This is a genomic window from Nonomuraea purpurea, assembly GCF_042650645.1.
GTDB classification, from domain to species: Bacteria; Actinomycetota; Actinomycetes; order Streptosporangiales; family Streptosporangiaceae; genus Nonomuraea; species Nonomuraea purpurea.
The window spans coordinates 170125-282099 of the sequence record NZ_JBHSBI010000012.1 but is presented as its reverse complement, the minus strand read 5'-3'; the positions used below and the strand labels follow the sequence as shown (position 1 = coordinate 282099).

Annotated in this window: 113 protein-coding genes (2 of these 113 cut by a window edge); 38 read left to right on the top strand and 75 right to left on the bottom strand. The window is 70.6% G+C overall.

Annotated features, from left to right (window positions below):
• From ACFOY2_RS24935 to ACFOY2_RS24915, 5 genes are all read right to left on the bottom strand, one after another.
• Window positions 1-916 carry the 5' portion of a sugar ABC transporter substrate-binding protein gene (locus ACFOY2_RS24935; protein ID WP_379530496.1) on the bottom strand. The gene continues 59 nt to the left of window position 1, outside the view, so only the first 916 of its 975 coding nucleotides appear in the window; it begins with the start codon at window positions 914-916; the stop codon falls past the left edge of the window.
• A gap of 103 nt (window positions 917-1019) precedes the next feature.
• Window positions 1020-1247 carry a hypothetical protein gene (locus tag ACFOY2_RS24930; protein ID WP_379530495.1) on the bottom strand — a complete coding sequence of 76 codons (228 nt, stop codon included), beginning with the start codon at window positions 1245-1247 and terminating at the stop codon, window positions 1020-1022.
• Window positions 1248-1258: 11 nt separating this feature from the next.
• Complete coding sequence (locus ACFOY2_RS24925) at window positions 1259-2596, bottom strand: TRAP transporter large permease subunit (RefSeq protein WP_379530494.1); 1338 nt, start codon at window positions 2594-2596, stop codon at window positions 1259-1261.
• Window positions 2597-2651: 55 nt separating this feature from the next.
• Entirely contained in the window at window positions 2652-3461 is an 810-nt protein-coding gene (locus tag ACFOY2_RS24920; RefSeq protein ID WP_379530493.1) for an HpcH/HpaI aldolase/citrate lyase family protein, read from the bottom strand.
• On the bottom strand, window positions 3458-4645 hold the full coding sequence (locus ACFOY2_RS24915) for a CaiB/BaiF CoA transferase family protein (protein WP_379530492.1): 1188 nt from the start codon (window positions 4643-4645) through the stop codon (window positions 3458-3460). The genes ACFOY2_RS24920 and ACFOY2_RS24915 overlap by 4 nt, the downstream gene beginning before the upstream one ends.
• 79 nt (window positions 4646-4724) lie before the next feature.
• On the opposite strand from ACFOY2_RS24915, the gene ACFOY2_RS24910 reads away from it, so the two are divergent.
• Complete coding sequence (locus ACFOY2_RS24910; RefSeq protein WP_379530491.1) at window positions 4725-5378, top strand: GntR family transcriptional regulator; 654 nt, start codon at window positions 4725-4727, stop codon at window positions 5376-5378.
• A 35-nt stretch (window positions 5379-5413) separates the two neighbouring features.
• Here the strand turns inward: ACFOY2_RS24910 and ACFOY2_RS24905 are convergent, their stop codons facing one another.
• Both ACFOY2_RS24905 and ACFOY2_RS24900 read right to left on the bottom strand, forming a co-directional pair.
• Complete coding sequence (locus ACFOY2_RS24905; RefSeq protein ID WP_379530490.1) at window positions 5414-6238, bottom strand: SAM-dependent methyltransferase; 825 nt, start codon at window positions 6236-6238, stop codon at window positions 5414-5416.
• A gap of 19 nt (window positions 6239-6257) precedes the next feature.
• Entirely contained in the window at window positions 6258-7094 is an 837-nt protein-coding gene (locus ACFOY2_RS24900; protein ID WP_379530489.1) for a helix-turn-helix domain-containing protein, read from the bottom strand.
• A 136-nt stretch (window positions 7095-7230) separates the two neighbouring features.
• On the opposite strand from ACFOY2_RS24900, the gene ACFOY2_RS24895 reads away from it, so the two are divergent.
• Both ACFOY2_RS24895 and ACFOY2_RS24890 read left to right on the top strand, forming a co-directional pair.
• On the top strand, window positions 7231-7959 hold the full coding sequence (locus ACFOY2_RS24895; RefSeq protein ID WP_379530488.1) for a hypothetical protein: 729 nt from the start codon (window positions 7231-7233) through the stop codon (window positions 7957-7959).
• On the top strand, window positions 7956-8693 hold the full coding sequence (locus tag ACFOY2_RS24890) for an HAD family hydrolase (protein ID WP_379530487.1): 738 nt from the start codon (window positions 7956-7958) through the stop codon (window positions 8691-8693). Before ACFOY2_RS24895 ends, ACFOY2_RS24890 begins: the two co-directional genes overlap by 4 nt.
• 117 nt (window positions 8694-8810) lie before the next feature.
• On the opposite strand, the gene ACFOY2_RS24885 is transcribed toward ACFOY2_RS24890, so the two are convergent.
• The gene (locus ACFOY2_RS24885) at window positions 8811-9584 is read right to left on the bottom strand and encodes an inositol monophosphatase family protein (protein ID WP_379530486.1); all 774 of its coding nucleotides are present in this window, start codon (window positions 9582-9584) and stop codon (window positions 8811-8813) included.
• A gap of 96 nt (window positions 9585-9680) precedes the next feature.
• On the opposite strand from ACFOY2_RS24885, the gene ACFOY2_RS24880 reads away from it, so the two are divergent.
• Window positions 9681-10421 (top strand): GntR family transcriptional regulator, encoded by a 741-nt coding sequence (locus ACFOY2_RS24880; RefSeq protein ID WP_379530485.1) that lies wholly within the window; start codon window positions 9681-9683, stop codon window positions 10419-10421.
• Here the strand turns inward: ACFOY2_RS24880 and ACFOY2_RS24875 are convergent.
• The 4 genes from ACFOY2_RS24875 to ACFOY2_RS24860 all read right to left on the bottom strand — a co-directional run bounded on the left by ACFOY2_RS24875 (window position 10365) and on the right by ACFOY2_RS24860 (window position 13644).
• Window positions 10365-11012: a DedA family protein gene (locus ACFOY2_RS24875; RefSeq protein ID WP_379530484.1), complete on the bottom strand. Its 648-nt coding sequence runs from the start codon at window positions 11010-11012 to the stop codon at window positions 10365-10367. The genes ACFOY2_RS24880 and ACFOY2_RS24875 overlap by 57 nt on opposite strands.
• Window positions 11013-11042: 30 nt before the next feature.
• Complete coding sequence (locus ACFOY2_RS24870) at window positions 11043-12032, bottom strand: aldo/keto reductase (protein WP_379530483.1); 990 nt, start codon at window positions 12030-12032, stop codon at window positions 11043-11045.
• A 66-nt stretch (window positions 12033-12098) separates the two neighbouring features.
• The gene (locus ACFOY2_RS24865) at window positions 12099-12623 is read right to left on the bottom strand and encodes a hypothetical protein (protein ID WP_379530482.1); all 525 of its coding nucleotides are present in this window, start codon (window positions 12621-12623) and stop codon (window positions 12099-12101) included.
• A gap of 160 nt (window positions 12624-12783) precedes the next feature.
• Window positions 12784-13644 carry a hypothetical protein gene (locus tag ACFOY2_RS24860; protein ID WP_379530481.1) on the bottom strand — a complete coding sequence of 287 codons (861 nt, stop codon included), beginning with the start codon at window positions 13642-13644 and terminating at the stop codon, window positions 12784-12786.
• A gap of 217 nt (window positions 13645-13861) precedes the next feature.
• Here ACFOY2_RS24860 and ACFOY2_RS24855 point away from each other — a divergent pair, with 217 nt between their 5' ends.
• Together ACFOY2_RS24855 and ACFOY2_RS24850 are read left to right on the top strand one after the other, a co-directional pair.
• Entirely contained in the window at window positions 13862-15136 is a 1275-nt protein-coding gene (locus tag ACFOY2_RS24855; RefSeq protein ID WP_379530480.1) for an alpha/beta fold hydrolase, read from the top strand.
• Entirely contained in the window at window positions 15129-16502 is a 1374-nt protein-coding gene (locus tag ACFOY2_RS24850) for an aminopeptidase P N-terminal domain-containing protein (protein WP_379530479.1), read from the top strand. Before ACFOY2_RS24855 ends, ACFOY2_RS24850 begins: the two co-directional genes overlap by 8 nt.
• Here ACFOY2_RS24850 and ACFOY2_RS24845 read toward each other — a convergent pair.
• Window positions 16484-17323, bottom strand: coding sequence for an ACT domain-containing protein (locus tag ACFOY2_RS24845; RefSeq protein ID WP_379530478.1), 840 nt, complete (start codon window positions 17321-17323; stop codon window positions 16484-16486). The two genes, ACFOY2_RS24850 and ACFOY2_RS24845, sit on opposite strands and share 19 nt — an antisense overlap.
• Before the next feature lie 282 nt (window positions 17324-17605).
• Here ACFOY2_RS24845 and ACFOY2_RS24840 point away from each other — a divergent pair, with 282 nt between their 5' ends.
• From ACFOY2_RS24840 to ACFOY2_RS24825, 4 genes are read left to right on the top strand one after another with little or no spacing between them, the layout of a single operon-like run.
• The gene (locus tag ACFOY2_RS24840) at window positions 17606-18688 is read left to right on the top strand and encodes a hypothetical protein (RefSeq protein WP_379530477.1); all 1083 of its coding nucleotides are present in this window, start codon (window positions 17606-17608) and stop codon (window positions 18686-18688) included.
• Window positions 18689-18706: 18 nt separating this feature from the next.
• Window positions 18707-19849: a toxic anion resistance protein gene (locus tag ACFOY2_RS24835; protein WP_379530476.1), complete on the top strand. Its 1143-nt coding sequence runs from the start codon at window positions 18707-18709 to the stop codon at window positions 19847-19849.
• Entirely contained in the window at window positions 19846-21390 is a 1545-nt protein-coding gene (locus ACFOY2_RS24830; protein ID WP_379530475.1) for a vWA domain-containing protein, read from the top strand. Before ACFOY2_RS24835 ends, ACFOY2_RS24830 begins: the two co-directional genes overlap by 4 nt.
• Entirely contained in the window at window positions 21377-21994 is a 618-nt protein-coding gene (locus ACFOY2_RS24825; RefSeq protein WP_379530474.1) for a hypothetical protein, read from the top strand. The genes ACFOY2_RS24830 and ACFOY2_RS24825 overlap by 14 nt, the downstream gene beginning before the upstream one ends.
• Before the next feature lie 4 nt (window positions 21995-21998).
• Here the strand turns inward: ACFOY2_RS24825 and ACFOY2_RS24820 are convergent, their stop codons facing one another.
• The 3 genes from ACFOY2_RS24820 to ACFOY2_RS24810 form a co-directional block, all read right to left on the bottom strand.
• Window positions 21999-24080, bottom strand: a complete 2082-nt coding sequence (locus ACFOY2_RS24820) for an alpha-galactosidase (RefSeq protein ID WP_449290141.1) — start codon at window positions 24078-24080, stop codon at window positions 21999-22001.
• Between the two features lie 155 nt (window positions 24081-24235).
• Window positions 24236-25234, bottom strand: coding sequence for a pectate lyase family protein (locus ACFOY2_RS24815; protein ID WP_379530472.1), 999 nt, complete (start codon window positions 25232-25234; stop codon window positions 24236-24238).
• A gap of 430 nt (window positions 25235-25664) precedes the next feature.
• Window positions 25665-26537, bottom strand: a complete 873-nt coding sequence (locus ACFOY2_RS24810; RefSeq protein ID WP_379530471.1) for a hypothetical protein — start codon at window positions 26535-26537, stop codon at window positions 25665-25667.
• Window positions 26538-26666: 129 nt separating this feature from the next.
• On the opposite strand from ACFOY2_RS24810, the gene ACFOY2_RS24805 reads away from it, so the two are divergent.
• The 3 genes from ACFOY2_RS24805 (at window position 26667) to ACFOY2_RS24795 (ending at window position 29269) form a co-directional block, all read left to right on the top strand.
• The gene (locus tag ACFOY2_RS24805) at window positions 26667-27257 is read left to right on the top strand and encodes a TetR family transcriptional regulator (RefSeq protein ID WP_379530470.1); all 591 of its coding nucleotides are present in this window, start codon (window positions 26667-26669) and stop codon (window positions 27255-27257) included.
• Between the two features lie 207 nt (window positions 27258-27464).
• Window positions 27465-27788 (top strand): STAS domain-containing protein, encoded by a 324-nt coding sequence (locus tag ACFOY2_RS24800; protein ID WP_379530469.1) that lies wholly within the window; start codon window positions 27465-27467, stop codon window positions 27786-27788.
• Between the two features lie 26 nt (window positions 27789-27814).
• Window positions 27815-29269 carry an RNB domain-containing ribonuclease gene (locus ACFOY2_RS24795; protein WP_379530468.1) on the top strand — a complete coding sequence of 485 codons (1455 nt, stop codon included), beginning with the start codon at window positions 27815-27817 and terminating at the stop codon, window positions 29267-29269.
• Between the two features lie 63 nt (window positions 29270-29332).
• Here ACFOY2_RS24795 and ACFOY2_RS24790 read toward each other — a convergent pair whose 3' ends face one another.
• Both ACFOY2_RS24790 and ACFOY2_RS24785 read right to left on the bottom strand, forming a co-directional pair.
• The gene (locus ACFOY2_RS24790) at window positions 29333-29914 is read right to left on the bottom strand and encodes a TetR/AcrR family transcriptional regulator (protein ID WP_379530467.1); all 582 of its coding nucleotides are present in this window, start codon (window positions 29912-29914) and stop codon (window positions 29333-29335) included.
• 261 nt (window positions 29915-30175) lie between these two features.
• Window positions 30176-31978 carry an ABC transporter ATP-binding protein gene (locus tag ACFOY2_RS24785; protein ID WP_379530466.1) on the bottom strand — a complete coding sequence of 601 codons (1803 nt, stop codon included), beginning with the start codon at window positions 31976-31978 and terminating at the stop codon, window positions 30176-30178.
• 369 nt (window positions 31979-32347) lie between these two features.
• On the opposite strand from ACFOY2_RS24785, the gene ACFOY2_RS24780 reads away from it, so the two are divergent.
• On the top strand, window positions 32348-32533 hold the full coding sequence (locus tag ACFOY2_RS24780) for a hypothetical protein (RefSeq protein WP_379530465.1): 186 nt from the start codon (window positions 32348-32350) through the stop codon (window positions 32531-32533).
• Here ACFOY2_RS24780 and ACFOY2_RS24775 read toward each other — a convergent pair whose 3' ends face one another.
• From ACFOY2_RS24775 to ACFOY2_RS24745, 7 genes are all read right to left on the bottom strand, one after another.
• Window positions 32534-35254, bottom strand: a complete 2721-nt coding sequence (locus ACFOY2_RS24775) for a DEAD/DEAH box helicase (protein WP_379530464.1) — start codon at window positions 35252-35254, stop codon at window positions 32534-32536. It lies immediately after the preceding gene.
• A gap of 143 nt (window positions 35255-35397) precedes the next feature.
• Complete coding sequence (locus tag ACFOY2_RS24770; RefSeq protein ID WP_379530463.1) at window positions 35398-36285, bottom strand: diacylglycerol/lipid kinase family protein; 888 nt, start codon at window positions 36283-36285, stop codon at window positions 35398-35400.
• Between the two features lie 16 nt (window positions 36286-36301).
• Complete coding sequence (gene tatC / locus ACFOY2_RS24765) at window positions 36302-37231, bottom strand: twin-arginine translocase subunit TatC (RefSeq protein ID WP_379530462.1); 930 nt, start codon at window positions 37229-37231, stop codon at window positions 36302-36304.
• Between the two features lie 33 nt (window positions 37232-37264).
• Window positions 37265-37597 (bottom strand): Sec-independent protein translocase subunit TatA, encoded by a 333-nt coding sequence (gene tatA / locus ACFOY2_RS24760; protein WP_379530461.1) that lies wholly within the window; start codon window positions 37595-37597, stop codon window positions 37265-37267.
• A 29-nt stretch (window positions 37598-37626) separates the two neighbouring features.
• A complete protein-coding gene (locus ACFOY2_RS24755) occupies window positions 37627-37827 on the bottom strand; it encodes a hypothetical protein (protein WP_379530460.1) in 201 nt (66 codons plus the stop codon).
• Window positions 37824-38789, bottom strand: coding sequence for a helix-turn-helix transcriptional regulator (locus tag ACFOY2_RS24750; protein ID WP_379530459.1), 966 nt, complete (start codon window positions 38787-38789; stop codon window positions 37824-37826). Before ACFOY2_RS24750 ends, ACFOY2_RS24755 begins: the two co-directional genes overlap by 4 nt.
• Window positions 38773-39747 (bottom strand): helix-turn-helix transcriptional regulator, encoded by a 975-nt coding sequence (locus tag ACFOY2_RS24745; protein WP_379530458.1) that lies wholly within the window; start codon window positions 39745-39747, stop codon window positions 38773-38775. The genes ACFOY2_RS24750 and ACFOY2_RS24745 overlap by 17 nt, the downstream gene beginning before the upstream one ends.
• Window positions 39748-39785: 38 nt before the next feature.
• Between ACFOY2_RS24745 and ACFOY2_RS24740 the strand changes: the two genes are divergently transcribed.
• The gene (locus tag ACFOY2_RS24740) at window positions 39786-40853 is read left to right on the top strand and encodes a DUF3866 family protein (protein WP_379530457.1); all 1068 of its coding nucleotides are present in this window, start codon (window positions 39786-39788) and stop codon (window positions 40851-40853) included.
• Here ACFOY2_RS24740 and ACFOY2_RS24735 read toward each other — a convergent pair.
• From ACFOY2_RS24735 to ACFOY2_RS24690, 10 genes are all read right to left on the bottom strand, one after another.
• On the bottom strand, window positions 40799-41287 hold the full coding sequence (locus ACFOY2_RS24735; protein WP_379530456.1) for a DUF3291 domain-containing protein: 489 nt from the start codon (window positions 41285-41287) through the stop codon (window positions 40799-40801). The two genes, ACFOY2_RS24740 and ACFOY2_RS24735, sit on opposite strands and share 55 nt — an antisense overlap.
• A 7-nt stretch (window positions 41288-41294) precedes the next feature.
• Window positions 41295-41951, bottom strand: a complete 657-nt coding sequence (locus ACFOY2_RS24730; protein WP_379530455.1) for a helix-turn-helix transcriptional regulator — start codon at window positions 41949-41951, stop codon at window positions 41295-41297.
• A 9-nt stretch (window positions 41952-41960) separates the two neighbouring features.
• Window positions 41961-42314: a hypothetical protein gene (locus tag ACFOY2_RS24725; protein ID WP_379530454.1), complete on the bottom strand. Its 354-nt coding sequence runs from the start codon at window positions 42312-42314 to the stop codon at window positions 41961-41963.
• 41 nt (window positions 42315-42355) lie between these two features.
• Window positions 42356-43255, bottom strand: a complete 900-nt coding sequence (locus tag ACFOY2_RS24720) for an FKBP-type peptidyl-prolyl cis-trans isomerase (RefSeq protein ID WP_379530453.1) — start codon at window positions 43253-43255, stop codon at window positions 42356-42358.
• 96 nt (window positions 43256-43351) lie between these two features.
• The gene (locus tag ACFOY2_RS24715) at window positions 43352-44308 is read right to left on the bottom strand and encodes an FKBP-type peptidyl-prolyl cis-trans isomerase (protein ID WP_379530452.1); all 957 of its coding nucleotides are present in this window, start codon (window positions 44306-44308) and stop codon (window positions 43352-43354) included.
• Between the two features lie 75 nt (window positions 44309-44383).
• Window positions 44384-45742 carry a Pup--protein ligase gene (gene pafA, locus ACFOY2_RS24710; RefSeq protein WP_347696829.1) on the bottom strand — a complete coding sequence of 453 codons (1359 nt, stop codon included), beginning with the start codon at window positions 45740-45742 and terminating at the stop codon, window positions 44384-44386.
• A 185-nt stretch (window positions 45743-45927) separates the two neighbouring features.
• Window positions 45928-46446 (bottom strand): hypothetical protein, encoded by a 519-nt coding sequence (locus ACFOY2_RS24705; protein WP_379530451.1) that lies wholly within the window; start codon window positions 46444-46446, stop codon window positions 45928-45930.
• Between the two features lie 208 nt (window positions 46447-46654).
• Complete coding sequence (gene prcA, locus ACFOY2_RS24700) at window positions 46655-47467, bottom strand: proteasome subunit alpha (RefSeq protein WP_379530536.1); 813 nt, start codon at window positions 47465-47467, stop codon at window positions 46655-46657.
• Between the two features lie 21 nt (window positions 47468-47488).
• Window positions 47489-48337, bottom strand: coding sequence for a proteasome subunit beta (gene prcB, locus ACFOY2_RS24695; RefSeq protein ID WP_379530450.1), 849 nt, complete (start codon window positions 48335-48337; stop codon window positions 47489-47491).
• 214 nt (window positions 48338-48551) lie between these two features.
• The gene (locus ACFOY2_RS24690) at window positions 48552-48764 is read right to left on the bottom strand and encodes a hypothetical protein (protein WP_379530449.1); all 213 of its coding nucleotides are present in this window, start codon (window positions 48762-48764) and stop codon (window positions 48552-48554) included.
• Between ACFOY2_RS24690 and ACFOY2_RS24685 the strand changes: the two genes are divergently transcribed.
• Entirely contained in the window at window positions 48763-49803 is a 1041-nt protein-coding gene (locus ACFOY2_RS24685) for a DNA polymerase IV (protein WP_379530448.1), read from the top strand. The genes ACFOY2_RS24690 and ACFOY2_RS24685 overlap by 2 nt on opposite strands.
• Window positions 49804-49805: 2 nt before the next feature.
• Here ACFOY2_RS24685 and ACFOY2_RS24680 read toward each other — a convergent pair whose 3' ends face one another.
• Window positions 49806-50807, bottom strand: a complete 1002-nt coding sequence (locus ACFOY2_RS24680; protein ID WP_379530447.1) for an endonuclease VII domain-containing protein — start codon at window positions 50805-50807, stop codon at window positions 49806-49808.
• A gap of 33 nt (window positions 50808-50840) precedes the next feature.
• Entirely contained in the window at window positions 50841-51050 is a 210-nt protein-coding gene (locus ACFOY2_RS24675; RefSeq protein WP_148031422.1) for a ubiquitin-like protein Pup, read from the bottom strand.
• A gap of 148 nt (window positions 51051-51198) precedes the next feature.
• Here ACFOY2_RS24675 and ACFOY2_RS24670 point away from each other — a divergent pair, with 148 nt between their 5' ends.
• Window positions 51199-51603 (top strand): hypothetical protein, encoded by a 405-nt coding sequence (locus tag ACFOY2_RS24670; protein WP_379530446.1) that lies wholly within the window; start codon window positions 51199-51201, stop codon window positions 51601-51603.
• 1 nt (window position 51604) lies between these two features.
• On the opposite strand, the gene dop is transcribed toward ACFOY2_RS24670, so the two are convergent.
• The 6 genes from dop to ACFOY2_RS24640 all read right to left on the bottom strand — a co-directional run bounded on the left by dop (window position 51605) and on the right by ACFOY2_RS24640 (window position 60048).
• A complete protein-coding gene (dop, locus tag ACFOY2_RS24665) occupies window positions 51605-53119 on the bottom strand; it encodes a depupylase/deamidase Dop (RefSeq protein ID WP_379530445.1) in 1515 nt (504 codons plus the stop codon).
• Between the two features lie 86 nt (window positions 53120-53205).
• On the bottom strand, window positions 53206-54285 hold the full coding sequence (locus tag ACFOY2_RS24660) for an acyltransferase family protein (RefSeq protein WP_379530444.1): 1080 nt from the start codon (window positions 54283-54285) through the stop codon (window positions 53206-53208).
• A gap of 190 nt (window positions 54286-54475) precedes the next feature.
• Window positions 54476-54856 carry a pyridoxal-phosphate dependent enzyme gene (locus ACFOY2_RS24655; protein WP_379530443.1) on the bottom strand — a complete coding sequence of 127 codons (381 nt, stop codon included), beginning with the start codon at window positions 54854-54856 and terminating at the stop codon, window positions 54476-54478.
• Window positions 54857-54858: 2 nt separating this feature from the next.
• Window positions 54859-57114, bottom strand: a complete 2256-nt coding sequence (hypF, locus tag ACFOY2_RS24650) for a carbamoyltransferase HypF (RefSeq protein WP_379530442.1) — start codon at window positions 57112-57114, stop codon at window positions 54859-54861.
• Between the two features lie 114 nt (window positions 57115-57228).
• The gene (gene arc / locus ACFOY2_RS24645) at window positions 57229-58992 is read right to left on the bottom strand and encodes a proteasome ATPase (RefSeq protein ID WP_379530441.1); all 1764 of its coding nucleotides are present in this window, start codon (window positions 58990-58992) and stop codon (window positions 57229-57231) included.
• A 204-nt stretch (window positions 58993-59196) separates the two neighbouring features.
• Window positions 59197-60048 (bottom strand): tRNA (adenine-N1)-methyltransferase, encoded by an 852-nt coding sequence (locus ACFOY2_RS24640; RefSeq protein WP_379530440.1) that lies wholly within the window; start codon window positions 60046-60048, stop codon window positions 59197-59199.
• Between the two features lie 55 nt (window positions 60049-60103).
• On the opposite strand from ACFOY2_RS24640, the gene ACFOY2_RS24635 reads away from it, so the two are divergent.
• Window positions 60104-61195, top strand: coding sequence for a GNAT family N-acetyltransferase (locus ACFOY2_RS24635; RefSeq protein WP_379530439.1), 1092 nt, complete (start codon window positions 60104-60106; stop codon window positions 61193-61195).
• Window positions 61196-61642: 447 nt separating this feature from the next.
• Here ACFOY2_RS24635 and ACFOY2_RS24630 read toward each other — a convergent pair whose 3' ends face one another.
• On the bottom strand, window positions 61643-63043 hold the full coding sequence (locus tag ACFOY2_RS24630; RefSeq protein ID WP_379530438.1) for an FHA domain-containing protein: 1401 nt from the start codon (window positions 63041-63043) through the stop codon (window positions 61643-61645).
• A 479-nt stretch (window positions 63044-63522) separates the two neighbouring features.
• Window positions 63523-64659, bottom strand: coding sequence for a site-2 protease family protein (locus tag ACFOY2_RS24625; protein ID WP_379530437.1), 1137 nt, complete (start codon window positions 64657-64659; stop codon window positions 63523-63525).
• A 184-nt stretch (window positions 64660-64843) separates the two neighbouring features.
• Between ACFOY2_RS24625 and ACFOY2_RS24620 the strand changes: the two genes are divergently transcribed.
• The 3 genes from ACFOY2_RS24620 to ACFOY2_RS24610 all read left to right on the top strand — a co-directional run bounded on the left by ACFOY2_RS24620 (window position 64844) and on the right by ACFOY2_RS24610 (window position 67640).
• Window positions 64844-65704: a RecB family exonuclease gene (locus ACFOY2_RS24620; RefSeq protein WP_379530436.1), complete on the top strand. Its 861-nt coding sequence runs from the start codon at window positions 64844-64846 to the stop codon at window positions 65702-65704.
• A gap of 80 nt (window positions 65705-65784) precedes the next feature.
• Window positions 65785-66960, top strand: coding sequence for a sensor histidine kinase (locus tag ACFOY2_RS24615; protein WP_379530435.1), 1176 nt, complete (start codon window positions 65785-65787; stop codon window positions 66958-66960).
• Window positions 66957-67640 (top strand): response regulator, encoded by a 684-nt coding sequence (locus tag ACFOY2_RS24610; RefSeq protein ID WP_379530434.1) that lies wholly within the window; start codon window positions 66957-66959, stop codon window positions 67638-67640. The genes ACFOY2_RS24615 and ACFOY2_RS24610 overlap by 4 nt, the downstream gene beginning before the upstream one ends.
• Window positions 67641-67657: 17 nt before the next feature.
• Here the strand turns inward: ACFOY2_RS24610 and ACFOY2_RS24605 are convergent, their stop codons facing one another.
• From ACFOY2_RS24605 to metH, 8 genes are all read right to left on the bottom strand, one after another.
• Window positions 67658-68623: an ABC transporter ATP-binding protein gene (locus ACFOY2_RS24605; RefSeq protein ID WP_379530535.1), complete on the bottom strand. Its 966-nt coding sequence runs from the start codon at window positions 68621-68623 to the stop codon at window positions 67658-67660.
• A gap of 32 nt (window positions 68624-68655) precedes the next feature.
• Window positions 68656-69684 (bottom strand): ABC transporter ATP-binding protein, encoded by a 1029-nt coding sequence (locus ACFOY2_RS24600; RefSeq protein WP_379530433.1) that lies wholly within the window; start codon window positions 69682-69684, stop codon window positions 68656-68658.
• A complete protein-coding gene (locus ACFOY2_RS24595; RefSeq protein WP_379530432.1) occupies window positions 69681-70694 on the bottom strand; it encodes an ABC transporter permease in 1014 nt (337 codons plus the stop codon). The genes ACFOY2_RS24600 and ACFOY2_RS24595 overlap by 4 nt, the downstream gene beginning before the upstream one ends.
• Before the next feature lie 96 nt (window positions 70695-70790).
• A complete protein-coding gene (locus ACFOY2_RS24590; RefSeq protein WP_379530431.1) occupies window positions 70791-72557 on the bottom strand; it encodes an ABC transporter substrate-binding protein in 1767 nt (588 codons plus the stop codon).
• Between the two features lie 56 nt (window positions 72558-72613).
• Complete coding sequence (locus tag ACFOY2_RS24585; RefSeq protein ID WP_379530430.1) at window positions 72614-73612, bottom strand: ABC transporter permease; 999 nt, start codon at window positions 73610-73612, stop codon at window positions 72614-72616.
• A 254-nt stretch (window positions 73613-73866) separates the two neighbouring features.
• Entirely contained in the window at window positions 73867-74346 is a 480-nt protein-coding gene (locus tag ACFOY2_RS24580) for a cellulose synthase (protein ID WP_379530429.1), read from the bottom strand.
• A 92-nt stretch (window positions 74347-74438) separates the two neighbouring features.
• Window positions 74439-75080: an HAD family hydrolase gene (locus ACFOY2_RS24575; RefSeq protein ID WP_379530428.1), complete on the bottom strand. Its 642-nt coding sequence runs from the start codon at window positions 75078-75080 to the stop codon at window positions 74439-74441.
• 97 nt (window positions 75081-75177) lie between these two features.
• Window positions 75178-78642, bottom strand: coding sequence for a methionine synthase (gene metH, locus ACFOY2_RS24570; protein ID WP_379530427.1), 3465 nt, complete (start codon window positions 78640-78642; stop codon window positions 75178-75180).
• A 372-nt stretch (window positions 78643-79014) separates the two neighbouring features.
• Here metH and ACFOY2_RS24565 point away from each other — a divergent pair, with 372 nt between their 5' ends.
• Both ACFOY2_RS24565 and ACFOY2_RS24560 read left to right on the top strand, forming a co-directional pair.
• Window positions 79015-79869 (top strand): PAC2 family protein, encoded by an 855-nt coding sequence (locus ACFOY2_RS24565; protein WP_379530426.1) that lies wholly within the window; start codon window positions 79015-79017, stop codon window positions 79867-79869.
• 221 nt (window positions 79870-80090) lie between these two features.
• Window positions 80091-80576: a hypothetical protein gene (locus tag ACFOY2_RS24560; protein WP_379530425.1), complete on the top strand. Its 486-nt coding sequence runs from the start codon at window positions 80091-80093 to the stop codon at window positions 80574-80576.
• A gap of 13 nt (window positions 80577-80589) precedes the next feature.
• Here ACFOY2_RS24560 and ACFOY2_RS24555 read toward each other — a convergent pair whose 3' ends face one another.
• Entirely contained in the window at window positions 80590-81303 is a 714-nt protein-coding gene (locus ACFOY2_RS24555) for a sirohydrochlorin chelatase (protein WP_379530424.1), read from the bottom strand.
• Window positions 81300-82466 (bottom strand): uroporphyrinogen-III synthase, encoded by a 1167-nt coding sequence (locus ACFOY2_RS24550; RefSeq protein ID WP_379530423.1) that lies wholly within the window; start codon window positions 82464-82466, stop codon window positions 81300-81302. The genes ACFOY2_RS24555 and ACFOY2_RS24550 overlap by 4 nt, the downstream gene beginning before the upstream one ends.
• Before the next feature lie 267 nt (window positions 82467-82733).
• On the opposite strand from ACFOY2_RS24550, the gene ACFOY2_RS24545 reads away from it, so the two are divergent.
• On the top strand, window positions 82734-83219 hold the full coding sequence (locus ACFOY2_RS24545) for a peptide deformylase (RefSeq protein ID WP_357812618.1): 486 nt from the start codon (window positions 82734-82736) through the stop codon (window positions 83217-83219).
• On the opposite strand, the gene ACFOY2_RS24540 is transcribed toward ACFOY2_RS24545, so the two are convergent.
• Window positions 83155-83439, bottom strand: a complete 285-nt coding sequence (locus ACFOY2_RS24540) for a WhiB family transcriptional regulator (RefSeq protein ID WP_379530422.1) — start codon at window positions 83437-83439, stop codon at window positions 83155-83157. The two genes, ACFOY2_RS24545 and ACFOY2_RS24540, sit on opposite strands and share 65 nt — an antisense overlap.
• 144 nt (window positions 83440-83583) lie before the next feature.
• On the bottom strand, window positions 83584-84174 hold the full coding sequence (locus tag ACFOY2_RS24535) for a D-glycero-alpha-D-manno-heptose-1,7-bisphosphate 7-phosphatase (RefSeq protein ID WP_379530421.1): 591 nt from the start codon (window positions 84172-84174) through the stop codon (window positions 83584-83586).
• 167 nt (window positions 84175-84341) lie between these two features.
• Here ACFOY2_RS24535 and ACFOY2_RS24530 point away from each other — a divergent pair, with 167 nt between their 5' ends.
• Window positions 84342-84977, top strand: coding sequence for a glycosyltransferase family 9 protein (locus ACFOY2_RS24530; protein WP_379530534.1), 636 nt, complete (start codon window positions 84342-84344; stop codon window positions 84975-84977).
• Between the two features lie 131 nt (window positions 84978-85108).
• Window positions 85109-86296, top strand: coding sequence for a glycosyltransferase (locus tag ACFOY2_RS24525; RefSeq protein ID WP_379530420.1), 1188 nt, complete (start codon window positions 85109-85111; stop codon window positions 86294-86296).
• A gap of 160 nt (window positions 86297-86456) precedes the next feature.
• On the opposite strand, the gene ACFOY2_RS24520 is transcribed toward ACFOY2_RS24525, so the two are convergent.
• The 6 genes from ACFOY2_RS24520 to ACFOY2_RS24495 are packed head-to-tail and all read right to left on the bottom strand — an operon-like array spanning window position 86457 to window position 90607.
• Entirely contained in the window at window positions 86457-86630 is a 174-nt protein-coding gene (locus tag ACFOY2_RS24520) for a hypothetical protein (RefSeq protein ID WP_379530419.1), read from the bottom strand.
• Window positions 86631-86686: 56 nt separating this feature from the next.
• Window positions 86687-87910: a cysteine--1-D-myo-inosityl 2-amino-2-deoxy-alpha-D-glucopyranoside ligase gene (gene mshC / locus ACFOY2_RS24515; protein WP_379530418.1), complete on the bottom strand. Its 1224-nt coding sequence runs from the start codon at window positions 87908-87910 to the stop codon at window positions 86687-86689.
• A 10-nt stretch (window positions 87911-87920) separates the two neighbouring features.
• Window positions 87921-88568: an NRDE family protein gene (locus ACFOY2_RS24510; protein WP_379530417.1), complete on the bottom strand. Its 648-nt coding sequence runs from the start codon at window positions 88566-88568 to the stop codon at window positions 87921-87923.
• A 33-nt stretch (window positions 88569-88601) separates the two neighbouring features.
• A complete protein-coding gene (locus ACFOY2_RS24505; protein ID WP_379530416.1) occupies window positions 88602-89366 on the bottom strand; it encodes an SCO1664 family protein in 765 nt (254 codons plus the stop codon).
• Window positions 89363-89911: a DUF3090 domain-containing protein gene (locus ACFOY2_RS24500; protein WP_379530415.1), complete on the bottom strand. Its 549-nt coding sequence runs from the start codon at window positions 89909-89911 to the stop codon at window positions 89363-89365. The genes ACFOY2_RS24505 and ACFOY2_RS24500 overlap by 4 nt, the downstream gene beginning before the upstream one ends.
• Window positions 89912-89920: 9 nt before the next feature.
• Window positions 89921-90607, bottom strand: coding sequence for an MSMEG_4193 family putative phosphomutase (locus ACFOY2_RS24495; RefSeq protein ID WP_379530414.1), 687 nt, complete (start codon window positions 90605-90607; stop codon window positions 89921-89923).
• 158 nt (window positions 90608-90765) lie between these two features.
• Between ACFOY2_RS24495 and ACFOY2_RS24490 the strand changes: the two genes are divergently transcribed.
• Both ACFOY2_RS24490 and ACFOY2_RS24485 read left to right on the top strand, forming a co-directional pair.
• Window positions 90766-91713: an aldo/keto reductase gene (locus ACFOY2_RS24490; RefSeq protein ID WP_379530413.1), complete on the top strand. Its 948-nt coding sequence runs from the start codon at window positions 90766-90768 to the stop codon at window positions 91711-91713.
• A gap of 157 nt (window positions 91714-91870) precedes the next feature.
• A complete protein-coding gene (locus ACFOY2_RS24485; protein ID WP_379530412.1) occupies window positions 91871-92689 on the top strand; it encodes a hypothetical protein in 819 nt (272 codons plus the stop codon).
• Between the two features lie 72 nt (window positions 92690-92761).
• On the opposite strand, the gene fabI is transcribed toward ACFOY2_RS24485, so the two are convergent.
• Together fabI and ACFOY2_RS24475 are read right to left on the bottom strand one after the other, a co-directional pair.
• Window positions 92762-93526 carry an enoyl-ACP reductase FabI gene (gene fabI / locus ACFOY2_RS24480; RefSeq protein WP_379530411.1) on the bottom strand — a complete coding sequence of 255 codons (765 nt, stop codon included), beginning with the start codon at window positions 93524-93526 and terminating at the stop codon, window positions 92762-92764.
• Window position 93527: 1 nt separating this feature from the next.
• Window positions 93528-94223 (bottom strand): beta-ketoacyl-ACP reductase, encoded by a 696-nt coding sequence (locus ACFOY2_RS24475; RefSeq protein WP_379530410.1) that lies wholly within the window; start codon window positions 94221-94223, stop codon window positions 93528-93530.
• A 77-nt stretch (window positions 94224-94300) separates the two neighbouring features.
• On the opposite strand from ACFOY2_RS24475, the gene ACFOY2_RS24470 reads away from it, so the two are divergent.
• Both ACFOY2_RS24470 and ACFOY2_RS24465 read left to right on the top strand, forming a co-directional pair.
• Window positions 94301-95794 (top strand): TldD/PmbA family protein, encoded by a 1494-nt coding sequence (locus ACFOY2_RS24470; RefSeq protein WP_379530409.1) that lies wholly within the window; start codon window positions 94301-94303, stop codon window positions 95792-95794.
• Window positions 95791-97161 carry a metallopeptidase TldD-related protein gene (locus ACFOY2_RS24465; protein ID WP_379530408.1) on the top strand — a complete coding sequence of 457 codons (1371 nt, stop codon included), beginning with the start codon at window positions 95791-95793 and terminating at the stop codon, window positions 97159-97161. The genes ACFOY2_RS24470 and ACFOY2_RS24465 overlap by 4 nt, the downstream gene beginning before the upstream one ends.
• A gap of 82 nt (window positions 97162-97243) precedes the next feature.
• Here ACFOY2_RS24465 and ACFOY2_RS24460 read toward each other — a convergent pair whose 3' ends face one another.
• Window positions 97244-97561 carry an arsenate reductase/protein-tyrosine-phosphatase family protein gene (locus ACFOY2_RS24460; protein WP_379530407.1) on the bottom strand — a complete coding sequence of 106 codons (318 nt, stop codon included), beginning with the start codon at window positions 97559-97561 and terminating at the stop codon, window positions 97244-97246.
• A 355-nt stretch (window positions 97562-97916) separates the two neighbouring features.
• Here ACFOY2_RS24460 and ACFOY2_RS24455 point away from each other — a divergent pair, with 355 nt between their 5' ends.
• Window positions 97917-98231 (top strand): DUF3099 domain-containing protein, encoded by a 315-nt coding sequence (locus ACFOY2_RS24455; RefSeq protein ID WP_379530406.1) that lies wholly within the window; start codon window positions 97917-97919, stop codon window positions 98229-98231.
• A 313-nt stretch (window positions 98232-98544) separates the two neighbouring features.
• On the opposite strand, the gene ACFOY2_RS24450 is transcribed toward ACFOY2_RS24455, so the two are convergent.
• From ACFOY2_RS24450 to ACFOY2_RS24430, 5 genes are all read right to left on the bottom strand, one after another.
• Window positions 98545-99354: an NTP transferase domain-containing protein gene (locus ACFOY2_RS24450; protein WP_379530405.1), complete on the bottom strand. Its 810-nt coding sequence runs from the start codon at window positions 99352-99354 to the stop codon at window positions 98545-98547.
• Between the two features lie 8 nt (window positions 99355-99362).
• Window positions 99363-100352 carry a GTP 3',8-cyclase MoaA gene (moaA, locus tag ACFOY2_RS24445; protein WP_379530404.1) on the bottom strand — a complete coding sequence of 330 codons (990 nt, stop codon included), beginning with the start codon at window positions 100350-100352 and terminating at the stop codon, window positions 99363-99365.
• Window positions 100353-100451: 99 nt separating this feature from the next.
• A complete protein-coding gene (locus tag ACFOY2_RS24440; RefSeq protein WP_379530403.1) occupies window positions 100452-100991 on the bottom strand; it encodes an SRPBCC family protein in 540 nt (179 codons plus the stop codon).
• A complete protein-coding gene (locus ACFOY2_RS24435) occupies window positions 100992-101306 on the bottom strand; it encodes an ArsR/SmtB family transcription factor (protein WP_379530402.1) in 315 nt (104 codons plus the stop codon).
• 162 nt (window positions 101307-101468) lie between these two features.
• On the bottom strand, window positions 101469-101834 hold the full coding sequence (locus ACFOY2_RS24430; protein WP_379530401.1) for a winged helix-turn-helix transcriptional regulator: 366 nt from the start codon (window positions 101832-101834) through the stop codon (window positions 101469-101471).
• A gap of 112 nt (window positions 101835-101946) precedes the next feature.
• Here ACFOY2_RS24430 and ACFOY2_RS24425 point away from each other — a divergent pair, with 112 nt between their 5' ends.
• Entirely contained in the window at window positions 101947-102594 is a 648-nt protein-coding gene (locus ACFOY2_RS24425) for an NAD(P)-dependent oxidoreductase (RefSeq protein WP_379530400.1), read from the top strand.
• A 101-nt stretch (window positions 102595-102695) separates the two neighbouring features.
• Here the strand turns inward: ACFOY2_RS24425 and ACFOY2_RS24420 are convergent, their stop codons facing one another.
• The 3 genes from ACFOY2_RS24420 to ACFOY2_RS24410 all read right to left on the bottom strand — a co-directional run bounded on the left by ACFOY2_RS24420 (window position 102696) and on the right by ACFOY2_RS24410 (window position 106240).
• A complete protein-coding gene (locus ACFOY2_RS24420; RefSeq protein WP_379530399.1) occupies window positions 102696-103193 on the bottom strand; it encodes a hypothetical protein in 498 nt (165 codons plus the stop codon).
• Window positions 103194-103331: 138 nt separating this feature from the next.
• A complete protein-coding gene (locus tag ACFOY2_RS24415) occupies window positions 103332-104333 on the bottom strand; it encodes a hypothetical protein (RefSeq protein ID WP_379530398.1) in 1002 nt (333 codons plus the stop codon).
• A 68-nt stretch (window positions 104334-104401) separates the two neighbouring features.
• The gene (locus ACFOY2_RS24410) at window positions 104402-106240 is read right to left on the bottom strand and encodes an AMP-dependent synthetase/ligase (protein WP_379530397.1); all 1839 of its coding nucleotides are present in this window, start codon (window positions 106238-106240) and stop codon (window positions 104402-104404) included.
• A gap of 143 nt (window positions 106241-106383) precedes the next feature.
• Here ACFOY2_RS24410 and ACFOY2_RS24405 point away from each other — a divergent pair, with 143 nt between their 5' ends.
• From ACFOY2_RS24405 to ACFOY2_RS24390, 4 genes are all read left to right on the top strand, one after another.
• Window positions 106384-107865: a peptide MFS transporter gene (locus ACFOY2_RS24405; RefSeq protein ID WP_379530396.1), complete on the top strand. Its 1482-nt coding sequence runs from the start codon at window positions 106384-106386 to the stop codon at window positions 107863-107865.
• A gap of 11 nt (window positions 107866-107876) precedes the next feature.
• The gene (locus ACFOY2_RS24400; protein ID WP_379530395.1) at window positions 107877-108485 is read left to right on the top strand and encodes a trimeric intracellular cation channel family protein; all 609 of its coding nucleotides are present in this window, start codon (window positions 107877-107879) and stop codon (window positions 108483-108485) included.
• 73 nt (window positions 108486-108558) lie between these two features.
• A complete protein-coding gene (locus ACFOY2_RS24395; RefSeq protein ID WP_379530394.1) occupies window positions 108559-108789 on the top strand; it encodes a hypothetical protein in 231 nt (76 codons plus the stop codon).
• Entirely contained in the window at window positions 108786-109193 is a 408-nt protein-coding gene (locus ACFOY2_RS24390) for a type II toxin-antitoxin system VapC family toxin (protein WP_379530393.1), read from the top strand. Before ACFOY2_RS24395 ends, ACFOY2_RS24390 begins: the two co-directional genes overlap by 4 nt.
• Here ACFOY2_RS24390 and yczR read toward each other — a convergent pair.
• Window positions 109177-110607, bottom strand: coding sequence for a MocR-like transcription factor YczR (gene yczR / locus ACFOY2_RS24385; protein WP_379530392.1), 1431 nt, complete (start codon window positions 110605-110607; stop codon window positions 109177-109179). The genes ACFOY2_RS24390 and yczR overlap by 17 nt on opposite strands.
• Before the next feature lie 63 nt (window positions 110608-110670).
• Between yczR and yczE the strand changes: the two genes are divergently transcribed.
• Window positions 110671-111279 (top strand): membrane protein YczE, encoded by a 609-nt coding sequence (gene yczE / locus ACFOY2_RS24380; RefSeq protein ID WP_379530391.1) that lies wholly within the window; start codon window positions 110671-110673, stop codon window positions 111277-111279.
• A gap of 70 nt (window positions 111280-111349) precedes the next feature.
• Window positions 111350-111975: the 5' end (the start) of a glycoside hydrolase family 15 protein gene (locus ACFOY2_RS24375; protein WP_379530390.1), read on the top strand. The gene runs 1129 nt beyond the window's last position; 626 of the gene's 1755 nt are visible here — the first part of the coding sequence; its start codon is at window positions 111350-111352; its stop codon lies beyond the right edge, outside the window.

Genomic DNA, 111975 nt, shown 5'->3' with positions numbered 1-111975 from the left:
AGCCGGGCCCGGTGTTGACGGGCAGGCCGCCGCCGACGGTGTTGAGGTTGTCCTTGTACAGGGTCAGGAACGTGATCGGCAGGTAGCCCTGCAGGTACTGCTGCTGGTCCACCGCGAACAGGATCTCCCCGTCCTTGATCGCGGCCACCACGTCGGCCGACAGGTCGAAGGTGGCCAGTTTGGCCTGCGACCCCGCGTCCCTGATGGCGTCCCTGGCGGCGACCGCGACGGCCGGGTTGAGCGTGAGTACGCCGCCCACCTGCTTGTCCGACTGGAGCTTGGCGGCAACCTTGGAGGTGACGTCGGCCAGGTTGCTGACGTCAACCTGCAGCCGCTCGACGGCGCCGCCCAGCGTCTGCTCGGCGCCCTTGCAGCGCTGGTCGAGGCCGACGTTGCCGGCCTCGTGGATGACGCACAGCAGCTTGGTGACGCCGGCGGCCTTGAGCTGCTCGCCCGCCCCGCGCCCGGCCACGTCCTCCGACTGGCCGACGTGCGTGATGGCGCCGAACGCCTTGGAGGAGTCGGCGCCCGAGTTGATCGTCACGACCGGGATCTTCGCCGTGACGGCCTTGCCGATGGCCTCCTTCAGCGCGTCGGGGTTGGCCATGGAGACCACGATGCCGTCCACCTTCTCCGAGACGGCCTGGTCGATGAGCTGCGACTGCTTGGCGGGGTCACCGTCGCCCTGGTAGGTGACCTTCACGCCGTACCGCTTGCCCGCGGCCTCCGCGCCGTTCTTGACCACGTCCCAGAAGGAGTCTCCTGGCGCTCCATGGGTGATGACGGAGAAGCTGCCGCCCGCGGGGGCGGCGGCGGGGGCCGCCGGGCCGCTCTGCGCGCTCTGCCCTCCCGAGGAGGAACAGCCGCTCACGGCGAGCGCGCCCAGCAGCGCCAGCACGATCGGGGTACGTCTCATAGGACACCTCCAAGACCAACGGGCTTGGCCTGGTTGTACCCCAATGTCAACTCTTTGTATAGACATGCTGACCTATGCCGAGCGCATCGGCCGGCCGGCTGCCTCAGTCCTCGCCGGACTTCCACTGGAAGATGTACGACATCACGAAACCGAGCAGCCCGGTCACCCCGGCCGCCACCGTCATCGCCATGCCGAGCGCGGAGACCGCCCCCGAGACCAGCCCGGGGTCGCCGACGACGAGGCCGACCGCCTGGGTGAGCACGACGACCACGCCGAGGGCCAGGAACAGCACGACGCCGATCTTGAACAGGATCATGGTGAGGTTCTTCACGGGGGGTCCTCTCAGATCGGCAGTGCGCCGGTGGCCACCAGCACGCCGATGACCAGGGTCGGGATGACGAACCAGACGATCAGCCGGCCGAACGTCCTGGCCGGGTCGACCTGGGCGATGCCGCTGGCGATGTAGATGGGGGCCGCTCCCGGCGGCGAGGCGCCCTCGGTCGAGGCGAAGATCATGATGGCGGTGGCCGCAGCGGCGGGCGCGACCCCGGCCGAGGTCAGCGCGCTGAAGGCCACGCCGCCGACCGCCGCGATGGTGGCGGTGCCGGTCAGCGGCGCGGCGATGACCACGATCAGCAGGCCGACCAGGGTGGCGATCACGACGGGCGGCGCGTCGAGGCCCTTCATGATCGCGGTGAGCTGGTCGACCAGGCCGAGCTCGCCCAGGCTGGCGGCGGCCGCGAAGGCGAAGAAGAGCGTGGCGCCGATGACCGCGTACCTGGGGGCCATGTCGCCGAGCAGTTCACTCCAGGCGCGGCCGGTGCGCGGCAGCCGCTTCCACGCCACCGCCAGGGTGGCCAGCACGGTCAGCACCGGGATCCACACGACGATGCTGATGTCGCCGGCCGCCTCGCCGACGCGCGACTCCATGAACGCCACGCCGAAGTCGAGCGTCATCAGCACGGGGATCATGATGCCCGCGTACACCAGCAGCGACGTCCATCCGGCGCGCAGCGCCTCCCGCAGCGGGACGATGTCGGCGGCGTCGGTGGCCGCGATGCGGTGCCGGCGCACCCACAGGAAGACCACGACGAACCGGTAGAGCACCGTCCACATGCCGCCGACGAGCGCGGGCACGAAGAGCTGGTCGGCGCTCAGCACGGGCGCCACGGCGGCCGAGCCGAGCAGCAGGAACATCGACGAGCTCGGCGGGATCGAGATGCCGAGCCCGGCGTTGCCCGCCACCAGCGAGGCGGCCAGGTCGGGCCGCCAGTTGGAGCGGGTCATCCACGGGATGGTCACCGAGCCGACGGACGCGGCGATGCCGGAACCCGAGCCCGCCGGACCGCCGAGCAGGGCGGCGGCCGAGGTCGAGACGTAGCCGGCACCGCCGCGCAGCCGTCCGAAGATGGAGTTGAGCACGGTGACCTGCTCCTGGATCAACCCCAGCCTGGTGAGCAGGTAGCCCATGAACACGAAGGCCAGCGCGGCGAAGACGACCTCCTCCGCCACCGCCTCGGCGATGCCCGCCCAGGCCAGGCCGAAGAAGTCGGCGCCGCCGAACAGGCACACGCCGGCGAAACCGATGAGCATCGCCTCACCGATGTTGCGTTTCAGCACGCCGTTCCAGACGACGATGATGGCGATGTAGGCGATGAGCGCCCAGACGGCGATTCCCATGGCGTGACTGACCTCCGATGGGGGGAAATGGGGGGGGTTTACGCGCGGCCGATCGTCATCGATCGGCCAGTCGCCGCGCCAGGGCCACGGTGCGGCGGGCCCTGGCGACGATGGGGGCGTCCACGAACCGGCCGTCGGGCAGGGCGACCGCGCCGAGCCCCGCCTGTTCTGCGGCCCGCGCGGCCTCGACGATCTCGGCGGCCCTGGCCGCCTCCTCCTCGGTGGGCCGGAACGCCCGCCTGATCACGGGGATCTGGCGGGGGTGGATCGCGGTCCTGCCGAACAGGCCGAGCGCGCGGCCCGCCCGGCTGGAGGCCAGCAGGCCGGCTTCGTCCTGGACGTTCGGGTAGACGGACATCGGCACCGGCGGCAGGCCCGCCGCGGCGGCGGCGATGACGGCCTGGAGCCGGAGGTGGTTCATGGCGTTCTCGTCGGTGATCGACAGCTCGGCGGCCAGGTCCTGCTCACCGAGCGCGATCCCGGCCACGCTCGGGTGGGCGGCGATGGCGCGGGCGTTGACGAGCCCGGCGGCCGACTCCAGCAGCGCGTAGGCGGGCGCGCCCGCGATCGCGTCGAGCACCTCGGCGGACTCGACCTTGGGCACCCGCACGCCGTCGGCGAGCTGTCCGACGGCCGCCAGGTCCTCGCGGCCGCGCGCGGTGGCCAGGTCGTTGATCCGCACGTGCACTTGGCCCTCGGCGGGGCGTTCGCGCAGGTAGGCGACGGCGTTGGCGCGGGCCTCGTCCTTGCGGGCGGGCGCGACCGCGTCCTCCAGGTCGATGATGACCACGTCCGCGCCGGACGCGGCCGCCTTGGCGAAGCGCTCGGGGCGGTCGCCCGGCACATACAGCCAGGTGACGTTCACGCGATCACCCCGTCCTCGCGCAGCGCGGCGATGCGTTCGCCGTCGTAGCCGAGTTCGGCGAGCACCTCGTCGGTGTCGCGGCCGAGCGGCCGGCCCGGCCAGCGGATCTCGCCGGGGGTCTCCGACATGCGAAACAGCACGTTCTGCATGGTGACCTGGCCGATCTCCTCGTCGGGCACGTCGACGAAGGTGTCCAGGGCCGTGTACTGGGCGTCCCTGGCGATGTCGGAGACGTCGTAGATGGGCGCGACGGCGGCCTGGACCTCCTCGAAGCGGGCGATGACCTCATCGGCGTCCCGTTCGGCGATCCATGAGGCGACCGCCTCGTCCAGCTCGTCCACGTGCTGGACGCGGCCGTGCCCGCTGGCGAACCAGGGCTGCTCCACCAGGTCGGGCCGGCCCACGAGGGTGACCACGCGCTCGGCGATGGGCTGCGCGCTGGTGGAGATCGCCAGCCAGCGGCCGTCGCGGGTGCGGTAGGTGTTGCGCGGCGCGTTGCTGGTGGAGCGGTTGCCGGTGCGCCGCGGCACGATCCCCAGGGCCTTGTAGGCGCTCATCTGCGGCCCCAGCAGGCCGAGGATCGGCTCGATGATCGCCATGTCGACGACCTGGCCGCGTCCCGTCTGTTCGCGGGCGCGCAGGGCCACCATGATCGCGTACGACATGGCCAGGCCCGCGATGCCGTCGGCCAGGGCCAGCGGCGGCAGCGTGGGCGGGCCGTCGGGCTCCCCGGTCATGGCCGCGAACCCGCTCATGGCCTCGGCCAGCGTCCCGAACCCCGGCTGCTTGGCCATCGGGCCGAACTGCCCGAACCCGGTCATCCGCGCCACGATCAGCCGGGGATTGAGCTCCAGCAGGTCCTCGGGGGCCAGGTTCCAGCGTTCCAGGGTGCCGGGGCGGAAGTTCTCGATCAGCACGTCGGACCGTTCGGCCAGGTGGCGCAGGATGTCCTGGCCTTCGGCCCGCGACAGGTCCACGGCCGCGGCGCGCTTGTTGCGCGACAGGGTCTTCCACCACAGGCCGACGCCGTCCACGGAGGCGCCGTGGCCGCGCGAGGGGTCGCCGCGGCGGGGGTGCTCGATCTTGATCACGTCGGCACCGAAGTCGGCCAGCATCATCGCGGCGGAGGGGCCGGCGAACAGCGTCGCCGCGTCGATGACGCGCAGGTCGTCGAGGCTCGTCATGGGTATGTAACTTATAAGAAATATGTCATAGGTCAAGCTTTCGACTGATCAACCGGGATTTTGAGGGACACTTGACGACATGTCCACCAGCGAGCCGCGGCCGCCCATGAGCAAGGCCGACTATGTCTACAGCGTGCTGCTCGAGGAGATCCGCAGCGGGCGGATCCCCGGGGGCACGGCGCTGCGGGCCGCCGACGCGGCCAAACGGCTCGGCGTCTCGGTCACGCCGGTGCGCGAGGCGCTGCGCAGGCTGGAGAAGGACCGGCTGATCAGCTACGAGGCGCACCACGGCGCGACCGTGGTGGACCTGGGCGACGAGGCCGTGGCCGAGTACTACGGCCTGCGCGCGGTCGTCGAGGGGCTGGGCGCGCGCCTGGCCGCCGCGCGGATCACGCCGGAGGAGCTGGCGTCCCTGCGCGAACTGCACGCCGCGATGACAGCCGACGCCGAGCGCGGCGAGAACGAGCGGCTCGGCGAGCAGAGCAGGCACTTCCACCTGCGCATCGTCGACATCGGCGGCCCCGCCTTCCTGGGCGCGCACGCCAGGTCGGTGCGCAACAGCTTCCCCGTGCCCGCCGAGGCCTCACTCTGGCTGGACGACGGCCAGGCCAGAGCCCAGCTCGACGCGCACGCGGGCATCCTGGCCGCTCTGGAAGCCGGCGACGGCGACGCGGCGGAACGCATCATGGTCGAGCACGTGCGCAGCGCGGGCGAACACCGCACCCACCACTGACCACCCGCCCGGGGGCGCCTCACATGTGCCGGCCATCAGAGCCACGCGCTCTCCCCTTCCCACCCGTACCGGGACGGGCCGAACCTCGCCACGCCGCCGAGCCAGGCCGTCAGCTCGGGCGCCATGTCCACCTCGCTTCCGTCGGGCCGCCACTGCGGCACCCACACCAGCCCGGGATCGAGCAGTTCCAGCCCGTCGAACAGGGCCAGAACCTCCTCACGCGAGCGGAAGTGCACGCTCAGCCCCAGGTGCCGGTTGGCCTCCTCGACGGCGGCCCGCATGCCGTCGTCGTAGGCGTCCATGCTCAGCGCCGTCAGCCACAGGTGGCTGCCCGGCGCCAGGGCGGCGCGCAGCCGCGCCGTCCACGAGACGTCCCAGGCCGGGATCTCGTGCACCGACAGCACCCCGACCGCGACCGGCTCGGCCCAGTCGACGAACGTGCGCACCATGGGCTCGCCCAGCAGCTCGGCCGGGTCGGCGAGGTCGCAGGCCACGATCCTGACCCGGTCGGAGCCCTTGCCGGTGACGGCCATGGCGTGGGCCACCATGTACGGGTCCTGCTCCGCGTACACGACCCTGGCCAGGGGGAACACCTCGTGGATGGCCTCGTGGGCCGGGCCCGTGCTGGGCAGGCCCGTGCCGTACAGGACGAACTGGTCGACGCCCAGCCCGGCCAGGTGCCGTACCACCCGGCGCACGTGCTGGTGGTGGGCGACGAGCGCGGTGGCGGCTTCGGCGCTGAGCCGCTCGGCCGCCTCCAGCGCCTCGCGGTCGGCGGCGAAGTTCTGCTTGCCGCCCTGGGCGGCGTCGTACATGCGGGCGGTGCTGGCCGACCCCAGGGATGCGATGTTGTCGGGCATCGAGGAACCTCCATCCCGGTCAGGCCGAGAGCGTGGCGCGGATTCCGTCCAGCATGCCAGCGGTGGCGTCCACGGGGAACGCCGACAGCGACAGCCGCGCGAACGCCTGCTGGTGTTCCTCGATCCGCCGCCGGTCCTCCACGACCACCGGGGCGTGCAGCAGGTGCAGGACGAGCACGTCGGCCCGGCCCTGCTCGAAAAAGCGCAGCAGCGTGAACGGCGGCCCCTGGTGCAGGCAGCCGGTCTCGGCGACGGGCCTGGTGACCTGGACGGCGATGTGCCGCTGTTTGGCGGCGTGGGTGAGCGCGTCGAGCTGGGCGAGCCGCTCTTCCTGCCGCCCCAGCGGCGGGTCGGCCAGCGCCTGCCGATCGAGCACCGTCCACAGGTGCGGCCCGCGGTGCCGGTCGAGCGCCTCCTGCCTGCGCGCGACCACGTCGGCGGCGCGGGCGATCCGCTCGGGCGGCGTGCCCGGCGGCAACGTGGCGCGGGCGGCGGCCTCGGTGTAGGCGCGGGTCTGCAGCAGCGGCGGCACGAACCCCGGGCAGTAGGCGTAGATCACCTGCGCGCGCTCCTCCAACGCCAGGTAGCCCGACAGCCGCAGCGGCACCGCGGGCGCGTCGTACCAGCCGGGCAGGCGCTCCTCGCGCAGCAGCGACAGCAGCCTCGGGGCGTGCTCGCCCTCGCCGTACAGCTCCAGCAGCAGGCGCACGGTCGACTCGCGCGGCGCCACGAGGCCGTGCTCGATCCGGAAGATCGTGGAGGTGTTGAGCCCGGCGGCCCGCGCGGCGGCCTTCATCGACAATCCGCATTCGGCCCGTAATGTCGCGAGTCTGGCCGCCACCACGCTTAACTGCATACGTACGTCATAGGGCTCTCAATGACAAAACTCAGCGTTCACACCTGCTCTATTGCCACCACGTTACGGGTGATGCACGATGCCACTCTAGTGGTCTGACCCGCAATGCATATGCCGATCTGGAAGGGCGGGGACTGTGGCGGACGCGTGGATCCTGCATCCCGACTACCGGACTCCTCCGGTCCCCGCCGATCCCGACGTCGTCCCTGGCCCATGGCGCCATCCGGACTGCGGCCAGGTCATGAACGGCACCTACGAGCGCCGTCGCTCCGGGCTCCAGGTCGAGGTCGTGACCGTCTGGTACGGCCACGCGCTCAGCCACTGGCACGGCCCGCGCATGCCCCGCTTCTCCAGCCCGCTGGTGTCGGCCTGGAACCCGGTGCTGGCCCAGGGCCTGGTCGTCGATCCGCGGGCGCCCGTGCCGTACGGCGACGCGCTGTGGTGCGACCGGTGGATCGCCGAAGCCCTGCTGTACGGGCGCAAACCGTACGGCTCGTTCACGCTGCCCGCCGACGAGGCGATGAGCTGGTTCGCCAAGAGCGGCGGCACCGGGCTGGTCTATCACGCGCAGACCAACGGCGACCTGGTCAGGGTGGTGGCGGGCACCGCCGAGCGCTACGGCCGGCTCTTCGACCTCGAGGCGCTGATCGCCGACTACCTGGAGGCGCTGCCGCCCGACCTGGCCGAGCCCGAGGCCGCCGCCCTGGAGGCGCACCGCCGCCACTCCCCCGCCCTGCACTACATCCTCAGCGAGAACGCCGAGGTCCGCTTCGCGCGGGCACCGCTGTCGGTACGCGGCCTGACGCTCGGCTACCCGCCCCACGAGACGGCCGCCCGCATCGCCGCCGGTACGCTGGGAGCGTGATCAAGGGCATCCTGTTCGACCTGGACGGCACTCTGCTCGACCACAGGTCGGCCGCCGACGCCGCGATCGGCGCCTGGCTGTCGGACCACGCCCCCGGCCATCCGCGCCTGCCGGAGGTGCCCGCGCTCTGGGCCGGCCTGGAGGTCCACTACCTGGCGATGTGGCAGGCGGGCGAGTGCACGGCGCAGGAGCAGCGGCGCCTGCGACTGCGGGCGCTCTGCCGGGAGTTGGCCGTGGCCGTCCCTGACGATCTCGACGCGGCCTACTCCGGCTTCACCGACCACTACCGCCGCCACTGGATCGCCTACCCGGACGCGGCGGGGGCGGTGGCGGAGCTGACGGGGTTCACGCTGGGGGTGCTGACCAACGGGGTGCAGGAGATGCAGGAGGCCAAGGTCCGCGCGATCGGGCTCGGCGAGAGTCTGCGCACGGTGCTGACGGGCGAGGTGCTGGGCGGCCACTTCAAGCCGGCGCCCGCCTGCTACACCGGCGCGGCGGCGGCGCTCGGGCTGGCGCCGGAGGAGGTGCTGCTGGTCGGTGACGACGTCGAGCGCGACGTGACGGGGCCGGCGGTGACGGGGATGCGCTCGGTCTGGCTCGACCGGCTCGGCGTCGAGCCGCCGCCGCCCGGTTTCCCCCGCATCACCTCACTGACCGAACTCCCTCCGCTCCTCCGCTCACACCACCCCTCTGACCGAACTCCCGCCGCTCCTCCGCTGACACCGCCCCGCTGACCAGGCTCCCGCCGCTCCTCCGCGCTGACACTGACGCCGCAGCCACGCACAGGCGCGCACCAGCCCGTGGGACGCGTGGGGCCGATGGGGCCGATGGGAGCCCGCGGGGCCGTGCGGCTAGTGCGGCGCCACTTCGGCCAGCGCGGACGCCCGCAGGTCGAATCCGCCCACGTGGGCCAGGTAGTCGCCCCCGGCCAGCGGATCGCCCAGGTAGACGCCGCCCGCCCGGGACACCAGCAGCGCCCCGGCGGCCACGTCCCACGGCTTGGAGCGGGTGCCGTAGGCGGCGTCGGCCCACCCGGCGGCCACGTAGGCGAGCATGAGCGCCGCGCTGCCCGGTTTGCGGACGGCGGCGAAGGACGTCAGGAACCGCCCGTACCGGTGCAGCGCCGCGTCGGCCCGTGACTCCACGTCGGCGGGGGTGGGGAAGCTCGACAGCAGCACCGCCTCCCGGTCGCGGGCGGCTCCCTGGCTGCGCAGCGGGGCGCCGTTGCACCGGGCTCCGTCGGGACCGGCGGTGAACTCCTCCTCGCGCACCGGGTCGTACACCACTCCGGCCATCAGTTCGCCGCGCACGGCGACCGCCACGGACACGCAGAAGAACGGCAGCCCGGCGGCGAAGTTGGCGGTGCCGTCGATGGGGTCGACGTACCAGGTCAGCTCGCCCGAGCCGGTCGTGCCGCCCTCCTCCCCCACGATCACGCTGCCGGGCGCGCGGGAGTCGATGACCGCGCGGATGCTCTCCTCGGCGGCCCGGTCGTGTTCGGTCACGGGGTCGTGGAAGTCGTGTTTGGTGCTCACGCCTGGCCGCGTCCTGAACGCCTTGCGCAGTCTCGGGCCGGCGGCCCTGGCGGCCTCGGCGGCGGTGTCCAGCAGACCGGTCACGTCCATGTGCTTTCTCCCATCGCTCATCAGGGATGTCATGCCCATACCCACGCATCCGGACTCGTTTGTCAGGACATTCTGACCTCGGTTAAGCTGATCGCCATGACCTCGAACCTGGCCATCGACCTGGACCGGTCCAGCCCCGTACCGCTCTATTTCCAGGTGGCCGAGCAGATCGCCGAGGCGATCAGGCGAGGTGACCTGGCCCCGGGCTCGCGGCTGGACAACGAGATCCTGCTGGCCGAAAAGCTCGGGTTGTCGCGCCCGACGATCCGCCAGGCGATCCAGTACCTCGTGGACAAGGGCCTGCTGGTGCGCAAGCGCGGCGTCGGCACCCAGGTCGTGCACGGGCAGGTCAAGCGCTCGGTCGAGCTGACGAGCCTCTACGACGACCTGCGCAGGTCGGGCCAGGAGCCGGCCACGCAGGTGCTGGCGCTGGAGCCGCGCCCGGTCGAGGAGGACATCGCCGCCATCCTGGGCGTCGAGCCCGGCGCCCAGATCCTCTATCTGGAGCGGCTGCGCTTCGCCTCGGGGGAGCCGCTGGCCGTGCTACACAACTGGCTGCCGCTCGGCCTGACCCAGCTCACGGCCGCCGACCTCGAGGCCCGCGGCCTGTATGAGCTGCTGCGCGGCGCGGGCGTGCGGATGCGGGTGGCCAACCAGCGCATCGGCGCGCGGGCGGCCACGCAGGCCGAGGCCAAACTGCTGGAGGAGCGGCGCGGCGCGCCGCTGCTGACCATGGTCCGCACCACCTACGACGATCAGGGCCGGGCGGTCGAACACGGCTCACACGTCTACCGGGCCTCTCACTACTCCCTTGAGGTCACTCTCATCGAGCGCTGAGGCGGCGCGCCGTTTGAGGTAGAGCGTGGTGGCGATGCCGAACGCGACGGCGACCGCCAGCGCGGCCCACGACATGCCCTTGAGCCACTTCTCGGCGACCAGGCCCAGATAGAAGATCACCGTGGTGGTGCCGCCCGCCCACACGATCCCGCCGAGCACGTTGGCGACGGCGAACTTCCAGTACGGCATCCGCAGCGCCCCCGCCAGCGGCCCGGCCAGGATGCGCAGCAGCGCCACGAACCGTCCGACGAAGACCGCCCACACCCCGAACCGCTCGAAGTACTTCTCGGCTCTGCGCACGTGCCGGGGGCCGAAGTGTTTGGGGAAGCGCCGCCCGAGCCGTTCGAACAGGGGACGGCCGCCCTTGCGCCCGATGGCGTAGCCGGCCGAGTCGCCGACGATGGCGCCCGCGCTGGCGCAGACGCCCACCCAGACCGGGCTCACCACGCCCTTGGCCGACAGGATCGCCGCACTGACCAGGACGATCTCGCCGGGCAGGGGAATGCCGAGGCTCTCCAGACCGATCACGAGCGCGACGGTCGCGTAGAGCCATCCGACGGGGATCACCTGCAGCCACTCGTCGATGTGCACCTGGCCACTTTAGCGGCGCCAGGGGAGTGCTCAGCGTTCGCTGTCAAGCATGGCCATCTGCGCGGGGGCGTACCGCTCGCCGGCCGCGGCGCCCTCGGGCACGGCGGCCTCGATCAGGGCCGCTTCCTCCGGGGTGAGCCTCACCTCGAGCGCGCCGAGCGCCTCGGTGAGCCGCTCGCGCCGCCGCGCCCCGACGAGCGGGACGATGTCCGTGCCCCGCCCGAGCACCCAGGCGATGGCGAGCTGCGCGACCGTGACGCCCTTGGCCTCGGCCAGCGCCCTGAGCGCCTCCACCAGGGCGAGGTTGTGGGCCAGGTTGCCGCCGGAGAAACGCGGGCTCATGGCGCGGAAGTCGCCGGCGCCCAGCTCGCGATCCTTGGACCAGTGCCCGCTGAGCAGCCCTCTGGACAGCACGCCGTAGGCGGTGACGGCCACACCAAGATCGCGGCAGGCGGGCAGGACCTCCCGCTCGATCCCGCGCGACAGCAGCGAGTATTCGAGCTGGACGTCGCTGATCGGATGGACGGCGTGGGCCCGCCGCACGCTCTCGGCCCCGGCCTCCGACAGCCCGATGTGCCGGACCCTCCCTTTCTGGACCTCCTCGGCGATGGCGCCGATCGTCTCCTCGATGGGCACGTCCGGGTCGACTCTGGCGATCCGGTAGACGTCCACGTGATCGGTGTCGAGGCGGCGCAGAGTGTAGGCGAGCGAGGTCTTCACGGCCGAGGGCCTGCCGTCGTAGCCGATCCAGGCGCCGTCGTAGTCGCGCTGCGCCCCGAACTTGACGCTGATGCGCACGTCGTCGCGGGACCGTTGGCGCAGCGCGTCGCGGATGAGCAGTTCGTTGTGGCCCATGCCGTAGAAGTCGCCGGTGTCGAGCAGCGTGATGCCGGCGTCGATCGCGGCGTGGATGGTGGCGATGGACTCGGCCCTGTCGGCCGGCCCGTAGAAGTCGGACATCCCCATGCAGCCAAGCCCGAGGTCGGACACGGCCGGTCCGCCGGTTCCCAAGGTTCTCATGCCGCCAGTATGCCCATCGGAATGACAGATTTCAATTTTTGTCATTCGCCAGCTCGATCAGCATGATCACGGCCGGGAACGCGTCAGGCGCAGCGCGTCGGCCCTGGAGGCGACGCGGACGAAGGTCAGGTGCCCGTTGGCGGGATCGGCGGCGGCCCGCCGGAACCGATCGCGGTAGACGGCGTGCTTGGTCCAGGCCCACCGGATGATCGACTCGTCCTTGTCGAGCAGGAAGCGGAAGGACTCCTTGTTGCCGTTCCACAACTCGGCGCCGGTGGCCATGCGGCGCAGGGTCCTGGACAGGAGCTGGCGCATGACCCGGTGCCTGGGCAGGTCGATCCAGACCACGGTGTCGGCGCGTGACCACACCAGGTCGCGTACGAGGGAGTAGTTGCCGTCCACCACCCACCCGTCGCCCGCCGTGAACCGCTCGACCTCCGCGCGGAACTCCTCGGGCTGCCTGGGCGTCCAGCCGGCCATGTGGAAGATCGAGTCGAGCTCCAGCCAGGGCACCCCCAGCCGCCCGGCCAACCCTGCGGACAGCGTGGACTTGCCGGACCCCGAATTGCCCACCACGGACACACGTCGCACCCGGCCAACCCTAGCGCCGTAGCTGTTCAGCCGCCTTCGGCTTTCCGGCCTCATAATCCCCGCCGAAGTGCGGCGGGGTGGAGAATGACGGGCATGCGGAAACCGGGCCCAACCGGACCAGTCCGCCGCTCTCCACGGAGATCTCCGCAGCGCGCTCACCTCACAGGGGCTTGAGCGTGTTGTCCCAGAAGTTGTCCCTGGCATCGGCGGTCTTCTTGCATCCGGTCCAGGCCCCGTACGCGCCGCCCTTGGCGGAGAAGGTGCGGGCGAACCGGTTGGCGATGACGCGGTAGTCGCGGCTGCGGTCGCGCGGGCAGTAGAGCGTGTAGGCGCCGCCGGCGAGCAGGTTGTCCTCGACGAGGACGTTGGCGTTCTTGGTCGGGTGGCTGATGATGGCCGAGGTGCCGCCGGGGGCGTAGATCGTGTTGTGCTTGATCCTGATGTTGGAGCCGCCGACGAGCTGGATGCCGTCGGCGTGGCCGGTGGCGCCCTCGTACAGGTCGTGGATGTAGGAGTCGACGACGGTGGTGGTGTCGTCGATGTCGAAGCCGTTCTCGCAGCCGTGGATGTTCAGCCGCCTGGCGGTCATCCCGTACGAGCCGACGGCCGTGGTGTTGCGGTTGCGGCAGTCGACCTCGACGTCTTCGAGCAGCAGGCCGCCGCCCTTGTAGGTCTCGGCGAAGCTGCCGACGGCGTAGTAGCCGGAGCAGGTGACCTTGGAGCGGCGGATGGTCACGTTGGGCGCCTTGACGACGACGCAGCCGCGGATGTCCTTGCCCTCCACGACCGCGCCGGCTTTGGAGATCGACAGGTCGCCTTTGACGACCGTCAATTTCGTACCGGCCGGAACGCCGGTATTAGTGGCGTCGGGATAACCGCAGCGGCTGGGTTTCAGCCCGCAGTTCGCCGGTCTTGCCGGAGTTTTGCGCGGGGCCTGCGCTCTGGCCGCTACGGTGGTGCCGAACTGCGTCGCGGAAACGATCAGCAATAGTGCGACGATCGGGCGGGTCGCGCGATTCATGATATGACTCCGGGGAAATGAGCGGTGGCGACTCGCACACCATAGAACGCGTCGGCCTCAATAGCCCCGCGAATGCCACATTCAACCCATGCCTGAAAAGAACCTCGAATTATCGAGAAAGGTCGCGCTCACCTGGCAGTCGCACACCCCCTTGGCACCGCCCGCAAGGGAGGCTTATCGTTCAGTGCAATGCCACACATTACAGCGGGGAGAGCCGTTGATCACCGCCACGTACACGATCCCCGGGATACGGGTGCGCGACCACGTCGTCGAGGTGCCGCTCGACTGGTCCGACCCCGAGGCCACGATCACGGTGTTCGCCCGCGAACTGGTCGATCCCGCGCGTGACAGGGAAGACCTGCCGTGCCTGCTGTTCCTGCAGGGAGGGCCGGGCGGCAAGGGACCCAGGCCGGTCGGCACGGCGGGCTGGCTCGGTGCGGCGTTGCGGACGTACCGGGTGATCCTGCTCGACCAGCGGGGCACGGGCCGCAGCTCGCGCATCGACGGCCGGGTGATGAACGGGCTCGGCCCGCGCGAGGGCGCCGGCTACCTGGCCCGCTTCCGCGCCGACTCGATCGTGGCCGACGCCGAGCACCTGCGCACCACCGTCTTCGGCGGCAGGCGCTGGTCGACGCTGGGTCAGAGCTATGGCGGGTTCCTCACGCTGACGTACCTGTCGATGGCGCCTCAGGGGCTGAGCGCCTGCTACGTGACAGGCGGCCTGCCCGCTCTCGAACCGGACGCCGCCGAGGTCTACCGGCGCACCTACCCCCGGGTCGCGGCCAAGAACGCCGCGTTCTACCGCCGCTACCCGCACCACGCCGAGACCACCGCCCGCCTGGCCGACCGGCTGGCCTCCGGCGAGGTGCTGCTGCCCGACGGCGACGTGCTGAGCGTGCGGCGGCTGCAGTCGCTCGGCATCGACTTCGGGATGAAGCCCGGCTACGAGCGCATGCACTGGCTGCTCGACGAGGCAGAAGGGCTGCCGGAGACGTTCCTGCACCAGGTGCTGGCCCGCTCCTCCTATGCCGACAACCCGCTGTTCGCGGCGCTGCAGGAGAGCATCTACGGCTCGGGCCCCGGCGCGAGCGCCTGGGCGGCCGAGCGCGAGCGCGCCCGCCATCCCGCCTTCGCCGAGGACGCCAGGCCGCTGCTGTTCACCGGGGAGATGATCTACCCTTGGATGTTCGAGGATATCCGCGCGCTGCGTCCCTTCCGCGCCGCCGTCGAACTGCTCGCCGAGCGCGCCGACTGGCCCCCGCTGTACGACCTGGACCGGCTGGCGGCCAACGAGGTGCCGCTGGCGGCCGCCGTCTACTTCGACGACATGTATGTTGACGCCGGTTTGCAACTCGACACCGCCGCCAGGATCGGCAACGCCCAGGCATGGGTCACCAACGAGTACGAGCACGACGGCATCGGCGAGGAACGCGTCTTCGCCCGCCTGACCGGCCTCGTACACGACATAGGAGGAGGAATCACTGGTGGGTGACGGCACGCTCCCCAAACTGACCGAGATCCCCGCGTTCACCGAGTTCATCGCCCAGGGCTGGGACTCCCCCGCCCGCACTCCCGACCTGGTCCCCGGCGCCGCCGACGCGGCGGCCGCCCACCGGGCCAGGCTCGCCGCCGAACTGCCCGGCAGGACCGTGGTCGTGGCCTCCGGCCGGGCGCCGGTACGCAGCAACGACACCGACTACGAATTCCGCGTGGACAGCGACTTCTCCTGGCTGACCGGCTGCGCGGCCGAGAACGCCGTGGCCGTGGTCGCCGATGGGGAGGCCACGCTGTACCTGCCGCCGCCCGCCCGCCCCGGCGACCTCGGCTTCTTCGCCGACTCCGTGTACGGGGAGCTGTGGGTGGGCCCGTCGCCGTCCCTGCCCGAGTGGTCGGCGGCGCTGGGCGTCAAGGTCGAGCCGCTGGCCGAGTTCGCCGGCCCGGCCCCGGGCGCCGTGGTCGCCTGGGCGGAGGACGATGACGCGCAGGAGCTCGCGCGCGTGCTGGCCGAGCTCCGCATGATCAAGGACGAGTGGGAGGTCGCCCAGCTCCGCGAGGCCGTGGACCGCACGGTCGAGGGCTTCGCGGCGGTGCTGGCCGAGATCCCCGCGGCCGTGGCGGGGCCGGGCGAGCGGTGGCTGCAGGGCACCTTCGACCGCTACGCCAGGGCCTACGGCAACGGCCCCGGCTACGCCGCCATCGTCGGCAGCGGCGCGCACGCGCCGACCCTGCACTGGACGCGCTGCGACGGGCCCGTCAGGCCGGGCGAGCTGCTCCTGCTCGACATGGGCGTCGAGACCCGCAGCCACTACACCGCGGACGTCACCCGCACCTTCCCCGTCTCCGGCGCCTTCTCCCCCGTCCAGCGGCAGGTGCACGACCTGGTGGAGCGGGCGCACCGGGCCGGGATGGCGCAGGTGGCGCCGGGCCGCCGCTGGACCGACTTCCACCACGCGGCCATGGAGGTCATCGCCCACGGCCTGCACGACTGGGGGCTGCTGCCGGTCTCGGTGGATGAGGCCCTGTCGGACCAGGGCCAGCACCACCGCCGCTATCTGGCCTGCGGCATCGGCCACCACCTGGGCCTGGACGTGCACGACTGCGCCCGCTCCCGTCCGCAGGCCTACCACGGGGCGCGGATGGCGCCCGGCATGGTGCTCACCGTCGAGCCCGGCCTGTACTTCCACGCCCACGACCGCACGGTTCCGCCCGAGTTGCGCGGGATCGGCGTCCGGATCGAGGACGACCTGCTGGTCACGGCGGACGGCGCCGAGGTCCTGTCCGCCGCCCTGCCCCTCGACGCGGCCGGCCTGGAGTCCTACACCCAGGCCCGGCTCGGCGGTCAGGGCGCGCTCAGGTAGCGGGCCTGGCGGGCGGCGGCGGTCAGGGCGGCGGCTCTGGCCGCCTCGGTCGGGGTGAACGGCAGACCTGGACGCCGGATCAGCAGGGCGCGGTCCGGGTTCACCGACATCACCATGGTGGTGTTGAGCTCGGCGCCTTCGTCCACGGTGTCGCCCGGCCGGCGCCATTCGACCTGCGAGACCCGCAGCAGCTCCGCCATGGCCTCCGGCAGCCGGTCGGGGTCGGCGGCGACCCGCTGTGCCAGCACCAGCGCCTGAACACCCGGGTCGGTGAGGTCCTTGACCTGGGCGGGCACGATCACGACGTCGTGGCCGCCCGCCTCGGTGAGCGCGGCGGCCAGCGCCGGAAGGGCTACTTCGCGCGGCGCCTCGATGACGAACTCGTCGAGCGCGTCGCATCCGGCGGGTGTGATGGCGCTGCTGCCGGTCGGCGCGATGTGCAGGGCCAGGATGTTGCAGCCCAGGCGGCCGAACGCGCCGGCCACGGTGGCCAGCCGTCCCGGCCGCTCCACCACGCGCATGCGGATGCGCCACAACATCATCGGGCCGCCCGCCCCCTCCCCCACCGGGAGCGCGGCGCTCTTGCGGGCGGGACGGCGGCCGAGCCGTTTGTGGATCGCGGCTCCGAGGATCAGCGCCACGCCCAGCCCGACGAGTACGACGGGGCCAGGGTCCTCGTGCCCGAGCAGGGTCGCGAGCAGGTGCGCCAGGCCGACCGCGAGGAACAGGGCGGCGAGCTCGGCGATCTCCCGCCGCCAGGAGCGCGCCGTCCGGGCACCGTGTCCGTTACGTGGATGAATCACCTTGGGTGCATCGCTCATGACGCCGAGTATGCCTGCGGCTTGTTACCTGATCATGGGTGCTGTGGTTGCGGCGGGATTAAACCGCGCTCACCGTATGACCGCGTCATGGCCGGGCTTTGCCCGCCCTTGACCTGACGCCCGAAATGAGAAGAAAAATCCCTTTTATGGAGAAAAGTTAGCATCTTCGATTTCTGAACAATGCATGAATTCTACCGTAAGTTCCCCTTTCGTCCCGCGCGACGGCCACGGTAGCCCATCCATAATTATGGTCATGGGGGTTATTTCAGGAAACGGAGTGCGATGAAGCGTTGGATCGGCGTCATTCTGGCAGTGGTTCTCGCCGGGGTGGCGGTGGTCGCCATCGTCCTGGGCAACCGGGGAGAGGAACCGCCGGCGGTGGCGGTGGTGCGGGGGGTCATCGGCTCGGAGAAGAAGGCGTTCTTCGACGATCCGCGCGTCCAGGCCGCCTTCGCCAAGCACGGGCTGAAGGTCGAGGCCGACACCGCCGGGTCGCGGCAGATCGTCACCGACACGGACCTGAGCCGCTACGCCTTCGCCTTCCCCTCCAGCGTCCCGGCCGCCGAACAGATCAAGCGCGACCGCAAGGCCACCACGACGTTCTCGCCGTTCTACTCGCCGATGGCGGTGGCAACGTTCGAGCCGATCGTGACCCTGCTCGGCAAGGCGGGCGTCATCCAGGATTCCGGCAACGGCTACCAAACTCTCGATATCAAGAAATATTTGGACTTAGTGGCAAAAGGCACGCGCTGGGATCAGCTTCCCAACAATTCTGCTTACCGGGCGCGGAAGCGGGTGCTGCTCACCACCACCGACATCCGCACGTCCAACTCCGCCGCCATGTACCTGTCCGCGATCGGCTACGTGGCCAACGGCGACGACGTCATCACCTCCGACGCCCAGATCGCCAAGATCGCGCCCATTGTCGCCCCCGCGGTGCTCGACCAGGGCTTCTCCGAGTCCTCCAGCGAGGCGTCCTTCGACAGCTACCTGGCGCTGGGCGCGGGCAAGACGCCGATGCTGGTGGTCTACGAGGCGCAGTACCTGGCCCGCGTCTTCGCCGGCGACGGCGCGATCAAGCCCGACATGCGCCTGATCTACCCGTCGCCGACCGTGCTCAGCAAGCACACGCTGGTCCCCCTGTCGGGCCAGGGCACGAAGGTGGGCGAACTGCTCACCCAGGATCCGGCTCTGCTCGCCCTGGCCGCCACCCACGGCTTCCGCACCACGAACCCGCAGGCGTTCACCGACCAGGTCGCCAAGACCAAGGCGCCGGCCGCGGCCACCCTGGTCGACGTCGTCGAGCCTCCCACCTACGAGCGGCTCGACCGGCTCATCACCACCATCGACGCCTCCAGGCCCTGACGAGGAGATCTCCCAACAGTGTCCGACCTGGTCCTCACCCCACCCGAACCGGTGCCTCCCGTCCCGGCCGAAACGGCGGCGACCATGCTGCCGATGGCCGACGAGCGCGCCGCCGAACTGGCCGGCAAGGCCCGCGACTTCGCCGGGGAGCTGGGCGGGCTCGACCCGCGCTCGCCGGAGTTCTCCCGCAAGGTCCACGACATCTCCTCGATGGGCGACAACGAGATCAGGTCCGCCTCGCAGGTGGCCAACCGCATGCTCAAGCGGCCGGTGGCCGCGCTGGACGCCGCCAAGGGCGAGGGCGCCGACGCGCAGGCGGCCGTGGCGAACCGGCTGGCGGCGCTGCGCCGTACCGTCGTCGACCTCGACCCCAAGCAGGCGGCGAGCGGCACGCGCAAGCTGCTGGGGCTGATCCCGTTCGGCGACCGGCTGCGCGACTACTTCGCCAAGTTCCACTCCGCGCAAAAGCACATCGACGACATCATCGGCGCGCTGAAGTCCGGTCAGGACGAGCTGATGCGCGACAACGCCGCCATCGAGGGCGAGAAGGCGAACCTGTGGGCGGCGATGACGCGCCTGCAGGAGTACGCGATCATGGCCAAGGCCATGGACGCCGCCATCGAGGAGCGCATCGTGCCGGCCGACGAGACGCGGGCCACGGCGCTGCGCTCGGACGCGCTGTTCGCGGTGCGGCAGAAGCACCAGGACCTGCTGACCCAGCTCGCCGTCTCGGCGCAGGGCTACCTGGCGCTCGACCTGGTGCGCAAGAACAACCTGGAGCTGATCAAGGGCGTGGACCGGGCCACCACGACGACGGTCGCGGCGCTGCGCACGGCGGTGACGGTGGCTCAGGCGCTGGCGGGCCAGAAGCTGGTGCTCGACCAGATCACCGCGCTGAACACCACGACGAGCGACCTCATCCTGGCCACCAGCGAGATGCTGCGCACACAGGCGGGGGAGATCCAGAACCAGGCGGCCTCGACGAGCGTGAACCTGGACACGCTGCGCCAGGCGTTCGACAACGTCTACGCCACGATGGACCTGATCGACGGGTTCCGCGCCAAGGCCGTCGAGAGCATGGCGACCACCGTGGACAGCCTGTCGGCGGAGCTGGAGCACGCCAGGACGTACCTGGAGCGCGCCCAGGAGAGCACCCAATGAGACGAGCGCTCCTGGCCGTGCTCCTGCTGCTGAGCGCCGCCTGCGCACCCTCGGAGGAGCCCGCGGACGGCCCCGACGTGCTGCGCGTCCTGGCCGGCAGCGAGATCAAGGACCTCGAACCCCTGCTCAAGCGCGCGGAACAGGAGGCCGGCATGCGGGTCAAGCTCACCTACACCGGCACCCTCGACGGCGCCGAGCAGGTGGCGAGCGGCCGCGCCGACACCCGGCAGGACGCCACCTGGTTCTCCTCCAACCGCTATCTGTCCCTGATCGACGGCTCCCAGGCCAAGCTGTCCACCCAAACCAAGATCATGATCTCTCCTGTGGTGCTGGGCATGAAGCGGGCCAAGGCCGCCGAGCTCGGCTGGGACGGCAAACCGGTCTCGTGGGCGGACATCGCGGCCGCGGCCAAGGACGGCCGCTTCAGCTTCGGCATGACGAACCCGGCCTCCTCCAACTCGGGCTTCTCGGCCCTGGTCGGCGTGGCCGCGGCGCTGTCGGACGCCGACGACGCGCTCAGCGCCGAGCAGGTCGGCTCGGTCACGCCGCGGCTGAAGGAGTTCTTCTCGGCGCAGCGGCTGACGGCGGGCTCGTCCGGCTGGCTGGCCGACGCCTACGCCCGCGACTCCCGGGTCGACGGCATGGTCAACTACGAGTCGGTGCTGCTGGGCCTGCGCGAGCCGCTCACGCTCGTCTACCCCAGCGACGGCGTGGTCACCGCCGACTACCCGCTCACGCTGCTCGCCTCCGCCCCGGAGAACAAGAAGGCCCTGTACGACAAGCTCACCGCCTGGCTGCGCACGCCCGCCGTCCAGCAGAAGATCATGACCGACACCCACCGGCGCCCGATCGTGCCCGGGGTGGGTCCGGCCCCGGAGTTCGGCTCCGCCCAGCTCATCGAGCTGCCGTTCCCGAACCGGCGCAGCACCGCCGACGAGCTCATCGCCACCTACCTCAACCAGGTGCGCGTCCCGCCGCAGACGACGTTCGTGCTGGACACCTCCGGCTCGATGGCGGGCGGGCGCATCGACGCGCTGCGGCAGGCCCTGGTCGCGCTGACCGGCGCGGACACCTCGGCCTCCGGCGCGTTCTCGCGCTTTCGCAACCGCGAGGCCGTCACGATGATCCCGTTCAACGACTCGGCCACGACGCCGGTCCCGTTCACCGTGCCCGAACGCGACCCCGGCCCGGTGCTCGCCGACATCAAACGCTTCGCCGAGGGGCTGACCGCCGGGGGCGGCACGGCGATCTACGACAGCCTCCGGGCGGCCTACGACCGTCCCGCCGAGGCCGGCCACTACTCCTCGATCGTGCTCATGACCGACGGCGAGAACACCCACGGCGCGGACTACTCCGCTTTCGAGGCCCACTACCGGTCGCTGCCGGAGGAGCGGCGGCGCACGCCGACGTTCGTGGTGCTGTTCGGCGAGAGCGACGCCGAGGAGATGCGCGCGGTCGCCGAGCTGACGGGCGGGGCCGTGTTCGACGCCCGCTCGACCTCGCTGAGCGGCGTGTTCAAGGAGATCCGTGGCTACCAGTGACCGCGTGCTGCGCTACCTGGGCTCCACCAAGAACATCGTCGGCTCGGTCCTGGCGCTGCTCGGGCTGCTGGCCCACTTCGCCGGGCTGGCGGGCGCGTACTGGCCGGTCGTGGTCGTCACCCTGTACGGGGCGGGCGCGCTGCTCGCCCCGGCCGAGCGGGTCCGGTTGAAGATCACCCACGCCGAGGTGGAGACGCGGGCGCTGCGGGCCGACCTGGAGACGCTGCTGCGGCGCATCGAGCGGCGCTTCCCCGCCGACGTGCACGCGAGCGTGGACGCGCTGGCCGAGGTCATCAGGGGCGTGCTCGGCCGGGCCGAGCAGCTCGCCGCCTCCCCCGACCAGCTCCACGTCGTCTCGCAGACGATCCGCAGCTACCTGCCCGCCAGCCTGGAGGCGTACGCGAACCTGCCACGCGGCTACGCGCTGACCCGGCGGGCCGACCGCGAGGCCAGCGCGCACGAGGAGCTGCTGGCCCAGCTCGGGCTGCTCGACGGCGAGCTGCGCAAGGTCGCCGAGGCGATCCACCGGGGCGATGAGCAGGCGCTGCGCGACCAGGGCCGCTTCCTGCGCGACCGGTTCGGCGGCTCCGAGCTGGACCTGTGACCCGCTAGGAGGTCACCCGCCGCACCTCGATGACCAGCGCGGACGTCGGCCGCAGCACCGGCGCCGGCAGGCCGAGCTCGCCGAGCACCGCCCCGTGCAGCCGTACCGGCTCCTCGACCCATCGGGGCAGCGCCGCCGCCCGCTCGGGGAGCGGCCCCGCCACGCTCACCTCATAGAGGGCGTCCGGGTCGAGCCCCGGCAGGCGCAGCGTGTCGGGGCCGGTCTCGACCCTGGAGTCGAGCCGGACGAAGGCGAACACCGCGTGCTCCGGCAGCACCACGCCGTGCACGAGCGAGGACGGGTCGGCGTGGTCGGCGCGCACCACCCGGCCGGCGTGCAGCACCGGCCGCAGCCGCTTGTGCAGGGCGATCCACGTGGCCAGCTCCTCCAGCTCCGAGGCACTGGCCGAGGTGAGGTCCCATTCCACGCCCATGTGCCCGAACAGCGCGGTCGCCGCCCGGAAGGCCAGCGGCAGCCTCCGGCCGGTGCAGTGGTCGCGCGGCGCGCCGACGTGGCAGCCCAGCCGGTCCGGCGGCACGAGCAGCCCGGTCCAGCGCTGGATGGCCTGCCGGTCGAGCGCGTCGTTGCTGTCGGAGGTCCACACCCGGTCGGTGCGCGCCAGGACGCCCAGGTCGACGCGGGCGCCGCCCGACGAGCACGACTCGATCTCCAGGGCGGGGTGGCGGCGGCGCAGCTCGTCCAGCAGCCGGTAGGCGGCCGAGGTCTGCGCGTGCACGCCCGCGACGCCGTCGTGGACGGGCTCGGCGATGTCGCGGTTGTGGTCCCACTTGATGTAGTCGAGCTCGTACTCGGTGACGATGGTGTCGATGCGTTCGAGCAGGTAGTCGTAGGCCTGGGGCCTGGCCAGGTCGAGCACGAGCTGGTTGCGCTGCAGCGGCGGCGTGCGCTCGGCCCGGCCGAGGATCCAGTCGGGGTGCTCGCGGGCCAGGTCGGAGTCGGGGTTGACCATCTCGGGCTCGAACCAGAGCCCGAACTGCATGCCGAGCTTGCGCACCCGGTCGGCCAGCGGGCGCAACCCGTCGGGCCAGACGCCCTCGTCGACGTACCAGTCGCCGAGCCCGGCCCGGTCGTGGCGGCGGTGGCGGAACCAGCCGTCGTCGAGGACGAACCGCTCGACCCCGGCCGTCGCGGCCCGCTCGGCCAGCTCCAGCAGCCGGTCGAGGCCGTGGTCGAAGTAGGTCGCCTCCCAGTTGTTCAGCGTGACCGGCCGCACCGGCAGCGGCCTGGCCGCCCGCAGGTGGTCGTGCAGCCGCGCGCTGGCCTCGTCCAGGCCGCCGCCCGACCAGGTGAAGTACACCAGCGGCGTCGAGTAGCTCTCCCCTTCGCCCAGGACGATCTCGCCGGGTTCGAGCAGTTCGCCGCCCGCCAGCAGGCAGGGCCCGTCGTGCAACCGTTCCGCGTAGTGCACGTGGTTGCCGCTCCAGCCGGTGTGCACCGCCCACACCTCGCCGCTCCTGAACCCGAACCCGTTCGTCCCGGCCACCAGCAGCCCCGTGCCGTCGTGCCCGGTGCGCCCGCGGCGGTTCTCCCGCGACCAGGCGCCGTGCCCGAACGCGCGGCGCTGCGGCACCTTCTCCAGTGCCCAGCGGCCGGTGAAGTCCAGCAGCTCGCCGGCCCGCGCGGGCAGCGGCAGCGCGCAGGTCAGCCCTTGGAGCCGGTAGGGGGAGGCGGCGGTGTTGCGCACCGTGTGCCGCATCGTCACCAGCCCGCCGGCGTCCATGGTCAGCTCGCTCACCAGCTCCAGCCCGGCCCGCTCGTCGGAGGCGGCGATGGTCACCGTGCCGCCCCGGCCGGGGGTGGCCTCGGCGTCGAACCGGTCGAGCGTCCAGCGCACCGGCCAGTGCTCGCCGGCCCGCTCGCCGGACAGGCCCGGCCGGCCGTACCAGCTGTCGCCCTGGGCGGGCAGCAGCGGCGCCACGGGCGTCGGCGCGGCCAGCGCGGGCAGGAGATCGGGCCCGGCGGCGGGCCCGAGGTCGGCGCCGAAGTGGCGCACTCTCGGCAGATCGGATCCTGAGCCGTCGATCACCAGGGCGGCGCCGGCGGCGGAGAGAATGACGGGTGACAAGTCGGGCTCCTCACTCATCGGGCGCCGGCCCCGGCGCCCTTCTCGGGGGATACGACGTGACGCTACCTGAATGAGGGTCCTTGTCCCGATCTTGGGGTGGGCATGTCGAGGCCTCCCCGGCCTGCGCGCCGGGGAGGCCTCGATCAGGGGATGGCTCAGACGGAGATCCGGCCGGCGCCGGCGCTCGCGGTCACGACGGACTTGACGTTGGAGGCGGTGTCGAGCGAGTAGGAGTAGGGGATGGAGGCGACGCTGCCGCCGCTCTGGCCGGAGCCGGAGTTGACGAAGTGGTTGTTGCGGGCGACCAGGGTGCCGGGGCCCGAGTCACCCTCGCCCAGGTGGTACGGGTCCTTGGTGTTCTCGAAGTAGTTGCCCTCGACCAGCACTCCCGCGCCCTCGGTGGAGGCCACGCCGTAGCTGCCGACGCCGCCGTAGAAGTTGTTGTAGACGTGCACCGGGTTGCCGAACCGCACGCGTGGGTGGCGCTGGTTGGTGCCGTCGAACCAGTTGTGGTGGTAGGTCACGCGCAGGTGGCCGCGGTCCTCGCCGCCGTTGCCGTCGTCGTGGCCCAGCAGCATCGTCTTGTCGTGGCTGGAGACCTTGTTCCAGGAGACCGTGACGTAGTCGCTGGCGCGCTTGATGTCCACGGCGCCGTCCTTGCCGTTGCTGAAGGAGTTGTGGTCGATCCACACCCGGGTCGAGTACTGGACGTTGACGGCGTCGTCGTTCCAGTTGCGGAAGGTGAGGTTGCGGACGATCACGTTCGAGGCCTGCGAGATGTTGAAGCCGCAGCCGGAGATGGTCGCGCCCGAGTTGCCGAGCACGGTCTTGTTGGAGGCGACCTTGAGCATGCCGGAGCACGAGATCGTGCCCGACACCCGGATGACCGAGGCGGCACTGGCCGACAGGGCGCTGGTCAGCGCGGAGGCGCTGTTGACGGTGATCGGCGCGGTTCCGCCGCCGCCGGTGGTGCCGCCGCCCTGGGTGGCCCAGCCGACCAGGTCGGTCGGCGCGGCGTTGAGCGTGTGGCCGCCGCCGTTGCCGACCACGGCCGGTGCCGGCGCGGCCGCCGCGACGCCGGACACCGCGGTGCCGGTCAGCGCGATGACACCCGCGACGAGCGCGGCCGTTCTTACGTTGGTTGTGTGTCGCACGATGAAGCTCCTTGCTGGCCCGGCAGGCCCCGTTACGGCCTGCGATGTGGTGTCCCCCCAGCGAGCACTCGTTCACATATGTGGCCACAACATAGGTAAGCGCTTTCCCCTCGTCAACGAGCGGTGAAACTTTCATCACAACCCTTGTCAGAGCCTGTGCGAACTCGGCTTCACCTGCCCGAACGCAAAAACCCGCGCCTTCTCGCCACGATCCGTGACCGATGCTGGGCTGGCCATCTTGCCCCCGTCCGACCCGCGGGGCCGCTGCAAATCGCGGCAACTCGATGCCGCAAACCCGCAAACCCGCCCAGCACCCACGACAACCGCAGCACCGCCATGGCGCGGGCTCACGACCGCCGCGCCTCTCGCACGCCGGCCTGTCGCAACCGCGCCATCCGGCCGTCAGAAGCCCCGGCCGGGGCCGGCGGCGTCAGGACGGGTCGGCCCCTGCTCCCGTCCCCGTCTCGGTTTCGGTCCCGCGCCCGGATTCGCGCCCGGACTCGGCGGCGGTGAGCACCACCTGCCGTTCCTCCTCCGTCGGAGGCCGTACCCAGGTCAGGCCGGGCCCGCCGGAGGCGACCAGGCGGGCGACGATCTCGCGCAGCAACTCCCCGGCCGCCGCGTCCGGCTGCTTGTCCCGGACGTCGCGGAAGTGGTCGAGCACCCGCGCCAGGTCCAGCATCATCGTGTTGGCCCCCCGCGACCGCTGGACGGCCCCGTCGAGCAGGTCCTTGGCCAGCGCGGCGACGGGCTTGCCGTTGACGTGCGGCGTGGCCTCCTCCACCGGGGCGGTCACGGCGACCTGCAACGATCCAACCTCCGCGTGGCAAACCCCGGCGCCGCCGCCCACGACCTCGCGCACGGCCGCGGCGAAGCGCGCGCGGTCCATGCCGTCCACCTCCTCCTCCAGCCAGCCGGGCCGCAGGTGCAGCACCCCGGGCCGTTCGGTGTCGGCGCACCAGGCCATCAGCGCCGCGAACGTCCCCTGAGGATCGTGCATCGCGGCATTCCCGCGCGCCGCGAAGGCGTCGGCGAGCAGGTGCAGCGAGATGAGCCGCGGCGGTTCGTACACGGTGAGCACCCCCTGCTCCCCCGCGACGTCCAGCGGGTTGCCCGCGTCCCTGTAGGCCCGCAGGCCCTCGGTGAACGCGGCCTCCGACTCCGTCGTGAGCCGGAGTTCCCAGCCCTGCCTCGGCTCCGCCCCGCCCGCGTCCCCGGCGTCGCCCCCGGCGGAATCACGGCGGAGCCACCAGGCCAGCGCGCCGATGACGGCGGCGGCCACCACTGTGACTGCGATCCACACGATATTCGTACTTTCCCCTCGTACCTGCAGCCACAGCAGCGTAGTGTGATCTCCCCCTGCAAACGCCAGAATTTCACCAAATTTCGGGTGTCGTCTTCGCATTCCCGGACGGCTGACAGAATTGGGAAGGTGACAGATGGCATCCTGACGGCGGACCAGATCCTCGCGGCGGCACAGGACGTGCTGCGCCGCTACGGCCCCGCCAAGGCGACGGTCGTCGACGTCGCACGGGCGCTCGGCGTCAGCCACGGCAGCGTCTACCGGCACTTTCCCAGCAAGACCGCGCTGCGCGAGGCCGTCACCCAGCGCTGGCTGGACGAGTCGCACGCCGAGCTGGAGACCGTCATGGCCGCCGGCATCCCGGCCGATGAGCGGCTGCGCGACTGGCTCGCGGCGCTGTTCGGCGCCAAGCGCAAGAAGGCGCTCGACGACCCGGAGCTGTTCGCTACCTACATGGTGCTGGTGAAGGAGGCGAGCGCGGTCATCGACCGGCACGTCGCCGGGCTGATCGGCCAGCTCGAACAGATCATCGCCGCCGGGGTCGCCCGGGGCGAGCTGGCCGCCCCCGACCCGGCCGTCGCGGCGCGCGCCGTCTTCCAGGCCGCGAGCACCTTCCATAACCCCATACACGCCGCCGAGTGGGGCAGACCGGGCATCGAGCGCGAATTCACCGCGCTGTGCGACCTCATCCTCCGGGGCCTGGAGCCCCGCACGGGGTGAGAATTTTCCCCCCGGTAATCGGAATTGTTTTCCTGAGGGATTCTCCCATCCACCCCGATTCGCGGCCGGCCGCGCGGGATGCTCCGGTGAACAAGTACACTCCCTTTCGGAAAAACGCAGTCGCGCTCAGTGACATACGCGCGGCGAGGACCGTTCCACACAACCGACGACGGGATGTTCCAGGTCCGGACACGCCAGGGGGCCGGCTTGCGCGCGCTGCATCTGATCATCAGCCGCACCAGCGCGACCCTCACCGTCAGCCTCGCCGGCGAACTCGACATCGCCACCACAGAACTGCTCCGCGGCCACCTGCTGGAACTGCTGCAGGAGGCCGGGCATCCGCACCGCCGGCAGGCCGGGCTGGTCATCGAGGTCAGCCGGCTGTCGTTCATCGACGCGGCCGGGCTCGGCATCCTCGTCTCCGTCCAGAACCAGGCCCTGCTCCGGCGCATCCCGCTGCGCATCGCGGGCGCCCCGCCCTCCATGCGGCGACTGCTGCGCATCACCGGCCTGGACGCCCACCTCACCTGAGCGGCCACACCGGTAGGTTGTGGGCCATGATTCAGGTTCCCGATGAGATACCCGTCAGGCTCGAGGACGGGTTCGAACGGATCAGGCGGGAGCACAGGCTCCCCGACGACTTCCCCGCTCCCGTGCTCGAAGAGGCCGCGTGGGTGGCGCTGGTGCCCAGGCTCGACGCCGAGGACCTGTCGGACGTGCCGTTCGTGACCATCGACCCGCCCGGCTCGATGGACCTCGACCAGGCCGTCCACCTCGAACGACTGCGCGGGGGCTACCGCGTCTGGTACGCCATCGCCGACGTCGGCGCGTTCGTGCGCCCCGGCGGCGTCATCGACACCGAGGCCCGCACCCGTGGCCAGACCGTCTACCTGCCGGTGGGCAAGGTGCCGCTGCACCCCAAGGTCCTGTCGGAGGACGCGGCCAGCCTGCTGCCCGGCGCGCTGCGCCCCGCCGCGGTGTGGCGGATCGACCTCGACGCCGACGGGCAGATCATGGGCGCCGACGTGCAGCGCGGCCTCGTCCGCAGCCGCGAGCGCCTCGACTACGCCTACATTCAGGCGGCCGTCGACACCGGCACGGCCGACGGCACACTCGGGCTGCTGGCCGAGATCGGCAGGCTCCGCCTGGCCCTCGAACGCGAACGCGGCGGCGTCACCCTGCCCACCCCCGACCAGGAGGTGGTCCACGACGACGGCGGCTACCGGCTGGAGTTCCGCATGCCGCTGCCCGCCGAGGCGTGGAACGCGCAGATCTCCCTGCTGACCGGCATGGCCGCGGCGACCATGATGCTCGACGCCGAGATCGGCATCCTGCGCGTGCTGCCGCGCCCGCGCCCCGACGACCTGGCCAAGGTGCGCCGGGTGGCGCTCGCGCTGGACGTGGCCTGGCCCGACGGGGCCGGATACGGCGAGGTCGTGCACGATCTGGATCCGAAGCAGGCGCAGCATGCGGCGTTCCTGCACGAGTCGAAGGTGCTGCTGCGCGGGGCCGGTTACGTGGCCTTCGACGGCGCGCCGCCCTCGCTGGCCGAGCACTCGGCGGTGGCGGCCCCGTACGCGCACGTCACGGCCCCGCTGCGGCGTCTGGCCGACCGTTACGCGACCGAGGTGTGCCTGGCGGTCGCCGCGGGCGAGCCGGTGCCGTCCGAGGTGCGCGCGGTGCTTGCCGGGCTGCCCGACGCCATGTCCGCGACCGGGCGGCGCGCCGGGGCCGTGGAGCGCGCCTGCGTGGACTTGGTGGAGGCGTTCCTGCTGCGTGACCGGATCGGGCAGGCGTTCGAGGCGATGGTGATCGACGTGGACGAACGCCGTGGGGGCGGCCAGGTGCAACGCCTCGACGTGGACGAGCGCCGTGGGAGCGGCCAGGTGCAGCTCCTCGACCCGGCCGTGATCGCCCGTTGCGACGGTGACCTGCCCCTCGGGGAGCGGGTGACCGTACGCCTGACGCAGGCCGACCCGGCCTCCCGCGAGGTCCGCTTCGCCCTGGCCTGACAGGCGCATGTCCTCCCGGCCACGCCGGGCAAGAGACCCCGGGGCCCGCCCGGCCCTCGCGGCTCAGCGCGTCTTGGCGCGCATGCCGTCGCAGACCACGTCCGCCATTCTGACGACCGCGCCCCGGGCGCGTGCCCTGCGCTCGGCGACCAGGCATCCGCGCAGCAGGTCCAGTACGTCCTCCGCCACCAGGTCGCGCCGCACCGCACCGGCCCGCTGCGCCCTGTCCAGCAGCCGTGCCAGCGCACCGGCGAAGTCGGCCGCCAGCGTGGAGCCCGGCCGGAACGTCATCATCGGACCGCCCTCCAGCATGTCGCAGAGCGCCTGGTTGGCCGACGCCTGCTCGACCACCTGCGAGAACCACCCGAAGAACGCCTTGCCCGCGTCCTCGGCCGTCGCCAGCGCCCGCCCGTCGGCCACGAACCGCTCCATCCGCCCCAGCAGCACCGCCTCGAACAGCGCCTCCTTGGTCGGAAAGTGCCGGTACACGGTGCCCACCCCGAACCCGGCCCTGCGGGCGATCTCGTCGAAGGAGATGGTCAGGCCGTCGCTGGCCAGGGCCTCCTGCGCGATCTGCAGCACCCGTTCCCGGTTGCGCCGCGCGTCGGCGCGCAACGGCCTGGCCGAGCTGTGATCATCGCCCAATCCATCCACCTGCCCGTGACGAACGGAGAGATCCCTCCGATGTTCACGTACGGCCAAGCGGAGAGAGCTCTCCGATTCTAACGGAGATACCACGACATACACCCCTGAACACCCCTAAACCCGCACCACCCAGCGCCCGCACCGCAGGCCACGCCCGCCGACGCCGCCCCGCGCTCATGCCACACCGCCGCCTGTAGTCCGTTCCGGAACCACCCCGGCACCCGCCCACGAAGGACGGGTGCCGGGCGGAGGAGAGCTCCGTCAGGGTGGGGCTGACAGGCGGGCGGTGTGGGGTTGGAAGCCGACGCGCTTGAGCCGGACCCGATCCACCCGGGGCACCGGATCCACGTGCACCATCCGGGCCCCTTCGGGAACGTGCCGCAGATCGTGCGTGATCAACAGCGTCGTCCGCCCGGCCATCAGCCGCCGCAGCGGCCGCATGACCTGCTCGACCGTCCCCTCGTCGAGCCCGGTCATGGGTTCGTCGAGCACCAGCACGGGCGCGTCCCGCAGGATGGCCCTGGCGATCGCGATCCGCTGCCGCTGCCCGCCGGACAGCAGCCGCCCCCGCTGCCCCACCGGCGTGTCGTACCCCTGGGGCAGCAGTTTGACGAAGTCGTGCACGCCGGCCGCCTCGGCGGCCCCGATGATCTCCTCCAGCGAGGCTCCCGGCCGGCCGTAGGCGATGTTGTCGCGTACCGACCCCGAGAACAGCAGTGTCTCCTGGTGCAGCACGGTGACGTTCTCGCGCAGCGAGCGCCGGGTCAGGCCCCGGATGTCGACGCCGTCGAGCAGGATGCGGCCGGCGCCCGGTTCGTAGAAGCGCAGCAGCAGCTTGGCGATCGTGGACTTGCCCGCCCCGCTGGGCCCGGTCAGGACGACGACCTGGCCGGGGACGGCGCTGAACGACAACTCCTGCAGCGCGGGCCGTCCCCGCCCCGGGTAGGCGAAGCCGACCTTCTCGAACGACACCAGCCCGCGGCTTCGCCCGACCGCCACGGCTCCGGGGGCGTCGGTGACGGTGGGCCGGCCGCGCAGGAGTTCGATGACCCGGTCGGCCCCCGCGGCGGCTTGCGACACCGTCAGGGCCATCTCCCCCAGCCCTTGGACGGCCGGGTACAGCAGGGCCAGGTAGGCGGCGAAGGCCAGCAGCCCGCCGAGCGTCAGCCGGCCCGCGGTGATCTCCCACGCGCCGAAGCCGAGGATGACGATCAGGCAGACGGTCTCGATGACCTGGACGGCGGGGCCGTACAGACCCGACAGCCACGCCTGGGACATGTTGGCGCGCAGCCAGCGGCCCCCTTCGCGGTGCAGCCGCCGCGACTCGGCTTCCTGCCGGTTGTAGGCCTGCACGAGCGGCTGGTTGGCCAGCCCTTCCTCCAGGACGCTGTTCATGGCCCCGTTGCTGGCGCGCTCGCGCGCGGCGGCCGTCCTGAACCGCCCGGCGAACACTTTGGAGACCACCAGGAACGCCGGGATGAGCGCCATGGTGAGCAGCGCGAGGTCCCAGCGGATGAAGAAGGCCGCCCCCGCGAAGAAGATCACGCTGACGACCGTGGTGAACGCCTTGACCAGGCCGGAGCCGACGAGTTCCTCGATGGCCTCGATGTCGTCGGTGAGGCGGGCCATGAGATCGCCCAGGCGCCGGTTCTCCGAGAAGTCGGGGGCGAGGGTCTGCAGGTGGGCGAAGACCCGGTCGCGCAGCGTGAGCAGGAAGCGTTCCGCGCCGAGCGCCGTGAGGTAGGAGCCGGCGAAGGAGGTCGCGCCGGCGATGGCGGCCAGCCCCAGCCAGGCGAACGCCGGGGCCCAGAACGCCGCCAGTTGTTTCGTGGTCAGCACCTCGTCGGTGATGTGGCCGAACAGGCGGATCGCGGCGACTTCGCACAGTGCGGCCAGGACGGCGAAGAAGGCCCCGGCGACGAATAGGCGGCGCAGCCCACGGGTGTCCGGCCAGAACTCGCGAAATGTGCGGCGCAGTGAAATCGCCGGCGCGAGTTCCCGGCCGGAAGCAGTCAATGAGAGCCGACGGCGGGGCCGCCGGCTCTCACGGGTGTTGTCTAGCACCACCACCACCTGCGGCGGGGGCAGCCCCACCAGCGACGACGTCGCCTACGGCAGCCCCATCCCTGTTGGAATCCGACCTGTGTGAGCTGAGTGCTAGCCATGATTCCCCCCTGTGTGGTTGGCTGACACTTACACATTTCAGACGCTAGCACCCGAATTGCGACAAAGCACGACATATTCATCGCACCCCAAAAAGCTTGACCGGCAAAACGGCCCAGTAAGGGCGATTCACGGCGATATTTAAATACCGTGCAAAAGCGTAAAGTCACTAGAAATGGTCATGCGATCGCCAAAGATGCTACTGACGACCAGTGCACCCGATACTTTGGTCCGATGGCACGCCGGGCCCCCCGCCGCCAGCATGGACGCATGACGTTTCTCGGGGTGCTCCTCATGATCCAGGGCTTCGGCTCGCTCATCGCCGACCGCTTCTTCGACAAGGGCTTCGGCCTGCTGCACCTGGTACTGGACGGCGGCGCGCTCACGGCCGCCGGCGTGGTCGTGGGCCTGCTGGGCGTGGCGCTGACGGTGTTCGGCCTGCGGAAAGGCGAGTGATCAGGTCAGCGACGAGTAGGCGACCACGCCCCGCCGCATGGCGTCCACGGCCTTGCCGGCCGTCTGCTTGATCTTGCTTCCCGGCGGCACCGCGTTGCCGAGCTGCCCGAGCAGGTCCATGAGCTGCTTGACCCACCGGACGAAGTCGCCGGCCGCCAGCTCGTTGCCGTTGATGCCGTCCATGAGCACGGCGTCGAGGCTGTGGCCCTTGGTCCAGCGGAACGCCGCCCACGCGAACCCCATGTCGGGCTCCCTGATCGTGGACAGGCCGTGGTCGGACTCGATGCCCTCCAGCTCGCCCCACAGCCGCATCATCGCCGTCAGCGCGTCCTGGGCGCGCCCGGCGGGGATCTTGGGGCGGCGCGTGTCGTCGGAGGCCCGCGCCTCGAAGACCAGCGCCGACACGCACGCCGCCAGCTCGGCCGGGTCGAGCTCCTCCCACAGTCCGTTGCGCAGGGACTCGGCGGTCAGCAGGTCCAGCTCGGTGTAGAGGCGGCCCAGCCGGCGCCCCTCGTCGGTGACGGTCTCGCCATCGAGATAACCCAGCTGCTCCAGCACCGAGCAGATGCGGTCGAAGGTGCGGGAGATGACGTGGGAGCGGCCCTCGACGCGGCGGCGCAGCCCCTCGGTCTCGCGCGCCAGCTTGTGGTAGCGCTCGGCCCACCGCGCGTGGTCCTCACGCTCGTCGCAGCCGTGGCACGGGTGCTGGCGGATGCGCCGGCGCAGCTCGTTGACCTCGTCGTCCTCGACGGAGTGGTCGCGCGCCCTGGCCGGCTTGCCGAGGTCGCGATCGCCGATCTTGGCCAGCAGCGTGGAGACGAGGTTGGCCCGCTCCTTGGGCGAGCGGCCGTTGAAGTTCTTCGGGATGCGCAGCTTCTCCAGGGGCTCGACCGGCACGGGGAAGTCGGCAGGGTCGAGCTTCTTGATCTGCTTGCCGATCGTCAGCACCAGCGGGCTCGGCCCGTGACCGCGCGGGTTGCGCCCGGGGTCGAGCACGATCGCCAGGCCCGCCCTGCGCCCGCCCGGCACCCGGATCACATCGCCCGGCTGCAGCGCCTCCAGCGAGCGCACCGCCGCGGCCCGCCGGGCGGCGCCGCGCTGCTTGGCCAGCTCGGCCTCGCGGTCGGACAGACGCCGGCGCAGCGCCGCGTACTCCGGGAAGTCGCCCAGGTGGCACGTCATGGCCTCCTGGTAGCCCTCCAGGGCCTCCTCGTGCTTGCGAAGCTGCTTGGCCAGCCCCACGACCGCCCGGTCGGCCTGGAACTGCGCGAAGGACTCCTCCAGCAGCGTCCTGGCCCGCTCGCGGCCGAACTGGCCGACGAGGTTGACCGCCATGTTGTAGGAGGGCTGGAAGCTGGAGCGCAGCGGATACGTACGGGTGCCGGCCAGGCCCGCCACCGACAGCGGATCCATGCCCGCCTGCCACAACACCACGGCGTGGCCCTCGATGTCGATGCCGCGCCGCCCGGCCCGCCCGGTGAGCTGGGTGTACTCGCCCGGCGTCAGGTCGGCGTGGGTCTCGCCGTTCCACTTGTCGAGCTTCTCGATCACCACGCTGCGCGCCGGCATGTTGATGCCCAGCGCCAGCGTCTCGGTGGCGAAGACGGCCTTGACCAGGCCGCGGGTGAACAGCTCCTCCACGACCTCCTTGAAGGCCGGCAACATCCCGGCATGGTGGGCCGCCAGGCCCCGCTCCAGGCAGTCGCGCCACTCCAGGTAGCCGAGCACCGCCAGGTCCTCGTCGGGCAGGTGGGCGGTGCGCTCGTCGACGAGCTGCCTGATCTCGTGCTGCTCGCGCTCGGTGGTGAGCCGGATGCCGGAGTACAGGCACTGCTTCACGGCCGCGTCGCAGCCCGCGCGGGAGAAGATGAACGTGATCGCGGGCAGCAGGGCCTCGGCGTCGAGCTTCTCGATCACCTGCACGCGGTCCGGCGGCCTGGAACGCTGCGGCCGGCCGTTGCCGCGCCTGCCGCGGCCCGCCATCAGCCGCTCGGCGTCGCGCGTCACCCGCATCAGCGTCGGGTTGATGCGGGGCGGGTCGTCGCCGACGAAGATGTCGTAGATGCGGTGACCGACCATCATGTGCTGCCACAGGGGTACCGGCCGGTGCTCGTCGACGATCACCGTGGTGTCGCCGCGCACCTCGCCGAGCCACTCGCCGAACTCCTCGGCGTTGCTGACCGTCGCCGACAGCGCCACCAGCCGCACCGACTCCGGCAGGTGGATGATGACCTCTTCCCAGACCGCGCCGCGGAAGCGGTCGGCCAGGTAGTGGACCTCATCCATGACCGCGAACCCGAGCCCGCCCAGCGTCGCCGAGCCGGCGTAGAGCATGTTGCGCAGCACCTCGGTGGTCATGACCACGATGGGGGCCTCGCCGTTGACGCTGTTGTCGCCGGTCAGCAGGCCGACCTTGGCCGTGCCGTACCGTTTGACCAGGTCGTTGTACTTCTGGTTGGACAGCGCCTTGATGGGCGTGGTGTAGAAGCACTTGCGGCCCTGCTCCAGCGCCAGATGGACGGCGAACTCGCCGACCACGGTCTTGCCCGACCCCGTGGGCGCCGCCACCAGGACGCCGTCTCCCGCCTCCAGCGCACGGCAGGCGTCCAACTGGAATTCATCCAGCTCGAAGTCGTAGTGACCTCGGAACGATCTCAGCGCGGCCCCGTCGTCTCCGTGCTTCTGACGGAAGGCCGCATAGCGATCCGCTGGCGTCGTCATACCCGTCAGCCTACCGAAATCGCCATTCCGGTCTGTCCCTCCCATCGCACCGCCCTCTCAGCGGGCCGCCGGCGCGGCCGTGTGCCGTGCGCCGCCCGCGCGGCGGATCCGGCCTCCGGCCAGGCGCCTTTACAAAGTAGATTTCAAACGATGACGCGCAGCGCGCCCGGCCGCACCTCGCACTCCATCGGCGCGGGGCCCACCCGTTCGCCGTCGGCGTAGGCGTAGACGTCCTGTGCCTCCACGCGCACGCTGCGCGCACGCCGCACCGACACCGCCCGATGGCCGAGATGCGCGCCCCGGTACACGCTCGGGAACATCCGCACGAACTCGGCCTTCGAGACCGCCTCCAGCATCACCACGTCCAGCAGCCCGTCGTCGGGCCGCGCGTCGGGGCACACCCGCATGCCCGCGCCGTAGGAGCAGGTGTTGCCCACGGCCACCAGCATGACCTCCCGCTCGACCACCTCGCCGTCGTCGAAGGTCACCCGGTAGGGGATCGGACGGAACGAGCGCAACTCCCGCGCGGTGGCCACCAGGTAGCGGGCCCTGCCCGGCGGCCAAGCGAGCCGGTTGGCCCGCTCGTTGACCCGCGAGTCGAACCCGCAGCACACCACCCCGGCGAACAGCTCCTCGGTCTGCCCGGCCCTGATGCGGGCGGCGTCCACGAGGCGCGACTTCATGCGCAGCACGGCGCGGGCGGCGGCGATGGGGTCGCGGGCGGGCACGCCGAGCGCGCGGGCGATGTCGTTGCCCGTGCCCGCGGGGATGATGCCGAGCGGCACGTCGGTGCCGGCCACGGCCTGCACGGCCAGGTGCACCAGGCCGTCGCCGCCGAAGGCGACGAGCGCGTCGGGGCGCTCGGCCACGGCGGTGCAGGCGCGTTCCAGCGCGTCGGTGGCGTCGTCTCCGACGATCACCGACAACTCGGCCCCTCCGGCGCGCAGGCGGCGCGCCACGGGTTCGAGCAGGCGCAGCGTACGGCCGCCGCGGGCGGCGGGGTTGACGAGCAGGGCGAGTTGAGGGGACACGCCCGGAATTTATCGCCTATCGCGCGGAACCGGAATCCTCATCCGATCTGTTGGGGCCGGAATCTCTGTTGCGGCCGGAGTCGTCGTCGAGCGGAGCATCGTCGGCGGTCGGCGCGCGGTCCTCGGCGAGCGGGGATGCCTCGTCGTCGGACAGGTGCGAGAAGTCCTCTCCGGCGGGGGCGCGCCTCTCGCGCAGGTACATGACGAGCTCGGCCAGGAAGAACAGGATGATCATGGGGGCGGCCAGCGCCATCATCGTGATGGGGTCGCCGCCGGGGGTGATCACGGCGCCGAAGACGAACATCACGAAGATCACCGTGCGCCGGTGCTTCTTCACGGCGGCGTGCGGCAGAATGCCGATGATGTTGAGGAACACCAGCAGGAGCGGCAGCTCGAACGACACGCCGAAGATCAGCAACATGATCAGGACGTAGTCGAGGTATTCGTCGATGCCGATGGTGGCGACGGTGCCGTCGATCGAGAACCCCAGCAGGATGGCCAGGCTGGTGTCCATGATGATGTAGGCCAGCGCCGCGCCGAGGACGAACAGCGGGACGGCCAGGCCGAGGAAGGTGATCGAGTAACGCTTCTCGGTGCGATACAGGGCCGGGGTGACGAACGCCCAGATCTGGTAGAGCCAGACCGGGCAGGCCAGCACCAGGCCGATCATCAACGAGACCTTCAGCGTGATGAAGAAGGACTGGAAAATGCCGCTGTAGGTCAGGGCGCAGTGCCCGTTGAGCTGGGTCGACTGCGGCGTCTCACAGTAAGGCGCCTTGAGCACCTGCCACACCGGATCGAAGAAGAACCATCCGATGATGATGCCCACGAGCACGGCGCCCATCGCGATGAGCAGCCGGTTGCGCAGCTCACGCAGGTGCTCCATCAGCGGCATGCGACCTTCGGGGTCGCGCTCGGATCGGCTCGACCGTTTCAGCAGCGCCATCTAGCAGTCCAGGTGACGAGGAGGGACGGGGGTTCAGACGCGCTTGTCGGCCTGCGCGGCGGCACTGGCGCGCAGCCTGGCGGCCTGCTCCTCGAGCTGACGGGCCTGCTCCTCGGCCGACGGCACCGGCGTGCCCTGGATCACCTGCGGCTGCGGCTGCGCGGGCTGGGGGTAGGCGGAGGAGGGGGTCTGGGCCTGGGCCGTGTGCGTGGTCTCGTCCTCGTCGCGCAGCTTGGCGGTCTCGGACTTGAAGATGCGCAGCGAACGGCCGACGCCCCTGGCCATCTCGGGCAGCTTCTTGGCGCCGAACAGCAGCACGAGCACCAGCGCGATGATCAGAAGTTCGGGAACTCCAAGGTTCGGCATGAAACGCCCTTTTCTATCGAGTGCCGGTTTCAGCCACGATCGTACGCTGCCCGGGGCGTGGTCTCATCCCCCTGGTGCGTCAATCTGGCCCGCCTTGGCTCGAGCTGGGCTTTCGCCGCGGCGATTTCCCTATTCAGGGTACGTGCCGCGGCGACGACGCGGGCACCCGCGACCATGATCACGACCAGCCCGGCCACGCCGAGCCCGATGGCCACGTAGATCGACGTCATGACTGGTGAGCGTACAGGGCCAGGGCGCGCTCGGCCTCCAGGCGGACGGTCTCGGCCATCACCGGCGGCGAGACGACCCGGCCGGTGTCGCCCAGGCGCAGCGCGAGCTTGAGAATCCAGTCCTCGTCGCGGGCCCGCAGCGCCACCCGCAGCCGCCCCTCGCCGAGCTCGGTGACGCGCTCGCACGGGTAGTACTCGGCCACCCACCGCCCGGCGGCGCTGACCTCCAACTCCACCAGCTCATCGGTCGGGGAGGGACGGAAGACGCCCCGGGTGACGTCGATGGGCTCGGCCTCGGCGGGCGGGTCGGCGGGCACGTCGAGCACGTCCACGCCGAGCACCCGGTCCAGCCGGAACAGCCGCATCGCCTCGGCCCGGTAGCACCAGCCCTCCAGGTAGGTCCGCCCGTCGACGACCACGACCCGCATGGGGTCGACCTCGCGCGGCGTCACCTCGTCGCGTCCGGGCACGTAGTAGCGCAGCGACAGCCTGCGGCCCCTGGTCAGCCCCTCGCGCACGCGCGGCAGCGCGTCGGGGGCGGCGTCGACGTCGACGGCGAGCTGGCTGCTGACGGTGGCGGCGCCCTCGCCGGCGGCCCGCTCCAGCTTGGCCATCACGCGCGGCAGCGCATCGCCCGGCACCTCGGCCAGCTCGGGGGTGGCGGCCAGCGTGCGCAGGGCGACCAGCAGCGCGCTGGCCTCGTCGATGGCCAGACGCAGCGGCCTGGCGATGGTGTCGGCGTTGTCGATGAGGATCTCGCCGCCGTCCCAGGAGACGTCGATCAGATCGCCCGGGGTGTGTCCGGGCAGCCCGCACATCCACACGAGCTGCAGGTCGTCGATGAGCTGCTTCTCGCTCAGCCCGAACACCGCGGCCACCTCGCCGACCTGCGCCCCGGGGTGGGACATCAGGTACGGCACCAGCGCCAGCAGCCTGGGCAGCCGATCAGCCGACCCACTCATGCGCGGCTCCTTTCAGTCGTCGGATGACGGCTTCCCTGGCGTCCGGGGGTTGGACGAGTTCGACGTCGGCGCCGAGGCTGGCCATCCAGCCCGCCAGGCGTTCGGGGTCGGAGAAGGTCAGCTCGGCCTCGTCCCATCCGCCGCTGCCGGCGTGGACGGCCCTGGCCAGCTGCCGCAGCCCCTCGCACGTCCCCTGGCGGACGCGGACGAGCGCCACCCGCTCCTCCTGCGTCTCGTCGGGGAAGCCGACCATGGCCCGCAGATCGACGCCCTGGGGCACTTCGACGGCACCCGGCTTGCCGACGGCGGCGACCTGCCCGGCGATGCGGCTGAGCCGGAAGGCGCGCGGGGCGTCCCTGTCGCGGTCGAACCCGGCCAGATACCACCGGCCGCGGCGGCTGACGACGCCCCAGGGCTCGACGGTGCGGCTGCGGACGGTCTCGCTGCCGGAGGCGCGGTAGTCGAAGCGCACCACGCGCCGCTCGCGCACGGCGTCCCACAGGGCGGGGAAGGCCGGGTCGCGGGTGTCGACGCGCAACTCCAGCGCGCCCCCGCTCATGGAGCCGCCGACGGGCGCGTCGGTGGCCACGCCGCCGGCGCGCAGCTTCAGCAGCGCCCCCGAGGCGGCCTCGGCCAGGCTGGCGCGCTGCCACACCTGCGCGGCCAGGCCCAGCACGGCGGCCTCGTCGGGCTCCAGGGTGATCTCGGGCAGCTCATAGGACTCGCGCTCGATGCGGTAGCCCGGCTCGTCCTCCCACGGGTCGCGGACCACGTCGATGGGGATGCCGATCTCGCGCAGTTCGTTCTTGTCCCGCTCGAACATGCGCTGGAACGCCTCGTCGCCGTCGCGGTCGTATCCGGGCACCGCCTGGCGGATCTGCTCGGCCGACAGGGGCCTGCGCGTGGCGAGCAGGCAGATCACCAGATTGAGCAACCGTTCTGTCTTCCGGCGCGACATCTGCCTCACTCCTCCTTCATCGACGCTACCCTGCCCCCGTGATCAGATGGCGCAAGGGCGAGGTTGTTCGGATCCGACGCGAGTGGCCGGGAGCGGTGGAGCTGGACGTCACCGTCGCCGAAGGTGAGTGCCGGGCGCTGGCCTACCCACCGTTGGTGGGCCGCCCGGAACCCGGCGACGAAGTGCTGCTCAACACGACCGCGCTCGCGATGGGTCTCGGTACGGGAGGTTACGCCATGGTGGTGGCCCTCCCGAACCGTTTGCCGCAAGATCCTGACGGTCCGGGTCACCTGGTGAAGGCCAGGTACACCCCGCTGCAGGCCACGGTGCTGGGCGCCGACGAGCAGGATTCCCCTCATCACGACCGGTTGCGCGAGGCCGACTCCCTCGATCGCATGCCGGTGATCGTGGCGGATCTGCACTCGGCGCTGGCGCCGATCCTGTGCGGTCTGTACGCCGGCGCGCCCGGCACGCGGGTGGCGTACGTGATGCAGGACGGCGGCGCGCTGCCGGCGTGGTTCTCGATGACGGCGGCCCGGCTGCGCGAGATCGGGTGGCTGGCCGGGGTGGTGACGGTCGGGCAGTCCTTCGGCGGCGACGTCGAGGCGGTCACCGTCCACACGGGGCTGCTGGCGGCCAGGCACGTGCTGGAGGCCGACGTGGCGATCGTCACGCAGGGGCCCGGCAATCTCGGCACCGGCACCCGCTGGGGCTTTTCCGGCGTGTCGGCGGGCGAGGCGGTCAACGCGGCGGGCGTGCTGCAGGGCCGCCCGGTGGCGGCCCTGCGGGTCAGCGAGGGCGACCGGCGCGAGCGCCACTACGGCGTCTCCCACCACTCGCTGACCGCCTACGGCCGGGTCGCGCTGACCCCGGCCGAGGTGCCGGTGCCGGTGCTGCCCGGCGAGTTCGGCGAGCGGGTCAGGGACCAGGCCGAACTGCTGGCGGTGCGCCACCGCCTGGTCCCGGTGCCGCTGGAGGGCCTGCACGAGGCGCTGCGCGAGTCGCCGGTGCGGCTGTCGACCATGGGCAGGGGGCTGGAGGAGGACCTGCCCTACTTCCTGGCCTCCGCCGCGGCGGGCCGGCTGACGGCTTCGTTGCTGTCGTAGGAGTCCTTGAAGGTGAACGCCCGCGGGCTGGGGCCTTCGGCCTTGAGGCGTTCCAGCCGCGCCATCCCCTCGGCCAGCGAGGGGATGGAGCCTTCCGGGATCCACCACATCACCATGTACGGCTCGGCCATGCGCAGGAACCACTCCCTGCGCCGGCGCAGCACGCCCAGGTGCTCGCTGCGGTAGGCGTAGTTCCACAGCGTCTCCAGCGACTCCCACACCGAGAAGTTGACCAGCAGGTGGTCTCCGTAGTCGTGGATCGTGGTGGCGGTCGGGTCCTGCTCGCTGGCCTTCAGCCGCCACACGAACCCCGGGGCCCGGTCGGCGACGTCGTTGATGGGTTCGAGCAGGGCGACGAACTCGGCGAGCGCGGGCGAGTCGACGGGCGCGCGCAGGTGGGCGACGTTGAGCTGGGCGAGATGCATGAGGCTCATGTCACCATCAGCCCTCTTCTATGTCAATATCTATTTGTTTTAGAGAGACGCAGCACTCCCCCGGCCGTGGATCCAGCGCGGCCCTGGCCGGGTCCTCACCCAGCCCTTCGAGCAGCCCCTGGCACAGGGCCAGGTTCATGGAGCACACCAGCAGCGGCTGACGTTCGGCCAGCACGTGGAAGGGGCAGTTGCGCAGCCGCAGCGCGCCGCCCTCCGCATACGGCTCATAGCCGCGCCGTGCCAGCACCCGCTCGACGGGCTCGCCCGGGTGCCGCCCGGCCATGCGGGCGCCCGCCGCGCGCGCCGCCCGTTCCGCCTGCTCCTCGGCGCCGAGCTCGTCGACCACGTCGGCCAGGACCGAGGCCAGGGCGGCGTAGTCGCGCGGCGGCACGCTCACCGACCGCTCGCCCCCGGCCCTGCGATAGACCTTGGCCGGCCGGCCGCTGCCCGGCCCCTTCTTGTCCTGCGGGCGAAAGCCGCTCTCCAGCAGCCCGGCCTCGACCAGCTTGTCGAGGTGGTGGCCGGCCAGCGTCCTGGACACGCCGGCGGCCTCGGCGGCCTCCGTCCTGCCCACCTCGCCGCCGCCGGCCGCCACGGCGGCGTACAGGCTACGGCGTACGGGATCGTGCAGCAGGGCCAGCGCGTCGAGGTCGTCGTTGCTCACAGGCGGAGTCTACGAAAGCTTGCGCTCCAGGTGCTTGTAGGTGCACGCGCGGCTCGGCCTGGACGGCACCCCGCCGTACTTGCGCCAGCAGGCACCCTTCTTGATCACCCAGATGTCGACCCACTCGGGCGCGTGGTAGCGGCGGTGCACGGCCTTGGCGTTGCGCAGCAGCTTGGCGGCCACGGAGCGGCCCTTGGCGGCCGAGGAGGCCGAGGCGTGCACCCACGTCTGGCCCTGGTCGCCGCCGAAACCGCAGGGCTTGACGCCCTTGCAGAAGGGCGGGTTGGCCGCGGCGGAGGCGGCGGGGGCGGAACCGAGCAGAACGGCTAAGACCGACGCGGCGACGATGAGAGTCCTGATCATGGCTCCCATCCTGCCCCGCCGGGCGGCCCCCGTGAACGGCCTCAGTAGGCGGCGATGACGTCCACGACGAACACGAGCGTGTCGGAGCTCTTGATCCCGGCCGCCGGATACCCGGCCGCGCCGTACCCGTAGGAGGGCGGGACGATCATCAGGACCCGGCTGCCGGCGGGCACGCCCACCAGCGCCTTGTCCCACGCCTTGATCACGCTGCCGTCGCCGATTCTGAACGCCTTCGGCTGCCCGCTCGTCCAGGTCGCCTCGAAGATGCGCCGCAAGCTCCACACCGCGCCCTCGTACTGGGTGACGACGAGCTGGCCCGCCCGCGTCCTGCGGCCCTGGCCCTCGGCCAGCAGCTTGGTGACGAACCCGGCGGGCGGCGGCCCTTCCGGCACCCGCACCCCCGGCCGGGGGCCGCCGGTGACGCGCACGCCCGCCAGCGTGCCGCCGTCCGCCTCGACCGAGACGCCCTTGGCGTGCGCGCCGAGGATGTCGAGCACGTAGAACAGCTCCTCGCCCGGCGACACGCCGTGCGGCGGGTTGGGGCCGAAGCCGTCCTCGGGCGGGATGGCGGCGATCACCCTGCTGCCCACCGTGCGGCCCCGCAGCGCCTTGTCCAGCCCCGGCACCAGGGCGCCGACGGGGAAGGCGGCCGGGGCGCCGCGGTTGAAGCTGGAGTCGACCAGGCGGTTGCGGCCGCCGTCCCACACGTGGGCGGTGTACTGGACGATGGCCACGTCCTCGCCGCCCAGCCGCGCGCCCTTGCCCGTGGCCAGCTCCTCGACCTGCAGCCCCCGCGCGGGTTTGCCGCCGGGGAAGACGATCGTCGGGCGGGCGCCGAACGCGCCGTCCACCCGCAGGTCGAGCGGGCCGGCGTCCCGGCCCGTGCACCCGGCCGCCAGCAGCGGCGTCAGCAGCAGCAACGCGGTCATTCTGCGGAGCATCGGCCCTCCTGCGCGGGACGGCCCGGCGGCGCTGCGCCACCGGGCCCCGCGATGCTACCGCTCGACGGACCCGCCCATCGCGGGAACGGGCGCGATCTAGTAGGCGCCCAGGACGTCCACGACGAACACCAGGGTGCTGTTGGCGGGGATGCCCGGCTTCTCCTCGCCCTTGTAGGCCATCTCCGGCGGGATGCTCATCACCACGCGACTGCCGACCGGCACCCCGACCAGGCCCTTCTGCCAGCCCTCGATCACTCCGGCGAGCGGGAACTCAGCCGGCACGCCGCGCTCCCAGCTCGAGTCGAACTGCTTGTCGCTGCCCCAGAGCTTGCCCGTGTACTGCACGGTGAGCGTCTGGCCGGCCTTGGTCTTCTCGCCGGTGCCGGTGATGAGCGTCTTGACGACGAGGTCCTTCGGCGCCTTCTCCTCGGTCTTGGTGCTCAGCGCAGGCGCCTTGTCCGGGGCCGGGTTCTCCACCTTGACGCCCTTGATGCTCTCGCCCGTCTCCTTGCCGCTGACGGCCTTCAACGGGGTCGGCGCGGTGCCGACCACGTCGAACACGAACACCTTGGTCGGCGCGGGCGGCTGCGTCTGCTGCTGCTGGGCCACTGAGTCGTTGGCCAGCACCGCCAGCAGCCGGCCGCCGTGCTTGACCTTGGTGAAGCCCTCCTGCAGCACCTGCGGGATGCGCTGGTCGATCGCGATCGTCTCGGGCGCCTTGGTGTCGTAGGTGGAGCCCTGAGCGGCGTTGCCCTTGCCGTCCCAGTCGTAGACGGTCAGGTTGACGATCACCTTGTCGCCCGCCTTGAGGCCGGCGCCCGTGCCGGGCTGGACCACCTCGTAGGACGACTTGGTCGCGGGCTGGCCGGCGGGGAAGGTCACCGTGGGCTTGGCTCCCACGGTGCCCCCCACCTTCAGCCCCGACGACGCGCCGGCGGCGGCGGTGGTGGCTCCGGTGGTGGCGGCGGTGTTGCCCCCCCCGTCGGAGCCGCCGCACGCGGCGGCGAAGAGCAGCAAAGGCACAGCGGCCAGGACGGCCAGAGCGCGACGCATGGACTTCCCTCGGAGCAGACGGCAGGTTCGCGTCACACTACCCGACGTCGAGGTAGGCCCGAGGTAAACGGATCACTACATGCCGGCGATCAGCTTGTCGACCCGCTCGTCCACGCTGCGGAACGGGTCCTTGCACAGCACCGTGCGCTGGGCCTGGTCGTTCAGCTTCAGATGCACCCAGTCGACGGTGAAGTCGCGCCGCTTCTCCTGCGCCTTGCGGATGAACTCGCCCCGCAGACGCGCCCTGGTCGTCTGCGGCGGCACCGACTTGGCCTCGAAGATCTTCAGGTCGGAGGCCACCCGCTCCACCGAGCCGCGCTTTTGCAGCAGGTAGAACAGGCCGCGCTTGCGGTGCACGTCGTGGTAGGCCAGGTCGAGCTGGGCCACGCGGGGCGAGGACAGCGGCAGGTCGTACTTCTTCCTGTAACGCTCGATGAGCTGGTATTTGGTCACCCAGTCGATCTCGCGTGAGACCAGGTCCAGGTTGCCGGTGTCGACCGCGGTCAGCGTGCGCTCCCACAGCTCCAGCACCCGGTGGGCGATGGCGTCGCCGCCGCGGCGGTCGACGAAGTCCTTCGCCTTCGACAGGTACTCCTGCTGGATCTCCAGGCTCGAGGCCTCACGCCCGTTGGCCAGGCGCACCCTGCGCCTGCCGGTCATGTCGTGGGAGACCTCGCGGATGGCCCTGATCGGGTTCTCCAGCGACAGGTCGCGCATCACCGTGCCCGACTCGATCATGCGCAGCACCAGGTCGGTGGCGCCGACCTTGAGCAGCATGGTGGTCTCGCTCATGTTGGAGTCGCCCACGATGACGTGCAGGCGGCGGAACCGCTCGGCGTCGGCGTGGGGCTCGTCGCGCGTGTTGATGATGGGCCTGGAACGGGTGGTGGCGCTGGAGACGCCCTCCCAGATGTGCTCGGCCCGCTGCGAGACGCAGTAAACGGCGCCGCGCGGCGTCTGCAGGACCTTGCCGGCCCCGCAGACGATCTGACGCGTCACCAGGAACGGGATCAGCACGTCCGCCAGCCGCCCGAACTCCCCGTGCCTGCCGACCAGGTAGTTCTCGTGGCAGCCGTAGGAGTTGCCGGCTGAGTCCGTGTTGTTCTTGAACAGATAGATGTCACCGGCGATGCCCTCTTCGCGCAACCGCTTCTCGGCGTCCACCAGCAGGCCCTCGAGAATGCGCTCGCCGGCCTTGTCGTGGGTGACGAGTTCGATGACGTTGTCACACTCGGGTGTTGCGTACTCAGGATGGCTGCCCACGTCGAGGTAGAGACGCGCGCCGTTGCGAAGGAAGACGTTGCTCGATCGGCCCCAGGACACGACCCGCCGGAACAGGTACCGCGCGACCTCGTCCGGCGACAGTCTGCGCTGTCCCCTGAACGTGCAGGTCACGCCGTACTCGTTCTCCAGCCCGAAGATGCGACGATCCATCACCTCACACTATGCCCACGGATCGGCCAGCGGGAGAGATCTTCCCGGGTGTTTTCCCGGGCGGACCCTTTTGCCCCCTTCATCCCGCGCCCGCCCCCGCAGGCCGCGGTCCGCCGAACCCGCCTCGTCCCGGCCGCATCGCCCCGCGCCCGCCCCCACGGGGCGCGGATGCCGCGGCGCGGGCCTCACGGCGTGTAGATCTCCTGAACCTTGACGATCTTCCCCTGGTGGACGGTGATGAACGAGGGCCTCGGCCCCTGGCCGTGCCGCTTGACCAGCACGTCCCTGGAGCACCGCTTGGCGCCCAGGCCCGTCTTGCGATCGACCGTCAGGTCGCCGCTCATCAACGGCTTGCAGCCCAGCGCCGACAGGAACACCACGTCCTTGGCGATCGGCGAGGCGTAGGCCATGACGGTGCCCTCGGACGGGCCGACGAAGTACCCCTCGGTGTGGGTGTCCTTCTTCCACTTGATCGGCTCGTACTCGGCCAAGCCGCCCTGCACGTCGGTGATCCAGCCGCGCAGAACGCCGTTGTGGCGGGGGTGGATCCGCTTGGTGAAATCGTGCCCGGGGTCGGCCTGGAACGTGGTGCCGAACGGCTTGGGAGCCTTGTACGCGGGGTACGCGGCCGTGGCGGCGTGGGCGGCCACGCCGGACGTCAACATCACCGTGGCGGCCGCACTGCCCGCCAGGAGGCTACGCATGGGAGTGTTCACGGACCTTAAGATCCTCCATCACCCTCTGGAGTTCGCCCCTTCCAGAGTGAAACAGGTCACACCACCCCCACCACGCACCAATCCGCCCCTGACGCCCCGACCGCCCCTCCCGGCACCCCGGGACGCCCACCCACCCGGGCGGCCCCACAAACGGCGATGGGGCCGCCCGCAGGCGACCCCATCGAAAGCAGCCCCGCTAGAGCGGCGAAGACCCGTCGTCGACATCGCCCTCCGGCCCCGTGGGCGGCGGCTTCTCCCCAGAGCCCGCGCCCCCCTCCCCCGAATCCGCGGACGCGGGCGGCGTGGCCGGAGGCTGCTGGGTCGAGGTCTGGGCGAGCAGCCGCTCCAGCCGCGCCCCCGTCAGCCGCAGGAACTTGCGGTTCTCCCGGTTACGGTCCAGGACGGCCACCTCGAGCTGCGCCACCGGCGGCCGCTCACCGCCCGGCTCCGTCAGCGCCGTCAGCGCCACCTCCAGCGCGTCGGCCAGCGACATCGACTCCCGGTAGCGCTCCTTCAGCCGCCCGGCGACCGCCTCGGCCTGACCGCCCATCGCCGCGAAGCCATGCTCGTCGAAAACCGACCCGTCGAAGGTCAGCCGGTAGATCGCATCGCCGTCACGCGTCTCGCCCACCTCGGCGACCACGACCTCCACCTCCAGCGACTTGATCGACTCGGTGAAGATGCGGCCGAGATTGGAGGCGTACAGGTTGGCCAGGCCGCGCCCGGTCACATCGGAGCGGTCATAGGTGTAACCGTTGATGTCGGCGTAGCGGATGCCACCCAGCCGCAGCTCTTCAAACTCGTTGTAGCGCCCCACGGCCGCGAAACCGATGCGGTCGTAGATCTCACTGATCTTGTGCAGCGCCCGCGACGGGTTCGGCGCCACGAACAGGATGCCGTCGACATACTGGAGCACGACCACGGAGCGGCCGCGCGCGATTCCCTTGCGCGCGTAGTCGGCCTTGTCCCGCATGATCTGCTCAGGGGACGCATATCCACCAAAAGGCATGGACACGTGCGGTGGTCCTTTCTAGCGCAGCGGGGCGATGGGGCCGTCGGGCGAGATCATGCGGGCTTCGAGCAGCTGGCTGACGTAACCGGCGATCTGGTCTTCCGGCAGGCGGCGGAAGCCGTCGGCGTCGATCACCGACACGATCGGCCAGATCTTCCTGGTCACGTCGGGCCCGCCGGTCGCCGAGTCCTCATCCGCGGCGTCATACAGCGCCTGAATGGCCGTCATCACGATGTCGTCGGCCGCCGCGCCGTCGCGGTAAAGCTTCTTCAGCGACCCGCGCGCGAAGATCGAACCCGAGCCGATCGCGTCGAACCTGTCACGCTCGTACGGCCCGCCCGCCACGTCGTAGCTGAAGATGCGGCCCTCATCCTTGTCAGGGTCGTAGGCGGCGAACAGCGGCACCACCACCAGCCCCTGCATCGCCATGGCCAGGTTGCCCCTGATCATGGTGGCCAGCCGGTTGGCCTTGCCCGCCACCGACATCGTGCGGCCCTCGAGCTTCTCGTAATGCTCCAGCTCCACCCGGAACAGACGGGCGAACTCGATGCCGGTGCTGGCCGTGCCCGCGATGCCCATGCACGAATAGTCGTCGGCGCGGAACACCTTCTCCACGTCACGCTGGGAGATGATGTTGCCGGACGTGGCCCGCCGGTCGCCCGCCATGATCACGCCACCGGCGAAGGTGGCGGCCACGATCGTGGTCGCGTGCGGAACCTGGTCGCCGATCGGGGTGGCCAGAACCTCGTCCCGCTGCGGGAGCACATCCGGCGCATACGAGCTGACAAACTCCGTGAACGAGGAGCTCCCGGTGTTTCTGAAGAGCTGGTTCACCAAGCCGACGGGCAGATCCCTGTGCGATGCCACGCGACTCCCTCCAAACGTCAGTGTTCCTAGGGCGACCCTACTCATGTTGCGTCGCTGTCTGCACTTCCCACGATCAGCTCACGGCGAACCCGCGCGGGCCACGCGCCCCCGCCTGTGTTCAGATCGTTTCTTTTACGCCCGCATGCGATTGTCGGAATGTCCACACGTCCTGAACAGGAGGCCGACATACGATTTCCCAGCCGACCTGCGATGATCACCTGGCCCCGGCCTCCCGCGGCACCGCAACCGAGGCCGGCGAGGAGAAGTCGCCACCCTCCTCGCCTTCGAATCCCCCACGCCCACATTCCAGCTCGTCGTCCCAGAAGGCGACGAACCACTCCTCGCGACCCCCCGCCGCGCCCTGCTCGACCGCGACGGCACCCTCCTGCGGGCCCCCTGAACCGCCGCCGACCATACTGGACACCATGTCCACCAAGGACTGGATCCTGCACCTCGACCTCGACCAGTTCATCGCCGCCGTCGAACTCCTGCGCCACCCCGAACTGCGCGGCAAACCCGTCGTCGTCGGAGGCACAGGAGACCCCACCAAACCCCGAACCGTCGCCGCCACCGCCACCTACGAAGCCCGCGAATACGGCATCCACTCCGGCACACCCCTGCGCACCGCCCTCAAACGCTGCCCCGACGCCGTCTTCCTGCCCAGCGACCCACCCGCCTACGAAGCCGCCTCACAACACGTCATGGCCGTCCTGCGCGACTTCCCCGTCCGCGTCGAAATCTGGGGCTGGGACGAAGCCTTCCTCGGCGCCACCACCGACGACCCGGAAACCCTCGCCGCCGCCCTCCAGCACGCCGTACACCAGCGCACCGGCCTGACCTGCTCCATCGGCATCGGCGAGAACAAACACCAGGCCAAACTCGCCTCCGGCCACGCCAAACCCGCCGGAATCCGCCGCCTCACCAGCGGCAACTGGGCCGAGACCATGAACGACCGCCCCACCGACGCCCTCTGGGGCATCGGCCCCAAAACCGCCAGAAAACTCGCCCAACTCGGCCTGCACACCGTCGCCCAACTCGCCGCCGCCGACCCCACAGACCTCGCCCGCCACCTCGGCCCCACCAACGGCCCCTGGTACCGCTACCTCGCCCTCGGCAAAGGCGAAACCACCATCACCACCACCCCGTGGATCGCCCGCGGCCACAGCCGCGAAACCACCTTCCCCCACGACCTCACCGACAAAGACGACATCACCCACCACATAGCCACCCTCGCCACCCAAGTCGCCCACGACGCCGCCACCGAAAACCGCCAAATAACCCGCGTCTCACTCAAAATCCGCTACACCCCATTCATCACCAGAACCCGCCAAACCACACTCCCCACCCCCACCAACGACCCCCAAACCATCAAAAACACCGCCACCACCCTCCTCAACCGCTTCGACCTCAACCGCCCCATCCGCCTCCTCGGAGTCGCCGTCGAATACACCAAGCCCCCAACCTGAACTCACCCCACCCGAACCGCCCCCGCATAGAACTCACTACAAAGCCGCTCCTCCTCCACGAACAACCCCGCCAACTCCTCCTCCGAAACCCCCACCTCGTCATACCCCCCGACCTCGGCCGCCTCCACATACGCCAGCGCCCGCCACACCACCCCAGGATCATCCCGGAACTGCCCGATCCCCGTATTACACGGCAGGCACAACGCATACCGCACATCACCCGTGCGATGACAATGATCCACATGCTCCGGCGGCCGACCCCAGCACACCACGCACAACCCGTGCTGAGCCGAGATCATCCGCTCCACATCCTCATGACGCATCCCATAACGCTGCGACAGGTGATACGTCCGCGACGGCGCCACCACTCCGTCAGCCCGCCGCCCCGGCGGAACCACGAACTCCTGCCAGAGAACGTCACCACCCAGATAGTGCGCGGCCAACTCCAGCAACACCAGGTTGTCGCCGAAGTGCCCGAGCCCGTTGTTGCAGTTGAAACAGAGCACACCCCGGACCGCGCCGGTCCGGTGACAATGATCGACGAACGTACCGGGAACGACCTGGCAGATGGCGCAGAGCCCGCCCTGACGGGCGAGCATGCGCTCAAAGTCGTCCTCGGTGATGCCATAACGGAGCTTCAGCTTGTAATTGCGGTCGCTCCCGTGATTCTTGATTCTGTTCTCGAGCGTCACACGCGTGTGACACGGCTTGCAGTAAGCGGTCAGCCCGTCTTTCGCGGCCCGGTTGGCACCGAACTCACCCACGGCCTTGATCTCGGCGCACCGAGGGCAGTATTTGTGCCCCGCTGGAACTTCGACCCGCTCACGCACGGCCTTCCCCTGCTCGGCCATGCGCTTGCGATAACTCTGAGTGGAACGCTTACGAAAGCAGTCCTTGCAATACCGCGCACGCCCATCAGCCATGCGCTTATTGAGCCCGAACTCGGAGACCGCCTTGATCTCACCGCAGTCCGGGCACCGCTTCATTCCGTCCGGCGTTTCCACCCGATTTACCCCTTTTCTATGTCCGTTTTCGCCCTATTCGCCGCCCTTCTGCACATAGCTCCTCACGAACTCCTCTGCGTTCTCTTCGAGAACTTCGTCGATTTCGTCCAGAATTGCGTCGACATCGTCCGTGAGCTTCTCCTGCCGCTCCTGGACGTCGGGTGCCGCCGAGGCCTCGGTCTCCTCGACTTCGGACTCGCGCCTACCGGTCTGCTTCTGGCCGCCGGTGTCCTTGGTTGCCATGTCCTACCTCCAGAGTTGGGGGACTGCCTCTAGGCATATCTTCCCCGAACGAGCCGACATTTCGCGCCGATCGCCCAGCGATCTTGCGCGCTTGACTAGATAGTCCCCCTATCCAATACTGGGACCCCCGAACCCATAGGAGGTTGAGATGTCCCCTTCGTCCCTGAGCACGGCCGGTGTGCTCCTCATCACAGTCCCGCTGGTCGCCTTCGGCGGCGTCTCGCTGCTGTCGTTCCTGATGCGAAACGTCCCCGGCTACCTGGACAACCCGGTGCGCAGGGGCCTGTGGCGGGCGGGTCACGCCCATGCGGGCGTTCTGGTGCTGTTCGCCTTGGTGGCGATGCTGTATGTGGATCAGGCGAACTTGTCGGAGGGTGTGAAGAGCCTGACGCGCACGCTCATCGTGGCGGCCCCGATCCTGATGCCGCTGGGCTTCTTCCTGTCGGTGGTGCGGCCGGGTGACACGAAGCCGAGCAGGTTGATCTGGTTGGCGGTGGCGGGTGGGGTGTGTCTGGCGGCGGGCACGCTGACGCTGGGGGTGGGCCTGTTGTGAGTCAGTCTCCGCCGGTGAGGGCGGCGACGAGGTCGGCGGCGGTGCGGCAGCGGTCGAAGAGTTCGCCGACGTGGGCTTTGGTGCCGCGTAGTGGTTCGAGGGTGGGGACGCGCTGGAGCGATTCTCTGCCGGGGATGTCGAAGATGACGGAGTCCCAGGAGGCGGCGGCGACGGATTCGCTGTATTGGCTGAGGCAGCGGCCGCGGAAGTAGGCGCGGGTGTCGCTGGGTGGGCTTTCCACGGCGCGTTGTACTTCTTCTTCGCTGACGAGGCGTTGCATGCGTCCGCGGGCGACGAGGCGGTTGTAGAGGCCGCGGTCGGGGCGGATGTCGGAGTATTGCAGGTCGACGAGTTGAAGGCGGGGGTGGGACCAGTTGAGGCCGTCGCGGGTGCGGTAGCCCTCGAGGAGTTCGAGTTTGGCGACCCAGTCGAGTTCGCGGGCGAGTTGCATGGGGTCTTCCGCGAGGCGGGTGAGGACGGATTCCCAGCGGTCGAGGATGTCCTTGTTCATCTCGTCTTGGGCGGTGCCGCGTTCTTCGACGTATTTGCGGGCTTGTTCGAGGTATTCCATCTGGAGTTGCACGGCGGTGAGCTTGCGGCCGTCGCGCATGGGGATCTCGTAGCGGCAGGTGGGGTCGTGTGAGACGGCGCGCAGGGCTTGGACGGGGTTGTCGACGGCGAGGTCGCGGGTGAGGAAGCCTTCTTCGATCATGGCCAGGACGAGCGCGGTGGAGCCGAGTTTGAGGTAGGTGGAGATCTCGGACATGTTGGCGTCGCCGATGATGACGTGGAGTCGCCGGTATTTCTCGGGGTCGGCGTGAGGTTCGTCTCTGGTGTTGATGATCGGCCGTTTGAGCGTGGTTTCGAGGCCGACTTCGACTTCGAAGAAGTCGGCGCGCTGGCTGATCTGGAAGCCTTCGCCGCGGGAGTCCTGGCCGATGCCGACTTTGCCGGCGCCGACGACGACTTGGCGGGAGACGAAGAAGGGGGTGAGGTGGCGGACGATGTCGGCGAAGGGGGTGGCGCGCCGCATGAGGTAGTTCTCGTGGCAGCCGTAGGAGGCGCCTTTGGCGTCGGTGTTGTTTTTGTAGAGCTGGATGGGGGCGTTGGAGGGGATGGCGGAGGCTCGGGTGGCGGCGTCGTACATGACTCTTTCGCCGGCCTTGTCCCAGATGACTGCCGCCCGTGGGTTGGTGCATTCGGGCGAGGAGTATTCGGGGTGGGCGTGGTCGACGTAGAGCCGGGCGCCGTTGGTGAGGATGACGTTGGCGAGGCCGAGGTCTTCGTCGGTGAGCTGGCTGGGGTCGGCGACCTCTCTGGCCAGGTCGAAGCCGCGCGCGTCGCGTAGGGGGTTTTCTTCCTCGAAGTCCCAGCGTGCTCTGCGCGCGCGGGCCGCCGAGGCGGCCAGGTAGGCGTTGACCACCTGGGAGGAGGTCACCATCGCGTTGGCGCCTGGCTGACCTGGTACGGAGATGCCGTACTCGGTCTCGATGCCCATCACCCGACGCACCGTCATGCAACACCCTCTGTTCGTCCGGGTCTGTCTATCCGCCGTTTATATGCCCGAGCCTATGCCCTTCACAGTGCCCCGAGGCCACAGAGTTATGGCACCGACGCCTTTTCCGCCTGTACGACCGGAGCTGTTGTGGTTTGCGGCGGTCTGCGGGGCTTGAGTAGTCGCTGGATGGGGCGTTCGGCAAAGGAGTGTACGAGATACGACAGCAGGATCGCCGCCAGGACGGTCGTGGTGGCGGTGGCCCAGGGGGGCAGGTGCCCGGTGAGCACGGGGATGAGGGCCACGGCGACGACGCCATGGAAGAGGTAAAGCGGGTATGTGATGCCGCCGAGCGCGGTGAGCGTCTTGGAGGGTTTGAGCCGCAGCACGCCGAGGGCCGCCAGCGCCATGAGGGCGAAGACCAGGGTGATCGTGATGATCACGCTGATGTCGGTGACGGGCATGTTCTTGAACCCTGCGGCGTCGACGCGCCGGTGGACGCGGTCGAGGGCGGAGGGGAGCGACAGGGCGTATCCGGCGGCCACGTACAGCCAGGGGAGCCAGGCGTTGCCGTGTTTGTGGATGAGGTAGAGGGCCATGCCGGCGATGAAGTAGGGGGCGTAGTCGGGCATGACGATCTCGTTGAGGAGGTCGTTGTCGAGCAGTGTGGCGCCTAAGGCGGCCGCCAGCCACACTCCCGCGAAGATCAGGACGCGTCCGTAGGTGACGCCGATGATCACCAGGATGGCGATCAGGAGGTAGAAGCGGAGCTCGGCCCACAGCGACCAGTAGACGCCGCTGGCGTCGGTGATTTTGAACAGCCGCTGGAACATCGTGGCGTTCACCAGGTAGTCGCCTGGCGAAAGTTTTGGGTCGAGTGCTTTGGCGCCGGTGAGCCCGTAGAGCGCGGCGACGGAGGCGAGGCTGAGCCAGTACGCGGGATAAAGGCGGACGAGTCTGGAACGGGCGAAGCCGCCGAGTCCGCGTCCCCACACCGTCATGAGGATGACGAAGCCGCTGATGATGAAGAAGAGCTCGACTCCGAGGATGCCGAGTCCCGCGATGGGCGCCAGTGCCGGGAACAGTTCGGCGGGCCTGTCGCCCCAGACCGAGGCGTAGGCGACCAGGTAGTGGAAGGCGACGACGGCCAGAGCGGCGACGAAGCGGAGCAGGTCGAGCTCGGCCAACCGGCCGTCTCCCCGGGCGTGCCTGGGCCGGTTAGGTGGTTGCACGCCCCTTTGACGTAACTCTGATCACTTTGGTTCCGCTGGTCCCTCTGTTCCCACCAGCAAGATGTGCGAGGCGTCGTCGAGGCCCAGAACCCCCGGGCGGCTCTGCTCGTGGTGCGTCCCAGCGCGGCGCACCTGCGCGCCGAGGTCATGCAGCCGCCGCTCGAACGCCTCCGGGACGTCCTGGCTGAGGTAGACGACGGAGGTAGCCGACGCACGCGCCTGAGGCCACGGAGATGCCGTGGTTTCCGGCGCCGGCGCACACGAACGGGGTGCCGTCGCGTTCGGCGATCAGGTGGACGGCGTGGGCGCCGCCCAGGGCCTTGAAGCTGCCCAGTCCCATGCGTGCGCTTTCGTCCTTGACGAGCACGGCCCCGGTGCCGGCCAGTCCGGCGATGGTGTGCACGGGTGTGGGCCGGTAGGCGGGGTGGGCGGAGAAACGCGCCCGGGCCTGGCGGGCGTGCTCGGTCCCGATGAGCTCGCGCTCTCGCGCGCTGTAGGGGGCGCGGGCGGAGTTGAGGTACTCCATGATCACATGAGGTCTCTGGCGGCGGCGACGGCGGCCTGGCCGAGGCTGATGCCGCCGTCGTTGGGGGGCACGCGGACGTGCCGCAGCACCCGGAACCCGGCCTCGCGCAGCCGTCCGGTGGTCCGTTCCAGCAGCAGTTCGTTCTGGAAGACCCCGCCCGACAGCGCCACTCCCGTCAGCCCGGTGCGTTCCCTGAGGGTGCGGCAGGTGCCGACGATGGCGTCGGTGACGCCGTTGTGGAAGCGTCCGGCGATGACGGGCGTGGCGACCCCGGCAGCCAGGTCGGCGGCGGCGGCGCGGACCAGGTCGGAGCCGTCGAGGGTGAGCACGTCGCCGTCGCGGACGGCCGTGGGGTAGGTGCCGGTCTCGGCGGGGTCGGCGTGCTGTTCGAGCTCGATCGCCGCCTGCCCCTCGTAGGTGATCTTGTCGCGGATGCCGAGCAGGGCCGAGACGGCGTCGAACAGGCGTCCGGCGCTGGAGGTCATGGGCGAGTTGATCCCGCCGGCGGCCAGGGCGAGGACGTCGGCCCAGTGGGGGGCGTTGCGGCGGGCGACGTCGAGGCCGGGGTGGTCGTCGCGCAGGTAGGCGGCGGCCATGCGCCACGGCTGCCGGATGGCGGCGCTGCCGCCGGGCATGGGCACGGGCGCGAGGTGGGCGAGGCGTTCGTAGGAGGTCAGGTCGGCGCGCAGGAATTCGCCGCCCCACAGGGTGCCGTCGGCGCCGTAGCCGAGCCCGTCGAAGGCGACGCCGATCACGGGTCCGGCGTCGCCGTTGTCGGCCAGGCAGGAGGCGATGTGGGCGTGGTGGTGCTGGACGCCGACGAGGTCGGCGCCGCGGATTTCCCTGGCGTGTTTGGTGGACAGGTAGTCGGGGTGCAGGTCGTGGGCGACGATCTCGGGTCTGATGTCGAACAGCCCGCAGTAGTGGTCGATGCCTTCGACGAAGGATCGCAGCGTCTCGTAGTTCTCCAGGTCGCCGATGTGCTGGGAGATGAACGCCCGCCGTCCTCGCAGCAGGCAGAAGGTGCTTTTGAGCTCGGCGCCGCAGGCGAGTACGGGCCGGCGGGCGGGTGAGCGCAGGGCGAGCGGTTCCGGGGCGTAGCCGCGGGCGCGGCGCAGTACGCTCACCTGTCCTGCGGCGGGGCGCACGACGGAGTCGTCGGCGCGTACGTGGATGGCGCGGTCGTGCAGCAGGAAGGCGTCGGCGATGCCGCCCAGGCGGGCCAGCGCGTCGGCGTCCTCGTGGGCGATGGGCTCGTCGCAGACGTTGCCGCTGGTCAACACGAGGGGTTCGGCGAGTTCTGCGAGCAGGAGGTGGTGCAGGGGCGTGTAGGGCAGCATGATGCCGAGGTTGCGGTTGCCGGGGGCGACGGAGGGGGCCACGGGCGCGTCCGGCAGGCGGGGCAGCAGGACGATGGGCCGGGCGCGGCTGGTGAGGAGTTCGGCGGCGGCGGTGTCGATCGCGCACAGCCGCCGCGCCTGGGCCAGGTCGGCGGCCATGACGGCGAAGGGTTTGTCGGCCCGGTGTTTGCGGCCGCGCAGGGTGGCGGCGGCCTGTTCGTGGGCGGCGGGCACGGCCAGGTGGAAGCCGCCGAGGCCTTTGACAGCGACGACGCGTCCTGCGCGCAGGAGGGTGACGCAGCCGGTGATGGGGTCGCCGCACAGTTCGGCGCCGCGGGCGTCGTGCAGGCGCAGCCGGGGCCCGCAGGCGGGGCAGCAGGTGGGCTGGGCGTGGTAGCGGCGGTCGCCGGGGTCGTGGTATTCGGCGGCGCAGGCGGCGCACATGCCGAAGCCGGCCATGGTGGTCAGGGGCCGGTCGTAGGGGACGCCGCGCACGATGGTGAAGCGGGGGCCGCAGTTGGTGCAGTTGATGAACGGGTAGCGGTGTCTGCGGTCGGCGGGGTCGGCGAGTTCGCGCAGGCAGTCGTCGCAGGTGGCGCTGTCGGCGGAGACGAGGGCGCGGCGCAGGCCGGAGGGGTCGCTGGCGGCGATGGTGAAGCCGTCGTGGCCGGCGGGTTCACCGCTGACGACGGTGACCCGCTCGATCTCCGACAGGCTGGGTGCCTCGCGTTCGAGGGCGGTCAGGAACTCCTCGACGCCGGACAGGGCGCCTTCGACCTCGATGAAGACGCCGTTGACGTCGTTGCGTACGCGTCCGGCCAGGCCGAGCCGGTTGGCCAGGCCGTAGACGAACGGGCGGAAGCCCACACCTTGGACGATGCCTTCGACGTGCACGTCTACGTGTTTGAGCGTGGTCACAAGGCTCAGTGTGCGCCTGATCGGGGCGGCGCGCATGCCTATCGCCCGTGTCGCCGCCCCCTTTACCGTGCCGGTGAACGGAAGGGCCGGGGTCGGCCCTTCCGTTCAGGCGGTTTACAGGTACTGGCCGGTGTTGGCGACGGTGTCGATGGACCGGCCGGCTTCGGTGCCCTGCTTGCCGGAGACGAGGGTGCGGATGTAGACGATCCGCTCGCCCTTCTTGCCGGAGATGCGGGCCCAGTCGTCGGGGTTGGTGGTGTTGGGCAGGTCCTCGTTCTCGGAGAACTCATCCACGCAGGCCGTGAGCAGGTGCTGCACCCGCAGGCCCTTCTGGCCGCTTTCGAGGAACTGCTTGATGGCCATCTTCTTGCCCCGGTCGACGATGTTCTGGATCATCGCGCCGGAGTTGAAGTCCTTGAAGTAGAGGACTTCCTTGTCGCCGTTGGCGTAGGTCACCTCGAGGAAGCGGTTCTCCTCGCTCTCGGTGTACATGCGTTCGACGACGCTCTGGATCATGCCCTGGATGGTGGCCTCGCGGGAGCCGGTGTGCTCCGTCAGGTCCTCCGGGTGCAGGGGGAGGTCGGCGACGAGGTACTTGGAGAAGATGTCCTTGGCGGCTTCGGCGTCCGGCCGCTCAATCTTGATCTTGACGTCCAGGCGGCCGGGCCGCAGGATCGCCGGGTCGATCATGTCTTCGCGGTTGGAGGCGCCGATGACGATGACGTTCTCCAGGCCCTCGACTCCGTCGATCTCCGACAGCAGCTGGGGGACGATGGTGTTCTCGACGTCGGAGGACACGCCGGAGCCGCGGGTGCGGAAGATCGAGTCCATCTCGTCGAAGAACACGATCACCGGGGTGCCTTCTGAGGCCTTCTCGCGGGCCCGCTGGAAGACCAGGCGGATGTGCCGCTCGGTCTCGCCGACGTACTTGTTGAGCAGTTCGGGGCCCTTGATGTTGAGGAAGAAGCTCTTGCCGGACTGGCCGGTCTTCTCCGCGACCTGCTTGGCCAGGGAGTTGGCCACGGCCTTGGCGATGAGCGTCTTGCCGCAGCCGGGCGGCCCGTACAGCAGCACGCCCTTGGGGGGCCGCAGCTTGTGCTCGCGGAACAGGTCGGCGTGCAGGTAGGGCAGCTCGATGGCGTCCCTGATCTGCTCGATCTGCCTGCCGAGGCCGCCGATCTCCTCGTAGGAGATGTCGGGGACCTCTTCGAGCACGAGCTCTTCGACTTCGGACTTGGGTATGCGCTCGTAGACGTAGCCGGAGCGAGGTTCGAGCAGGAGTGAGTCGCCGGCCCTGATGGGCTGGCCGACCAGTGACTCGGCCAGTCGCACGACGCGTTCTTCGTCGGCGTGCGAGATGACCAGAGCCCGCTTGCCCTCGTCGAGCAGTTCCTTGAGCATCACGATCTCGCCGACCTCTTCGTAGCCGAGTGCTTCGACCACGTTGAGCGCCTCGTTGAGCATGACCTCCTGGCCACGCCTGAGCGAGTCGGCGTCGACGGCTGGGCTGACGTTCACGCGGAGCTTGCGGCCGCCGGTGAACACCTCGATCGTGCCGTCTTCTCTGGCCTCCAGGAAGGTGCCGAAGCCGGATGGCGGCTGCGCCAGCCGGTCGACTTCCTCCTTGAGGGCGACGATCTGGTCCCTGGCCTCCTTGAGGGTTGCCACCAGGCGTTCGTTCTGGCCTGTCACGGCCGCGAGGTTCGCCTGTGCCTCATGGAGACGCTCTTCGAGGACCCTGGCCTGACGGGGTGACTCGGCCAGCTTCCGCCTCAGCGCGGTGATCTCCTCCTGCAGGAAGGAGACCTGTGTTGAAAGATCAGCGACCTCCCGTTCGCGCTGCGCGGCTCGAGCCTCAGCATCATCGCGAGCTGCCACGCCCCGTCACCTCCTTCCCAGTCGAGGGCGACTACTAAGGACCTTACCTATCTCGGGCCCCTCCGTAACCTGGCCGGGCAGTGTTCGTCGAGTGACATTCAGTGTTCGGTGAATAATCCCTAATAGTGCGTTTAATACTCCCAGCATATGAACACGGGGATCTGTTCCCGTGTCACGCGCCAACGCAGCCTCGTGGCCAAATTGTCATAGTTCTTCCGTCGTCCCCTTCGGTCGGCGACGGCGCGGCGGCGGGGTCACGCCGTCGGCCATGCGGCGGGCGGTGACGAGGAATCCGGTGTGGCCGATCATCCGATGATCAGGTCTTACCGCGAGCCCTTCGACGTGCCAGTCGCGAACCAGGGTCTCCCACGCATGCGGCTCGGTGAAACACCCGTGATCGCGAATGACCTCGACCGTCTTGGACATCTGGGTCGTGGTGGCCACATAACAGCAGATCACGCCGCCCGGTGTGAGCGCCTTGGCGGCGGCGTCGACGCACTCCCAGGGGGCGAGCATGTCGAGGATGACGCGGTCGACGTCGGCCTCGTCGATGGAGGCCACCAGATCGCCGACGACCAGGCGCCAGTTGTCGTCCATGGGCCCGCCGTAGAACTTCTCCACGTTCCCCCGTGCCACGTCGGCGAACTCCTGCCGCCGCTCGTAGGAGGTGAGGTGGCCCTCGGGGCCGACTGCGCGCAGCAGGAAGCAGGTCAGCGCGCCGGAGCCGACGCCGGCCTCGATCACCCTGGCGCCGGGGAAGACGTCGGCCATGCCGACGATCATCGAGGCGTCCTTGGGGTAGATGACCGCCGCGCCGCGCGGCATGGCCAGCGTGTAGTCCTGCAGCAGGTGGCGGAAGGCGAGGTACTGGGTGCCGCCGGAGGAGCGCACGACGGAGCCTTCCGGCTGCCCGATCAGGTCGCTGTGGGGGATGGCGCCCTTGTGGGTGTGGAAGACGCCGTCCTGCTTGAGCGTGATCGTGTGGCGCTTGTTCTTGGGGTCGGTGAGCTGCACCTGATCCCCCACCTGGAAAGGCCCATGCCTGCGGAAACCCATGGCGGCAAGGTTATAGGGGTTTCGAGCAGGTCCGGACGCGCGGTATCTATGGGGCATGCTCCCGCGCGATGTGATCTCCACCGGCTCCCTGATCCTGCGGCCCCCGGGCGAGGGCGACGTCGAGGCGATCACGGCGGCCTGCGGCGATCCGGTGATGGCCCGCTTCCTGCCGCTGCTGCCCGCGCCGTACGAGGCCTCCGACGCGCGCGCCTTCCTGGCGCGGGCCGAGGACAGGTGGCGTGAGGGCGGCGCGGAGTTCGCGATCACCGAGAACGGCCGGTGGGCCGGCTCCGTCGACGTCCTGCCGCCGGACCGCTGGGGCGCGGCCGAGATCGGCTACCTGGTGGCGCCGTGGGCGCGGGGCAGGAACGTGGCGGGCACGGCCGTGCGCGCGGTCTGCGACTGGGCCTTCGACCAGGGGGTGCGCAGGCTGGAGCTGCAGAGTGAGCTGGAGAACGTGGCGAGCCTGCGGGTGGCCTACAAGGCGGGCTTCCACGAGGAGGGCCGGCGGCGGGAGGCCAAACGGCTGCGGGACGGGCGTCATGCCGACTTCGTCCTGTTCGGCAGGCTCGCCGGGGACGCCGTCGAAGACACCAGGCCGTACCTGCCGCCGTTCGAGGGCGGGGAGCTGTCCGACGGGGTGGTGCGGCTGAGCCCGATGACCGTGGCCGACGCCGCCGACTACCTGCGGATGATCAACGAGCCGACGGTCGCGGCCTACGCCATGGCGCCGGCGGGCACGCTGGAGGACGCCGAGCGGCGCTGCCGCCACACCGGCTACTGGTGGGTGTCGGGGCAGCGGATCGAGCTGGGCATCCGGGAGGCCGTCTCGGGCGCGTTCGCGGGGCACATCCAGTTGACGCAGGTCGCCCCCGTGCTGGGGCAGGCGATGGTCGGGTATTCGCTGCTGGCGGCCTACCGGGGCAAGGGGCTCATGACGCGGGCGGTGCGGCTGCTGGTGGACTGGACGTTCGCCAACACCGTCCTGCACCGGATCGTGGCGGGCACGAACGTGGACAACGCGGCCTCGCAGGCGGTGCTGGAGCGGACGGGGTTCCTCACGGAGGGCGTGCACCGGGAGATGCTCCCGGGGCCGGACGGGAAGCGGGCCGATGACATGCTGTGGGCCCGTGTACGACCGTCGTAGGGCACGGCGGCCGGCGTTCGAGCCTGCCCGCCGCGCCCTCATACGGATAGACCGGATCCCGGGAAAGACCCGGCCGTTTCCCGGACACATTCACGCCGGCATTCGCCCGCGCTCCGCCCTCTTCGACGCCGCCCGGCGCCCGCGGATTTTCCCTTCAATTAACGCATCCTTCGCAAACTCGCAATATTTCCCGGCAGCCCCTCCGCACCCCTCAACGCCTTGCCGGACGGCCCGCCCGTCGTCCCCGCGGGCCCTGCGCCCCACCCCCGGCCATCGATCCCGAGGGCCTTTCCCCCGCCCCGCGTTCAAGCGTCAGAACAAGGAAGCACACAAACCCTCTGGTCATTCACCGGTAACGCCGGCCTGGGCAGATCGTCCGCAGTAAGGACGCCCGCGGCCCCGCCTTCAGGCGGCGGGGGCGCGGGCGTCGCGGGCCGGTGAGAGGTCCTACCCTCGATGGGCTTCGAAGCGCATGGTGCGGGAGACGCCGACGCGGACCGTCGTGCCGGGTGCGATGGTGACGGGCTCGTTGGGCGGGATGTCGTAGAAGTTGGGGTCGCCGGGCGGCTGGATCTGGGTGCCGTTGACGGAGCCGAGGTCGACCAGGTTGACGTCCCACCCGTCGAGGGCCACCCGCAGGTGCCGCCGGGACACCGACCCGTCCGGGCTGGTGACCTTGGCGGGCCTGGCGGTGCCGCCGGCCACCTCGGGGGCACGCTCAGGGTCGCGGCCCAGCAGGTAGTCGCTTTCCAGGGGCAGCGCGGTGCCGTCGTCGAGGACGAGGACGCCGAGCGCGGGGCGCGGGCCCTTGTAGGGGACGAGGGTGCGCTGCACCAGGGCGATGCCGCAGACGGCGCAGTAGGGCACGCGGGGGTCGTTGAAGTGGTCGTTCTTGCAGTCGACCCCGTAGACCAGGGGCCGGTCGCCGTGGTCGGCCTGCTGCTCCTGGGGCGGCGGCGGGCCCGGGTGGTCGAAGTGGTCGGGCTGGCCGAGCATGGGCGGCGCGGGCTGGTCGAAGTGGTCGGGCTGGCCCATGTGCGGCGGGGCCGGCTGGTCGGCGGTGCCGCCGGCCGGCGGCTCGTCCTCGAAGGGGAAGTGCTGATGGGGGTCGGGCAGGGGCGGCGGCTGCTCCTGGAGGAAGGCGGGGGGCTGCTCCACGGGGGCGGCGAAGGGCGCCTCCTGGGGCCCGGAAGGCGGGCCGGGGGGCGGCCCCACGGGCGGGGCCGGCACGACCGGCGGCTGGTCGGCCAGCGGGTAGGGCGGGCGCTCGACCTGGGGCTGGGAGGGCTGCTGGACGAGGTCGGGCTCGAGGTGGTAGCCCGTGGCGGGCATCTCGCTGGTCAGCGGCCGGGAGGGGGCGTGGGCCACGGGCTGGTCGGTGAGGTCGCCGACGAGGCCGCCGCCGTGCACGATGCCGCCGTCGAAGCGGACGACCTCGGGGGGGGCGCCGGCGCCGGGCAGGCTCAGCTCGACCTGGTCGACGCCGCCGGTGACGAGCCGGTCGGCCCAGGTCAGGGAGTCGCTGCCGGCCAGCCGCGTCTCGCCGGAGTGGGTGGTGATGGTGGCCGCGGCCGAGCCGCTGACCAGGACGGCGACGCCGCCGCCGCCGACGGGGCCGGCGACCGCGCAGGTGGCCGGGTCGCCCGCCATGTTGGCCGCCAGGACCTGGGCGGCGCGCCGGGCCAGGGCCCGGCCGTCGCCGCCGGAGGCGGCCGTCTCGCGCAGCGCGTCGAGCAGGTCGTCAGCGGTGCCCTCGCCGGGGTCGCACACCAGCAAGAGCCCGCCCTCATAGGCCACCAGGCCGTTTCCGGGAAGCGGACGCACCAATCCGAAGCCGTGGTCGCTCATGAACCCTCCTTCGTCGGGCCCATGTTCCCCTGCTCACTGATGACCTCGACAAGCTCGCTCATGAACCCTCCTTCGTCGGGCCCATGCTTCCCTGCTCACTGATGACCTCAACGAGCCCGTCGCCGCCTGAGGTTGACGCAGGGAGTGTCATGCGTCCTCCCTCATGACGACCGTGCTGCGCTCATCGGTGCCCTCGCTGCGCTCGGTCACTCAACTCTCCTCCCCGGAAGCCCGCGTTGTTACGGCACCCGCACTCGCCGTGCTGGCCACCAGCCATACGCATACCCAGACGGCGAGGCCGTGTCGCGGGCCCGCCGTCTCGATTCGGTGAACCGGTGGGCCGCAACAAACCCCTCAACTGTGCAAGTTTGGCCAAACAGCACACTATCGGCCAGTCGTCGCATCGCGGAATTCCGGCCCACCTGAAAGTGCTGGACACGACCCTATCCATGGGTCGCCGGTTAAACGAGTGGGACAAATCAGACGCCGGTGAAAACCCGGTTCACATCGGCGGTGGCGAGCACGCCGTAGATCTCGCCGCCGTCCTCCACGAGGAGGTACTCGCTGCCGGGAGCCTCGCGCATGGCGTCGATGAGCGGCTCGCCGGTCAGGTCGGCGCCGAGCACCATGGACGGCTCCAGGGACTTGGCCAGGGAGCCGACGTTCACCCAGGGGCGGCGGTGCTCGGGGGTGGCCTGGACGGCGGCCTCGTTGACGATGGCCAGGGGCTGGCCGTCGTGGCCGACCACGACCAGGGCGCCCGCCCTGCGTTCGCCGGCCTGCCGCAGCGCCTCCGACAGCGGCGTCTCGGCGGTCACCGGCATCGCCCTGCGCGCCAGGGCGCGCGCGTTGACCTGCGGGATCCTGGCCCGGATCTTGGCCACGCGCAGCGACTGGGAGGCGCCCATCCAGATGAAGGAGGCCAGCACCAGCGGCCACAGCAGGTCGGTGATGTCGAGGTCCTGGCCGCCCAGCAGCGACGTGGTGACGGGGAAGGCCACCAGCAGCACGGCCAGCACCCGCCCGCCCCAGGCGGCCACGACGGTGCCGGAGCCGGGGTTCTTGGTGAGCTTCCACACACCGGCGCGCAGCATCCGGCCGCCGTCCAGCGGCAGGCCGGGCATGAGGTTGAACACGCCGACGATGAGGTTGGCCACCCACAACTGCCAGACGAGCAGTTCGGGGATGCCGCCGTTGTTGATCAGGAAGATGTCGCCGAGCAGGCCGAGGCCGGCCAGCCCGAGCGAGAGCGCCGGCCCGGCGGCGGCGACCATGAACTCCTTGCCGGGCGTCGGCGGCTCCTTCTCGATCTCGGAGACGCCGCCGAGGAGGTAGAGGGTGATGCGGCGCACCGGCAGGCCGTACCACTTGGCCAGCACGCTGTGGGCCAGTTCGTGCAGCAGCACCGACACATACAGCAGCACCGCGAAGACGAACGCGACCGCGTAGGCGGCTGTGCTGTCGAGTTCTGGCAGCATCTGCCGGAAGCGTGGCCCGAACATCATCGTGATGAAGGCCGCGACGACGAACCAGGTCCACGAGACGTACACCGGGATGCCGAACGGCTTCCCCATCCGAAGACCCGAGAACTCCCGCCGCGGGCTCTGCTCGCTCACCGCACTCCTCTTGACCGTCTCTGCCGCCGGCGGACCCGCCTTCCCTCTTCCTGCCCGGACAGAGGACCTATATGGCGGATTCCCAGCGGTACGTGCTGTTGCTGCCTTGATGCTACGCGCCAGATCACGAGATCCTGGTTTCGCGGGCGTTATTCTGTCGGGATGTTGACCTAGAGTGCGGTGCATGACGTTGACCGAACCGGTGATCATCGGAGCCCTCTCCCCCTCCCGGGCGGGCGACTTCATGACCTGCCCCCTGCTGTACCGCTTCCGTGTCGTCGACCAGTTGCCCGAGAAGCCCTCCCCCGCCGCGGTGCGGGGCACGGTGGTGCACGCGGTCCTGGAGCGCCTTTACGATCTGCCGGCGCCGCGGCGTTCCGTGGCGGCGGCGCTGGAGCTGCTGGAGCCGCAGTGGCGGCGGCTGCTGGCCGACGATCCGCAGTACGAACGGATGTTCGCCGATGAGGCCGAGCAGGCGCAGTGGCTGGAGCAGGCGCGCGGCATGCTGGAGCGCTATTTCACGCTGGAGGATCCGACGCGGCTGGAGCCGGCCGAGCGCGAACTCTACGTCGAGGCGGTGCTGGAGGGCGGGCTGATGTTGCGGGGTTACCTCGACCGGCTCGATGTGGCGCCCACCGGCGAGGTGCGGGTGGTCGACTACAAGACCGGCACGGCGCCGGGGCCGGAGTTCGAGGCCAAGGCGCTGTTTCAGATGAAGTTCTACGCGCTGGTGCTGTGGCGGCTGCGCGGGCAGGTGCCGCGGCTGCTGCAGCTGGTCTATCTGGGCGGCGCGGGCGAGGTGCTGCGTTACGCACCCGACGAGGACGATCTGCTGGCCACCGAGCGCAAGGTGATGGCGTTGTGGTCGGCCATCGAGCGGTCGCTGGAGAGCGGCGAGTGGCGGGCGCGCAGGAGCCGGCTGTGCGACTGGTGCGATCATCAGGCGCTGTGCCCGGAGTTCGGCGGCACGCCGCCGCCGGTGCCCGACCGCCAGCCGGGCGACACCGTGCGCAGCAACCGCCGTTCCGCGACCGACGAGCTGTGATCAGTGATCAAGTGGAAGGATGCGGCTAATCCTCCCGAGGGAGGAGGTTACGGGCTCTCACCTGGTCCTACAGTGAAGCGGTGCGCATAAACCGAACCAGGCTCCACGACACGGTGCTGGCCGGCGTGGTGGCCGTGGCCTCGGTGGCGCTGTTCGCCCTTTACAGCCCCGACCGGTTGCAGGCCGAGGGGGTCTCCGTCGGCGGGTTGCGGGCTCCGGACGCGTTCGGGGCGGTGCTGGTGCTGCTGGCGTGCCTGCCGGTGGCGGTGCGGCGGAGCTGGCCGGTGGCGGCGTTGTGCGCGGGGCTGGCGCCGGAGATCCTGCTGGCCGTGTCCGGCTACGGCTCCGGCGCTCCGAGCCTGCCGGGTCTGGTGCTGCTGTATTCGGTGGCCTCCTATCGGGGGCTGGCGGTGGCGCTGGCGTCGTTGCTGGCGTCGCTGACGGCCTACGCGGTGGGCGCGATGCTGGGCCCGATCAGCGTGGCGAACTGGCGCGAGCACATGGTGGTGGCCGTGGTGCTGGTGGCGGTGTGGGGGGCGGGCCGCAACCTGCGCCTGCGCCGGGCCTACCTGGAGGAGCTGCGTGACCGGGCGCAGCGGCTGGAACGCGCGCACGCGGCCGACACGCGGGCGGCGCGGGCCGAGGAGCGTTCGAGGATCGCCCGCGAGCTGCACGACGTGGTCGCCCACCACGTCAGCGTGATGACGGTGCAGGCCGCCGCGGCGCGCAGGGTGCTGGCCGCCGACCCCGATCTGGCGCGCGAGGCGCTGTCGGCGGTCGAGCACACGGGCCGGATGGCGATGACCGAGATGCGCAACATCGTCGGCGTGCTGCGTACCGACTCCCGCGCCGAGCTGGGCCCCCAGCCGGGCGTGCAGGATCTGCCGGCGCTGGCCGAGCAGATGCGCGAGGCGGGCCTGCCCACGCGCCTCGACGTCGAGGGCGATCCTCGGCCGCTGCCGGCCGGGGTGGACCTGGCGGCCTACCGGCTGGTCCAGGAGGGGCTGACGAACAGCCTGCGGCACGCGGGCGCGGGCGCCAAGGCGGTGGTGACCGTCCGCCACGAGCCGCGCGAGCTGGATGTGCGGGTGGAGGACGACGGCCGCGGGAGTCCGCCTGTGGCCTCGCAACCGGGCCATGGTTTGGTCGGCATTCGCGAACGGGTGGCACTCTATGGTGGAATCCTGAGCATCGGTCCACTGCCGGGGGGCGGTTTCGAGGTGCGCGCGAGGTTCCCGTTGAAGGACGGCCAATGACGATCAGAGTGCTGCTGGTGGATGATCAGCCGCTGCTGCGCACGGGATTCCGCCTGATTCTGGAGGCCGAGCCCGACATCACGGTGGTGGGCCAGGCGGGCGACGGCAAGGACGCCCAGGAGCAGACGCGGGCGCTGCTGCCCGATGTGGTGCTGATGGACATCCGCATGCCCGGGGTCGACGGCATCGAGGCGACGCGCAGGATCGTGCGGGAGGCGGCGCCGGCGGCGCACGTGCCGAAGGTGCTGGTGCTGACCACGTTCGACCTCGACGAGTACATCGTGGAGGCGCTGCGCGCGGGCGCGTCGGGGTTCCTGCTGAAGGACGTGCCGCCTGATGAGCTGGTGCAGGCGATCAGGGTGGTGGCGGCCGGCGACGCGATCGTGGCGCCGAGCGTGACGCGGCGCCTGCTCGACCGGTTCGCCGCGAGGCTGCCCTCGGCCTACGAGCAGTCCGCTCCCGCCCGGCTCGACCGGCTGACCGAGCGGGAGCTGGAGGTGCTGCGGCTGATCGCCAAGGGCATGTCCAACGCGGAGATCGCGGCCAAGCTCGTGGTGAGCGAGACGACCGTCAAGACGCACGTCGGCAACGTGCTGACCAAGCTGGGGCTGCGCGACCGCGTGCAGGCCGTGGTGCTGGCCTACGAGACGGGCCTCATCACGCCGGGCGCCATGTCCTGACCCCTCCGGGCCCCCGCTCAGGAGGCGGGGGCGGGGGCGTTCTCGGGGAAGTGGCAGGCCACGCGGTGGCCGGGGGCCGAGTCCTGCAGCGGCGGCTCGACCGTTCTGCAGATCTCCTGGGCTTTCCAGCAGCGGGTGTGGAAGCGGCAGGCGGGCGGCGGGTTGAGCGGGCTGGGCACGTCGCCGGTGAGCCGGATGCGCTCGCGTTCCTTGCGGGCCTTGGGGTCGGGCACGGGCACGGCCGACAGCAGGGCGTTGGTGTAGGGGTGCATGGGCGAGCTGTAGAGCTGCTTGCGGTCGGCGATCTCGACGATCTTGCCCAGGTACATGACGGCGACCCGGTCGCTGATGTGGCGCACCACCGACAGGTCGTGGGCGATCACGACGTAGGTGAGGTCGAGCTCGTTCTGCAGGTCTTCGAGCAGGTTGACGACCTGGGCCTGGATGGAGACGTCGAGGGCGGAGACCGGCTCGTCGGCGATGATCAGCTTGGGTTTGAGCGCGAGCGTGCGGGCGATGCCGATGCGCTGGCGCTGGCCGCCGGAGAACTCGTGCGGGTAGCGGTTGTAGTGCTCGGGGTTGAGCCCGACAAGGTCGAGGATGTCCTGGACGGCCTTCTTGATGCCGCTTTCGGTTTCGATGCCCTGGATGCGGAACGGGGCGCCGACGATGGTGCCGACCGTGTGGCGGGGGTTGAGCGAGGAGTAGGGGTCCTGGAAGATCATCTGCATGTCGCGGCGGAGCGGCCTGAGCCTGCCCTGCGTCATGTGCGTGATGTCCCGGCCCTCGAAGACCACCTTGCCGGCGGTGGGTTCGAGCAGGCGCGTCACGAGGCGGCCGGTGGTGGACTTGCCGCAGCCCGACTCCCCCACCAGGCCGAGCGTCTCGCCCTTGAACACCTCGAAGCTGATCCCGTCGACCGCCTTGACGGCGCCCACCTGCCGCTTGAGCAGGCCTTGGGTGACGGGGAAGTGCTTGGCCATGTCCTGCACGGAAAGCAGCGGCTCGTTGTCGGTCACTGAGTCTCCAGCACTGGCTTGATCTCGTTGTCCCACAGTTCCCGCCGCTCGGTCCGGTCGAGGTGGCAGCGCACCAGGTGGCCGCCCTCGGTCTCGGCCAGCGCGGGCACCTCGGTCTTGGCCTTCTCGCCGCTCTTGTCGGCGTAGGGGCAGCGGGGGTGGAAGGCGCAGCCCGGCGGCACGTTGATCAGGGACGGCGGGGAGCCCTTGATCGGCAGGAGCCGTTCGGTGGGCTCCCGGTCGAGGCGGGGCATCGATCCCAGTAGACCCCAGGTGTAGGGGTGCTCGGGACGGTAGAAGATGTCGTCGGCGGTGCCGTACTCGATGCACTTGCCCGCGTACATGACCAGGATGTCGTCGGACAGCTCGGCCACCACGCCCAGGTCGTGGGTGATGATGATCAGCGCGGAGTCGAACTCGCGCTGCAGGTCGAGCATCAGGTCGAGGATCTGGGCCTGCACGGTCACGTCGAGCGCGGTGGTCGGCTCGTCGGCGATGAGCAGTTCGGGGTCGCAGGACAGCGCCATGGCGATCATGGCGCGCTGGCGCATGCCGCCGGAGAACTCGTGCGGGTAGGAGTCGACGCGGCGCTGCGGCTCGGGGATGCCGACCCGGCCGAGCATGTCGACGGCGTGCTTCCTGGCCACGGCCTTGGAGACCTTGTGGTGGATGCGGTACGCCTCGATGATCTGGTCGCCGACGGTGTAGAAGGGGTGCATCGACGACAGCGGATCCTGGAAGATCATCGACATCTTCTTGCCGCGCAGCCCGCGCACGTGCTCCTGGGAGGCGCTGACGAGCTCTTCGCCGTCGAGCCAGATCTCGCCGGAGATGTCGGCGCCCTTGCCCTTGTGCAGGCCGAGGATGCCGAGGCTGGTGACCGACTTGCCGGAGCCGGACTCGCCGACGATGCCGAGCGTCTTGCCCCGGTCGAGGCTGAAGGTCAGCCCGTCGACGGACCTGACCACGCCGTCATCGGTCGGAAAGTGGATTTTGAGGTCTTTGACCTGCAGAAACTCACTCATGCCAGCCTCACCCTCGGGTCCACGACCGCGTAGAGCAGGTCGACGATCAGGTTGGCCAGGATGATGAAGGTCGCCGCGACCAGGGTGACGCCCATCACCTGGGGGAGGTCGTTGTTGCCGATGGCGTCGACCGCGTACTTGCCGATGCCGGGCAGGGAGAAGGTGCTCTCGGTCAGCACCGCGCCGCCGAGCAGCAGCCCGAGGTCGAGGCCGAACATGGTGAGCACGGGTGTCAGCGTGGCGCGCAGCCCGTGTTTGAGCACCACGACCCGCTCCGGCAGGCCCTTGGCCCTGGCGGTGCGGATGTAGTCCTCCGACATGGTCTCCAGCATGCCCGCCCGGGTGAGCCGGGCGTAGCCGGCCGCGTACAGGAAGGCGAGCGTCACCCAGGGCAGGATGAGGTTGTTGGCCCAGACGAACGGGTCTTCGGTGAAGGGCACCCAGTCGGCGACGTCGCCGACGAGGCCGAGCTGGTCGCGGAAGATCGCCAGTGAGATGATGCCGGTGAAGAAGATCGGCAGTGACACGCCGGCCAGGGCGATGCCCATGGCGGCGCGGTCGAAGAAGCTGCCGCGCCGCAGCGCCGACACCACGCCGGTGGCCACGCCGAAGATCACCCACACGACGGCGGCGCCGAGCGCCAGCGACAGCGTGATCGGCAGGCGGTCGAGCAGGTCGGGCAGCACCGGGTTCTGGGTGATGTAGGAGTAGCCGAGGCAGGGCGCGGGGCAGAGCTCGACGCCGGGGCCGTAGTTGCGCTCGACGCCGACGAAGACGCCCTGCACGAAGCGCCCGTACTGGACGAAGATCGGGTCGTAGAAGCCCAGCCGGATGGCCGTGTCGTGAATGACCTCGGCGTTGGCCGCCTTGCCCACGTAGCGGGAGGCGAGGTCGTCAGCAGACATCCCAGCGAGCCGAGGCACGAGGAAGAAGATGGCGAACGTCGTGATGCTCACCACGAAGAGCAGCATGACAGCCGCTATCAACCGTCTGAGAATGTATGTGAACACTGATCTCGGCGAGGGCGGCCGGGCCTGGTGGGCCCGGCCGCCGAAGCCTTCACCTGCTTTCGACGAACGTTCCGGCGGGGTTCACCGTCGGGGCTGTTACTGGGTGCTCAGCGTGAGGAACTCGTACATGCCCCAGTTCTGGCTGATGAAGACGTTCTTGAGCGTCGGCGGCCGGTAGAACAGGCCCCGCGCCCAGACGTAGGGCAGGATGAACGCCGAGTCCATGACCTGCTTGTCGACCTGCGCCCAGATGGCGTTGCGCTTGGTGTCGTCCTGCTCGGCGGCCGCCTGGTCGATCAGCTCGTCGATCTTCGGGTCCTTGACGCCCAGGTTGGTGTTGCCGGCCGGGCGGATGACGCGGCTGTCGACGATCTGCTGGAAGAAGCCGAAGCCCTCGGGGTAGTCGGCGCCCCAGCCGTAGACGATGATGCCGAGGTTGTTGTTCTTGGCGAAGTCGGGCTTGCCGGCGTAGAGCTTGAAGTAGTCGCCCTGCGGGTAGCCCTTGATCTCCAGCTTGATGCCGACCTTGTCGAGCGACTGCTGCAGCGCCTCGGCGGTCTGCTTCTCGGCGGCGCGCTCGTTGCGGTAGGAGATCGTGGTGCTGAAGCCGTTGGGCTGGCCGCAGGCCGCGAGCGCCTCCTTGGCCTTGGCGATGTCGCCGGCCGGGGCGGCCTCGACGCCGTAGGGGTCGATCTTCTGGTAGCCGGTCATCTTCGAGGGCATGAGGCTGAGCGCGATGTCGCCGCCGGCCTCGGGGCCGCCGTAGGCGCCCTGGATCGCGGAGCGGTCGGCCGCGTACATGATCGCCTTGCGGCAGTTGATGTTGTCGAGCGGCTTGACGTCACCGTTGATGTTGGCGAACCAGGTGCGGTCGAGCGGGGCCGAGTCGGCGTACTGCTTGACCTTGTCGTCGGTCAGGATCGTCTTGCGGGCGTTGGCCGACACGCCGGTGCTGTTGATCTTCACGTCGATCTTGCCGGACAGCAGCCGCTGGTCGAGGTCGTCCTCGTTCTGGCCGAGCAGCACCTCGACGGAGTCGTTGAGCTGCTTGCGGTTGGGGTCGCTGGCCGGGTCCCAGTTGGGGTTCTTGACGAGCTCGATGCGCTTGGTGAGCTCGTGCGCCTTGAACATGTAGGGGCCGGTCGAGACCGGGTGCTCCTTGTACTTGGTGCCGGTGTCCTTCGCCTCGGGCACGGGGGCCGTCTGCGAGAGCATGGCGAAGTAGTCGAAGCCGCCGTAGGGCCTCTTCAGGTGGAAGACGATCGTCTGGTCGTCGGGCGTCTCGATGGCCTTGAAGTCGTCGAGCTTGCCCTTCATCTTGTAAGGGCCGGTGTAGTCCTTGACGTCGAGCCAGTCGTTGAAGTACGTCGGGCCGCTGGGGTGGATCTCCTTGTCCAGCGAGCGGGCGACGGCGTACTTGACGTCGCGGGAGGTGACGGGCGAGCCGTCCTCGTACTTCAGGCCCGCGCGCAGCTTGTAGGTCCAGGTCTTGCCGCCGTCGCTGGCCTTGCCGAGCTCTTCGGCCAGGTCGGGGACGAGCTTGAGGCCCTCCTCGCCCGGCACCGGCTTGAACATGACCAGCGCGCGCGTGTACAAGCGGGCGAAGTTCCACGAGTAGCCGTAGTACATGTTGCCGGGGTCGACCGAGTCGAAGTCGCCCGGCATGCCCATGCGCAGCGTGCCGCCGGTCTTGTCGGAGGGGTTGACGATCTGCGTGACCGCGGCGTTGTACTGGCTGGCGGGCTTGTCGTCACCGCCGGGGCTGCCGGTGCTCCGGGAGCCACCACCGCCGCCGCAGGCGGACACGACCACGGCGAGTGCGGCGGTCACCGCGACTGCCGACGCCTTTGATCTTATCTTCATCGACCTGACACACCCCTTGTATCTAGGAGTTGAGAACTTGCGGGAAAAGTGAGGTCCTATCGGGCCTTGGGGTCGAAGGCGTCCCTGAGGCCGTCACCGAGCAGGTTGAACGCCAGCACGGTGATGAAGATCGCCAGACCGGGGAAGAGCATGTAGTTGGGCGCCACGTCGTAGTTGTGGACGGCGTCGGCCAGCATCCCGCCCCATGTGGGGGTCGGCGGCCGCACGCCCACGCCGAGGAAGGACAGCGCGGCCTCGAACAGGATGTTGGAGGGGATCAGCAGCGTCGCGTAGACCAGGATCGGCGCCAGCAGGTTGGGCAGGATCTCCTTGAACAGGATGGTGTGGTTGCGCGCGCCCAGGCTCCTTGCGGCGTCGACGAACTCCCGTTCGCGCAGCGACAGCGTCTGGCCCCGGATGATGCGCCCGATGTAGGGCCAGTTGAAGAACCCGATGATGAACACCAGCAGGCTGATCCGCAGCGTGTCGCCCGACATGCCGAACGCCTTGTCGGGGATGACCCCGGCCAGCGCCAGGGCGAACACCAGCAGCGGGAAGGCCAGGAAGATGTCCATCAGGCGGCTGATGACGGTGTCGACCCAGCCGCCGAAGAAGCCGGCGATCATGCCGAGCACGGTGCCGAGCACGACGCACAGCAGGGTCGCGAAGAAGGCGATCAGCAGCGAGATGCGGGCGCCGTACAGGATGCGGCTGAACAGGTCGCGGCCCGTGGTGGGCTCGACGCCCAGCAGGTAGTCCCAGCTCATGCCGCCGAAGGTGCCCAGTGGCGCCTGGATGGCGGGGTCGATCCTGTCGCGGTGCCACTCGTTCGGCGGGTGCCCGAACCAGGACACCAGCAGCGGCGCGAAGATCGCGATCAGGATGAGCAGGACGATGACGATGCCGCCGATCATCGCGATGCGGTCGCGTTTGAGGCGCATCCAGGCGATCTGTCCGAGCGAGCGGCCCCGGATGACCGAAGATCCCGTCCCCTCAAGCACGGTCTCCGGTCCGGCCTCCATGGTCGAGCCCGGAACGTCGAGCGGTGCGGTCATGCCAGTGGCCCCCTGGATTCCAGACGACGTCGTCCGTGTGGCGCGATCTCGGTCAGAGTAGTGCGCCCATGCGACTTAGAGCCCGCTTATCGCGGTCTCAGGAGGCAGAATCTATGGCCTGAGCTGCTGTGACCAGTCCCTCAGAGGCTGCTGTGGCTTAACTGTGATTGACGCGAAACGGATTCGTATCGATCTTGGGGAGAATGTCTACGAGTCGTCCCGGTTGCGTCTCAGAACTGTGACATAGCACTGCATCAGCTAATTCCACGGCGCTTCAGCAAGTCTTCGATGTCGGAGAAGTCGTCATCCTTGCGGGGCTGCTTGGGCGCCACGGCGGGCTGCTGGGGCGTGGCCGGGGCGGCCGGCTTGTTCGCTGAAGGCTGAACCGGGTCCTCGGTCTGCGGCTTGCTCTTCCTGCCGAAGCGCAGCTTCCTGCCGCGCATCACCCCGGAGACCACGAACAGCACCACCGACAGCCCGGCGACGGCGACGCCCGCCCACACCGCCGGGTTGAACACCAGCCCGGTGACGAAGCCGACGATCGTCGTGCCGATGGTCCACAGTGACTGCAGCGCGCCGGTCAGGTAGGCCGCCAGCGGCAGCAGCGCCCAGGCCCCCACCCGCAGGCCCGAGGCCGCGCCCCGGCGTCTGAAGGCCAGGAAGCTGAACACCAGCCCGGCGATGGTCACACCTGCACACAGCGGCAGCCATGCGATCGCGTTGAACGTTACCAAAGTCGCCGCCCCTCGTTGTGGCTCGTCTTCCCCATCCTGGCACGCGAAAGCGGTCCCCCATCCTCCGAGAGAACCACTTTTCCCCTAGGGGATCACGGCAGCAGCGCCCTGAGGTCGGCGACCGCGACCTCTCGCAGGCAGGAGACCACCAGGCGGCCGGGGGCCGCCTCGACGGGCAGCAGGCTGGGGACGGCCACCACGGCGCAGCCGGCCGCCGTGGCCGCGGCCACGCCGTTCGGAGAGTCCTCCAGGACGACGCAGCGCACCGGCTCGGCGCCCAGCAGCCGCGCGGCCGTCAGGTACGGCTCGGGGTCCGGCTTGGTGCGGGTGACGTCGTCGGCGGTGACCACGACGTCGAACCGGTCGCGGCCCACGCCCTTGAGGACCGCGTCGGCGATCTCCTTCAGCGACGAGGTGACCAGCCCCACGGGCACGCCCTCGGCGCGCAGCGCGTCGAGCAGTTCGCCGGCGCCCGGCATGACGCGCACCCCCTGGGTCAGGCGCCGCACCATGCCCTCGCTCATCCAGGACGCGACGGTCTGGGGGCTGACGTCCGCGCCGGAGACGGCCAGCATGTAGCCGACGGTGCGCTCCATGGACCCGCCGACCAGGTGGGCCTGGTGCTCGGGCGTCCAGGCGGCGCCGAGGCGGGCCATCACCTCGGTCTCGATCTCCAGCCAGACCCTCTCGCTGTCGACCAGCAGCCCGTCCATGTCGAAGAAGACCGCGTCCATCCCGTTCCCGTCGTGTTCGTCACGTGCCTGCGAGCAGTCCGCTCGCGCGTTAGCGATTGTGGCCGCCCGCCGGTGAACGGCGGGCGACGGGAGCCGGTCAGACGTTGAAGTATTTCGCCTCGGGATGGTGGGCGACCAGCGCGGACGTGGCCTGCTCCGGGTGGAGCTGGAACTCCTCCGACAGGGTGACGCCGATGCGCTCGGGGTCGAGCAGCCCGAACAACTGCACCTGGTCCTCCAGGTTGGGGCAGGCCGGGTAGCCGAAGGAGTAGCGGCAGCCCTGGATGTTGACCTTGAGCATGTCGTCGAGCGACTCCTCGCCGCCGATGCCCCACTCCGAGCGGACCCTGGCGTGCCAGTATTCGGCCAGTGCCTCGGTGAGCTGCACCGACAGGCCGTGCAGTTCGAGGTAGTCGCGGTAGGCGTCCTTGGCGAACAGCTCGGCCGTGGCGTCGGAGATCTTCGAGCCCATGGTGGCGATCTGGAAGCCGACCACGTCGACCTCGCCGGAGTCTTTGGCGCGGAAGAAGTCGGACAGGCACAGGTGGCGATCGCGGCGCTGGCGCGGGAAGGTGAAGCGGGTGCGCTCGCCGCCGTCGTCGTCCAGGACGATGAGGGTGTCGCCGTCGGAGACGCAGCGGAAGTGGCCGTAGACGACGGCCGCCTCCAGCAGGCCCTCGGTCTGGATGCGCTCCAGCCACATGCGCAGCCTCGGCCGGCCCTCGGTCTCGACGAGCTCCTCGTAGCCGGGCCCGTCTCCGCCCCTGGTGGGCTTGAGGCCCCACTGGCCGAGGAACAGGGCGCGCTCGTCGAGGAAGGCGGAGTAGTCGGCCAGCGAGATGCCCTTGACTACGCGGTCGCCGTGGAAGGGGACCGCGGGCACGGGGTTGTCGGCGGCCACGTCGGAGCGGGAGGGCAGTTCCTCCACGGGCGTGCGCTCGAGCACGGCGCCGGTCTTGACGCGCCGCTCGCGCAGCGGCGGCAGCGAGGCGCCGACGACGCCGCGTTTGACGGCCATGAAGGAGTCCATCAGCCGCAGGCCCTCGAAGGCGTCGCGGGCGTAGCGCACCTCGCCCTCGAACAGCCCGGCCAGGTCCTGCTCGACGTAGGCGCGGGTCAGGGCGGCGCCGCCGAGCAGCACGGGGTATCGCTCAGAAAGGCCCCTGGAGTTCATCTCCTCCAGGTTCTCCTTCATGATCACCGTCGACTTGACCAGCAGGCCGGACATGCCGATGACGTCGGCCTTCTGCTCGTCGGCGGCCTCGAGGATGGCCGAGACCGGCTGCTTGATGCCGAGGTTGACGACCTGGTAGCCGTTGTTGGACAGGATGATGTCGACGAGGTTCTTGCCGATGTCGTGCACGTCGCCCTTGACGGTGGCCAGCACGATGCGGCCCTTCGACTCGCCCTCGAGGCGGTCCATGTGGGGCTCCAGGTAGGCCACGGCGGTCTTCATGACCTCGGCCGACTGCAGCACGAACGGCAGCTGCATCTGCCCGGAGCCGAACAGCTCGCCCACGGTCTTCATGCCGTCGAGCAGCACCTCGTTGATGATCTCCAGGGCGGGCCGCTGCGCCAGCGCGGTGTCGAGGTCGGCCTCCAGGCCCTTGCGCTCGCCGTCGATGATGCGCCGCTTGAGCCGCTCCCACAGCGGCAGCGCCGCCAGTTCCTCGGCCCTGTCAGCGCGCAGGGCGGCGGCGTCGACGCCCTCGAACAGCTCCATGAAGCGCTGCAGCGGGTCGTAGCCGTCGCGGCGGCGGTCGTAGACCATGTCGAGGGCGACCTGGCGCTGCTCGTCGGGGATGCGGGCCATCGGCAGGATCTTGGAGGCGTGCACGATGGCCGAGTCGAGCCCGGCGTTGACGCACTCGTTGAGGAAGACCGAGTTGAGCACCATGCGGGCGGCGGGGTTGAGGCCGAAGCTGATGTTGGACAGGCCCAGCGTGGTCTGCACGCCCGGGTAGCGGCGCTTGAGCTCGCCGATGGCCTCGATGGTCTCCAGGCCGTCGCGCCTGGTCTCCTCCTGGCCGGTGGCGATGGGGAAGGTGAGGCAGTCGACGATGATGTCCTCGACGCGCATGCCCCAGTTGGCGGTCAGGTCGTCGATGAGGCGGCTGGCCACGCGGACCTTCCACTCGGCGGTGCGGGCCTGGCCCTGCTCGTCGATGGTCAGGGCCACCACGGCCGAGCCGTGCTCGCGCACCAGCCGCATGATCTTCTGGAAGCGGGAGTCGGGGCCGTCGCCGTCCTCGTAGTTGACGGAGTTGACCGCGGCGCGCCCGCCGAGCATCTCCAGGCCGGCCTGCAGCACGGCGGGCTCGGTGGAGTCGAGCATGATCGGCAGCGTGGAGGCGGTGGCGAAGCGGAAGGCCAGCTCTTTCATGTCGGCCACGCCGTCGCGGCCGACGTAGTCGACGCACAGGTCGAGCATGTGGGCGCCGTCGCGGGCCTGGTCGCGGGCCGTCTCGACGCAGTCGTCCCAGCGGCCCTCCAGCATGGCCTCGCGGAAGGCCTTGGAGCCGTTGGTGTTGCAGCGCTCGCCGATGGCCAGGTAGGAGGTGTCCTGGCGGAAGGGGACGGTCTGGTAGAGCGAGGAGGCGCCGGGCTCGGGGTGGGGGCGGCGGGCGGCGACCTGCTTGCCGCGCACCCGCTCGACCACCTGGCGCAGGTGCTCGGGGGTGGTGCCGCAGCAGCCGCCGACCAGCGACAGCCCGTAGTCGCGGGTGAAGGTCTCGTGGGCGTCGGCCAGCTCCTGCGGGCTGAGCGGGTAGTAGGCGCCGTCGGCGGTCAGCACCGGCAGGCCGGCGTTGGGCATGCAGGACAGCTTGAGGCGGGAGTGGCGGGCCAGGTAGCGCAGGTGCTCGCTCATCTCGGCCGGCCCCGTCGCGCAGTTGAGGCCCACGACGTCGACGCCGAGCGGCTCGATCGCGGTCAGGGCCGCGCCGATCTCGGAGCCGAGCAGCATCGCGCCGTTGGTCTCGATCGTCACCTGCGCGATGATCGGCACGTCGCGGCCGGAGTCTTCCACGGCCCGCCTGGAGCCGATGACGGCGGCCTTGACCTGCAGCAGGTCCTGGGAGGTCTCGATGATCAGGGCGTCGGCGCCGCCCGCGATGAGGCCGGCGGCGTTGTCGCGGTAGGCGTCGCGCAGGCTCGCGTACGGCAGGTGGCCCAGCGTGGGCAGCTTGGTGCCGGGGCCCATCGAGCCGAGCACGAACCTCGGCTGGTCGGGCGTGGACCAGTGGTCGGCGGCCTCGCGGGCGATTCTGGCGCCGGCCTCGGAGTATTCGAACACGCGCTCGGGGATGTCGTATTCCCCGAGCGCGGCCAGGTTGGCGCCGAAGGTGTTGGTCTCCACACAGTCGACGCCCACGGCGAAGTAGGCGTCGTGGACGCCGCGCACGATGTCGGGCCGGGTGACGTTGAGCACCTCGTTGCAGCCCTCGTGGCCGTGGAAGTCGTCGAGCGTCGGGTCCTGCGCCTGCAGCATCGTGCCCATCGCGCCGTCGGCGACGATCACACGCTGGGACAACACTTCTCGCAAGGACGGGGAGATGCTCATGAGGTAGAGCTTATCCGGTGCCCGATCGGGTCCTGATCGAGCGGACGTGGCGCGTGGCTGGAGCGGGCGCGGCGCGAGCTGGGCCGATGGGGGCCGCGCTGGGGCGCCGGTCGAGCGGGCCTGGAGCACCGGGCCATCGCGCCTGATCGCGCGCCGGGCGGGCAGAGGCCGCCGGCCCGGGGGGCGTTCGCCACGGGCGTAGGGGCGGCGGGTGCCCGCTGTATGCGCGTGCGCGCGCTCCGTACGCAGGCGGGCGTGCGGGTTCGGGGGCGGGCCTGGCAAGCGCGGCGTGGATGATCGGGCGGAGATCGGTGACGCCGACGCCCGCTTTCCGCATAGGCTAAGCGCGACGATGGAGAGAGGAGGCGACACGTGATTGAGTTCGAAGGGCTCCCCGAGCTCGTCGACCCGGTGCTCATTGCCGCGTTCGAGGGGTGGAACGACGCGGGCGAGGCCTCCAGCGGTGTGATCGCCCATCTCGAGTCGGCCTGGAAGGCCGAGCCGCTGATCGCGCTCGATCCCGACGACTACTACGACTTCCAGGTGACGCGGCCCGTGGTGGAGATGAACGACGGGCTGAGCCGCTCGCTCGTGTGGCCGACCACGCGGCTGCTGCGCGCCCGCCCGCCGGGCCTCGAGCGCGACGTCGTGCTGCTGCGCGGCATCGAGCCCAACATGCGCTGGCGCTCGTTCTGCGCCGACATCATCGACGTCTGCCGCGAGCTGGGCGTCGAGCTGGCCGTGATGCTGGGCGCGCTGCTCAACGACTCGCCGCACACCCGGCCCGTGCCGGTTCTCGGCAGCGCCACCGACGCGGCGCTGGCCCGTTCGACCCATCTGGAGCTGAACAGGTACGAAGGCCCGACGGGCATCGTCGGGGTGCTGCAGCACGCCTTCGGCGAGGCGGGGCTCGACGCGATCTCGCTGTGGGCCTCGGTGCCCCATTACGTCGCCCAGCCGCCCAACCCGAAGGCCACGCTGGCGCTGCTGCGCAGGCTCGAAGACGTGCTGGAGATCCCGATGCCGCTGGGCGACCTCGACGAGGAGGCCAGGGCGTGGGAGCGCGGCGTCGACGAGCTGGCCTCCCAGGACACCGAGGTGGCCGAGTACGTCAAGGAGCTCGAGGAGCGCAAGGACGCCGCTGAGCTGCCCGAGGCCAGCGGCGATGCGATCGCGGCCGAGTTCGAGCGTTACCTGCGGCGCAGGGACCGCGACACCGACAGCTAAATTTCAGCGGCTGAATCCCCCTTTTTCTAGCGGTTTCAGGTAATAATCGGGGATCGGATAATGTCGCACGGAGCTGGGGCCCCAGATTAGCGCTCTCTAGTCCGCCGCGCCCGCTTCGCGCCGTGATGCCTGCTCGACTGACCGCGCACGTTAGGCACGCCATGGCGACTTCCCATGTAGATCCGCACCAAAGCCAGGACACCAGGCGGCGCATCTTGGAGATGGCCGTCTCACTCAGGCAGGACCGCAGCGGCGGCTCGGTGGATCACTTCCTCGCGCTGCTGCAGGACCGGCTCCCGTTCTGGCTCAGCATTCTTCACGACCTATCCCATCGCACGGGGAAAGGAAACGTATCGGACAATCTCCTGCCGATAGCGCGAGCGGGGATCGACTATTACCTGCAGGTGCAGGGCGCGGCGTTACCCGCGTTCACCTCCCCCAGCGTGACGGTCCGCTTCCGCCAGGCCGTCCGCGACACGGGGCTCGGGCCGTGCGCGGAGACCGCGCCGCTGGCCGCCTACCTGGCCGCCGAGCAGCGGCTGGGGCGGGTGGGGGCCGAAGTCGACCCGGAGGCCAGCGCGCGGCTGCTGATCGCGGGCTGCTTCCACCGGGCCTACATCGAGATGTTCATGGGGGCCGAGGCGGGGCCGGCACGCGAGGTCAGCGCACGGGAGATCATCCGTGAGCTGCGCCTGGAGCCGGCCTGACGTGGCGTGCCGCTCAGCGGGAGGCGCGGGCCTGCTCGCGCCGCGCCCCGCTCGGCGCGAGGGCCTCGTCGTAGCGGTGCCAGATGAGCGCCGCCACGTCGGGGTCGGCCCCCAGCGGCTCGCTCACCAGCCCCGCCCCCGCCGCGGCCAGCCGGTCGTGGAAGAAGCCGGGAGCCAGCACGTAGGAGGCGATCGCCACCCGGGCGGCCGGACTCGCCCTGAGCCGTTCCATGGCCTCCTCCAGGGACGGCGAGCCGGCCGAGGCGAAGGCGGCGGTGACCGGGCGTGCCAGGCGCACGGCGAGCTGGTGGGCGGCGGCGCGGACGTCGGCCAGGGCGGCGGGGTCGGAGGAGCCCGCCGCGCCGAGCACGACCGCGTCGGTGGCCCGCAGCCCCGCCCGCGCCAGTTTGCGGGCCAGCGCGGAGGTCAGCAGCCGGTGCGGCCCGAGCCAGCCGGCCACGACGGCGTCTGGGCGGCCCCCGGCGATCACCTCGGGCAGGTCGATGTGGGCGTGGTAGCCGCCCGCCAGCAGCAGCGGCACCACGACCACGGGACCGGACACGGCGGGCAGCACCTTCGACAGCAGCGGCGAGCTGATCTCGAGGTAGCTCAGCTCGACGCGCTGCCCGGGGCGGGCCCTTTCGACGGTTTCTGCCAGGGCCGACAGCGTCCGCTCCCCCGCGGCGCTGCGCGTGCCGTGCGCGGTCAGGACGAGCGTGGGCCTCACAGGCCCGCCTCGTACAGGCAGGCGAGCCGGTAGCCGCGTTTGACCACGGTCTCGACGATCCCGCTCGGCCCGAGCGCGCGGCGCAGCCGGGTGATGGCCATCTCCACGGCGTGCTCGGCGGAGTCGCGGGCGATGCTGCCCGGCAGCACGGTACGCAGGTCGGCGCGCGAGACCACGTGGCCGGGCTTGTCGGCCAGGCGCTTGAGCACCGCCATCGGGGCGGGCGGCAGCGGGCGCAGCTCCCCGTCCACGACGATGGCGTGGCCGCGGATCTCCAGCCGGTGCCCGCCCGCCACGAGCCGGGTGACGCCGTGCTCGGGCAGGTGGCGGGCCAGGGCGCGGGCCAGAGCGCCGAGCCGCGAGCGGTCAGGCTGCAGCGTCGGCACGCCGCGCGCGGCCAGCGGCCCCGCGGTGACGGGCCCCACGCAGGCGGCCACGACGGACCCGCCGAAGGCCGCCAGCAGCGCCTCCTCCAGCCCTTCGGAACGGGCGGCGCCCAGCATGGCGTGCACGGCGGGCGCACTGGTGAAGGCGACCGCGTCCACCGAGCCGGAGATCGTCTGGCTGATCAGCCGGCGCAGCGGGGAGATGTCGCGGTAGGGCAGCCAGCGGTAGACCGGGATCTCGATCACCTCGGCGCCGGCCGCGCGCAGCTCGCGCACGAAGTCGTCGAGCGGCTCGCCGTGCTGCTGCACCGCGATGCGCCGGCCGCGCAGGTCCTGGGCCAGCAGGTACTGCTTGACCTCCGCGCAGGACTCGGTGGCGGGGGTCCAGTGGTCGTTGAGCCCGGCGGCGCGCACCGCTCCCCTGGCCTTGGGCCCGCGGGTCAGCAGGCGCGCCTTGGACAGGTGATCGGCCAGGTCGCCGGACAGGCCCCAGCCCTCGGCGGCGGCCATCCAGCCGCGGAATCCGACGCCGGTGGTGACGACCACGTCGTCGATGGGCCCCTGCAGGCTCTGCCGGGTGGCGGCGAGCAGGTCGGCGTCCTCGGCCAGCGGGACCAGCCGGATCGCCGGGGCGCTGACCACGCGGGCGCCGCGCCGCTCCAGCAGCGCGCCGAACTCCTCGCGGCGGCGCGTCGCGGTCACGCCGACGGTGAAGCCCGCCAGGGCGTCGGGCGCGGTCTCCGGGGAGGAGCCGGCCTCCAGCGGCAGCACGCTCACCGGCCCACCATCCTCGTGTCGGTAGTCGAGACACTCATGCCCCCACCTCCAGGTCGTAGCGGATGCCTGGCCGGGCCCCGAGCACCTGGCCAGGCATCACAGGCGCGTGTGACGCAAGTGAGATCACCCTCTGATACTGCTTTCGGGGGGTTTCACCCCTGGGTCTCCTCTGTTACCGCTGTGCTACAAGGCAGAGGCTTCGGGATTGGCGGGGCGCACCGCGGGGAAACGTTCAGCGTGACGACGCCGCCTATCGGGGAGTTTCGGGTGACGGTCCGGCCTATTCGCACGTTCGACGACCCGGTGCTCCGCTCGGTCGCGGCACCGGTCCACGACTTCGATCGTGAGCTGCGCCAACTGGTGAAGTCGCTGACGGCCACGATGCGGGCGGGCGCGGGCCGCGCGGGCCTGGCGGCTCCGCAGATCGGGGAGCCGGTGCGGGTGGTGGTCTACTCCTACGACGGCAAGTCGGGCCACCTGGTCAACCCGAGGCTGGAGCTGTCGGACAGGCGGGTGGTCGCCGACGAGGCCTGTTTGTCGGCTCCGGGCGTGTGGTGGCCACTGGAACGTTCCTACATGGTCACGGCGCGTGGCCGCGACATGTTCGGCAAACCCGTGACGGTGCGGGCTCTCGGGGTGCTGGCCAGGGTGCTGCAGCACGAGGCCGACCACCTCGACGGGGTGCTGTTCAGCGACCACCTCGAAGCGGCCGAGCGGGAACGTTTTCTCGCGGAGGTCCTGCCGGCAGGCTGAGCTCCCGCCGCTCCGCCGGATCGGTGCCGCCCCAGACTCCGTAGGCCTGGTTGGTGTCCAGCGCGTAGGCCAGGCACGGCTCGCGTACGGGGCAGCCCTGGCATATGTGTTTGGCCTGCTCGACCTGGGACCGGCCCGGTCCTTCCATGGAGATCGGGAAGAACAACTCCGGGTCCAGGTCGAGGCAGGCGGCCCTGCGTGTCCAGTCGAGCATCATCATGCTTCTGGCGTCTACCCACGCTGTCGGGCCTCATACCTCGGACAACGGCCGATCCCCATCTGACAGCAAGCGGGCCGACGCGGAGGTGGCCGGGGTCGGGGGGACGTCGCCCATGTTTGCACGCCATTCGCACGTGCCGGATCCTCACCAGCGGCTCCAGCCCATCGCGCGGGCCCAGGGCGCCGAGACGGCCGCCACGGGGCCCTCGGCGTCGCTCAGCACGCGGTCCACGACGTCGGCCAGGTCCTCGGCGACCTCAAGGGCCTGCTGGATCTCCTCCCACGGCGTCTGATCGGTGGGGACCAGGATGCCCCTGGCGCCGGCGGCCCTGGCCGCCTCCATGTCGCGGCCGATGTCGCCCACGACCACGCAGTCGCGGGGGCTGACGTCGAGCACGGCGGCCGCCCTGATCACCAGTCCCGGCGCCGGTTTGCGGCAGGTGCAGCCGTCGGCGTCGTCGTGCACGCAGATCGCCCAGGCGTCGAACGGGCCGAGCAGCTCCTCGACCTTGGCGTTCACCTGGTCCATGTCGTCCGGGGTCAGCAGGCCCTTGGCGATGCCGGACTGGTTGGTGACCACGGCCACCGGCACGTCGGCGCGCCGGAGACGAGCCAGCGCCTCGACCGCGCCCGGCATGGGTTGGACGAGGTTCGGGTCGCCGTTGTACGGCACGTCCCTGATCAGGGTCCCGTCTCGATCGAAGAGGACGGCGCCGGGACGTCGCTTTTCGAACACCTCTCACCTCCACCTCTCACCTCGGTCGCGCTGCCCGGCAGCTACCCGGGGACATTCCGGACAAACAACTACATACAGTGACCAAACGCGGGGCAATGTGCCTGTTTTCACAGGTCGTGCACGAGTCGAAGGTTTGAGAGCCGTTTCTCTCGGTAGCGGTTCCCGCAATCTCCGGGAGAGGGGACCGACGAGGTCCTGCGCGCGCCACCTGCGGGGGGCGATGCGCAATCAGGAGACCTCGCCGTGCGCGATCAGCGACGACCACCCCCGGCTCCCTGCTCGACGTCCGCCACGTCGTGGACGCGAGCGTGGACGTGCCGCAGGCGCAGCGGATGCCGGCGGTCGCGCGGGCGGCGGGGTTCGAGTTGCCGGAGGGTGATGAGGGAAATCTTGCTGTTCAGCGGCCGCTCCCGGATATCGGGGAGATTTCCGGGCATCTTCTGGACGTCGGCGCCGATGCCGGCAAGCGCGCGTATGTCGTGGTGCACCCGGGGACGTCGGCCCCCGCCCGCACCTGGCCCGCCGAGCGACATCGGCAGGCGGTACGGGAGCTGACCGAAGACGGGCACCAGGTCGTCGTGACCGGAACCGAACGTGACCTCACCGCCTATGTGGCCAGCGACGTCGCGGCCGACCTCGGCGGGGTGACCACATTCGCGGAACCGACCGCCGTCATCGAGCGCGCCAGCGTGCTCGTCGCCGGCGACACCGGCCCCGCGCACCTGGCGGCGGCGGCCGGAACCCCGGTCATGAGCCTGTTCGCCCCGTCGTCCCCACGGCGCGGTGGGCCCCGCACGGCGTGACCGCGGTGCTGCTGGGCGACCAGCGCGCCCTGTCGAGGAAGCAGGGCGCGCACCTGCCCGGCGCCCGGACACCCGTGCCTGTCCCAAGTGACGAGTAAGCAGGTGGTCAAGGCAGTGAGGGAGCTGACGCAGTGAAGGTCGATCTCATCTCGGAGCACGCGGACCCGCTGGCGGCGGTCGGCGGCGTGGACTCCGGCGGCCAGAACGTCCACGTCGCCAAGCTGGCCGTCGCGCTGGCCGAACGCGGGCACACGATCGTCGTCCACACCCGGCGCTCTTCGGCGTCGCAACCCGGGGCGGTGACCATGGCGCCGGGTGTCACGGTCGAGTACGTCACCGCCGGTCCCGCGGCCCCCGTCCCGAAGGACGAACTGCCCCCGTACATGACGGAGTTCACCGAGCGGCTGGCGCAACGGTGGGCCGCGCGCCCGCCGGACGTCGTGCACGCGCACTTCTGGATGAGCGGCCAGGCGGCGCTGCGGGCGGCGGACGGGCTGCCGGTGGTGCAGACCTTCCACGCGCTCGGCACCGTCAAGCGGCGCTGGCAGGGCGCGGCGGACACCAGCCCCGCGCACCGGATCGACACCGAGCGCGAGATCGGCAAGCGGGCCGACGCGGTGCTGGCCACCTGCGGCGACGAGGTGAGCGAGCTGTGCGCGATGGGGGTCCCCGAGTCCCGCATCGCGGTGGTGCCGTGCGGGGTGGACCTGTCGCAGTTCCGCCCCGACGGGCCGGTCGCGCCGCGTCCCCGGGGCCCGATGATCCTCAGCCTCGGCAGGATGGTGCCGCGCAAGGGCGTCGACACCGTGATCAGGGCGCTGCGTCACCTGCCCGGCGCGGACCTGGTGATCGCCGGCGGGCGGGCCGGCGACGAGGAGGCCGTACGGCTGCGCGAGCTGGCCGGGGCGTACGGGCTCGGCCACCGGGTGCACGTGATCGGCAGCGTGCCGCGCGAGCGCGTGCCCGCGCTGATGCGCTCGGCCGACGTGCTGGTGACGGTGCCGTGGTACGAGCCGTTCGGCCTGGTCGCGGTGGAGGCCATGGCGTGCGGGGTGCCGGTGGTGGCCTCGGCGGTGGGCGGTCACCTGGACACGGTCGCCGGCTGCGGCGTGCTGGTGCCGCCGCGCCGGCCGCGCGCCCTGGCCAGGGCGTTGAAGGACGTGCTCGGCGACTCGGACAGGCGCGCCGCCCTGGGTGCCGCCGGCGCGCAGCGGGCCCGCGAGCGGTACGGCTGGGCGAGCGTGGCCGAGCGTACCGAGGCCGTGTACACGCAGGTCATCGACGGCAAGGTGTGCCGTCTGGCCGCCCTGGGGGGTTGATCCCCCGAGGACGTTCGACAGGGAGGTCCAGTGAACATCTTGACCAGCTCGGCCGGCGGGCGCGGGTGCCCGCGGCCGAGGGGCTCGCCCGGACGATCGGGTGGTTCGCGACGGAGCCGGCCGCGGTGATCGAGCCGGAACGGCTGTGAGCGTGCCCGCTCTAGCGTGCGTTGCCGGCGCGCAGCCAGGCCAGGTGGTCGGCGACCGCGCGCTCGGTGTCGTAGGCGGGCTCGAAGCCGGTGTCGGCGCGCAGGCGGGTGATGTCGAGCCAGGTGCGGGGGACGTCGCCGCCTTCTGGGAGGTCGGCGCGGTGTTCGGGTGGGGTGTCAAGCACGAGAAAGCCGGCCCGCGCCTCACGTGGAGGTGCGGGCCGGCAGCGAGTGCGGGGGTTTAGAGTGCGACTCCGAGCAGGGCGTCGGCGAGGTTCCTGACCAGGGTGGGGGCGTCGCCGTCCGGGCCCTGGGCGGCGAGCGCGCGTTCGGCCCAGGCGTCGATCGCGGCCAGCGCGGCCGGGGTGTCGAGATCGTCGGCGAGCCGGGCGCGGACGGTGGCCAGCAGGTCGTCGGCGCGCGGCCCCGAGGAGAGCCCGGCCGCCAAGCGCCACACCGCCAGCCGGCGTTCGGCCTCGGCGATCAGCTCGGGAACGTACTCCCAGTCGGCCCGGTAGTGGTGGGCCAGCAGCACGAGCCGCACCGCCATCGGGTCGTGCCGCTTGCGCAACCGGGAGACGAAGACCAGGTTGCCCTTGGACTTCGACATCTTCTCGCCGTCGAGCCCGACCATGCCCGCGTGCGTGTAGAACTTGGCGAACGGCCACTCCCCCGTGGCCGCGTGGCCCTCTGAGGCGCCGCACTCGTGGTGGGGGAAGATCAGGTCCGAGCCGCCGCCCGCGACGTCGTAGCCGGGGCCGAGGTGGTCGAGGGCGATCGCGGTGCACTCGATGTGCCAGCCGGGACGGCCCCTGCCCAGAGGCGACTCCCAGGCCGGCTCGCCGGGCCGCTCGGCCCGCCACAGCAGCCAGTCGAGCGGATGGTGCTTGCCCGCCCTGTCGGGGTCGCCGCCGCGCTCGGCGAACAGCTCCAGCATCCGCTGCTCGTCGTAGCCGGACACCTGGCCGAACTTGGGGGCGTCGGCCACGTTGAAGTAGACGTCGCCGTCGAGGTCGTAGGTGACGCCCTTGGCCGACAGCTTGGCGATCAGGTCGGCGACCCGGCCGACGACCTCGGTGACGCCGACGTACTCGCGCGGCGGCAGGATCCGCAGCGCCTCCATGTCGCTCCTGAAGAGCTCGATCTCCCGCTCGGCCAGCTCCCGCCAGTCGATCCCGGTCTGTGTGGCCCGTTCCAGCAGGGGGTCGTCCACGTCGGTGGCGTTCTGCGTGTAGTGGACCTCGTGGCCGGCGTCGCGCCACATCCGGGCGACGAGGTCGAAGGCGAGGTAGGTGTTGGCGTGGCCGAGGTGGGTGGCGTCGTAGGGGGTGATGCCGCAGACGTACATCCTGGCGGTCGGGCCCGGATCGGTCTGCCTCACCTGCCTGGCCGAGGTGTCGTAGAGACTCAGCGGAATGCTCTCACCTGGGAGCTTGGGAATGTTAGGGGCAGACCACGATCTCATGCCTTTGAGCCTATCCGTCCCGTTCGGCGGTCAGGTCGGTGAAGTCGTAGGTCACGTCGCCGGGGGCGAGCGAGACCTCCATCACCGACAGGGAGGCGAAGAGGCGTCCGTCGGGCAGCTCGTGGCGGACGATGAGCGCGCCCGGGTCGGCGGACGGCTCCGCGGTGATCAGCTCCCGCCAGTCCTCGCCGCGGAACCTCGGCAGGTAGGCGGCGACCCGCTCGCTGCCGGGGTCGAGGCCGGTGTTGACGACCATGCTGACGCCCTCGGGCAGCTGCGAGATGGACGGGCGCACGCCGTCCCAGCTCAGCAGGCGGACCCCGGACAGGTCGGCGAGGACCAGGTGGAAGGGGTCGTAGCGGCCGAGGTCGGCGTCGGGCGGCAGCCCCGTGCAGGCCGCCCGCAGCGCCAGATCGCCCCGTGAGACCTTCGTCGTCTCCCGCGCCGCCAGGCCGCGCCCGTTGAGCAGGGCGGCGGCGCGGCGGGCCGCCGGGTTGACGGCCAGCCAGGTGCCCCCGGCCTTGAGGTCACGCCCGCCGATCACCCCCGGGTAGTCGGGCCAGTGCTCCCCCGGCCCCTCCCACGGACGATCGGCGAACTCGTCCCGCACGCCCATGAGTGTCAGGGGCCGCCCGGTTCTTACGATCAGGGTGCACACACCGCAAAGGGTAATAAACGCGCTTTGCTCTTCTCAGATGGGGGGCCAGGGTATGGCGGGCCAGCCCTCCGACGGGTACGGATGCACGCCGGTGTCCAGCAGCCGCCGCACCCGCTGCCAGGTGGCCTCCACCTCCGCCAGCGTCAGCAGCTCGCGCAGCCGCCGCCCCAGCGAGCCCGACTCGATGTCGCGCTCCAGCTTGGCCAGCACCGCCACCGCCTCGCGGGCCAGCGGCTTGCCGCGCCACTGCCACAGGACCGTACGGAGTTTGTCCTCGGCGGAGAAGCAGACGCCGTGGTCGACCCCGTAGACGTGGCCCGTGGGCAGCGGCAGCAGGTGGCCGCCCTTGCGGTCGGCGTTGTTGACCACCGCGTCGAACACCGCCATCCGGCGCACGACCGGGTTGCGGCTCTTGACCAGCCGCATGAGGTCGATCTCGCGCTCGGTGTCGATCCAGAGCTGGACCATGCCGGGCCCGAAGGGGCCCTCGCGCAGGACCGTGGGCGGCACGATGCGCCAGCCGGTCGCCTGGGACACCTCGAAGGCGGCCACCTCACGCGCGGCCAGCGTGCCGTCGGGGAAGTCCCACAGGGGGCGCTCGCCGCGTACCGGCTTGTAGACGCAGGCGGCCGTGCGCGAGGCCAGCTTGACCGAGCAGTAGAGCGTCATGTTGGTCGCCTCGACCAACCGGCCCGCCACCTCCAGCCGGCCGTCGCGCAGCAGCGTGAGAGCCTCTTCGTCGCGTGTGCCAGGGGGATGGGAGGACTTGATGGCCGGTTCGCTCTCCGGAGCGGTCATGAAGCCGCCTCACCCCCGCGGTAGCCGTTGAGGCGTACGCAGACGTGCCCTGCGGCGTCGAGCGGTTGCCCGCACAGGGGACATGGGGGGCGGCCCGCCGCGACGATCTGGAGGGCCCGCTGGGTGAAGGCGCGCGCGGCGCCCGCGCTGATGCGCACGCGCAGAACCGCGGGGTCGGTGTCGTCGACGTCCTCCTCCTCGACGACCTCCTGCGCCTCGATCACCACCTGGGATTTGTCGGCGTCCCATGCCAGGGCCATGGTGCCCACACGGAAGTCCTCCGCCACCGGCACGTCGAGGGGGGCGTCGTCGGCCAGGTCGGCGGGGGCCATCGCGGGTACGTGGGCGGTGCCCCCGCTCAGGCGCAGCACTTCGTCGAGCAGCTCGTCGAGCCTGCCCGCGAGCGCGGCGACCTGCAATTTCTCCAGCGCCACCGTGGTCAGTCTGCCCTCGGCCCTGGCCTGCAGAAAAAAGACCCGCGCGCCCGGCTGCCCCAAGGCGCCGGCGACGAATCTCTCTGGTGGGTCGTAGTCGAAGACCGGCATAGCCTGACCTTACGTGGTTCCGGGTCCGCCGCCGACGGCGGCATCGCTCCCGGTGATGTTTTCTCCCCCGTCTTTCTCCTCCGAATCCTCAGGAAGCCGCAATTCCCCCATATCGTTAAGCCTGAGAACAAAGGGACGCAAGGGGGCGTAGCGAATGACGGTGAGCGCCGCCGGATCGGCGGTTATCCGCTGAAAGTGATCGAGATGGAGGCCCAGGGCGTCCGCGACGATCGCCTTGATCACGTCTCCGTGGCTGCACGCCAGGTAGAATCCCTTCTCCCCCAGGCGTTGATTCCACCCTCTGACCGCCGCGACGGCCCGATGCTGCATTTCGGCCAGCGACTCCCCTTCCGGAAATGTCGCCGCGCTCGGGTGGGCCTGCACGACCTGCCACAACGGCTCCTGGGCGAGCTCCTTCAGCGGCCTGCCCGTCCAGGCGCCGTAGCCGCACTCGATGAGCCCCTCCTCGCTCACCACGTCCAGATCGCGCTCCTCGGCGACCGCCTGGGCCGTTTCCCTGCAGCGTTCGAGCGGGCTGGAGACGATCGCGTCGAGCCGGACGCCCGCGATGCGCCGGGCGAGCGCGGCGGCCTGCGCCCTGCCCGCTTCGCTCAGGTGCACTCCGGGAGTGCGGCCGGCCAGCACAGGGCCGGTGAGGTCCGTCAGCCCGTGCCGGGCCAGAAGCAGCGTGGTCACCCAGCAAGTGTCGCAGGCGCCGATCACCCCGTGAACGGGCACCGCCGCCACGCCCTCCCGCCGGCTGACGAGACGGGCGCCGCCCCCCGCGTTGACCACCAAAAACAGTGGTGCGGGAGCCCGATGAGCTGCTTGGTTGTTGATAGCCTGGCGGGATCATGGAGCAGCGCTATGTCGGCCACAGCGGCCTGTCGGTGTCCCGGCTGGGGCTCGGCACGATGACCTGGGGGCGTGACACCGACGCGGACGAGGCGGCCGCCCAGCTCCGCACGTTCGTCGAGGCGGGTGGCAACCTCGTCGACACGGCCGACGTCTACACCGGCGGCGACGCCGAGCGCCTGCTGGGCCGGATGCTGCGCGACTCCGTGCCGCGCTCCGAGCTGGTCATCTCCACCAAGGCCGTGGTGACGCCGGCGGGGCGCAGGCCGCGCGACGCCTCCCGCCGCCACCTGATCGCCGCGGTCGACGACTCGCTCAACCGCCTCGGGCTCGACTACGTCGACCTGTGGCAGTTGCACACCTACGACGCCGAGGTTCCGCTGGAGGAGACCCTGGCGGCGCTCGACGCGATCGTCTCCTCGGGGCGCGCCGTCTACGCGGGCGTGTGCGACTACGCCGGCTGGCAGCTCGCCGCGGCCGCGGTGACCCAGCAGATGATCCCGGGGCGCATCCCGATCACCTCGGCGCAGGTCGAGTACTCCCTGCTGGCCCGCGAGCCCGAACGCGAGGTGCTGCCCGCCGCGGCCCACCTGGGCGTGGGCGTGCTGGCCTGGTCGCCGCTGGGCCGGGGGGTGCTGACCGGCAAGTACCGCACGGGGATCCCTGCCGACTCCAGGGCCGCGACGCCCCACTTCGCGGACTTCGTCCGCCCCTACCTCGACGAGCGCGGCCGCAGCGTCGTCGAGGCCGTCATGACCGCGGCCGACGGGCTGGGCGTCTCGCCGGTGGCGGTCGCCCTGTCGTGGGTGCGCGACCAGCCGGGGGTGGCCTCGGCCATCGTCGGAGCCCGTACGCACGCGCAGCTCACGGGGGCCTTGCCGGCCGAGGACGTGGAGCTGCCCATAGAGATCCGAGAGGCCCTCGATGACGTTTCGTCACTCGACTGACCCCGCGCGGACACGGTGCGGCGAGGCGGGCCGGGAACCAGAGAGCGTCTCGCGTATCACTACTCGATACCGAATCGAAACGTTACCCGGCAAACGCCTGCGTCTGACTGCCGATGTCCATAAAGATTTCCTCCGGAAGCGACGCAGGAGGGGACGGATGGGGAGCAGGACCGCGATCTCGGCTGGAGTTCTCGCGGTGGCGCTGGCGGCCGTCCCATCGGGGGCTCCTGCCGCGTCGGCCGCCGCGCAGGACTGCACGCGTGAAGGGGGCCTGCTCTCGGGCGTGACCAACACGCTGTGCGACGTCGTGAGCGTGGTCACGGGCACGGTCTCCACCCTGGGCAAGGGCAAGACCGACCGGGTGACCGAGGAGGTGGACAAGACCACCGACGAGGTGCTGAGCCGGGTCGGGGAGACGGCGCCGACCGGCGAGCCCTCGACCAGAAGCACCACCCAGCCGTCGCCCAACCCCACCAGCATGGGGATCACGGGCGAGACCTACGAGGACGTGTGCCCGCCGACGGCGCCGTGCGAGGCCCGGACGGAGGTCGAGTCGCTCACGCCGGAGCCCACCTCGCCGGCCGAACGCAAGAACCGCTCCAAGGGACGCGGCGAAGAGGAGTCACCGGCGGTCGCCACGCAGGCGCCGACCCCGCCGGACCGCCGCCCGCAGCAGCTCGACACCGAGCGGCCGGTGGTGGAGAAGAAGGTCGCCGACGTCGAAGAGCCACGGGTCGACCTGCTGTGGCCCAACCCGTTCGCGCACGAGCTGACCGTGCCGATGCAGGATCAGCGGGTGGTGCGGCCCACCCCGCCCGCCTCCGACGTGCTGGGGACCCTGCTGACGATCGCGCTGCTGGGCTCGGCCGTGCTGGCGACGAGAATCGTGCAGCAGCGGCGGCACCGGGCCGAGCCGGAGGAGTCGATCCCGTTCGAGCCGGGCCGCGTGAGCAACGGGCGCCACCGGGTGGCCTGACCGTAGGAGAACGCCCGGGCGCGCCGGATTACCGGCGCGCCCGTTGTTTTGGCGGTCAGGTGGTCGGGCCGGTCAGGCGCCGATGGCGTGGACGCCGCCGTCCACGTGGACGATCTCCCCCGTCGTCGCGGGGAACCAGTCGGACAGCAGCGCCAGGCAGGCCTTGGCCGCCGGGACCGTGTCGGACAGGTCCCAGCCCAGCGGGGCCTTCTCCGGCCAGCTGTCCTCGAACTCCTTGAAGCCCGGGATCGACTTGGCCGCCATCGTCCGCAGCGGGCCCGCCGCCACCAGGTTGACCCTGATGTTCTGCTTGCCGAGGTCGCGGGCGAGGTAGCGGCTGCAGGACTCGAGGCCCGCCTTGGCCACGCCCATCCAGTCGTAGACGGGCCAGGCCTTGGAGGCGTCGAAGTCGAGCCCGACGACCGCCCCGCCCTCCTTCATCAGCGGCAGGCAGGCCACGGCGAGGGACTTGAAGGAGTAGGTGGACACCTGCAGCGCGGTGGCGACGTCCTCCCACGAGGTGTTGAGGAAGTTGCCCCCCAACGCGGTCTGCGGGGCGAAGCCGATGGAGTGGACGACGCCGTCGAGGCCGTCGACGTGCTCGCCGACCCGGGAGGCCAGCGTGTCGAGGTGTTCGGTGTTCTGGACGTCGAGCTCCAGCACCGGCGCCGGCGTGGGCAGGCGCTTGGCGATGCGCTCGACCAGGCTCAGCCGGCCGAACCCGGTGAGCACGACCGTGGCGCCCTCTTCCTGGGCCAGCTTGGCCACCGAGAACGCGATCGAGGCGTCGGTCAGCACGCCCGTCACGAGGATGCGCTTGCCTTCGAGAAGTCCCACGTCAGTGCCCCATTCCGAGTCCGCCGTCGACCGGGATCACGGCCCCGGTGATGTAGGAGGCGTCGTCGCCGGCCAGGAAGCGGACGACGCGAGCGACCTCTTCGGGGGTCGCCTGCCGCCCGAGAGGGATGTTGGCCACGATCGCCTCCTGGTCGAGGTCGGCCGTCATGTCGGTGGCGACGAAGCCGGGCAGGACCACGTTGGCGGTGATGTTGCGCGAGCCGTACTCGCGGGCCATCGAGCGGGCGAAGCCGATCAGGCCCGCCTTGGAGGCGGCGTAGTTGGTCTGGCCGGCCTGGCCGGTCAGGCCGATGACGGAGGAGATGAAGATCACGCGGCCGCGCCTGAGCTTCATCATGGGCCTGATGGCCCGCTTGGCCACGCGGTAGGCGCCGGTCAGGTTGGCGTCGATGACGTCGGTGAAGGCGTCCTCCTTCATCGTCGCCAGCAGCGTGTCCTTGGTGATGCCCGCGTTGGACACCAGCACCTCGACCGGGCCGTGCTCGGCCTCGACCTTGTCGAAGGCGGCTTCGACGTCGTCCATGCTGGTGACGTCGCAGCGCACGCCGAACAGGCCTTCCGGCGGCTCCCCCGATCGGTAGGTGACCGCGACGGCGTCGCCTGCCGCGGCGAGTTCGCGGGCGATCGCCAGGCCTATGCCGCGATTGCCCCCGGTGACGAGTACTGAGCGTCCCATGGCAACAGACCGTATCCCCTACCCGCCGGTATGCGCTTGTCCGGGGCGCACAAGATCACAGGGTTAGGATCGTGGACATGCGCCAGATCGATCCAGATTTCCTGGGGCTGCCCCTGCGGCAGCTCGCGGACGCCGCCCTGCAACGCGCTCGTGACCTGGGCGCGGAGCACGCCGATTTCCGGCTCGAACGTGTCAGGGCCGAGACGCTCAGCCTCTACGACACGCGCCTCGAAGGCGCCATGGACGCCGACGACCTCGGCTACGCCGTGCGCGTGGTCAAGGGCGGCACGTGGGGGTTCGCCGCCGGCATCCACCTGACGCCCGAGGCGGCCGCGACGGTGGCCGAGCAGGCGGTGCGGGTGGCCGAGGTGAGCGCCCCGATCAACAGGGAGCCGATCGAGCTGGCGCCCGAGCCGGTGCACTCCGAGGCGGTGTGGGTGTCGGCCTACGACGTCGACCCGTTCGAGGTGCCGTCGGCCGACAAGGTGAGCCTGCTGGCCGACTGGTCGGCCGGGCTGCTGAAGGGCGCCGACCACGTCTCGGCCCGGCTGCTGCAGGTCAAGGAGCAGAAGTTCTACGCCGACACCTCCGGCACGATGACCACGCAGCAGCGGGTGCGCGTGCATCCCAAGCTCAACGCGATGAAGGCGGCACAGGGCGGCTTCGACGACATGTCGACGATCGCGCCGCCGGTCGGGCGCGGCTACGAGTACCTGACGGGCACGGGCTGGGACTGGCAGGAGGAGCTGGCCAGGCTGCCCGAGCTGCTGGCCGAGAAGCTGGCGGCCCCCTCGGTCGAGGCGGGCGACTACGACCTGGTGATCGACCCGTCCAACCTGTGGCTGACGATCCACGAGTCGATCGGCCACGCCACCGAGCTGGACCGGGCGCTCGGCTACGAGGCGGCCTACGCCGGCACCAGCTTCGCCACCTTCGACCAGCTCGGCGAGCTCGTCTACGGCTCTGCCGTGATGAACGTGACCGGCGACAGGACCGTCACCCACGGCCTGGCCACGATCGGCTTCGACGACGAGGGCGTGGCGGGGCAGAGCTTCGACATCGTCAAGGACGGCGTCCTGGTGGGCTACCAGCTCGACCGGCGGATGGCGCTGATGAAGGGGTTCGGGCGCTCCAACGGGTGCGCCTTCGCCGACTCCCCCGGCCACATGCCGATCCAGCGCATGGCCAACGTGTCGCTGGCGCCCGCACCCGGCGGCCCCTCGACCGAGGAGCTCATCTCCGGCGTCGAGCGGGGCATCTACATCGTCGGCGACAAGAGCTGGTCGATCGACATGCAGCGCTACAACTTCCAGTTCACCGGGCAGCGGGCGTACAAGATCTCCCAGGGTGAGCTGGCCGGGCAGGTGCGCGACTTCGCCTATCAGGCCACCACGACGGACTTCTGGCAGTCGATGGAGGCCGTGGGCGGGCCGGGGACATACGTGCTCGCAGGCGCCTTCAACTGCGGCAAGGGCCAGCCTGGCCAGGTCGCCCCGGTCAGCCACGGCTGCCCGTCGGCGCTGTTCAGGGGCGTACGGATCCTCAACACGGTGCAGGAGGGCGGCAAGTGACGCCTCAGGAGATGGTGGAGCGGGCGCTGGAGCTGTCCACGAACGACGGCTGCGTGGTGCTGGTGGACGAGGGGTCCACGGCCAACCTGCGCTTCGCGGGCAACACGCTGACCACGAACGGCGTCGCCCGCTCGTCGCGGCTGACCGTGATCTCGGTCGCGGGGCAGGGCGTCGGGGTCGTGTCGCGGGCCGCCGTCCGCGACGAGCAGCTGGCGGAGGTGGTGGCGGCGGCCGACGCGGCGGCGCGCCAGGCCAGGCCCGCCGAGGACGCCCGGCCGCTCGTCGAGGGCCTGCCCGCCTCCCCCGACTGGGACGCGGAGCCGCGGCCGACCGACATCGGGGTGTTCGAGGGGTTCGCACCCGCGCTCGGCGAGGCGTTCTCGGCGGCCGAGGCGGGCGGCAGGAGGTTGTACGGGTTCGCCGAACACTCGCTGACCTCGACGTTCGTCGGCACGTCCACGGGCGTGCGACTCCGGCACGACCAGCCGACCGGGCGCCTTGAGCTCAACGCCAAGTCCGCCGACCTGAAGCGGTCCGCGTGGACGGGCGTGTCCACCGAAGACTTCACCGACGTCGACGTGGCCGCGCTCGACTCCTCGCTGGCGCGGCGGCTGGAGTGGGCCAAGACCCGGGTCGACCTGCCCGCGGGGCGCTACGAGACGCTGCTGCCGCCGAGCGCGGTGGCCGACCTGATGATCTACCTGTTCTGGTCGGCGGGGGCCAGGGACGCGCTCGACGGGCGGTCGGTGTTCGCCAAGCCGGGCGGAGGCACCCGCGTGGGCGAGCGGCTCGCGACGCTGCCGGTGTCGCTGTCGAGCGATCCGGGGGCGGCGGGCATCGCGTGCGCGCCGTTCGTGACCGCCCACGCCTCCAGCCGCGACAGCTCCGTCTTCGACAACGGGCTGCCGCTGCGGCCGACCGACTGGATCAAGGACGGGCGGCTGGACGCGCTGCTGCAGACGCGCTACTCGGCCGAGCTGAGCGGGCTGCCGGTGACGCCGGGGATCGACAACCTGATCATGTCGGTGCCGTCCGGCGGGCCCGCCCTCGACGACATGATCGCCTCGACCCGGCGCGGGCTGCTCGTCACCTGCCTGTGGTACATCCGTGTGGTCGATCCGCAGACGCTGCTCGTCACCGGGCTCACCCGTGACGGGGTGTATCTGGTGGAGCACGGCGAGGTCGTGGGCGAGGTGAACAACTTCCGCTTCAACGAGAGCCCGGTCGACCTGCTCGGGCGGTTGACGGAGGTCGGGGGCAGTGAGCGCACGCTGCCCCGGGAGTGGAACGACTACTTCCAGAGGACGATCATGCCGGCGGTGCGGGTGCCCGACTTCAACATGTCCACGGTGAGCCAGGCGAGCTGATCCTCAAGGGTTCGGGCGGCGGGGGCCGAGGAGGGCGGCCAGGGCGTGGCTGAGGCAGTCGCCCAGGGTCGTCACGCAGACCTCATACCCCGCCGGCGGGCCGCCGTACGGGTCGTACACCTCCGGCGCCCGCCGGGGGGTCGCGCCGTTCGGCGGCCGAGCGGACGAGTTCAGGGTCCAGCATGCGGGCCCGGTGCGCCCTGCCGTCGAGGCCCAGCTTGTCGAGGGCCGTGACGGCGTGCGGGGCCATCGGGTGGCCGGCCGGCGCCCGCACTCCGGCGCTCCCCGTCGCCACGGGGAGGGCGGCGGAGTGGAGCATCGCGTCGGCGATCACCTCTGCCATGGCGGAGCGGCAGATGTTGGCCGTGCACACCAGCAGGATGCGGAACTCGGGCCTCACACGCGCCAATCTAGCCTCACACGCGCCAACCTAACCGCTCGGAGGCGGGCGCCGAGGGCGGTTCAGCCAGGCGCGGTGACGTGCGGGGGCGGCTGTTGGCGTCCAGAGGCCCCTTGAGCCGCCTGGCGCGGACGTCGCGCAAAATACCCGCGCCAGGCCCGCGCCGGAGGCTCTGAGGGCCGCTCAGCCCTCTGGGCTCAGCGCGTGGCTCTCACCATGGGAGAGATCTCGGTGACCCGGTACGTTCGGTCCGTCATCTCGCATCCTCCTTACTCGAAGGCCATGATCGCATGACCCCCGTCCGCGTTCCCGGGCGCCGTCGCGCCCGGCCCGTCCGAGGTCTACGGTGGAAGATATGAAGGGGTGGCGCAGGAAGCCAGACGTCCACCAGGTCACGGACGCCAGACCGTCGTTGTCGGCCGACATCCACCGGCGTGAGGTCAGCTACCTCATCAAGATGGGCATCCGGACGCTCTGCCTGATCCTGGCCGTCGTGGTGCCGGTGCCGTGGCCGTACCGGCTGCTGTTCATCGCCGGTGCCGTCTTTTTGCCATACATAGCGGTAATCGGGGCCAATGAGAGGGGGAAGGCTGCCCCGCCTCCTACCTTTCAGTCCCCTGAAGCTAACCAAAGCGAGATACCGCTGCATCGACGCGAGATCGGGTCGTGACTAAGTCTTGACGCATCCCATGGGTTGTAGGTGTACGCTTTAGCCAAGCGCTCCGGTCCCCCGTCGGAGTGCTGGTGCCGGCGTTCCGGGCCCCCGTCGGAACGCCGATGAAGCGACGCCGGGTGGTTTGCCCCCGTAACCACCCGGCGTCGCCCTTTTCCCGGCAAAACCCGCCCCCGGACGATCAAGCTCGGGGCGGTGGAGCAGTCGGATAGGGCCGCTTTCCCGAAATCGTTTACATCCCCTCTCGCCTCGTTATTCCCAGGAAATCTTCAGGCGGGAGGGAGCTTGACTTCAAGAGTTCGTTCGAGTGTCAGCCGTCAGTCAGCTTCTCGGTGGTGGCCTGGCCCCAGTTCTTCGCCAATGTGATCAATTTGGCCGCGGCGTCCTCCGGGGCGGTGCCCGCTCCTTGGGCGAGGCCGAGCAGGTAGGCCGTCAGGGGCGCGGCCGGTCTGGCGACGCCGTGGGCGACCTCCTTGGTGAGGTCGAGGATCAGGTCGCGGTCCACTCGGGCCGGGTCGATGCCCAGTTCCTCGCAGGCCAGGATGGTCCATTCGTTGAGCACGTTCATGCGAGCCTCCTCCAGGTCGTCCATTGTGTCGCAGTCGAACCACGGGCGTCCGGGCGGCGCGAGGCGCGCCCGCACGAGCGGGGCCAGCAGGCCCTTGAGCGAGCTGCCCTCGTAACGCGCCAGCGCCTGTTTGAGCGCCGGGGCCGGCCAGGCGCCGGCCAGCCACTGCTCGCGGCCGTCGCCGTCGACCATGACGGCGCCGCCGTCCGCGCGGGCGGCCGACAGGAGCATGCGGACGTGGGCGGCGGTCATGAACGGCAGGTCGCCCGCCAGGAGCACCACCCACGGGGCCGTGACCTCGTTCAGCCCTGCCGTGAGGGCGGGCACGGGGCCGCCGCGGGGCGGGTCCTCGCGGGTGAACACGACCGCGGGGATCGGACGTTCTGGACCGACCACGACCACCCGCTCGGCGCCGGAGACGGCCGCCACGACGAGTTCGATGAGGGATCTGCCGCCGACTGTCAGGGCGGGTTTGTCCGCTCCGCCGAGGCGGCTGGCCGCTCCCCCGGCAAGGATCACCGCGTCATAGGCCCTGGCGCGCGCGTCGTCCATGCCGGGGCCTAGCCGCCGATGGCGGACATGGGCCTGGCGGGCTGGAGGAAGGACGGGTCGTCGATGCCGTGGCCGGCGCGTTTGCGGGCCACCGCCGCGATCCACCGCCGGGCCAGTTCCTCATCGGACGCGCCCGCGCGCATGGGGGTCTTCAGGTCGGACTCCTCCGTGGCGAACAGGCAGTTGCGGACCTGCCCGTCGGCGGTGAGGCGTACCCGGTCGCACGCGCCGCAGAACGGGCGGGTCACCGAGCCGATCACGCCCACCCGCGCAGGACCGCCGTCGACCAGGAACCGTTCGGCGGGCGCGCTGCCGCGCTCCTGCGGGTCGTCGGCCGTCAGGTCGAAGGAGGCCGACAGCAGGTCGAGGATCTCATCGGCGGTGACCATGCCCTCGCGGCTCCAGCCGTGCTGGGCGTCGAGCGGCATCTGCTCGATGAAGCGCAGCTCGTAGCCCTGCTCGAGGCACCAGCGCAGCAGCGGGACGGCCTCGTGGTCGTTCACGCCGCGCATCAGGACGGCGTTCACCTTGACGGGGCGCAGGCCCGCGTCATGGGCGGCGGCGAGCCCGGCGACGACGTCGGCGTGCCGGTCGCGGTGCGCCAGCCGTTTGAACGTCTGCGGCTCCAGCGTGTCGAGCGAGACGTTGACCCGGTCGAGAAGGGCGGCGGCCAGCGGCTCGGCCAGGCGGGCCAGGCCGATGCCGTTGGTGGTCAGCGAGACCTGCGGCCGGGGGGCGAGGGCGGTGGTGCGGGTGACGATGTCGACGAGCTCACGTCTCAGGAGCGGCTCGCCGCCGGTGTAGCGCACCTCGGTGACGCCCAGCCGTTCGACGCCGATCGTCACGAGACGGACGATCTCGTCGGCGGTCAGGAGCTGGGCGTTGGGCAGCCAGTCGAGACCCTCGGGGGGCATGCAGTACGTACAGCGCAGGTTGCACTTGTCCGTGAGGGACACCCGCAGATCTGTCGCCACCCGTCCGAACGAGTCTCGCAACACGGGGCGTCACCTCCTGTTCCGTTGGCCAAAGGGCCAGACTACGACGCCTGTCGGCCGACGCCCAAAAATGGCCTTTGTGGCACGACAACACATCTCAAACTAGATCGATTCCTCCTCCGCGCCTAGTTTGGCGGTGTATGCGGCGTTAAGGTCCTCCCATCCGTATTCCAGGGCGATCTGGCCGCGGATCGGAGGGATCGGGCGGCCGTCGAGGAGCTGTTCCGCGACCCGGAGGCACAGGTGCCAGCCGGCGGCCATCTTCGGGACCGCGGCCCGTTCGCCGACGGTGTGGAGCAGCGTCAGGCGGGTGCCCAGGGCGGTGGGGGCCAGCTCCCAGCGCAGGACGTCGGGGCCCCAGGTGTATTCGAGCAGCGCCGGCGGCTCGGCCCTGGTCACGGAGGCGGGCATGTCCACGGACTGGTCACCGTCGATCATCGTCAACGTCACGGCGCCGGTTTCGGCCAGGTCGCGGGCGGAGGTGAACGGGGCCCACTGGCTCAACTGGCCCGGCTCCGTCAGGGCCGCCCACACCTTCTCGGGCGGATGCTTCAGGTCGCGCACGAAGACGAGCGTCCAGCCCGGGCCGGCGGGGCGGCAGCCGACGTCGGCGAGGGGGCCGGGGTCGAATGAGGCGTTCATCTAGTCCTCCATGGTGTCGAGGTGACGCTCCAGGGCGTCGAGGTGGTCGTTCCAGAGACGGCGGTAGGGCGCCAGCCAGGCGTCCACCGCCTGGAGAGGGAGCGGCTGGATCCGGTAGATCCGCCGTTGCGCCGAGACGCGGGAGACGACGAAGCCGGCTTCGCGGAGCACCTTGAGGTGCTTGGACACGGCCGGCTGGCTGATCGCCAGTTCCTCGGCCAGCTCGCCCACGCTGCGTTCCGAGCCCCTCAGGCGGTCGAGGATCTTGCGCCTGGTGGGCTCGGCCAGCACGGCGAATGACGCATCCACGCTCATGGGGGCTAATATGCCGCTAACAGCATATGCCCGTCAAGGCATACGATGTGGTCCCGGACGACATCGGCCCCGTGACGGGAGACTGGGCGCTGTGATCACGAGACGGCACGGACAGCGGGCCGGACCGGCGAGCAGAGGGCCGGCAGAGCAGCGCGGCGGGCGTCAGGTTGCGGCGTGCCAGGACTTACGGGCGTCGATCAGCTCGGACAGGTGTTTCCTGGCCCATTCGCAGCCGGCGTTCATGGGCTCCAGGAGGCTGCGGCCGAGGTCGGTCAGCTCGTACACGACGCGCGGCGGGATCTCGTCGTATGCCGTGCGGGTGAGCAGGCCGTCGCGCTCCATGGCGCGCAGGGACTCGGTGAGCACCTTCGGGGTGATGCCGCGCAGGACCGTCTGGAGTTCGGTGAAGCGGCGCGGGCCCGACTCCAGAGAGCGGACGATCTTCGCGGTCCACTTGTCGCCGATGCGGATGGGGGAGGCGACCGGGGGGCATCCGGTGAACATGTCCGGATCCAGGGGCTCGGGCATGCCGCCATCGTAGGTAACTATCGTTGCGGAAAGCGATATGTCGCCCTCTAGCGTCTGCGGGGACGGCGGCCCCAGTGGCGGGCCGCCTCGTGCGATGGAGGGAGTGTTCGGGATGAGCGGGATCGTGGTGTTCGGTGCCGGTGGGCGGGCCGGGCGGCGGGTGGTCGCGGAGGCGGTCGGGCGGGGGTACGCGGTGACGGCCGTCGTACGCGATCCCGCGAAATACGCGGATTTGGCGGGCGACGGGGTACGGGTGGTCGCCGGGGACGTCACCGACGGCGCGAGCGTGGCGGAGGTCGCGGCAGGGCACGACGTGGCGGTCCAGGCCACGGCGCGGCTCGACATGTCGTCGGAGGAGTTCTACACGGCGGGCGCCCATGCCCTGGCCGGCGGGCTGGCGCGGGCGGGGGTGCCGAGACTGGTGGCGCTCGGCATCGGCAGTCTGCTGGAGGTCTCACCCGGAGTCCGGGTCATCGACACGCCCGGATTCCCCGCCGATGCGCGGATGTTCTCGCTGGGGCACGCGGCGGAACTGAAGGTGTTCGAGGCGACCGGACCGGACGGGCTCGACTGGGTCGTGCTGGCGCCGCCACCCGTCATGCTCGACGACGAGGCGGCCCGCACGGGGCGGTACCGGATCGGGGGCGGGCAGGTGGCCGGGGCCGAGGAGGGGTTCTCCTTCGCCGACCTGGCCGTGGCGGTGGTGGACGAGGCCGTCAGCCCGAAGCACCACCGATGCCAGGTGGCCGTGCACTACTGAGCGGCGCGGGCCGAAGGTGGGAACGCCCCGCCGCTGAGCGGGCATCGCCGCAGGAATGCGGAACGCCCGGCCAACCTGGCCGGGCGTTCCTGGCGGTGCTGTCAGCGGTGTCGGCCGACGACCTTGACCCAGTCCTTGCCCTCCGAGGGAGCCAGCCACCTGGCGCCCCCGAAGACCGCGCGCCACGTGCCGGACGTGCGAGCGGGGACCTTCGTGGAGAAGTAGCCGCTGCCGCTGGTCCGCAGCGTGTCCACGTACTCCCACCTGCCGCTGCCGTCAGGCTGGAAGAGGATCGTGATCCGCTTGGAGGCCAGGCGGTGCCAGCGCTCCTGGTCCTTGCAGTAGTCGGCGTTGTGCACCGAGACGAAGCCGTTGATGTAGTCCTCGTCGCACTGCACGGAGAGCTTGCCCGAGAGGGTGATGGGCCGGCCGCGCCAGGCCGGCTCAGGGCCGGCGTCGAACTGGAGGCTCGTGTGGCCACCGGCGACATCGGGGTCCAGACCCGGGTCGTCCGCCAGCGCGGGCGAGGCCGCGGTGGCCACCAGCGTGGTGCCCAGAGCGGCGGCCGCCAGACCGGCGGCGAGACGTCGCATCTTCAATTGGAATTCCTTCCCCGTCCGGAAACGGGCTCCAAGGCGGAGCACGTCACCGCCATTGACGCGTTCGGGGAAAGGAAAGTTGGCGCGGAGTGGATCACAATTCCGCAACAGCAATGATGAGATATGCGATTTGATGAATTATTGCATGATTTGTCGGATTCGTGAGGTATACATCGCGTAGTGTCCTGTTCCCGGATAGCGAATCCGCCAGAAGCCTTCCGAACGATCCTGCACCGTGCTCACGAACGCCCCCGCGCCGTCGGTATGCGTCTGCGCGACCTGCTGCCAGGCAGCCGCGGCCTCCGCGCGCCAGAGGATCTGCAGCGGCTGCTTGGCGAACGGCCCGAAATCGGTGAAGCCGCGCGGGTCGATCCTGGTCAGCGAGCCGCGCAGGCGCACGTCGTCCCCGGCCTTCTCCACGCGCACCGAGGAGAGCTTGGTGGCGCGCTTGAACTGGAACGTCTCGTATTCCGTGACCGTCGCCCCGTTCTGGCCCCTGACCGTGGCGGTGATCGTCCAGACGCCCGTCGGGTAGTAGCGGTTCAGGCGCTTGTCGGGCAGGAAACGCCAGGTCTCCCATCCGTCCCTCATCCGGGCAGGCGGGGTCGCCACCCGGTGCCAGTCGAACGGGGAGAACGCCTCGGTGGACGCGCCGCCCGTCGCGTCCTGTCCCAGGCCCGTGTTCGGTGACTGCTCCGGTGGGGTCATGATCGTGGGCTGTGATTGGAAGGAGCCCAAGTCCGGTCGCAGAGGCGTGGTGTCTTCCAGGTCGGATTGCTCCGGTTGGTCGGGCTGGCTCTGTTGGTCGGGTTGAGCTGGTAGGTCGGATTGCGGTGGGAGGTCGGGTTGGGCGGGGTCCGCCGGCTGAGCGGGTTGGGCGGGTGTGTCGAGTGCGGGGGGCTTGGCGCTGAGAACGGGGCCGGGCGGAGCGCCCGGTTCGACCTTGACGGTGACGCCGTCCTTGCCGTTCGCTCCCTTGGCGATCACATCGATCACCAGGCGAACGGAGTCGCGCGCCCCGACCACAGGGTCGGCCGGACGTACGGTGATGGAACGGATGGCGGGCTCGGTCGCGGCGGATGGCGCGGGCACGGAGAACGACCCCGCCGCGAGCGAGACGAGAAGAAGGCTTCTGGTCATGATCGAGACGGTAGGAACCATCCGGTAATGACCAGGACCACAACACACGCCCCGAATGGCAAAAGCCGCTATCGGCTGTAGAGCCCCTCGATGACGTCGGCGTACTTCGCGTGGATGATCCGCCGCTTGAGTTTGAGGCTCGGGGTCAGCTCCTCGGTCTCGGCGGTCCACTCGACGCCGAGCAGCGCCCACTTCTTCACCTGCTGCACCCTGGCCAGTTTGGCGTTGGCCGCCTCGACCCCGGCCTTGACCTCCTTGAGGACCTCGGGATGCTCGGCCAGTTCGGCCAGCGAGCCGAAGGCGATGCCGCGCGCCCGCGCCCAGCCGGGCGCCACCTCGGCGTCCAGGGTGAGCACGGCCACCGGGTGCGGCCGGTTGTCGCCGAAGGCGAGGGCCTGGCCGATGAGGGCGTGCTGTTTGAGGTGGTTCTCGATCTCGGCCGGGGAGATGTTCTCACCTCCTGCGGTGATGATGAGCTCCTTCTTGCGGTCCACGACGCGGTAGAAGCCGTCCTCGTCGACGGTGCCGATGTCGCCGGTGTGCACCCAGCCGTCGTCGTCGATGAGCTCGGCGCCGCCCTCGGGGCGGTTGAGGTAGCCGCGGGTGTTCAGCGGGCTGCGGGTGAGGATCTCGCCGTCCTCGGCGATGCGGATCTCGACGCCGGGTTCAGCCATGCCGACGGTGCCCAGGCGGTAGCAGGCGGGGCTGTTGCCGGTGAACGCGCCGGTCGTCTCCGTCATGCCGTACACGTCGATGACCTTGAGCCCGAGCCCGGCGAAGAAGTGCTGGACCTCGTCGGGGAGCGGGGCGGCGCCGGTGGCGGTCCACTCGGCGCGGTCGAAGCCGATCATGGCGCGGATGACGGACAGGAGCGAGGCGTCGGCCTGCTCGTAGGCCGCCCGGATCTCGGGGGTGATCGTCCGGCCGTACTGTCCGGCCTCGATGTAGGCGGCGCCCGCCTCCATGGCCGCGCGTACGGCGCTGCGCTGCTCTTCCGGCTGGGTGGCCAGCACGGCGAGCAGACGGGCCATCATCTTCTCCCACACGCGCGGCACGCCGAAGAACATCATCGGCCTGACCTGACCGAGCGTCGTGCCGAGGTGTGCCAGGTCGGTGCAGAAGTGCACGTGGGAGGCCTTGACCAGCGGCAGGTAGAGGCTGAGGATGCGCTCGGCGATGTGGGCGTAGGTCAGGTAGGAGATCTGCGTGCCCCGCATGGGCAGGGACGTCAGGCGGTCGGTGGCCGCGACCTCGTAGAAGACATTCGTGTGGGTCAGCGGGACGCCCTTGGGCATGCCGGTGGTGCCCGAGGTGTACAGGACGGTGACCACGTCGCCGGCGGTGACGGCGGCGGAGCGGGCGCCGACCGCGCCGGGGTCCTCGGCCAGCCGGGCGCGGCCGAGGGTGAGGAAGTCGTCCCAGGACATGAAGCGGTCGTCGCCGGAGGGCGTGCCGTCCAGCATGATGATCTTGCGTAGTCCGTCGAGGCGGCCGAGGACCGGCTGCCAGCGGGCCAGCTCGGCGGGGCCGCCGAGCACTGCGTACCGGGCGGCCACGTCCCCTGCGACGAAGGCGATCTGGTCGGGGGCGAAGGTCGAGTACACCGTGCAGCCGACCCCGCCCGCGTGCACGGCGCCGAGGTCGGCAAGCACGTGTTCGCTGCGGTTGACCATCATGAGCGCCACGGACTCGCCGGGCTCCAGCCCGATGGCGACGAACGCGGCCGCGATCTCCAGGACCCGTCGCCGCGCCTGGGCGTAGGTCAGGGTGCGCCAGGCGTCGCCGTCGGGGTCGGAGTAGGCGGGCGCGTCGGGATGCTGCTCAGCCGCCCGTTCGAGCTGGTCGCAGACGGTACGGCCGGCGATCTGCCGCTCGATCTCGGCCCGGACTTCGAGGACGTCGGCCATGGCGCCTGCCTCCGGTCAGTATTCACTTGCATGAATGGCTTGCATCGCACCACACGCATCTGGAAGCGGCAAGACCCTTACGGGGAAAGATCGCGTGCGTCACGTAGAGTAATCGATCGGTTGCTCATCGGGAGGGTCGGCGCATGGCAAAGGGCGAGCGGACGTTCTTCGGGCATCCCTGGGGGCTGGCCACGCTGTTCGGCACCGAGATGTGGGAGCGGTTCAGCTGGTACGGCCTGCGGGCGATCCTGGCGACGTTTCTTGCCGCTTCCCCCGTCCACCAGGGGCTGGGCATGTCCCAGGAGACGGCCCAGGCGGTCGTCGGCGTCTACGGCGCGCTGATCTACCTGGTCGCGCTGCCGGGCGGGTGGATCGCCGACCGCATCCTGGGGGCGCGCAGGGCCGTGCTCTGCGGCGGGGTCCTCATCATGCTGGGGCACATCAGCATGGCCGTCCCGGTGACCTCGCCGTTCTTCATCTGGCTGGGCCTGTCGCTGATCGTCATGGGCACCGGCCTGCTCAAGCCGAACATGTCGGTCATGGTCGGCCGCCTCTATCCAGAAGGGGACGACGGGCGCAGGGACGCCGGGTTCTCGCTGTTCTACATGAGCATCAACATAGGCGCCTTCTTCGCGCCCATCGTGGTCGGCTGGCTGGCCGCGGGCGACCGCTGGCACCTGGGCTTCGGCGCCGCCGCCGTCGGCATGGCGCTGGGCCTGACCCAGTACGTCTGGGGCGGCCGGCATCTGCGCGGCGTCGGCGAGCGCCCCGGCCATCGCCTGTCGCCCGCCGAACGCCGCCACTTCCGCCTCGTCCTCGCCCTCGGCACGGCGGCAGCCGTGATCGGGCTGAGCGTGTGGGTGGCGACGGGCACGTTCACGGTCGACCGGCTCACCATCGTGATCACCCTGATCATCCTGGCCGTCACCGTCGCGTACTTCGCCTACCTCCTGCTCGGCAGCCACAACCTGACCCAGGATGAGCGGATCAGGGTGAAGGCCTACATCTGGCTCTTCGTGGCCGCGTCCATCTTCTGGATGATCTACGACCTGGCGCCGAGCAAGCTGCTGTTCTTCGCCCGCGACCACACCGACCTGTCGCTGTTCGGCATCAAGATCCAGCCCGCCACGACGCAGTCGTTCAACCCGCTGTTCATCATGATCTTCGTGCCGGTGTTCGCGGCGCTGTGGGTGAAGCTGGGGACGCGGGTGAGCACGCCGCAGAAGTTCGGGTTCGCGCTGATCACGGTGGGGGTGAGCTTCGTCGTCATGGCCGTGGCGGCGGCGCTGGCGGGGCCCGGGCGGGTGTCGGTGTGGTGGCTGGTGCTGGTCTACCTCATCCAGGTGTTCGGCGAGTTGTCGCTGAGCCCGGTCGGGCTGTCGGTGACGACGAAGCTGGCGCCCGAGGCGTTCAAGGGACAGATGCTCGGGGTCTGGTTCATCTCGTTCGCGGTGGGCGACTCGGTCGGCGGGCAGACCGGACGGCTCAGCCGGGTGCTGTCCGAGCCGGCCTACTACCTGGTGCTGGCGGTGATGGCGATCGTGGCGGGGGTGGTGCTGTTCATGTTCACGCGGACGTTGCGGGTGATGATGGCCGAGCACCATGCACCGCCGGAGATGCGATAGACATTCCGAACGTGTCTGAAATTCTCGACCTTGTCGGTATTTTCGTTTTCGCCCTGTCGGGCGCGCTCATGGGAGTGCGCAAACGGCTCGACGTGGTCGGAATGGGGATGCTGGCCGAGATGACCGCCCTGGGCGGCGGTATCGTGCGCGACCTGATCCTGAACGTGCGGCCCGCCGCCTTCCAGAGCCTCGGCTACGTGCTGGTACCGGTGGCGGCGACGGTGATCGTGTTCTTCTGGCATCCGCACGTGGCCCGCGTGATGCCCGCCATCCTGGTGCTGGACGCCGCCGGGCTCGGGCTGTTCTGCGCGGTCGGGACGGAGAAGGCGCTGGAGTACGGGCTCAGCCCGCTGCACGCGGCGCTCCTGGGGCTCGCGACGGCGATAGGCGGGGGCATGCTGCGCGACGTCCTGGCCGGGGAGATCCCCACCCTGCTCTACGACCGGCAACTCTACGCGGTGCCGGCGATGCTGGGATCGGGGGTGATGGCGGGACTGTCGATGTCCGGGCTGCACGGCTGGCCCGCGACACTGGCCGCCGCGCTGCTGGCCTTCGGGCTGCGAATCACCGCCATGCGCCGCAACTGGCGCGCCCCCCTGGCCAAGGGCATCGGCGATTGACAAGGGCCGGTTGTGGGGAAGCAGACGACATCGCAGGCTGGAGACGGCTAACGTTCGGGAGGTGACACAGAGCGTGGCGAAGACGATACGCATTGACGACGTCCCGGACGAAACGTACGAGGCGCTTCGCGTTCAGGCGGAGATCGAAGGACTGACGGTCTCCGACTATCTGCGCCGCCAGTTGCGGCTCATCACTCGGCCCACGACTACCGAAGTCGTCGAGCGGGCGCTGCGGCGGCCGCGCGAGGGTGGGCCCACCAACGACGACATCCTGGCGGCGATCCGCGAAGGTCGCGGCCAGTGATCGTCGTCGACGCCTCCGCTGTCGTCCACGTCCTGCAGGCCGAGCGCCCCGACGCCGACCTGGCCCGCGCTTTCGGAGAAGCGGGCACGCTGCACGCTCCGAGCCTGCTCGACATCAAGTTCTTGAGCGCTCTACGCGGACTCGTGATGAGCGGCAAGCTCACGCTCGATCGGGCGCATGCGGCGCGTGAAGACTTCGCCGACTCCCCCCTGATCCGCTATCCGCTGGAGAAACTGACCGATCGGATCTGGGCTCTGCGCAATAACTTGACGGTTTACGACGCCGCCTACATCGCGCTGGCGGAGGCGCTCGGGTGTGTGCTGGTCACAACGGACGGCAAGTTGCGGGCAGCGTGCGGACATCGGGCGAAGGTCGAGGTTTATCCACTCACACCATCGCGATGACCGGGTCCGCGGGGGGTGGGGTGGTGAGGGGGCCGTGGTCGCGGGCGGCGCGGATGCGGGTGACGGCCTCCGTGACGGTCTGGGGCGGCAGGGTGAACGGCAGGCGCAGGTAGCCCTCGAGGGTCCCTTCGAGTCCGAACCAGGGCCCGGGCGCCAGGCGGACGCCGTGGCCTGCGGCGGCGTCGGCCAGCGGGGTGGCGGCCTCGCCGTTGAGGCGTACCCAGAGCACGCCCCCGCCGCGCGGCACCGTGAACGTCCACTCAGGTAGGTGCTCCCTCAGCCCCGACACCAGCGCGTCGCGGGAGGCGCGCAGCGCGCGGCGGCGCTCTGCCCGCGTCTCCTCCAGCCGGTCGAACAGCCGCGCCACCACGAGCTGTTCCAGCACGGGGCTGGCGATGTCGACGACCGCGCGGTGTGTGGCCAGGGCGCGGGCCAGGGCGGCGGTGGTGCGGATCCAGCCGATGCGCAGCCCGCCCCACCAGAGTTTGGAGGCCGAGCCGATGCTGACGACGCGGTTGTCGGTGTCGAAGGCGGCCATCGGCGCCGTCCGCGGCACCTCGTCGAGCGCCAGTTCCGACCAGGTCTCGTCGATGAGCAGCATCGTGTCGGCACGCCGGGCGGCCCCCGTGACGGCGGCGCGGGTGGCCTCGTCCATGAGGGCGCCGGTCGGGTTCTGGAAGTCGGGCATGAGGTAGACCAGGCGGGCCGCGGACTGGCGCATGGCCGTGGCGACCAGGTCGGGCTGCCAGCCCTCGTGGGAGATCCCGACGGGCACGATTCTGGCGCCGCGCTGGCGGGCCACGCCGATGGCGTGCGGGTAGGTCGGCGACTCCACCATCACCGGGTCGCCCGCGCCGATGAGCCGGCCGAGGACGAGCTGGATGGCGTGCTGGGAGCCGGTGGTGACGACGATCTGCTCGGGCCTGGTGGCCACGCCCCTGGCGGTGTAGCGGGCGGCGATGCGCTCCCTGAGCGCCGGCAGGCCCAGGGGGTCGTAGCCGATGCCCATGCCGTACCTGGGCAGGTCCTCGACCGCCTCCGTCATGGCCCGCTGGAGCGCGGAGGGGGCGGTGGGGGCGGCGCAGTGGAGTTGGAGGAGGTTGTCGGCGCCGGCGCTGAGCCACGGGTTGTCGGGGGCCGTGGCCGGGTCGGGCAGGGCGGTCCAGCTTCCCGAGCCCTGGCGGCTGTCCAGGAAGCCGCGCTCGCGCAGCAGGTCGTAGGCGGAGGTCACGGTGGTGCGGCTGACCTTGAGGGTTTGCGCGAGGTGGCGTTCGGCGGGCATGCGGACGTGTACGGGGATCTGGCCGTCCATGACCAGGGCGCGGATGCCGTCGGCGAGCACGCGGTAGTACGGTCGGGCGGCCGGGTCGAGGTTGACGAGCCGTGCCACCTGGGTCGCCGAGAGGTGCCTCATAAGGCCACTTTTCGTGATTGGCTCTGTTTTGGCAAGCTCGAAGCCTGCCACTCTTGGGCCATTATGAGCGAATCGACCGTCCCGCGGCCCCGGCTGAGTTCCCTCCCCGCCCGCCTCGTGCGCCTGTACGGCGGGCTGGCCCTGTACGGGCTCGGCATCGCCCTGCAGGTGGAGTCGGGGCTGGGCAACGGCCCCTGGGACGTCTTCCACCAGGGCCTGGCCGTCAGGACGGGCCTGTCGATCGGCATGGTCATCATCGTGGTCGGCGCCCTGGTCATGCTCCTGTGGATCCCGCTGAAGCAGCGGCCGGGCATCGGCACGATCAGCAACGTGGTCCTCGTCGGCCTGTTCGCCGACGCGGCCATCTTCCTGCTGCCCACGCCGGAAAACCTGGCGTTCCAGGCTCTCTTCGTGGCGCTTGGCGTCGTGGCGATCGCCCTGGCCACCGGGCTCTACATCGGCGCCGGGATGGGCGCGGGGCCGCGCGACGGCATCATGACCGGGCTGGTACGGCTCGGCCTGTCGGTACGGCTGGGCCGCTTCCTCATCGAGGTCACCGTGCTGGCCGCGGGCTGGCTGCTCGGCGGCACCGTGGGCGTGGGGACGCTGGTCTTCGCGCTGGCGATCGGGCCGTTGACGCAGCTGTTCACACGGTGGTTCCCTCTGACGTGACCGGACCGGCCATGACGCGACATGATCGGTCCGGTCACGGGACCACCCGCGCGCCGAGTAGCGTCTAGGCATGCGGATCGAGGATTACGCCCTGATCGGAGACATGCAGTCGGCCGCGCTCGTGGGGAGGGACGGGTCGATCGACTGGTTGTGCCTGCCGAGGTTCGACTCCCCGTCGTGCTTCGCCTCACTGCTCGGCACCGAGCGCAACGGGCACTGGTGGCTGGGGCCGACAGGCCGCAAACCCGCCACGAGACGGCAATACCGTTCCGACACGCTCATCCTGGAGAGCGAGTGGGACACCCCGACGGGCACGGTCCGCGTCATCGACTTCATGCCGCCCCGCGACCGCAACCCCGACGTCGTGCGCATCGTCGAGGGCGTCTCCGGCAGCGTCGAGGTCTCCACGCAGCTGCGGGTGCGCTTCGACTACGGGCGGATCGTGCCGTGGGTGCGGCGCAACAACGGCCACCTGCAGGCGATCGGCGGCCCCGACTCGGTGTGGCTGCACTCCCCCGTGCCGCTGAAGGGCGGCGACTACGCCCACCGGGCGACCTTCACCGTCAACGAGGGCGACCGGCTGCCGTTCGTGTTCACCTGGCACCCCTCCCACGAGGAGATGCCGCCGCAGATCGACAGCGAGGTCCAGCTTCGCGAGACCGAGGCCATGTGGGCGGAGTGGGTGGCCAGATGCAC

What these genes read in the sequence shown, in the direction of transcription:
- ACFOY2_RS24925 (WP_379530494.1), bottom strand. Translation starts at nt 2,596, where the DNA reads ATGGGAATCGCCGTCTGGGCGCTCATCGCCTACATCGCCATCATCGTC.
- ACFOY2_RS24915 (WP_379530492.1), bottom strand. Translation starts at nt 4,645, where the DNA reads ATGACGAGCCTCGACGACCTGCGCGTCATCGACGCGGCGACGCTGTTC.
- ACFOY2_RS24910 (WP_379530491.1), top strand. Translation starts at nt 4,725, where the DNA reads ATGTCCACCAGCGAGCCGCGGCCGCCCATGAGCAAGGCCGACTATGTC.
- ACFOY2_RS24905 (WP_379530490.1), bottom strand. Translation starts at nt 6,238, where the DNA reads ATGCCCGACAACATCGCATCCCTGGGGTCGGCCAGCACCGCCCGCATG.
- ACFOY2_RS24900 (WP_379530489.1), bottom strand. Translation starts at nt 7,094, where the DNA reads ATGCAGTTAAGCGTGGTGGCGGCCAGACTCGCGACATTACGGGCCGAA.
- ACFOY2_RS24885 (WP_379530486.1), bottom strand. Translation starts at nt 9,584, where the DNA reads ATGGACGTGACCGGTCTGCTGGACACCGCCGCCGAGGCCGCCAGGGCC.
- ACFOY2_RS24880 (WP_379530485.1), top strand. Translation starts at nt 9,681, where the DNA reads ATGACCTCGAACCTGGCCATCGACCTGGACCGGTCCAGCCCCGTACCG.
- ACFOY2_RS24870 (WP_379530483.1), bottom strand. Translation starts at nt 12,032, where the DNA reads ATGAGAACCTTGGGAACCGGCGGACCGGCCGTGTCCGACCTCGGGCTT.
- ACFOY2_RS24860 (WP_379530481.1), bottom strand. Translation starts at nt 13,644, where the DNA reads ATGAATCGCGCGACCCGCCCGATCGTCGCACTATTGCTGATCGTTTCC.
- ACFOY2_RS24845 (WP_379530478.1), bottom strand. Translation starts at nt 17,323, where the DNA reads ATGAGCGATGCACCCAAGGTGATTCATCCACGTAACGGACACGGTGCC.
- ACFOY2_RS24840 (WP_379530477.1), top strand. Translation starts at nt 17,606, where the DNA reads ATGAAGCGTTGGATCGGCGTCATTCTGGCAGTGGTTCTCGCCGGGGTG.
- ACFOY2_RS24830 (WP_379530475.1), top strand. Translation starts at nt 19,846, where the DNA reads ATGAGACGAGCGCTCCTGGCCGTGCTCCTGCTGCTGAGCGCCGCCTGC.
- ACFOY2_RS24795 (WP_379530468.1), top strand. Translation starts at nt 27,815, where the DNA reads ATGATTCAGGTTCCCGATGAGATACCCGTCAGGCTCGAGGACGGGTTC.
- ACFOY2_RS24780 (WP_379530465.1), top strand. Translation starts at nt 32,348, where the DNA reads ATGACGTTTCTCGGGGTGCTCCTCATGATCCAGGGCTTCGGCTCGCTC.
- ACFOY2_RS24775 (WP_379530464.1), bottom strand. Translation starts at nt 35,254, where the DNA reads ATGACGACGCCAGCGGATCGCTATGCGGCCTTCCGTCAGAAGCACGGA.
- tatC (WP_379530462.1), bottom strand. Translation starts at nt 37,231, where the DNA reads ATGGCGCTGCTGAAACGGTCGAGCCGATCCGAGCGCGACCCCGAAGGT.
- tatA (WP_379530461.1), bottom strand. Translation starts at nt 37,597, where the DNA reads ATGCCGAACCTTGGAGTTCCCGAACTTCTGATCATCGCGCTGGTGCTC.
- ACFOY2_RS24755 (WP_379530460.1), bottom strand. Translation starts at nt 37,827, where the DNA reads ATGACGTCGATCTACGTGGCCATCGGGCTCGGCGTGGCCGGGCTGGTC.
- ACFOY2_RS24750 (WP_379530459.1), bottom strand. Translation starts at nt 38,789, where the DNA reads ATGAGTGGGTCGGCTGATCGGCTGCCCAGGCTGCTGGCGCTGGTGCCG.
- ACFOY2_RS24745 (WP_379530458.1), bottom strand. Translation starts at nt 39,747, where the DNA reads ATGTCGCGCCGGAAGACAGAACGGTTGCTCAATCTGGTGATCTGCCTG.
- ACFOY2_RS24735 (WP_379530456.1), bottom strand. Translation starts at nt 41,287, where the DNA reads ATGAGCCTCATGCATCTCGCCCAGCTCAACGTCGCCCACCTGCGCGCG.
- ACFOY2_RS24725 (WP_379530454.1), bottom strand. Translation starts at nt 42,314, where the DNA reads ATGATCAGGACTCTCATCGTCGCCGCGTCGGTCTTAGCCGTTCTGCTC.
- ACFOY2_RS24720 (WP_379530453.1), bottom strand. Translation starts at nt 43,255, where the DNA reads ATGCTCCGCAGAATGACCGCGTTGCTGCTGCTGACGCCGCTGCTGGCG.
- ACFOY2_RS24715 (WP_379530452.1), bottom strand. Translation starts at nt 44,308, where the DNA reads ATGCGTCGCGCTCTGGCCGTCCTGGCCGCTGTGCCTTTGCTGCTCTTC.
- pafA (WP_347696829.1), bottom strand. Translation starts at nt 45,742, where the DNA reads ATGGATCGTCGCATCTTCGGGCTGGAGAACGAGTACGGCGTGACCTGC.
- ACFOY2_RS24705 (WP_379530451.1), bottom strand. Translation starts at nt 46,446, where the DNA reads ATGCGTAGCCTCCTGGCGGGCAGTGCGGCCGCCACGGTGATGTTGACG.
- prcA (WP_379530536.1), bottom strand. Translation starts at nt 47,467, where the DNA reads ATGCCTTTTGGTGGATATGCGTCCCCTGAGCAGATCATGCGGGACAAG.
- ACFOY2_RS24685 (WP_379530448.1), top strand. Translation starts at nt 48,763, where the DNA reads ATGTCCACCAAGGACTGGATCCTGCACCTCGACCTCGACCAGTTCATC.
- ACFOY2_RS24690 (WP_379530449.1), bottom strand. Translation starts at nt 48,764, where the DNA reads ATGGTGTCCAGTATGGTCGGCGGCGGTTCAGGGGGCCCGCAGGAGGGT.
- ACFOY2_RS24675 (WP_148031422.1), bottom strand. Translation starts at nt 51,050, where the DNA reads ATGGCAACCAAGGACACCGGCGGCCAGAAGCAGACCGGTAGGCGCGAG.
- ACFOY2_RS24670 (WP_379530446.1), top strand. Translation starts at nt 51,199, where the DNA reads ATGTCCCCTTCGTCCCTGAGCACGGCCGGTGTGCTCCTCATCACAGTC.
- dop (WP_379530445.1), bottom strand. Translation starts at nt 53,119, where the DNA reads ATGACGGTGCGTCGGGTGATGGGCATCGAGACCGAGTACGGCATCTCC.
- ACFOY2_RS24655 (WP_379530443.1), bottom strand. Translation starts at nt 54,856, where the DNA reads ATGGAGTACCTCAACTCCGCCCGCGCCCCCTACAGCGCGCGAGAGCGC.
- ACFOY2_RS24640 (WP_379530440.1), bottom strand. Translation starts at nt 60,048, where the DNA reads ATGGGTTTCCGCAGGCATGGGCCTTTCCAGGTGGGGGATCAGGTGCAG.
- ACFOY2_RS24635 (WP_379530439.1), top strand. Translation starts at nt 60,104, where the DNA reads ATGCTCCCGCGCGATGTGATCTCCACCGGCTCCCTGATCCTGCGGCCC.
- ACFOY2_RS24630 (WP_379530438.1), bottom strand. Translation starts at nt 63,043, where the DNA reads ATGAGCGACCACGGCTTCGGATTGGTGCGTCCGCTTCCCGGAAACGGC.
- ACFOY2_RS24620 (WP_379530436.1), top strand. Translation starts at nt 64,844, where the DNA reads ATGACGTTGACCGAACCGGTGATCATCGGAGCCCTCTCCCCCTCCCGG.
- ACFOY2_RS24610 (WP_379530434.1), top strand. Translation starts at nt 66,957, where the DNA reads ATGACGATCAGAGTGCTGCTGGTGGATGATCAGCCGCTGCTGCGCACG.
- ACFOY2_RS24605 (WP_379530535.1), bottom strand. Translation starts at nt 68,623, where the DNA reads ATGGCCAAGCACTTCCCCGTCACCCAAGGCCTGCTCAAGCGGCAGGTG.
- ACFOY2_RS24600 (WP_379530433.1), bottom strand. Translation starts at nt 69,684, where the DNA reads ATGAGTGAGTTTCTGCAGGTCAAAGACCTCAAAATCCACTTTCCGACC.
- ACFOY2_RS24590 (WP_379530431.1), bottom strand. Translation starts at nt 72,557, where the DNA reads ATGAAGATAAGATCAAAGGCGTCGGCAGTCGCGGTGACCGCCGCACTC.
- ACFOY2_RS24585 (WP_379530430.1), bottom strand. Translation starts at nt 73,612, where the DNA reads ATGACCGCACCGCTCGACGTTCCGGGCTCGACCATGGAGGCCGGACCG.
- ACFOY2_RS24575 (WP_379530428.1), bottom strand. Translation starts at nt 75,080, where the DNA reads ATGGACGCGGTCTTCTTCGACATGGACGGGCTGCTGGTCGACAGCGAG.
- metH (WP_379530427.1), bottom strand. Translation starts at nt 78,642, where the DNA reads ATGAGCATCTCCCCGTCCTTGCGAGAAGTGTTGTCCCAGCGTGTGATC.
- ACFOY2_RS24560 (WP_379530425.1), top strand. Translation starts at nt 80,091, where the DNA reads ATGGCCGTCTCACTCAGGCAGGACCGCAGCGGCGGCTCGGTGGATCAC.
- ACFOY2_RS24540 (WP_379530422.1), bottom strand. Translation starts at nt 83,439, where the DNA reads ATGATGATGCTCGACTGGACACGCAGGGCCGCCTGCCTCGACCTGGAC.
- mshC (WP_379530418.1), bottom strand. Translation starts at nt 87,910, where the DNA reads ATGAGATCGTGGTCTGCCCCTAACATTCCCAAGCTCCCAGGTGAGAGC.
- ACFOY2_RS24505 (WP_379530416.1), bottom strand. Translation starts at nt 89,366, where the DNA reads ATGACCGCTCCGGAGAGCGAACCGGCCATCAAGTCCTCCCATCCCCCT.
- ACFOY2_RS24500 (WP_379530415.1), bottom strand. Translation starts at nt 89,911, where the DNA reads ATGCCGGTCTTCGACTACGACCCACCAGAGAGATTCGTCGCCGGCGCC.
- ACFOY2_RS24490 (WP_379530413.1), top strand. Translation starts at nt 90,766, where the DNA reads ATGGAGCAGCGCTATGTCGGCCACAGCGGCCTGTCGGTGTCCCGGCTG.
- ACFOY2_RS24485 (WP_379530412.1), top strand. Translation starts at nt 91,871, where the DNA reads ATGGGGAGCAGGACCGCGATCTCGGCTGGAGTTCTCGCGGTGGCGCTG.
- ACFOY2_RS24475 (WP_379530410.1), bottom strand. Translation starts at nt 94,223, where the DNA reads ATGGGACGCTCAGTACTCGTCACCGGGGGCAATCGCGGCATAGGCCTG.
- ACFOY2_RS24470 (WP_379530409.1), top strand. Translation starts at nt 94,301, where the DNA reads ATGCGCCAGATCGATCCAGATTTCCTGGGGCTGCCCCTGCGGCAGCTC.
- ACFOY2_RS24455 (WP_379530406.1), top strand. Translation starts at nt 97,917, where the DNA reads ATGAAGGGGTGGCGCAGGAAGCCAGACGTCCACCAGGTCACGGACGCC.
- ACFOY2_RS24450 (WP_379530405.1), bottom strand. Translation starts at nt 99,354, where the DNA reads ATGGACGACGCGCGCGCCAGGGCCTATGACGCGGTGATCCTTGCCGGG.
- ACFOY2_RS24440 (WP_379530403.1), bottom strand. Translation starts at nt 100,991, where the DNA reads ATGAACGCCTCATTCGACCCCGGCCCCCTCGCCGACGTCGGCTGCCGC.
- ACFOY2_RS24435 (WP_379530402.1), bottom strand. Translation starts at nt 101,306, where the DNA reads ATGAGCGTGGATGCGTCATTCGCCGTGCTGGCCGAGCCCACCAGGCGC.
- ACFOY2_RS24430 (WP_379530401.1), bottom strand. Translation starts at nt 101,834, where the DNA reads ATGCCCGAGCCCCTGGATCCGGACATGTTCACCGGATGCCCCCCGGTC.
- ACFOY2_RS24425 (WP_379530400.1), top strand. Translation starts at nt 101,947, where the DNA reads ATGAGCGGGATCGTGGTGTTCGGTGCCGGTGGGCGGGCCGGGCGGCGG.
- ACFOY2_RS24415 (WP_379530398.1), bottom strand. Translation starts at nt 104,333, where the DNA reads ATGACCAGAAGCCTTCTTCTCGTCTCGCTCGCGGCGGGGTCGTTCTCC.
- ACFOY2_RS24410 (WP_379530397.1), bottom strand. Translation starts at nt 106,240, where the DNA reads ATGGCCGACGTCCTCGAAGTCCGGGCCGAGATCGAGCGGCAGATCGCC.
- ACFOY2_RS24405 (WP_379530396.1), top strand. Translation starts at nt 106,384, where the DNA reads ATGGCAAAGGGCGAGCGGACGTTCTTCGGGCATCCCTGGGGGCTGGCC.
- yczR (WP_379530392.1), bottom strand. Translation starts at nt 110,607, where the DNA reads ATGAGGCACCTCTCGGCGACCCAGGTGGCACGGCTCGTCAACCTCGAC.
- yczE (WP_379530391.1), top strand. Translation starts at nt 110,671, where the DNA reads ATGAGCGAATCGACCGTCCCGCGGCCCCGGCTGAGTTCCCTCCCCGCC.